Below are 115343 nucleotides of genomic sequence, written 5' to 3'. Positions count from 1 at the left end.
CTCGCCGAGCGGTTGTAGTCAGCGTGTCCTGATGTAACTACGTCAGGTGCGGTATCTATTCAACAAAGTAGCTAACAGGAAGGTTAAAATATCCGGCAAAGCCTTTTGCTTGGTTTAGGTTGACAGTGCGCTTGCCGTTTAACAACTCGCTTATTACGCTTTGAGGCGCTATATTTTTTAAGTCTTTCTGTTTTACCGAACGGGTTTTCATTAGCATTTTTAGCTTCTCGGCAACTGGAACAGTAGGCATTTCCATTTGATCTTCAAATTCTTCAATGCGATCAGAAATTGCGTTAGCAAACACTAGCACAATATCGTTTTCGTGCTGAGCCAAATCCATTAAGTAGTCCATAACGTCGGCTCTCTCAAGAAGCTCTTTTTCAGACTGAATGGGTGTATAAGTGTAATGAAAAAGCTCAACGGCAGTTCCAGCAAACTCCATTGCTGTAGCACTTATTGCCGAAGCGACTTGTCCCAGCGCTACCATTTCGTCCTGTTGAGCGTTCATAGTCATTACCTTCTTAATTTGCCTTGGTGAACATTGTGTTTACACCACTTGTCGTACTCGGAGTGTGACAAAATATCTCTTACAAAGAGTGTATTGTGTCCTAGTTTTGCAAGTATTCGGCAGTTGCTTCCGTGGACATCAAAAATATATAAATCAAATATGGTGCCATAGTCACCGTTCTCATTCTTCAGCCGCTTTCCGGCTATTCGGTCTGTATTCCAACCGGATGCTCGGCGCCAAATACTTTTAATTTGGCTGTAAGAATGTGCATTAAGAGAGTTTTGACCAAAAACATGACACCATAAATCTAACCCCACTTGCCACTGAGGGTATTGAAGCATGGCATTTTTTACTCGCTTCTTTGTGATAATTCTCAAAATGCATCCTATGCTGATAAAAATATCGCATTTTGCGATATTTAGCAACTTAAAGTGAAACTAAGATTTCGGTGAACCAAGTAATAAGGTTACACAAGCTGGTATGGGAAAAGAATCAGACAAAGCATACTGTGCTGTATGAAAAAGCCATGCGCTACATTGCGCCCGCTGATCTCGCCGAGCGGTTGTAGCTGCCCTTATTTACGTCAGGTTCAAATATTCATTCGTTCAAATGAAATTACTTTTCAAAAACTGAATTTTTTCTAATATTCACTCTATCGTGTGAAATATATTGATATTATTATTTTTTTCTTCTATATTCACTCAATCAAGTGAATTTAAGCTTAAGTGAGACTTCCCATGCTGCTGGAAGCAAAAGACACAAAAACCATCGGGCGCATTGCCAAAGTCGTGCGGCAGCAACAAGAGTTGGATCAGACAACAGCTGGCGCGTTTGCAGGCTGTGGCATTAATTTTGTGAGTCAATTCGAAAACGGCAAGCCAACAGTGCAACTGGAAAAAGCCCTAAATGTACTGAATGCGCTTGGCATAAAAGTTTATTTAGACATTCCCGACAGCGCTTCAAGTGACAAGCTCACCGAATTAACCGGACGCCTCAATCATGAGTAGTGCACTTGTCGCAACCCATTGGCGACGCTAACTATTTTGGGCGGGTGACACGACAATCTGTTTTAGCGTTCGCAGAAGGCTTAGGGCTTAACAAGCCCGTCGCAGAGCGAGAAATAGAGCGGCTGTGCAAAAGCATTCAGCAAGAAGCCGACAAACTTATCACCGAGCTTGAGCAACAGCCCAATTTTGAGTCAAAAGCCGGCGAGCTGCAGCTACTACGCAATATACGATACCGCTGTATTGGGGAATTCGCGAGCCAACTCAGCTGACGACTATCCCATACCGACCTTTTATTTTCGCTGCTAACGCCAAACGGGCGTCGGGCTCGCCGTGAATTAAACGTATGCGCTTCACCGGTTCATCGGTGGCATCAATAAAGTCTAAAAGCTCTTGCTGGTCGGCGTGAGCGGAGTAGCCACCTAAAGTATAAATACCCGCTTTAATCCAGACACGTTCGTGGTCTAAGTCGACATAGCCGCCGCGCGGGCCGTAGGTTTGAATATCGCGCCCCGGGGTTCCGGCAGCCTGGTAGCCTACAAACAACACATCGGTGCGCGAGTCGGGCAGCAAGGCTTTTAAGTAATTGAGCATACGTCCGCCGGTACACATACCGCTGGCGGCAATAACAATGCAGGGGTCGCCGCTGCTTTTTAAATAATTCACCACGCGCTCATGGTCACCGTGGTCGTCTACCGTCATCATGCGATCGAAGTTTAACGGATGCCGGTCTTCTTCTACCCGTGCCAATGCCTCTTCGTCCCACAACGCCTTCATGGCTCGGTACTGTTTGGTAAATTGCGCGGCCAGTGGCGAATCTAAAATAACCGTCATTTTGTGCCATACGGCATCCGCTACCCCAGTCTCCGCTTCCTTAGCCCTTGCTTTATGAATAATGTCTTCTAACTCGTACAAAAGCTCTTGCGTACGGCCAATACTAAACGCCGGAATTAAAATAGTGCCTTTGTTCTCCACACAACGCTCAACCACCGACTTCAGGCGTTGCTCGCGGTCAAGGCGCGACTCATGGTTCTTGTCGCCGTAAGTGCTTTCCAGCAACAGAAAGTCGGCGCGCTCCAGCGGGGTAGGGTCGGGCAGCAACGGCGTGTTTTTACAACCCAGGTCACCCGAGAACACCACACGGTAGTGATTATTCACATTCTCAATTTCCACATAAGACGACCCCAGAATATGGCCCGCCTGACGAAAGCGCAGCTTAAAGCGCTCAGTAGAGAAGTCGGCAGGCAGTTCTAACCAATCATCGTACTCCACCGGCTGTAGCTGGCGCTGCAGGCGAGTCACTACTGCATCAATAATATCGGCGTTGCGAGTTAGGCCTACTTTTAACGCGTCTTCAATAACCAGAGGCAACAAATGCGCCGTAGCTTTCGTGCAATAAATAGGGCCGGTAAAGCCGGCAATTAACAACCAGGGAATGCGGCCTGCGTGGTCAATGTGGCAGTGGGTCACCACCAACGCCTGCACCTTGCTAATATCGAAGTCAATTTCTTGCGTGTTTGAGTCCGCGCCCGAACCCGAGGTTTCTGCCCCCTGAAACAACCCGCAGTCAATTAAAAGTGAGTGGTCACTGTCTAACAACAGTTCGTGGCAAGAGCCCGTAACCCCTTCAAACGCGCCGTGATGAATAACATCCATGTGTTGGTTCCGTCTTGTTTAAAACAACCAGATTACAAAAAACGGCGGAAAAGCGCCATCGGACAAAAGGGTGATATTGGATCATTTTAAATAACCGAGGTCTTTAAGTTTACAGTAGGTTATCTTTTTTGATAACTAATTGTAGACCTAATTGGTTGCTTGGTGTACGCTAGGTTATTAAGTTTATTAACCTAATGTATACCAATGAGCACACATCAGTTGAAAGGTAAGTTACATGCGTTGCAAAAATATACACATCATGCGCTTGTATCTATGCCACAATTTAAGATGTTAATGCCAGAATATTCAAACGATGCACTAAAAGTCCGTCTAAATTACCTGGTAAAAAAAGGCGTCCTTCAAAAGATTTGTCGAGGAGTATGGGCTTTTCCTGAAAGCCACTATTACCACTCGACGAGTATTTTGCACTTACCGCATTTGGTGCGGCCATCAAGCCTTAATTACCTCAGTTTGGAATCTGTACTCAGCAAATATAGCGTTATTAGTCAGCAGATGTTTGATTATGCCACTGTAATGACAACGGGGCGGAATGGAATATTCAAAACTCCGCTTGGGACGCTCGAGCTTACACATACTAAGCGTGACCCAATGGCAATCACTAATGAGACGTATCCATTAGATGATTACCCATTGAGAGAAGCGACAATAAAGAGAGCGTACTTAGATTTGAAAAACGTCGGACGAAATCTCGAATTGGTTGACCAGGATGCTTTAAGTGAAGCGATTACAAGACAAGGAAGTGATAACTATGAACATTAAATCTCTAGCGCAAAAAATTTGTGCTGATTCGCCGGAGTTAGCGGGTCTTACGACAACAGTTGAAAAAGAGCTGCTCCATTATGAAGTGCTAGCTTCAATGGCAAAGCACGGTTTTCTTAAACAACTTACCTTTCAAGGTGGTACCTGTCTGCGAATGATGTATGGATCGAATAGGTTATCGGAAGATTTGGATTTTGTCGGTGGCGCAGATTTTGACTTTGATCAGCTAGCTCATCTTCGTGACTGCCTACATGAAGACCTGTCGCAAAGGCACAATCTTAAAGTCAATGTGACTGAACCTAATTACGACAAGTTATCGAATAAAGAGGCGATTCAGGTAGGCCGTTGGAAAATATCTATTGAAACCGAGCCTGAGCAGAAAAGCCTGCCATGGCAGAAAGTGAAATTGGAAGTTGCGACAGTTATTGCCCATACGCAAGTTCTAAGGCCGCTTGTAAAAACCTATCCTAGTGTTCCCGATGCCTACGTAAGCATTCTTCTCAACTGTGAAACACTCGAAGAAATTGCTGCTGACAAGTTTGTTGCTCTAGCCCTGCGCCGTTCGATTAAAGCACGAGATGTTTGGGATATTGCCTGGCTAAATCAGCGTAATGTACAGGTAGATGCGGAGTTAGTTCGAACCAAGTTTCAGGGCTATCATCAACCTGCCGGTTTTGAAGCGCTTTCCGGGCGGTTACAAGAACTACCTTCTTATATGGCTTCAGGTGATTTTGAGCAGGAAATGCGGCGCTTTCTACACTCATCAACGGTCGCTAACAGTATCGAGCAGGACGGTTTTATCGACTATCTTACCGATACCGTGATCCGAATGGGCGACCAGCTATTACGCGAGCAAAGTGGTGGGTCACCGGAATTTAAGATGTAAGTTAAGGAACTAGCCGCTTAAAATATCACCAATTACTAACAATAAAGCCTTTGTAGGAAAAGGGCTACGTGCGGTATCATACTCGCTTGATCAAAATTATCTGCATCATCGGCCTATGGGAACCGCAACCCATGGGCGGTAGCGTGCCTAACACAGTAAAAATTATAGAAGCAGGCAAACAATAAGGCCTCAGAATGAACGATAACAATCCAAAAGCACCACTAACTCCCCTTAACTACGAACCAAACCGCCATCCGGATTACCAGGACGATGAAATAGACCTGCGAGAGCTATTCGGCATTATCTGGCAAGGCAAATGGTGGATTATCGCCATTACCTTTGTGTTTGCGGTGGGGTCTGTTATTTACTCTTTAAGCCTGCCGAATATTTATAAGTCAGAAGCAACGCTGGCACCGACCGAAGAGGCCAGTGGCGGCGGATTGTCGCAAATGGCGGGTCAGTTAGGCGGCTTAGCTAGCTTGGCCGGTGTTAATTTAGGTGCTAAACCTGTTGATAAGACCACTATTGCTATAGAAATACTGCAGTCCAGAGCCTTTATTAAAAGCTTTGTAGAAAAATACAATATATTGCCAGAGCTAATGGCGGTAGAAGAATGGAACCGTCAAAACGGACTGGTTTACAATAAAGAGATTTATGACCCAGCTACTAATGAGTGGCTGAGAGAAGTAGAGCCGCCCCAAGAGCCACAACCGAGCAGTTGGGAATACGCGCAAGTTTTTAAAAGTAATGTGCTTAGTGTGACTCGTGATTTGGAAAAAGGCCTAGTGACGTTGTCTGTTAATCACCAGTCACCAGAGGTTGCAGAGCAATGGACTACCTGGTTAATTAGCGAAATTAACAACCATATGCGGGAACGTGATATTCAAGAGGCGCGGCGCAGTTTAGAATATTTAAATGAAGAGCTTCAGGAAACCGCACTAAGCAATATGCAGCAAGTGTTTTATCAGCTTATTGAAAAGCAAACTCAGACTATTATGCTAGCCAATGTGCGGCCTGAGTATATTTTTCAAGTATTAGACCCACCTGTTGTGCCTGAGCAAAAAGCGAAGCCCTCGCGCGCTCTAATCTGCATTATTGGGACATTTTTAGGTGGATTTTTAGGTGTGGGTTTTGTGTTAGTCAGAAACATATTCAGAAAAGAAGAAAACGCCGCCTGATACTATTCCTATTCCGTAACCTGATGTTTCACGTCAGGTGAGATATCCAAAAAACTAAATGACCTCTATGAAAATACTAGTAACAGGCGGTGCGGGTTTTATAGGCTCAGCAGTCATCCGTCATTTGATAAAAAGTACCGAGCACTCTGTTGTAAACGTCGACAAACTAACCTACGCAGGTAATCTCGAAAGCTTGGAGTCTGTCAGTAACGACGAACGCTATATTTTTGAGCAAGTCGATATATGCGATGCACAGGAACTAAAGCGCGTGTTTAATGAACACGGCCCCGATATTATTATGCATTTGGCGGCGGAGTCACACGTTGACCGCTCTATAGATGGTCCTGGTGAATTTATGCAAACCAATATCATGGGTACCTATACGCTATTAGAGCAGGCTAGAGCGTACTGGCAGAATTTAGCCTCTGATAGGCAATCGCAGTTTAGATTTCATCACATCTCGACTGACGAGGTGTACGGTGACTTACCTCATCCAGACGAACAAGAAGGTGAACTTCCTTTATTCACAGAAACTACTCCATATGCACCAAGTTCACCTTACAGTGCGTCAAAAGCTAGTAGTGATCATTTAGTTAGAGCATGGCGGCGTACCTACAATTTTCCGGCCATCGTTACTAATTGTTCGAACAATTATGGACCTTATCATTTTCCAGAAAAACTTGTTCCATTAATGATTTTGAATGCGCTAGAAGGGAAGCCTTTGCCTGTCTATGGGAAAGGTAATCAAATTCGAGATTGGTTGTACGTCGAAGACCATGCAAGAGCACTAACACTAGTTGCGACTAAAGGGAAGGTTGGTGAAACCTACAATATTGGTGGGCATAACGAGAAACAGAACATAGAAGTTGTCAAAACCATTTGTAATATTTTAGACGAGTTGGTTCCTGCTGAGAATTCATACAAAGAGCTTATAAGCTACGTAGAAGATCGTCCTGGTCATGATATGCGTTATGCTATTGACGCTACCAAGATTAAACAAGACCTAGACTGGATACCAGAAGAGACTTTTGAGTCTGGCATACGCAAGACCGTACAATGGTATTTGGATAACCAGAGTTGGTGCCAACGTGTACAAGATGGTAGCTATCAACGAGAGCGATTAGGAAGCAAATCATGAAAGGAATTGTACTAGCCGGTGGTTCAGGTACACGCTTATATCCCATAACTAAGGGAGTATCAAAGCAGCTACTACCTATTTACGACAAACCGATGATTTATTATCCGCTATCGGTACTTATGCTTGCGGGTATACGTGAAATCTTAATTATCTCTACACCTGAAGACTTACCTAATTTTGAAAAGTTATTAGGTGACGGTTCTCAATTCGGAATAGAGCTTTCATACAAAGAGCAGCCGAGCCCAGAGGGTCTGGCACAAGCTTTTATTATCGGTGAGGAATTTATCGGCAGTGATAGTGTTTGTTTAGTTCTCGGAGATAACATTTATTACGGTCAGGGATTTACTCCGAAACTAGCGGAAGCTGTGAAAAGAACTGAAAATGAAAGGGGAGCGACAGTTTTTGGCTATCAGGTAAAAGATCCCGAGCGGTTTGGTGTCGTAGAGTTTGATGAAAATCAGAAAGCGATATCTATTGAAGAAAAACCGTCAAAGCCGAAGTCTCATTTCGCGGTTACCGGTCTCTATTTTTATGATAATCAGGTAATCGATATAGCTAAGAAAGTGGAGCCATCTGATCGTGGTGAGTTGGAAATAACTGATATAAACCGTGCTTATTTAGAGCAAGGTAGCCTAAATGTTGAATTGTTAGGGCGTGGTTTCGCATGGCTGGATACAGGTACACATGAAAGCTTGCTAGAGGCAGCCCAATTCGTAGAAACAATTGAAAAACGGCAAGGTTATAAAATTGCCTGCCTTGAAGAGATAGGGTTTAATCAAGGTTGGCTAAGTAAAGATTTGCTTAAAAAGCAGTCAGAAGAACTTAAGAAAAATGGTTACGGAGAATATCTTCAAACAATTATAAATGACGAAGTTTGAGGACAACCATAAAGTGATTTTGCATGTTAGCAATATTGGAGCGTTTACTCCTTCTTTTGTGAAACTAATAGATATGGAGTTTAGCAAGAAAAGGCATAAATTTTGGTTGGTAGGTGAAAAAAGCTTAAAGCGATACCCTATTGAAAAGAAAGAAAATATCTTTATTGTAAAAAAGACAGTAATTGGCCAGCTGCATGCCTATTTATACCTTTTAATGACTTTACATTGTAGCCAAAAGATAATTCTTCATGGGCTGTTTAATGCTCGCGTTATTTTAATTTTAGTATTTTGCCCTTGGCTGCTTAAAAAATGTTTCTGGATTATGTGGGGAGCCGATCTTTATCAATACCAGCACCCGAAAGTAGGCTGGCGAGAGAAGCTAGTAGAAAAACTTAGAAGATTCGTAATTAAGCGTATGGGGCATCTTGTAACTTACCTACCTGAAGACTTGAAGCTTGCACGTAAATGGTATGGAGCGACAGGTGAATATCATGAATGCCTAATGTATCTGAGTAATATCATGGATCCAAAGATGTTAATAAATTCAGGACAACCCAAGGAAGAAAGTTCAGAGTTGAATATCTTGATAGGAAATTCAGCGGATCCGAGCAATAATCATTTTGAAGTTCTAGAAAAACTAAAAATATATAAAAACGAAAATATAAAAATTTATGTCCCATTATCATATGGTGACCGAAATCATGCTCAAAAAGTTATTGAACGAGGTAAGAAAGAATTCGGTGATAAGTTTGTTGCGTTAAGTGACTTTATGCCATTCGAGCAATACGTAGAATTTTTAAAATGTATAGATATCGTTATATTTAACCACAAACGACAACAAGCAATGGGGAATACCATTACTCTGTTGGGGATGGGCAAAACAGTGTTTATGAGGAAAGACGTTAGTCAGCGTTTTTTTTTAGAAAGTGTAGGACTTTATTTGAAGGATGTGTCGCAATTTTCACTGGAGCCATTGACTCAAAAAGCATTAGAAAAAAACATCCAAATTATACGCTCGCGGTTTTCTCTAGAAACTCTGAAACAACAATACTCGGAACTATTTGAGGTCTAAAATGGCTTATCTTTCTAGAGAGCATCTTGAGAATATAGGGTTCAAAAGTTTAGGGAAGAACGTAAAAGTTAGTGATAAGGCCTCTATTTATAATCCTGAATTGATTGATATTGGCGATAATTCGCGTATCGATGATTTTTGTGTATTGTCTGGAAAAGTCGTAATTGGACAGTATTGTCATATTACTCCAATGTGTCTAGTCGCCGGTGGTGACCCAGGCATCGTATTGTCGGATTTTTGTACTTTGGCTTATGGAGTAAAAATTTTTGCTCAATCCGACGATTATACGGGAAAAACGATGGTCAATTCGCTTATACCGAAAAAGTTCAAAAATGAGTACTTTTCTAAAGTTGTATTGGAACGTCAAGTTGTTGTCGGAGCATCGTCAGTGATATTCCCCGGAGTAACAATTAAAGAAGGCTGCTCTATCGGTGCTATGAGTCTTATAACTAAGACTACCGAACCTTGGGGAATATATGTGGGCAGCCCTGCGCGAAGAATAAAAGCTCGCAAGAAAGACCTTTTAAAACTTGAAGAAGAATTTATAAAAGAGAACCTAAATGATACCGTTTAATGTCCCTGCGCGTACAGGTTTGGAAGAAGGCTATATTAGTGACGTTCTAGGAAGGAATAAGCTCTGTGGTGATGGTTATTTTGGGAAAAAGTGTGAAAATTGGTTTGAGACACATTTAGATATTCCAAAATCTCTATTTACCCCTTCTTGCACAGCTGCGCTTGAATTGGCAGCAATTCTTATCAATATAAAGCCCGGCGATGAAGTGATAATGCCCAGTTACACTTTTGTGAGTACCGCAAATGCCTTCGTGCTGAGAGGGGCAAAAATCGTATTTGTTGATATTAGACCAGACACAATGAATATTGACGAAAGACTGATTGAAGGCGCTGTAACCTCAAAAACTCGAGCGATTGTTCCTGTGCATTATGCGGGAGTAGGTTGCGAAATGGATGTCATTATGGACATAGCTAACCGCCATGAGCTGTATGTAATTGAAGACGCGGCGCAAGGCATGATGAGTAGTTATAAAGGTCGGGCTTTAGGAACTATTGGGCACCTGGGGGCGTTCAGCTTTCACGAAACCAAAAATTATACTAGCGGTGGTGAAGGGGGGCTTCTTATTATTAATGATAAGCAGTTTGTTTCCCGTGCTGAGGTAATTCGTGAAAAAGGCACAAACCGGAGCCAATTTTTTAGAGGTATGGTTGATAAATACCAATGGGTCGATGTCGGTAGTAGTTACTTACCAAGCGAATTGCAATCGGCTTATCTATGGGGTCAGTTAGAGTGTGCTGAAGAAATTAACGATGCACGGCTTTCCCTGTGGAGCTACTACTATAAGAACTTAAAGATGCTGGAAAGGTCTGGGCGAATAGAACTGCCTAACATCCCCGAAAGCTGTATTCATAACGCACATATGTTTTACTTAAAGACCTCTGGGCTGGATGAGCGAACAGCTCTGTTAGAACATTTAAAAAACGAGGACATATTGGGAGCTTTTCATTACGTACCTCTGCATACCGCGAAGGCTGGGTTACAGTTTGGGAAGCTACATGGCGGGGATAACTTCACCACTCGAGAAAGTGAAAAGTTAGTCAGGTTGCCCTTGTGGTATGGCCTTGAACGGGGGCAACAACAAAAAGTTATAAATGCAATTTTTGGGTTTTATAAGTGACACCTAAACAAATAGCGGCCTTCGCTATCGGACCGGTAGGTGGGGCGTTACTTAGTCTTGTTTCGTTACCTTTAATAACATGGTTTTTTTCCCAACAAGACGTGGGTCGCATGGCTATGTTCCAGGTAACACTCTCTTTTAGTACGTTGCTGTTTAGTTTGGGGCTTGACCAAGCTTACGTTAGGGAGTTTCACGATACCAAAAATACTCCCGCATTACTAAAGCAGGCAGCTTTGCCCGGTTTAGCGTTATTAATTATAACGCTTGCTGTACTTATTATGTTTGGTGGAGTGCTGTCTGACTGGCTATTCGGTGTGCCTAAACTGCACTTGAGTGTTCTGGTTTTAATAGCACTATTAGCTAATTTCATTTCACGTTTTTTCTCTCTTGTTCTTCGGATGAATGAACGTGGCTTGGCTTACTCAATGAGTCAAGTGCTCCCTAAGCTACTGCTATTACTAATCGTCGGTGGTTATGTACTCGTTGATGCTAGTAAAGACTTAACCAATCTTATTCTTGCCAATACCTCTGCTATTACCTTTGTCTTCGCAATCTATGCCTGGAACACTCGAAAGGAATGGCTGGCTAGTTTTTATTGCAAACTAGATATTAGTCAGCTCAAGCAAATGCTTCGGTTCGGCTTACCTCTCATTCTTGGTGGCTTAGCTTTCTGGGGCCTTACGGCTATGGATAAACTCTTTCTGCGAGCTATGACTAGTTTTGAAGAGCTAGGAGTTTACTCTGTTTCGGTGAGTTTCGCGGCTGCTGCGGTAATCTTACAAAGTGTATTTTCAACGGTTTGGGCACCAACTGTATACAAATGGGCGAGTAAGGGGCAGGGTCTTGAAAATGTTCATCTTGTTACTCGATATATACTGGCTTTAGTCGTTCTCGGATTTTCATTAGCGGGGCTCTTTTCATGGGTTGTCACCTTATTCCTACCTAGCAATTATTCTGCTGTACAATGGATTGTGGTTTCATGTATAGGATACCCTTTATTATATACATTATCGGAAACCACTGTCGTTGGCATAGGTATATCCAAAAGAACGTCGTACTCAATGCTCGCTTCATTGATCGCCTTTGCCGTTAATCTGGCAGGTAATTGGGTTCTTATACCTATTTATGGCGCTGCCGGAGCTGCTGTAAGTACATGTTTGTCCTTCTGGGTTTTCTTTTTGGTAAGAACTGAGTTTGCTATATATTTGTGGAAACCGGTCCCTCGGCTCTTGGTTTATTTGTACACAATTGTTGTTGTAGCCGGAGCAGTTATTTTCACTTTATGGGGAAAGGAACTTGGCTTGTGGATGGTTGGCTTCTGGCTGTCTGTATTGGCAAGCTGGTTAGTGGTTTTCAGAACGGAAATTTCAAAGGTATCGACATTTGTTTTTAAACGTCAATTGGTAAGAGAAGTTTAAGATTGGAAACCTATGCTAGATAGCTGCAGTTTATTTGGAAATAAACTGATTAACGATAGAACTACAATGGTTTATCGAATTGAGGTCAGAAGAGATTCATGGATTTAAAGATGCATAAGCAATTAATAGAGAAATTAGAAAATAAATCAGCGGTTATTGGTATTATCGGTTTAGGATACGTTGGACAACCACTGCTTATCCGCTACAGCGATATTGGTTACAAAGTCATGGGGTTTGATATTGACCAAGTTAAGGTTGATGCGCTAAACAACGGTCACAGTGCAATTGAACATATTTCAGATGAAAATATTGCGGCCGCAATAGATAATGGATTTAGAGCTACTAGTGATTATAGTCGCGTCAAGGATTGTGATGCATTGATACTTTGTGTGCCTACTCCACTAAACAAGTATCGTGAGCCGGACATGTCTTTTGTTATAAATACTACTGATATGCTAAAGCCTTATGTAAGAGGGGGCCAGGTGGTATCTCTTGAAAGTACAACCTATCCAGGCACAACGGAAGAAGTATTAAAGCCTCGTCTCGAAGAGACTGGATTAGTGGTAGGTAAGGACATCTTCCTAGTTTATTCTCCGGAAAGAGAAGACCCGGGGAATCTTAATTTTGAAACTAGAACAATTCCAAAAGTAGTGGGTGGCCACACCGAGAAATGTAAAGAAGCTGGAATCTCACTTTATCAACACGCCATCGATAAAATAGTCCCTGTTAGCTCTACAAAAGCGGCAGAATTAACCAAATTACTAGAAAATATTCATCGAGCAGTAAATATTGGTTTAGTGAACGAAATGAAAATCGTTGCGGATAGCATGGGTATTGATATTTTCGAAGTAGTTGATGCTGCAGCAACTAAACCCTTTGGATTTACAGCTTATTACCCGGGACCTGGGCTAGGTGGGCACTGCATTCCGATTGACCCGTTTTATCTTACCTGGAAAGCCAGGGAGTATGGGTTGAATACAAGATTCATTGAGCTGTCAGGTGAAGTGAACCGTGCTATGCCTGAATATGTGGTGAATAAATTGATGGACGGCTTAAATCAACATCAAAAGTCACTGAATGGCAGTCGAATTCTCGTGTTGGGTATTGCTTATAAGAAAAATGTAGACGATATGCGCGAGTCGCCTTCTGTTGAGATCATGGAACTTATTCGTGATAAAGGCGCAGAAGTGGCATATAGCGACCCACATGTACCTAAATTTCCGAAAATGCGTGAACACAGCTTTGATTTAAGCAGTACTGAGTTAACAGTAGAGAACTTGAACAGTTTTGATGCCGTTATTCTGGCAACTGATCACGAGAAATTCGATTACGAAGCAATATACGAACATTCAAGAATTATTATTGACTCTCGCGGAAAGTATAGAGGAAAGAACGGAAAGGTGATTAAAGCGTAATGACTGATATCAACACTAGCAATAACTTCGCTCTTATAGGTGCCTCTGGCTACATAGCCCCCCGCCATATGAAGGCTATAAAGGAAACCAATAATACATTAAGTGTTGCTTACGACATTAATGACTCTGTTGGTATTATTGACAGTATTTCGCCGCAAAGCGAATTCTTTACTGACTTTGAACGTTTTTATGAGCATGCTTGGCAGGTAAAGCGTAACAACAGCACAAAGCTAGATTATGTATCGATATGCTCTCCCAACCACATGCATGCCTCGCATATAGCCGCTGGTTTACGTTTAGGTTGTGATGTTATTTGCGAAAAGCCTTTGGTGCCAACGAGTAATGATTTAGATGAATTAGAGCGGGTTGAGCAAGAAACCGGCAAGAAAGTTTACAACATTCTTCAGTTACGCCATCACCCGGCAATTATTGAGTTGCGGGATAAGGTGGCTAAGTCAAAGAAAGATGAGAAGCACGAAGTTGAGCTTACCTATATAACCTCTCGTGGTAAATGGTATCTTGAGAGTTGGAAAGGCGATCCAAGGAAATCGTTTGGTGTAGCAACCAACATTGGAGTGCATTTTTTCGATATGCTGCACTTCATTTTTGGGAAGTTACAGAAAAATGTGCTTCACTACACTGATGACCTGAAAGCATCTGGCTACTTAGAATATGAAAAAGCACGAGTCAAATGGTTGCTTTCTATCGATGCCAATGATTTACCGGACGAAATTAAAGGTGAAAAAACAACTTACAGAACCATTAATTGTGATGGTGACGAGTTAGAATTTTCAGGTGGTTTTACCGACCTTCACACAGTTAGTTATCAAGAGATATTAGCAGGTCGAGGCTATGGTATTAAAGATGCTCGGCATTGTGTGGAAACCGTAGAGCAAATTCGTACTCAGCAATTGCAATCTGCAAAAGCTAATGAAGCACATCCTTTTCTGTCATCACTTCTTAAAAAGTAATACGCAGTATTCAAAGCGATCAGGTGCATACTATGAGTTATTACCAACATGAATCAGCAATTGTAGATGAGGGAGCTCAAATTGGCGAAGGTAGCCGTATTTGGCACTTCGTGCATGTTTGCGGTGAAGCCCAAATCGGCAAAGGCGTTTCATTAGGACAAAACGTTTTCGTCGGTAACCGAGTGAAAATTGGAGATAACTGTAAAATACAAAACAATGTTTCGGTCTACGACAATGTGTATCTAGAAGAAGGCGTATTTTGTGGGCCCAGTATGGTTTTCACCAATGTGTATAACCCTCGTTCGCTGATAGAGCGCAAAGACGAATATAAGGACACTCTAGTTAAAAAAGGAGCTTCTTTAGGGGCTAACTGCACTATTGTCTGCGGTATTACTATCGGTGAGTACGCTTTTATTGGCGCTGGAGCCGTTGTGAACAAAGATGTACCTGCTTACGCACTTATGGTTGGGGTACCAGCCAAACAAATAGGCTGGATGAGTGAACATGGGGAACAATTAAGTTTGCCATTGACCGGCGAGGCGAAAGCTCTCTGTTCTCATACCGGCGCTACCTATATATTAAATGGGCAAACCGTCAGTAAAGAAGGTTAACGAGAATGCAGTTTATTGATTTAGCCGCTCAACAGGCAAGAATTAAAGACAAAATTGATGCAGGTATTGCACGTGTCTTAGAACATGGTAAGTACATTTTGGGCCCTGAAGTACAAGAGCTAGAAGAAAAGTTAGCGGATTATACCGGTGCAAAATATTGTATTACCGTTGCAAATGGTACCGATGCTCTTCAAATTGCGCAAATGGCTTTGGGTATAGGACCCGGCGACGAAGTTATTACGCCAGGTTTTACTTATATTGCAACGGCAGAAACGGTTGCACTTCTTGGTGCTAAACCCGTTTATGTGGATATAGATCCCAAAACCTATAATATCGACCCAAACCTCATTGAGGCTGCTATTACGGATAAGACTAAAGCGATTATTCCTGTTTCTCTTTATGGGCAGCCTGCCGACTTTGACCGTATTAACGAAATTGCAAGAAAACACAGCATTCCGGTTATTGAAGATGGCGCACAGAGTTTTGGGGCAACTTATAAAGGTAAAAAGTCTTGTAATTTAAGCACGATTGCTTGTACTAGCTTTTTCCCGAGTAAACCTTTAGGTTGCTATGGTGATGGTGGAGCTATTTTTACTAATGATGACGACTTAGCAACGATTATGCGCCAGATTGCACGTCATGGGCAAGATCGACGCTATCATCATGTCAGGGTGGGAGTGAATAGTCGTCTTGATACCTTGCAAGCGGCGATCTTGCTGCCTAAGCTAGAAATACTCAACGATGAAATCTTATCAAGAAACCAAGTATCTGAGGTGTATAGTAGTGCCTTTTGCGATACGGAAATAATAACGCCTTTTGTTGAAGAACATAATCAGTCTGCATGGGCTCAATATACTATTCAAGTTAAGAATAGAGAAGAGTTACAGGAAAAGCTGCTAAACGAAAATATTCCAACAGCTATACATTACCCCATACCTTTGAATAAACAACCTGCGGTTGCTGAAGAAGGCCAAGTTTTGAAGGTTGGTGATAGTGTAGCAAAAAACGTTCTAAGCATACCTATGCACCCATATATGGGAAAAGAGCAACTTGAATTAGTTTCTAATATAATTAGAAATACGGTAGGTTGATATCTCTTGAATTGATTAAAAATGTCAACGAATCATTAGCGAAAGAAGGTCACTATTTATATTTAGGGAATTGTAGTTTGGGACTGAAAAACACGATATTACGAGCTGTATATATGCTCATCTTCTCCTTTCCAGGTTCGAATTATAATAGCGTTTTTAGTAAATTTCGTATCTTTCTACTGAGAAGGATGGGTGCCGAAATTGGAATTCATTGTTCTGTTTTAAAGAATGTTGAGATATCTAATCCTAGAAACCTTCTGGTTGGAGATTGTTCGGGGTTAGGAGCTAGAAACACTATAAATTGCCAAGGAAAAGTGGTGATTGGCGAACGCGTTTTAATGGGGCCTGAGGTAATGATATTTACCGCGACTCATGTGTGGAATGATGAAATTAAAACTTTTTACAAGCAGGGAATCGAAACATCAAGAGTCGATATCGGTGATGATTCATGGATAGGTGCCAGAGCTATAATACTTCCTGGTGTAAAAATCGGTCGAGGTGCTGTGGTGGCGGCTGGAGCGGTTGTCACAAGCGATGTTCCGAGCTATGCGATTGTTGGTGGAGTTCCTGCACGTATCATCAAACACAAAGGCTCTTCTACCAAGTAAATGCAGAAGTTTAACTCAAATAGCTTTATTGTAACTTAAGAACATCATGTCAAAAATTCTAATTGTTGGTTTGCCGTTTTTTCCAAAGAAATATCAATATGCTGTCGATGCATATCGTGAGTTGGGTTGTGAAGTCAAAGTTCTTCTGAATACAGGCGACGAAGGAAAACCAGAAGCTCCTAAATCTCAAGGTTTGATTGAATACGCCGGAAAAAATAATTTAATTAGAATGATTATTTTTATAAAGGTTCTAATCAGATTTCGCCCCGATAATATTGACTGTTACAACTATTCTATACTATCACTGATGTATGTTCTCTTGTCGCGAGCATTTGGTGTTAATGTTCGGTTTTGGATAATTGGCGGTGAGCTAGTAGGGGATAGGCAGAACTCGAATTCAAACTCTTTTTTGATGAAGGTATATGCCAACGTTAAGAAAAAGCTGACATGGTTTTGTTTGAAATTTACTAATGCGATATTTGCAAAAGAGCTACATCATGTAGATGCTATTAAAAATAAGCTACCGCGAGCGGTAGAAAAAATTGTTCAAATACATAACTGTGTGCCCGTTCCGGATTTCGATCCAGATACTAGGCGTAATTTAGCACTAGACTTCCTATATGCTAATGCGGTGATCGAAAGTCGAAACGTTATATCTTTAATTAACTCCTTTCATGAATTGCAAAGAGAAAACATAAAATTCCGAGCGGCTATATATGGATTCAGCTCTATTTCTAACGAAGTTTACGCTCCACGAGGATTTTTATATTCGGAAGTCGCACTGAAACACTATAAATCTCTCAACTTAGCTAAAAATGTGGAAGTTCAAGGCTTTGTAAAAGATATAAACCAGGTTATGAAGCAATATCGGTTTTTCGTCTTTCCTTCTGACGTCATACTCGCTAATTACGCACTCCTGGAAGCTATGTCGTATGGTTTAGTGCCAATAGTATATCCCGGTAACGGCTATGATAAGTTAGTAGAAGATGGTATTAACGGATTTGTGGCTTTTGACAACGACTTAGCTAAAGCGTTTAAGCGAGCGTTATCTTTGTCTGATGAAGAGTATGTGAATATGTCTGGATTGGCATATGAAACCATAAGCCAAAACTTTTCCATGCAGGTTTGGTTGAAAAAATTAAATTCGAATTTACGTTAATTTAGGCTGTTTTATGAAAGTTTTATTTGTTTTCGGGACTCGCCCAGAAGCCATAAAAATGGGTCCTTTAGTTTCGGCTATGGCAAAAGACTCTAATTTTGAAGTAAAAATTGCAGTAACAGCGCAGCATAGAGAAATGCTCGATCAGGTTTTAAAGCTATTTGGTATAGCTCCTGATTATGACTTAGATATTATGCGAAGCGGTCAAGATTTATATGACGTAACGACAAAAATTTTACTTGGCCTGCGCACCGTGTTGCGGGATTTCGAACCTGATTTGGTTTTGGTTCATGGAGATACGACGACTTGCTTTACTGCTAGTTTGGCAGCATTTTATGAACAGGTAAAAATCGGGCACGTTGAAGCGGGATTGAGAACGGGTAATCTTTATTCGCCGTGGCCAGAGGAAGCAAATAGGAAATTAACAAGTGTACTGACAGATATCCATTTTGCTCCGACACAGCGCGCAAAAGATAATTTAGTATCTGAAGGGGTTGATAAGTCAAAAATATTTGTAACCGGCAACACGGTTATTGACGCCCTTTTTTCAATAAAAAATAAAGTCTTGGAAAACGGTGATTCAAAAGCTTCACTGGACCAAAGCTTTGATTTTATCGATAACTCAAAGAAGTTGATTTTGGTAACTGGCCATAGACGAGAAAGTTTCGGAGACGGTTTCGAACGAATTTGTGCTGCTCTAAAAGAGATAGCAGAAGAGCATTCAGACGTACAAATAGTCTATCCTGTTCATCTCAATCCTAATGTCGAAAAGCCGGTTAACCGCTTATTAGGTGGCTTAGATAATGTATTTTTGATTCCACCACAAGACTACTTGCCGTTTGTCTACTTAATGAATAGCAGCTATTTGATTTTAACAGATTCAGGTGGCGTTCAAGAGGAAGCGCCGTCGCTAGGCAAGCCCGTACTTGTTATGAGAGATACAACTGAACGTCCGGAGGCTGTCGCGGCCGGTACGGTGGAGTTAGTTGGCACTGATTCTATAAGAATCGTCGAACAAGTGAGCAGGTTGCTCAATGATGCATCTGAATATGAAAAAATGACTCGGGCACATAATCCGTACGGTGATGGAAAGGCTGTCAGCCGCATCATTAGTATTTTAAAAGAAAATGATAAGTAAAGAAGTAACTTGGTTCAGCTGGCCGAAAGCACAGATGAGCTTTAACTAATGTTCTATGTGCTTTTAATCGCTACAGCATTCTTCCTTCATTTCAGTGATAGAACTCGAGTTTCTACCCCTATATTCTATCTGTTTTCGAGCTTTGTTCTGCTTGTTATCTCACTAAGGGGGAATGGTACCGGGCTTGCAGATTATGATGCTTACATAAGAATATATTCTAGTATAGTTGACTGGTATGATGTTCTCAATCCAACCACTCACGTGGAGATTGGGTTTAGAATAGTGTCTTATATTGGGAACGCACTGAACTTAGGAGGACAATACATAATTGTCGTAATGGCGGTTCTGTCGTTTCTTCCCGTTGCTTTCCTAATCAAAAAATACTCGCCTTACAAAATGCTATCAATTTTAGTCTGGTTTCCATATGTCATGTCAATGAATATGCAGTCTTCTAGAATTTCAGTAGCGGTTGGTTTTGGTGTTCTATTTTTTATTTGTTTTTATAAAAAATATAGAGTGATGTCATTAGTTTGTTTCTTACTTGCGTTTTCGTTTCACATCTCTTCTATCTTACTTTTGTGTACTTTTCTTACTCGTTTGAAACTTTCGACTCTTAATTCTATATACTTTATACTTCTATTCCTCTCATTTATCGTCGGCTTTGTTGTAATACTTTCAGGTGTTCTTAGTCTAATTGGTCTGGATGTTTTTTCTGCTAAATTTATAAGTTACGTTAACTCAGAGGACTATGGATATCCTATGCCAGTGTATGATCCTAGGATACTTATTTCTCTTTTTATGGTAGCGAGCATTACGCTAATAAAGAATAGAGTTACTGATCCATTTCATCTTTATCTCTTTAAGCTATTTGTCATTGGTTCAATGATAATGGTCGTTTTTTTGGATGTTACCATACTAGCCTGGAGACTAAGTTATATCTTTTTGATTATTGGTGTTCTTGTTGTGCCGATTATTTCAAAGTATTTCATAAGCTTCTTGCCTCGAGCCCAAAAGGTTGCATACATAGCATTCCCGGCGATGTATTTGGTTTTGGGTTTGATAATAGCCGTCGTCGCCCAGCCATTTAAACTTTTTATAGGTGCAGTTTGAAAAAAATACTAATAGTTGACACATCTTATCCTATTAATAATCGAACTAACAAATTTAGGAAGTCATTTTTAAATGATTTCGACGTTGCAGTATTAACCTGGGACAGGATTGGGAATAAGAAAGAAACTCCGCCAGGATTTTTTTTGTTTAAAATGCGTGCCGAAATAGGCAATCGCTTAAAGAAATTATTCCTACTTCCTCTATTTATAGTTTTTGGGTTTCGCAGCTTCAGAAAATTTAAGCCAGATGTGCTATTTGTTAGTCACTGGGACTCTTTAGTTCTTGGTGGGTTAATAAAGTTTTTCAATAGAAGAGTGAAGTTAGTTTACGATTGTTTGGATATGCCTTCCTCGAGTAGTAAGTTCGTTGAAAAACAACTCACCAAGTTGGAAGCTTCATTTTTAAAAAATACTGACTTAACTATATATGCATCCAGATACTTTCCGGAACGTTATAATGATGTAGATGAGTATGTGGTTTTTGAGAACTATCCGTCTGCCGCCTTACTTGAAAAAACATCAGAAGTACCGGAATGGTACAGTTCTATTAAGAAGGCGAAAGAAGCGAATGAAACAATAGTTTCCTGGGTGGGAGTTGTGCGCTTTCCCTCGGTTTTAGAAAAACTGATCGAGTCATTTCGTGATCTTAATATGAAATTAATATTCTTTGGCGATGGGCCAAGCGTTGATTTTGCGAAGCGGGAAGTTGCTAGGAAAGGCTTATACGATAAAGTTCTTTTTAAGGGCAGATATAGTCAGCAACAGCTACCTTATATCTATGAAGTTTCTGATTTAATATGGGCCGCTTATCCAACAGATAATATTAACGCCGTCTATGCTATATCGAATAAGTTTTTTGAGTGTGCTATTTTTGAAAAAACTCCTGTAATTTCTTCAGGAACAAGGATGGCTGATGATTTTAGGAAGTTTTTTCCAAAAAGTGCAGTGTTAGTGGATGAGTTCGATCCAGATGATATTAGAAGAAAACTAACAGATAAAGCTAATACTAAATCAGAGTTTAAAAACTACCAAGAAACCATCTTCTGGGAAGAGCGATCAAAGGAACTAAATTGTTTAATTGATAGGTTATAATCCTATCTTTATAGATAAAGCTGTTAAAGGTTTTGGGACTTCGATAGTTTTTAAGCTTCTAAAAAATTGAGCGTTGGATAGGTAATTACCCTTATTATTAAGCCTGACGGTTAAGCTGGGTCTGAAGTTCTCAGCAGAGTTCTTAGAGTAAATTAAAAAATATCTTTGAATATTATAATTCCATCTTACTAAAGTGACATTTTGATATGAAATATTTCTTCTTATCATGTATTTCTCGGGTAATTCCTAAAAAAGCGATTATTTCTGTTTATTTTTTTTTAAAGCACCGCTACAGAATGTCTTGGGATAATCCTAGAACCTTTTCACAAAAATTGCAGATTATAAAATTAAAGCTGGGAAGGTCAGATGCAAAATTTGCTGATAAAGCGGATGTTCGTAGTTTTGTCGAGGATGAAATCGGGGCGAGATATCTGATTGAACTATTAGGTCTTTATAAAGAGAATAATATAGAAAAAGTAAAAAACCATATTGAAGATCATGTTGTTATCAAGACCACTCATGGTAGTGGAGCGAGCCATATTGAGATCTGCCCTACAGATCTGAGCTGGGAAGAAATTAGGGCGAAATTTAAAAGGGCTTTAAAAGAAAGGTATGTAGGGACTTTCTTGGGTGAGGAGCATTATGATTTTATTGAACCACAGCTTATTGTCGAGAGGAAAATCGGAGAGCGCTCAGAGTCTCCTGTAGATTATAAATTTCATATTTTCAGAAAGGGAAAAGAGATAAATTGGGTCTTGCAAATCGACTGGGATCGATTTTCTCAACATAAAAGGAATTTTTATGATAGTGAGTTAAACTTGTTGAACGTGGAAGTAACTTATCCTAACGGTAACTTCACCTTACCTTCTGAAGAAAAGTTGTCAGAAATGCTATCTATAGCACAGCGACTGTCAGAATCATTTATATATGCAAGAATAGACTTATATTTAATTGAGAACTGTATTTACTTTGGTGAAATCACTTTAAGTTCGGGTAGTGGTTTTGAGAAAATCGTTCCTCACGATTTCGACTTGCTTTTAGGAAGTTACCTTCCTAGTTTAACAACTGAAGGTTAGACGAATGAGTCAAAGGGGGCATATATTGACCGGTTTCGTATGGGTGGCAAGGGTAGCTGGGTGTTGTTTTTTATTTAAAACTGGTAGTTAAACTTGTTTCGATTATTAGTTTGCGTAACTAGTAAAAGTAAGAGAGTAAAAATGTCTGTTTCTATAATTATGCCCATGTTTAATAGCGGTCAATTTATTGAAGGCACAATCAATTCCGTGCGTGACCAGACGTTTGATAACTGGGAGCTGCTCATTGTGGATGATTGCTCTCAGGACGACTCGGTTGAGGTGGCAAGCCGATTGGCGTCTGATGATCATCGTATAAAAGTTATATCGCTAAATTCGAATGGCGGTGCAGCCGTTGCTCGGAATGAGGGCATTAAAGCCTCTTCTGGTCGTTTCATTGCTTTTTTGGATAGCGATGATCGATGGGATAGTGAGAAATTAACCAAGCAAGTAAAATTTATGAAGGAACGCGAGCTTGCGTTTTCGCATACAGGGTTTAGGCGTGTTGACTCATCCACGGGTAAACAATTGTCGGAATACGTACCTCCTGCACGTTTAACGTATAAAGACATGCTTTACTCAAATCAAGTGGGTTGTTTAACCGCTATGTTTGATACTCAGCAGGTTGGCCGTATAGAAATGCCAAGTATCCGTAAACGACAAGACTATGCTATGTGGTTAAAAATACTCCGCAAAGTTGGCTCTGTCTATGCGCTTGACGAAGTGCTTGCATCTTACACCGTTCGTACTAATTCTATCTCAAGCAATAAAATATCTTTATTAAAGTATAATTACTCAGTTTTTCGAGACTGTGAAAAATTTAGTTGGCCTGTGTCTTTATATTACCTGCTTGCAAACACCTTTATGCGTATTAAACGAGGGCGTTCTTAGTGATTCTAATTACTGGAGGCAGGGGGTTCGTCGGGAAAAAGCTGATTGAAAGCCTTCGAGGCTCAAAAGCAGAGTTCGTTAGTTTAGTGCGAAATGGTTCTGAAAATTTAGAATCTTTTGAGATGGAAATGCCGGACGAAACCTCGTGCAAATCGTTATTAAGTTTGGCGGCCGAATTTAGCCAACCGATAGATACGGTTATACATTGCGCGGGCTTGGCTCATGGAAAGTTACCTAATGCGAGTTACCAAGACTATGAGAGGGCTAATGTGTCTCTTACCGGAGAGTTGGCAAAACTGGCTTTCACTATTGGCGCGACTAAATTTATCTTTCTTAGTACCATAGGTGTACATGGTAGAGTTTCAAATCAACCTATATCAGAGTCCTCACGGCTAGCTCCATATGATGATTACTCGCGCTCAAAATTGTATGCAGAGCAACGTTTAGTCGATCTCTTCGAGGGTGAGGAGCGAGGTTCAGAGTTAGTTGTTATTCGTCCTCCTCTCATTATTGGTGAAGGTGCTCCAGGTAATTTCGGTAAATTAATTAAGCTATGCTCTTCGGCTATTCCTTTGCCGTTTGGACTCATCAACAACAAGCGAACGGTACTCTCGCTTGAGAATCTCGTCGACTTTATTTGTTTTGCAAAGGAAAAAAACGGTGTATCCGGTTTTTTTACTTTGGCAGACGATGAGATTCTTTCTACCAAAGATATGGCTAAAGAAATTAAAAGTTCTCTTGGTAGAGGCTCTTTCATGCTTCCAGTCCCTAAGATTTTGATAAAAGCGTTATCGTTTGTTGTGAGAAAGCCACACTTTTATGAGCAATTATGTGGGGACTTAGTTGTCGATAATTCTAAGTCCAAATCTTATGGCTGGCAGCCGACCGTAGACTCACGTAGTACACTGCGTATAACTGCTAAATTATTCGTTAATGAGGAAAGATCTAGTCAATGATCAAGATGTTAGATTTCATGTTTGCACTACTCGGCTTAGTTCTTGGTTTTCCCATTTTATTAATGCTTTATATAGTGGGTTTATTTGACACTGGCTCGCCGCTGTTTCGGCAAGAGCGAGTGGGGCGTAATAAAAAGCCTTTTGTGTTAATTAAGTTTCGTACTATGCGAAAAGATACAGCGTCGGTGGCTAGCCACCTAGCAAGTGCATCCTCCATTACGAAATTTGGCCACTTTTTGCGCCGTACCAAGTTAGATGAGTTGCCCCAGCTTTGGAATGTGCTTAAAGGTGAGATGAGTTTGGTAGGACCTCGCCCAGGGTTGTTTAATCAAGAAGAACTTACCCGCGCCCGTGAGGCAAAAGGCGTTTTTGCTGTTAGGCCTGGCATAACTGGTTTGGCGCAAGTAAATGAAGTAGATATGTCTACTCCTGAGTTATTAGCCGAAACCGACGCTAAAATGATTAGCTCGCTGAATGTGAAAAACTATTTTAAGTACATTTTTATGACGGTTACCGGAAAAGGATCTGGCGATAGAGTTAAGTAAGAAGTTAGCACTCCTAATGCTTAAAATTAAAGTGAAAAAAGAGGAGTAATTTTAAGTTGAAGAGTAAGCTCTGCCATTGATTGGTGGTTATTCAAAGTATGTTGTAGCGTGGGATAGGTATATATAAATGAAGATAGCTGTAGCAGGGACAGGGTACGTTGGTTTATCAAACGCGGTGCTTCTAGCGCAGCACAATGAAGTTATTGCGGTTGATATTGTTGAAAGTAAAGTTAGCCTAATTAACAATAAAAGATCACCTATCGAAGATAAGGAAATATTTGAATTTCTCAGCGACAAAGAGTTAAATCTTAAGGCTACCTTAAATGCTGAAGAAGCTTATGTTAACGCTGAGTACGTTGTCATTGCCACCCCTACAGACTATGACCCCGAAACCAACTACTTTAATACGAGTAGCGTGGAGGCGATCATTGCGCAGGTTAATCAAGTTAACCCTAATGCGGTAATGATTATCAAGTCGACCATACCGGTGGGCTACACCGAAATGCTGAAAGAAAAAATGAGTACCGAAAACATCATTTTTTCACCAGAGTTTTTACGTGAAGGCAAAGCGCTTTATGACAATTTGTACCCTTCTCGTATTATTGTTGGCGAACGCTCTGAACGTGCTGAAATATTCGCTGACCTTTTAAAGCAGGGGGCTATTAAAAGTGATGTACCAACGCTTTTTACTGATAGCACAGAAGCGGAAGCTATTAAACTTTTCGCGAATACCTATCTAGCTATGCGCGTTGCCTACTTTAATGAACTGGATACCTACGCTGAAGTTCACGGTTTAAGCACTCGGCAAATTATTGAAGGTGTTGGTTTAGATCCGCGTATTGGCGATCACTATAACAACCCAAGCTTTGGTTATGGTGGTTATTGCTTACCTAAAGACACGAAGCAGCTGTTAGCTAATTACCAAGATGTTCCGCAAAACATTATGCGAGCGGTGGTTGATGCCAACCGCACCCGTAAGGATTTTATCGCTGACAGCATTATTGCCCGTAAGCCAAAGGTGGTGGGCATCTATCGGTTAGTGATGAAACAGGGCTCTGATAACTTCCGCGCATCGGCCATACAGGGAGTGATGAAGCGCATTAAAGCCAAAGGCATTGAAGTGATAGTGTATGAACCCGTGCTACAGGAAGAAAAGTTCTATAATTCGCGTGTTGTGAATGACTTTGAGGGGTTCAAAGCAGAAGCTGATGTAATTGTTTCAAACCGCATGGCACAAGAGCTCCAGGATGTCGCTGACAAAGTGTATACGCGAGATTTGTTTGGGAGTGACTAGCAAACTAGTGGTGATTCATATACTACAAACGCTACCGTAGCTTTTTTGGAAGTTAGCTTATAAAATGCTGCGATTATCCGGGTGCAAATTAAGTAATAAACATAAAGGGGAAGCGCTTTGATTTCTTGGAAGTCTATCTTGTCGGGTATGGTACTGCTCGTTGCTGTTGTGGCTTTAGGTAATTCAGTAACAGTACATGCGCAGTCTATGCCGAGTCAGGCTCAAATTGAGCAGTTGAAAAAACTGCCTCGTGCCCAGCAGGAAGCCCTTGCCCGACAGTTTGGTATTGACCCCAGCATGTTGGATCAGTTAAACGGTTCTTCTTCAAGCTCAAGCAGTAAGAGCCAGCAACAAGAAGATGTCGTTTTCCCACGAGGTACTCGTTTTGATAAAAATGGCGACCCGATAATTCCGGAAGACTTAGAAGAACAGTTCACTCGTGACGACGATGAGTTAAAAGCATTCGGCTATGACTTATTTTCCGGCGAGCCAAAAACGTTTGCACCCACCTCTTATGCACCAGTACCTTCCAGTTACATTATGGGCGTTGGCGACACCATTAAAATTCAGCTTTTTGGTAAAGAAAACCGCACCTACGACTTAACCATTGATCGTGAAGGTAAAGTGGTTATTCCTGACCTGGGTGAGCTGACGGTTGCCGGTTTAAGCTACACCCTAATGCAGGAACTTATTCAGAATCAGGTAAAACAGCGGCTTATTGGCTTTAATGCAGCCGTTTCTATGGGTGAGCTGCGCTCTATTCAGGTGTTTATTGCGGGTGAAGCCTATAAACCGGGCTCTTACACGGTAAGCTCGCTGTCGACCATTAGCCAGGCGCTGTATGTTGCCGGTGGTGTGTCGGACATTGCGTCATTGCGTTCAATTCGTTTAATGCGCGCTGGCGAGGTTATTGCAGACTTTGACTTGTACGACTTGCTATTAAAAGGCGACGCGTCTGACGACCGCATTTTGCAAAGTGGTGATGTTGTTTTCATTCCTGCGCGTGGTGACATGGTTACTGTTAAAGGCCAGGTTAAACGTCCGGCTTTATATGAGCTAAAAGGCGATGAAACTTTAGAAGACGCATTACATTTTGCTGGTGGTAGTGAAGACGACGCTTACTTAGCGTCGGCACAGCTCGAGCGTATTGTTCGAGGCCAGCGGGTTATTAGTACGGTTGACTTAACCTCAAATGCCGAGTTGGGCAAAGCGCTGAAAGGCGGTGATGTATTAACGCTTCGCCAGGTGTCGGAGTCGCTTAACAACAGCTTGTTGTTAGTTGGCGCGGTGACTCGCCCGGGGCATTACGAGTGGGAGCCGGGCATTCGCATTAACGATATTTTGCTCGACAGCCGTCAGGATTTATTAGAGCAGGCCGATTTAGGCTACGGCCTTGTTGTGCGTGAAACCGGTGCTAAGCGGGACTTGAGCTTGTATCAATTTAACGTGGCAGAGGCTATTTCTGGCGTTGAAGGTGAGAACTTACAGCTGCAAGAGCGCGACCAGATTGTTATTTTCAGCCGCTACCAGACGAAAGAAGAAGAAAAGCAGAAACTCTCTCGCTTTACTTTAACCAAGCAAGAGCGTCAGGCGGAAGAGCGTCAGGAATTATTAAGTGATTACCGTCAGGCGTTTTTGAAAGACTTGGTTAAAGACGCTAAAGCGTCAGAAGAGGACGAAAGAGAGCAACTCGCACAACAACGCTTAACGCCGTTGTCTGAATTGTTTGGCTCTCCGGACGAAGATGATCTAGAAGTTGCCGAAGAAGACTTAGCGCTGTATTCGCGCGACAAGCTATTAGAGCCGATTATGCAGCGTATACAGCGTCAGCGTACCAGTAACGGTAATACGCCGTTAGTCTATGTGTCTGGTGAGGTAAACCACCCTGGCGTGTATCCGTTAGTGGAAAACGCCAGTGTTAGTCGCTTGGTGGAAGCCGCTGGCGGAGTTAAAGACTCGGCCTACTTAAAGCGAGCTGAAATTACTCGCTTTGAGTTCAATAAAGACACCACGAAGACAGACTACGTTACTGTTGCCTTAAACAATGTTCTGCAAGGCGCTATGGATGTTCCGTTACAAGGTCGTGACCGCTTAAATGTATTGAGTATTCCTGAGTGGCAAAATACCTATGAAGTAACCCTGCGGGGGGAAGTCCGCTTCCCGGGGACTTATGCCATTAAGCGTGGTGAGACTCTTACACAGCTTATTGAGCGGGCCGGTGGTTTTACAGAGCATGCGTTTATAAAAGGTGCGGTGTTTACTCGTGAAGAGCTGCGTAAGCAGGAGCAAGAGCGTAAAAAAATTCTGGCGCAAGAGCTTCAACGCGAAGTTGCCGGAAATATGCTGACTGGCACCGGCGATAGTCGCGTTTCTTATGATGAAATGCGCACGTTGTTGGCTGACTTGCTGTCGGCAGAGCCAGTGGGTCGTTTAATTATGGACTTGCCGAAACTGTTAAGCGCTAATGGTGCCAACGACGTTCAGTTAAAAGACGGCGACACCTTGCACGTTCCTTCCCGTAATGACTCGGTGAGTATTATGGGTGAAGTGCAAATGGCAACGTCCTACCGTTTCGACCCTGACGTATCGGTGGAACAATACATTGATCGCAGTGGTGGCACCAAAGAAAAAGCGGACGAAGACCGCATTTATATTGTTAAAGCCAACGGGGCCATTGAACGTTACGAAGGCGGCAGCAGTTGGTTTAGCTTTAGCGAAAGCTCACAGTTAGGCCCGGGCGATGCTATTATTGTGCCTATGGACACAACGTATACTGAAAACTTGGAGTTGTGGTCACAGGTAACCAGTATTTTGTATAACACCGCTGTAGCAGTGGCTGCTATTAACAGTATTTAACAAATTTTACTGAAAATTTATAAATCCAGTTTGCATTTAGCAGCGTATAAACATACTATGAAAGTTGCTGTTAACTGGAGTGTTTTCAGTCTACAGCGATACATGTATCAATATCTCGGGAGTGAGGTTAATATTATGAAAACTTTAGCATTATCAGTTATTGCTGCGTTAGGTTTAGCGACTGCACCAGCAATGGCACAAGAAGGTACTGCTGGTGAGAGCGCATCAGGCGCTGGCATCGGTGGCATGTCAACCCAAGCAATGGTATTTGCGGGTGTTGCAGCAGCGGCAACTGTAGCAGTTGTTTCTGACAGCTCGTCAAACCCAGTAGTTGATGACAACCCTGAAGAACCAACAGATCCGGATCCAATCGTGACTGTAACTGGTACAGGTACTAACACCTACACTATTACTATTCCAGCTCAGTAATAGCTTATTGTGTTGGTTGCGAAGCGCTTCGCAGTGAACACTTTAAAAGAGCTGTGATAAAATACCGCCGTTTGGCGGTATTTTTTTATGCGTGATGGTTTAACTTGTGAGACTTATTATGATTCGGAACGGACTCTTTGCCGGTTTTCTACTAATTTTGGTTGGTTGTACAGCTGTTACGGACGAAGTTCGTGAAACAGTTGAGTATGCGTTTAAAGACACTGAAGATGCAGAGCTCAGCGCTGATGAAATAGAGAACTTTCCCTACACCTCTTTGTATGCCCAGTGGCAGGGAAAAGCCCGAAGCTTGATTGTTTTAGGTTTTATTAACAAACCGAATAAGTACCATTTTATTACCGCCGACAAAGAGACACTGGTTCTTGAGAATGGGCGCGTTACACGCACCCAAAGCCTGGACGATAACCTGTTGAGCGTTTCGAATTTAAAGAGTGACCCACTGCGTTGTATTGTAACAACCCCTCAGTCTTGTAATAACAGATGGCAGCGCGCTTATGACTACCAGTTCGACGACGGCACTCGTGTTAGTCGCAACGTGAAGTCGACATTTTCTGTGAAGCAGCGTGAGCAATTGGCTATGCCTTACGGCTCGGCAACGGCGACACTAGTGGAAGAAGCGGGGACGTTTCTTCTAACCGGTCAGCGCTTTGTAAATCGGTTCTGGGTGGAGCCGGACGGTCATGTCATAAAAAGCGAGCAACGCATTATTCCCAATAAGCCACTATTAAACCTTACCCAGGTTACCTGGATTGGTCGCACCAACAACTCAGAGTCAGCCCAATGAGTGATGTTATGAAACGTATCCTTATTACTTTATTCGCTATAGCCGTTTTGGCTGAGTCAGGCGTTGCAAACGCAGAAACCAAACAGGTGCAATTTGAGGGGCCGGTTAGACTAAAGCAGGCATTGAACGGCATTGAAGAGCAAGGCCTTCTGGCGGATGTCTATTGGCCCGCTGTACGTTTGGTTAAAACCGATGAAGCTGCCGAATTAGAACGTAAAAAACAAAATATACTTTTGCAGCTGGCTGAACTTGAAGCTTATTGGCGCGGCCGCCGTGAAACCGACAAAGCCGATGCCGCGCTGATGCTGCAAGGGCAAATTAAGGGCTGGCAGCTGGGGCAACAATACTGGGGTCATATAAGCATTGAACAAGCGCGCCAAAATTTAGCTGACAACCCACTGTTGCCGGAAGGAAGTTACTCGCTAGTTATGCCTGAACGCCCAGAGCATATTTATGTGTATGGCTTAGTCAGTAAGCCTGGAAAGTACGCATTTCATACAGGAAAGACAGTCGCAAATTGGCTGAGTAGTGTTGAAGAGCAATCTGAGTTACTTGATGGCTATAACAAAAACGTTGCGACGGTGGTGTCTGTTGATGACGAACAACAAACTAACTGGGCGTACTACAAACAAAGTGACACCGAGCTTATGCCCGGCAATATTCTTTGGTTAGGCTTTGAGCCGAATCAGCTACCGCCAAAATATAAGTCCTTGAATGACGATATTCGTGGTTTGTTGAAGCATTTTGTGGCAGATACGTCGGTTCGCTCAGCGACTAACGCGCCTGTGTACCAGGTAAGTGCAGCACCCACCTCAGAATGGCATTGGTCGCGTCGTGATTTGTCGCCCAGTTATAACGACTATGGCTCGGTAGGGTTATTACAGAACCCGACGGCTCGTATGATGGATGAAGGTGCTTTTGCGCTTAGCTATACCGATATGGACGAGTACCGTCGTTACACAGTGAACTTACAGTTGTTGCCTTGGTTAGAAACCACAGCGTTTTATACCGAATTTCCTAATCGTTTATACAGTGATGTGCCGGATTTTAGCAGCGATAATATTTATGCTGACAAAGGCTTCGATATAAAAGCCCGTTTATGGGAAGAGAGTTATTGGCTGCCGGAAGTGAGCGTGGGTTTTCGTGACTTTGCCGGTACCGGCTTGTTTGATGCGGAATACCTAGTCGCGAATAAACGTTTTGGCCCGGTTGATGTGAGCTTAGGGTTGGGATTTGGGCGCATGGGGACCCATGACGACTTTACCAACCCGTTCTGCGAGTTGTCTGACGATTACTGTCAGCGCGAAAATAGCTTTGGGGGCAACGGTGGTAAGGTAGAGTTTGACCGCTGGTTTACCGGACCTATGGCCGTGTTCGGTGGCTTGGAGTATCAAACTCCGTGGGAGCCGCTTAGTCTGAAGGTTGAATATGACGGTAACGACTACTCGACCGAGCGTGCCGGCGTACCGATAAAACAAGACAGCCGCTGGAACTTCGGCGCTAATTATCAGGTTTCTGATTACTTCGATGTGCAACTGAGTTATGAGCGCGGTAATACGCTCATGTTCAACTTTAGCCTGCGCACCAACTTCAATACGCTGAACCAGATAAAAGTGACGCCAGATAAGGTCGTACCAACGGAAGAAAAGCGCAAAGAGTCATTGGCCGACGTAGACTGGGCAGGAATGAACCGCACTATGCGTGAACAAATGGCGTTTAGCGGAGCGCGCTTTGCGGCGAAAGATGATGAAGTGACGATGTACGCTTACCACTCCCGTTATCGTGATAGTGAAGAAGCTTATGACCGGGCGGCTCGAGTTATGGCGGCGGAATTACCCGACAGTGTAAAAACCTACAATATGGTCGATATGACGCTGTTTGACCCGAACGTGAATACCAAAATTGATGCCGACCAGTTTAAAGACAGGGTACTTAACCGGGAGCCGGGCAAAGACGTTGACGAAGTGGACGACTTGTTCGTTCGACTGGAGTCGCCGGATATGCCTGAGCGCGGCGATGACAGCTGGAAACTTAACCCAGAGAACAAGTTCACTAACCGTTACGGCCTGAAGCCGTTCCTCGACCAAAGCTTTGGTAACCCTGAGACTTTCTATACCTATCAGCTGGGTGTTTATGCTTTTGGGCGTCGTTGGTTGAGTGACAATGTTGAGTTGTTTGGTGAGGTGGGCTTTAACATTGCCACTAACTATGACGACTTCTTGTTCTTAGGTGGCGGACGAGATGCGCTACCGCCGGTACGTACCGACATTCGTAAATACGTACAAAACGATATTTGGCTAGACTCAGCACAAGTGACTTACCATAAGCGCTTAGGTCAGGACTGGTTCGCCATGGCCTATGCGGGCTATTTAGAGCGCATGTACGGTGGCTTGGGTGCCGAAGTGCTTTATAAGCCAGTAGACAGTCGCTGGGCCTTTGGTTTGAATGCTAACCGGGTTCGCAAGCGCGACTTTGAAGGCGGTGCCGGTTTCTTAGACTACGAAGTGACGACAGGTTTTGCCAGTGTGTATTATCAAATGCCATGGTTGTCTGACTCGTTATTGCAGTTAGACTTTGGCCAGTTCCTGGCGAAAGACAAAGGCGTACAAGTAACCATGCAGAAACGCTTTGACAGCGGTGTGGTTGCCGGTGCGTATGCGGCCTTTACGGATGTGTCATCGGAGGAGTATGGTGAAGGAAGCTTTACCAAAGGCTTCTTCATTAGCATACCATTCGACTTAATGAGTGTGCGTCCGACCCGTGAGCGCGTTGGCTTTACTTGGGTACCATTGTCACGAAATGGTGGACAACAGTTGCAACGTCGCGCCCGTTTGTATGACTATACGGATGACAGAGCGCCGTTTTATAATCGCTAATACACGGAAACGATAAAAAGGATAAACACCGTGAACCCATTGAAGTTGTTGATGCAGTTACCGAGAAACGTGAAGCGCGGAATAGGGCTTTTCGTTGATGTTGTGTCCATTACGGTAGCAATGGTAACGGCCTACTTACTCAGCTTTGATGCCATTATGCCGCTGAAATGGTCGCAGTGGATGATTCTTGGTGGTCTTGTTTTATGCGCAACTTTATTGGCGTTTATTCGCTTTGGTTTGTACCGTGCGGTTGTCCGTTATGTTGGCTTTAAAGTGTTAAGTCTGGTTTTTGTGACTGTTGTCTTCAGCGGTGCATTTTTAGTCATTGGTGCGCTGGTTATGGGGATTGCGTTACCGGTGTCAGCAGTGGTGAATTACGTGCTGCTCGCATTCTTGTTAACCGGCGGCAGTCGCTTGATTGTTCGCGAAGGCTATCAGCGTGCTATGAGTCGTAAGAAGGATCGGGTGCTGATATACGGCGCCGGGTCTGCCGGTCGTCAGCTGGCGCAAGCCCTGAATAATGGTGGCGAGTTTCATCCGGTGATGTTTGCTGACGATGATTCTAGCTTGCAAGATACGTCGGTGCTTGGTATGAGCGTTATTAACCCGGAGCGTATTGAAAAAGCCGTGCACGACGCTGATATCCAACGTGTGCTTTTAGCCCTACCGAGTACTCCTCGTTCACGCCGTCGTGAAATTCTTGAAGCCTTAGAGTCTTTGCCGGTTAAAGTACAAACCGTGCCGGGCATGGCTGACATGGTGAACAACGAAATGTCCATTGACCAGTTACAGGACATTCGTGTGGAAGATCTATTGGGGCGAGATCCGGTAACACCGGATGCCCGCTTAATGGAAAAACATATTACTGGTTTGACGGTTTTGGTGACCGGAGCCGGCGGCTCTATTGGCTCTGAGCTATGTCGTCAGATATTGTTGCAGCGACCGAAAGTGTTGGTGCTTTATGAACTCTCTGAGTTCGCCTTGTACAGCATTGAGCGTGACTTGATTGATATCTGTGAGCAACAGGGCATTGGTGCCGAAGTGATACCGGTTATTGGTACCGTGCAACGGCGTAACCGCATTGAGACTGTTCTGAAAAGCTTTAATGTCGATACGGTGTACCATGCTGCCGCTTATAAGCATGTGCCTTTGGTTGAATACAATATGGTCGAAGGCGTGCGTAATAACGTTTTCGGTACCTGGCATACGGCGGAAGCGGCTATTGCAGCAGGCGTGAAACAGTTTGTACTGATTTCTACCGACAAGGCGGTGCGCCCGACCAATGTGATGGGCACGACAAAGCGCTTGTCTGAATTGGTACTGCAAGCATTGGCGCTGCGTCAGTCGGAAACCCGTTTTTGCATGGTGCGTTTTGGTAATGTTTTGGGGTCTTCTGGCTCGGTTGTTCCGCTGTTTAAAGAGCAAATTGAGCGTGGCGGACCGGTAACAGTGACGCACCCGGATATTACCCGGTTCTTTATGACCATACCGGAGGCGGCTCAGCTGGTGATCCAAGCCGGCACCATGGGCCACTCTGGCTCGGTGTTTGTACTGGACATGGGCGAGTCCGTTAAAATTGTCGACTTAGCTCGTAAGATGATCCGTCTGTCTGGTCTTGAAGAAAAAACAGAGCAGAACCCGCACGGCGACATAGCTATTGAGTTTACCGGTTTGCGCCCTGGTGAGAAGCTGTACGAAGAGCTACTCATTGGCGACAATGTGGAAGCCAGTGACCACGCTCGTATTCTGCGCGCAAATGAGCAGTCTCTGGCTTGGAGCGACATGCAGTTGTTGCTTGAAAAACTTGATGACACTTGCCAACGCTTTGCGATTGATGAGCTACGTGACGTGTTGCTAAAAGCCCCAACAGGTTACAAGCCAACAGACGACCGTATTTGTGATGTGATTTGGAACAAACACAGAACTTGTGAAGATAAAAGCGACGACGCAGACGTTGCATGACGTACTTAGGGACAGTTAAATGATAAAAAACGGACCTTATCTGGCACTGGATACCAGCTACCAGAAGCTGTCAGTAAATGAATTAACAGAGCAGGCAAGCAAACGCTTGCCTGAATCGTTTCATGAAGCTCGTGAGCAGCTTAGCCGTGGTGAGTATCTGAATGTCAGTGAAAACCGCCCGGTGACGCACACATTAAGCCGTTCTATTCATGCGGTGGCTAAGCAGACGAACCGTAAAACCCGCTTTGTTGAGGTGGTACAGAAGCTGCGTTCTGGCCGTTGGCTGGGGTCGACCGGCAAGCCTATTACCGACGTGGTCAATATTGGTGTAGGTGGCTCTGACTTGGGCCCGCAAATGGGCTCGTTTGCGTTAAAAGAGTTTGCTGATGATGCGGTTTTGCATGACCTGCAAGTGCATTTTGTTTCGTCGATGGATGGCGGACAGCTTTACGCGGTGTTACCTATTGTCGACCCGGAAACCACGTTATTTATTATTTCATCCAAGTCGTTTGGTACTATCGACACCTTTGCCAATGTCGATACCGTGCGCCGTTGGATAGAGCCTGCGTTGGGCCAGGAGCAGTGGCTGGGTAAGCACGTGATAGGCGTGTCGGCGAACGCCCAGGCGATGACCGACTATGGTATTCCGCCGTCGCAGCAATTCACTTTTGGCGAAGGGGTTGGTGGACGCTTTTCCCTATGGTCGGCTATTGGCTTGAGCATAGCGCTGACAACGGGTGTGCGGCCATTTGAGCGTATGCTGGAAGGCGCCAAAGCCATGGATGAGCATTTCTTTACGGCACCGGCAGAAGACAATTTACCCATATTACTGGCGCTTTACGGGGCATATAACCGAGAAGAGCTGGGCATTAATAACCTAGCGGTTTTGCCCTACGACGGTCGCTTGCGTATGTTACCGAACTATTTGCAGCAGCTGGACATGGAAAGTAATGGTAAACAGTCAACGGCAGACAATAAAGCGATTGATTACCCAACTGGCCCTATTATTTGGGGCGGTTTTGGACCGAATGGACAACATGCGTTTTTCCAGCACCTGCACCAAGGCTATGACGAGTTTACTGCGGACTTTGTTGCCGTGTTAAAACGCGCAGCGCCGGGTTTCGAACCCGCAGTTCAGGATGGCCTGGCGTCGCAGCAGCGTTTGGCCGTTGCTAATTGCTTAGCGCACAGACGCCTGATGTGGGAAGGCAGTAAGAACGTCGAGTCGCCGCGAGATAACTACCCCGGAGGACATCCATCGAACCTACTGATAATGGATGAGCTGACCCCCGAAAGCTTCGGTGCGTTGATAGCCGCTTATGAGCACAAGGTATTTACCCAGGGCGTTATTTGGGGATTAAACAGCTTCGACCAACCCGGCGTTGAGAAAGGCAAAAAGATAGCAAAAGATGTGCTTCGAGTACTCGACGGCGAAAGTGATGAGTCTTTTGATGAAAGTACCGATGCCGTTATAAAACGGATGGCGATGTAATGATTGGATTGCTTGATGACGTAAAACAAATTGCTCGCGACGCTGGTACCGCCATTATGGACGTGTACGAAAGTGATGACTTTAACGTGCAACAAAAGGGCGACGACAGCCCGCTGACAAAGGCCGATTTAGCAGCGCACAAGGTTATTTGTGAGGGATTACGTGAGTTGGATACGCAGTATCCGATTATTTCTGAAGAGTCTTCAGATATTAGTTGGGGGCAGCGTAAACACTGGACTCGCTATTGGTTGGTTGACCCGCTCGATGGCACTAAAGAGTTTATTAAACGCAATGGCGAATTCACAGTGAATATTGCGTTAATCGAAAAAGGCGTGCCGATTATGGGTGTGGTGTATGCGCCTGTATTGGATGCTATGTATACCGGCGAGCGTGATATGGGCGCCATGTTGAATGATAAGCCGATTAAAGTGGCTGCCAAAGCTCCGGCGACTTTGCGTGTGGTTGGCTCACGTTCACACCCGTCGAGGGAAACGACGGATTGGCTAGATTCCTTAGGCAAGCCATACGAAATGGTGCCTATGGGCAGCTCATTGAAAATATGTCTGGTGGCTGAAGGCGAAGCTGACATTTACCCGCGTTTAGGCTCTACCTGTGAGTGGGATACCGCGGCAGCCCATGCCGTCTTAAGCGCCGCGGGTGGCGACATCGCCACCATTAACGGCGACCCGCTGCTTTACAACCAAAAAGAAGATTATTTAAACCCGCATTTTATTGCCCGGCCACAAAGCCACATTTAAAAACTGAATAGCTAAAAGCCGCACCTGACAACGGTTGGGTGCGGCTTTTTTGTTGCTTTCCCAATTGTCTTTGTTAATTGGTGAGCTAAAGTTTTCAGAGACAAGCCGTGGCGGCGTATTTAGTTTTGCCTACGATAATGCTTTCCTAACGTCGGACTACCGCTTGCAGGTTGACCCTCAGCTCACGCTACACCGTGGGGAGTTTTACAATGATGCACCCGATAAAAATTTCAGGGTAACCTTCAAATAATCCCTACCACAATAGAAACTGCTAATAATGTTCTCTATATAAACCATAAAAAACCTTTATGGTTTATATATAAAACGATCCTTGATGATCTTCCAATTTGTGCTATATATAAGCCTTAAGCCACTTTTGTGATTCATATATGGAGCATTATGCCAAAGTCTGTTGTAAGAACTTATTCTAAATACACTCAAGAAGCTTTATCGTTACTTGCAGGGTTAATACGTGCTGCAAGGCTTGAGAATAAGATGAGTGCTCAAGAAGTGGCTGACCGAGCGGGCATTTCCCGGAGCATGCTGGTTCGCATAGAAAAAGCTGACCCCAAGTGCGAAATTGGTGCAACGTTTGAGGTGGCCAAAATTGTTGGTGTGAGCTTATTCGAGACAGAACCAAGTCGATTGGCGATGCAGCTTGAGCAGGTTAATGAAAAACTGTCTCTGCTGCCTAAAAGCGCCAGAAAAACCCAAAAGGTAGTCAAGGATGATTTCTAAGCGGGAATACCAGGAAGCGTACGTTTGGATTTGGTTGCCTGATGAAACCAAGCCGACTGTTGCTGGACGTTTGGAGCCCGACGGCGAGAAGTTATATTTCAACTATGGTAAGAGTTACCTTGAGCGCGTAAAAGATGCCATTCCAATTTACGAACCAGAATTACCGCTAAAACCTGGTGTTTTACCGTTGATGGAAGGCCTTAGTGTTCCAGGGTGTATAAGAGATAGTGCGCCGGATGCGTGGGGGCGTCGGGTTATTATAAACCGTCGATTAGGCCATAAAGGAGATAATATTGACACGGGGCAGCTTGATGAACTCACCTATTTGTTAGAGTCAGGCTCTGATCGCATAGGCGCTTTAGACTTTCAATTGTCAGCGACTGACTATGCGCCGCGAGTTTCTACGAATGTCACTATGGAAGAATTGGTTGAATCTGCTGAACGGGTTGAAAAAGGCATTCCGTTGACGCCTGAGTTAGACCAGGCATTATTTCACGGCAGCTCGATAGGTGGTGCTCGCCCCAAAGCCTTGATTGAAGAGCAGGGGAAGAAGTATATAGCGAAGTTTTCAGCGAGCAATGACATTTATAGTGTTGTAAAAGCTGAGTACGTTGCCATGCGACTAGCAAGCCTTGTGGGGCTAGATGTTGCTTCCGTTAAGATAGCTCGAGCTGCACATAAGGACGTATTGTTGGTTGAGCGCTTTGACCGGGTTGCTAAAGGGGGCAGATGGGCGCGTAAGTCGATTGTATCGGCTCTGACTTTATTTGAACTTGATGACATGATGGCGCGCTATGCAAGTTATGAGACTTTGGCGGAAATTATTCGGGCGCGCTTTACCGAACCCAAAAAGACTCTGCGCGAGCTGTTTTGTCGATTAACGTTTAACATTTTGTCCGGTAATACAGATGATCATGCCAGAAACCATGCAGCCTTTTGGGATGGCAAAACACTATCTTTAACTCCTGCTTACGATATTTGTCCTCAGGGGCGCACAGGGAACGAGGCTTCTCAGGCAATGATGATTTCCGGCAATAATAAACTGAGTCAACTAAAAACCTGTTTAGAAACTGCTCATAATTTCCTCTTGTCACAGGATGAAGCGAAAGAGATATTCGATCATCAAATTCAGACGATCACGGATAACTGGGAAGCAGTGTGTGATGAAGCGACGCTGAACGAGGTGGATAGACGGTTATTATGGAGCCGCCAATTTCTTAACCCATACTCAATGATACAGAAATAGGGATTCGAGTTGGGCTTGAGGTCTGGGCGTAACTTGGTACGGTGACGTATTAGCCACCGTACCAAGCTAGGTTTAAGGACGGTTACTCTTCGCCATCGTCGTCTTCGTTTTCAACTTCGGCTTCTTTGACGAGAATGTAGCTTTCTTCAACCCAGACACCTTCTATTTCAATGACAGTGCCCACGTCGAGGGCTTCGATAAATGTCACAACATCGACTTCTTCGTCATTTAATTCAAGTTCGGCGTCTTCAGCAAAACGAAGCTCTTTTCCGTTGACAAAAACCGCATCACCTTCTATTGACTCTACTGCGCCTTTAAATTCGGCTTTGCCTGTGTTGTCAGGGCGGCCATTGTCATCGTCATCGCCTTCACCACTCACATTCTCTACCTCAACCTCAGTGGCCAGTAGCGAACCGTCAACGTAGTTACCTTCCACCTCAACGATAACGGCATTCAGGCTTTCAACGAGGGCGATGAAGTCTTCAAGTGAAATAGTGCCGTCGTCGTCTTCGAACTCGGTGTTTTCGTCAAAGGTTACGTTTGCGTTTGCGATTGTCATGCCTTCAGTACTGACAGCAGAGACTCGTCCTTTCACTTCGCCGTCGCGCTCATCTTCCTCAATACGTTTCACTTTAAGCGCAATAGCATTACCTTCGTCGTCCTGACGTGAAACTACTTTCAGCCAATCATTGACTTCAATGTTGTCAAAGGTGAAGCGGCGTTCATCCAGATCTGACTCATCTTCATATTGAGTTTCTGATGTAACGGTGAAAGTCGTGTCGTTGAGCACAAAAGTCATAGCTTCTGCGTCAATGTCGGTCACTTGCCCTTCGACTTTGCTGCGCGCATCACGAGCTTTGAACTCGACTTCTTCCGCAACCAGTTGATCTCCGTCTAATACGGCTTCCACTTTAACAATAATACCGTTAGCTAGCGTGTCGGCGGTGCCGTCTTCAAATTCTGTGCTGTCGCTGACAACAAAGTCATATTGGTTCACGGAGAAAGTACCGGCTTCTTCGTCATAGTTTTTAACGATACCGGCAATAGTGACTTCGTCAGTGTCTTCGTCTAAATCTAAGTCTTCTTTATTCTCGATAGTCGCGACGGTTAACGTATTACTGTCACTGTTATAGCTTTCACCTTCGCCTTCGACTTTCACAAACAGCCCATCTGCGAGGTCTTCAACACTCATATCCTCAAACTGTGCGGTCGAGTAGTTAATGGTTAGATCGCCCAGAGTAAACGTTGTAGCGTCCGTATCTAAATTAGCAACATTACCTTTGAGCTTAATGTCTGTTTCTTCGTCTTCAAGCTCTACTAAGGTTGCGTAGAAGTCGCCGTTTTCATTGATATAACCGCTAATTTCGACCAGATTACCGATGGTTAATGTCTGAATGTCGGCGCCCTCAAACTCTGTTAAGTCATCATAAATAACGGTTTGACCCAGCACTTCAATTTGCTCTGCTTCTCGGTCAATAAACGCAACAGGCCCCTGCAAACTCTCTTCATAGGTAATTTGTTCTGCTTCCGGGTCTTCGCCATTGTTGGAGGCAGAAGCAGCAACGGTTACCACCATACCTACTCTCAGTTGCGCTTCGTCTGCAGCTGGTGAGTTACCAACGGCAATAGCTGCATTGTCAGAGCCATAACGCTGGCCGTTTACGTACACACTACCAAACCCCGTAATGACCCCTTTAGTGACAACGGTTGTCGTGCTGCCTGTGTTGTCACCGCCGGTATTATCGCCGCCAGTGTTGTTGTCTGGTGTGGATGAGTCGCTTGATCCACCACAAGCCGACAAAGCACCGGCAATGGCTAATACTAAAAGAGAGTGCTTAAAACGCATGCGTGTTACCTCAGTTTTACTTTTGGTTAGGTTTTACCCAATGTAGCGGACTTGTGCTAGGGGTGTCATTGATAAATTTGAGTAACTGCTACGTTACGCAAATGTTAGAAAATGTTTCAAGGTCTTTGAGTTAGTTTGTTTTAAATGCTGTACTTTTAATATCACACAAAGTCAGTAGCAACTCTCCTAAATACCTTAAGATATAAAAGTAATACCATATTTATTTATTTTTTATGCGTATATGGTATATATTTAATGTTGAAGTTTGAATTTGATAGCGGCAAAAGCTTGTCGGCGTGAGGTGAAGCTTTATGAAAGCGAGTGAATTTGACAAAAAGTTTGATTCAGATGAAGACGTTATGGATGAGCTTGAGCTGGAAAAGGCGAAAAGACCCATGCGCAAACAAAAGCGAGTAAATGTGGATTTTCCTGAATGGATGCTAGCCTCTTTAGATGAAGAGGCTGCCCGCATTGGTGTAACGAGACAATCTATTATTAAAGTTTGGTTAGCAGAGCGGCTTGAACAAATTCAACGGAATGTCTAGGTGAGAGATATGAAATTACTAGTAGCTTTTATAACAACCATGTTTTTGGCCGGTTGCAGTAGTGCACAGTCAGCGCAGGATGAACCTGTTACTATGGCGGATATAAAGAGCTTAATTGGCACACCGGCAGCGCAGAGTATTGAGAGTTGTAAAGTGTTACCGGTGGGCAAAAAGGCTTGCGGCGGCCCGGAAGGTTATGTGGTTTACAGCAGTGAAACCGTGACTGATGAGCGGGCGCTGATGAACGCCATACACCAGTACAATGAGAAGGCGAAAGAAGACGCCAAAACGGGCTATTCTACCTGCCAGTTCATACCTGAACCTGAACCGCAGCTAAAAGGCGGTGTTTGCTGGATACCATAGTGTAGCAATACCTTGCATCGCTTATGATACTTATTCGAATGGAAAACGCCTGAGATTGCGAGACCTAGGGTGATAGTGGACAAATACTAACCGCTTAATTAGATTGATAGTATAAACATTTAATGGTGAGCGGAGGCATAATGCACAAGATTAATCGTATTGATTATCCAGAGCTTGATAAGCTTCTGTGGGATACCACTGCGCAATACTTGACGCCAAAAGAGGCGTTGGATATTTATGAAACTCGATGGCGCTTTGTCGAAGAAAAGCAAATGCTTGAGCATGAGCGGCAATTGATTGATAAATTAGCAAAGGATGCCGGAGGCTTTCTTCCAAGTGCAGCGTAAAAGTCGATGAAAACTTATCAACGTAAACACCATCAATTAATTCAGGGTATACGGATTTAATGGTTGATGGGGCACCTTCACCCCATCAATCTGATACCACCCTCAGATGGTTGATAGATCGACTCCGTAGTTGAGTTCCTCTGCGAAGTCCGGCAGTCCGTAACCGATGGTTTTCTTGTAGAAAGGAGAGACCTTCGCAGTCGGTGCCTTCTTCTTGTGCTTCGTGGTGTAGAGCATTCGTGCCCGCATCACCTCGAAGGAGTAACCGCGCCCTTCACGGTTCTTGTCCTTGGCCAGTCGGTTGATGGACTCCGTGTAAGCGTTGGTGACGGGCATGTCCGTCTCGAAGTAGGTCATGATCTCTTCGCGCCAGTTGCCTACAGCCCTGACCAGATCGCTCCAGACTTCCTTTTGGCCCTTCGGGATGGTGGCTATCCACTCGTCCAGGGCGGCTTCTGCCTGGGGCCGTGTGGTAGCGTCCCAGATGCCGTAGAAACGTTCCTTATGCTCGTAGGCGGCCAGCAGTTGTGGGAATGCGCCGGTCCAGGTCTCCATGATGAGGCGTTCCCGGTTTGAGACTTCGTGAGCGCGTTTCAGCAGGATTTTCCGGTCACCCTTGAGAGTCCGGCTCTGGGACGGTTTCAGCTCCTTTCTGAGGCCCTTGCGCACCTTCTCCAGGGCATCGTTGGCCATGCGCACCACATGGAACTTATCGACCACGATACGGGCCTGGGGCAGCACAGCCTTGACCGCCGCATTCCTCGCAGGCGATGGGATCGGGCACGTCCACCTGGAAGTGCATTTCGTCGTCGGTTGATTTGCAGCCCAGTACTTGGTATTGCGGCAGGTGAAGGATGTTGTCGGGAAGTTCGGTCATGGTGTTGTATAGGCGTAGGTGTCAGTCAGATCCATCCGGCTCGGCATTGGTGTTTGTTTTTTTACCCAAAAAGCTGCCGGAAACGAAAAGTAAGGCACCGAGGACAATTGCAATATCAGCCAGGTTGAAGGCCGGCCAATGCCAGTCTCGCCAATAGAAATCAAAGGAATCCACAACATAGCCACGAAAGACCCGGTCAATCAGGTTGCCCATGGCGCCACCGAGGATAAGACTGTAAGCGATGGCTTCTCCTTTATGACGATTTTCAAGGATCAGCTTGATCAGAAAAATCGAGACCGCCACCGCGATCCCGATAAAAAAGTAGCGCTGCCAGCCTCCACCATTCGCAAAAAGACTGAATGCGGCACCGGTGTTCCTTAGGTGCACCCAGTTAAAGAACGGGGTCACCGAAACAGACTCGCCATAGGCCATTGATTGCTGCACCAGCCACTTTACAGCTTGATCAGACGTTGCCAGCAGGCCCGATATGGACAACAGGGCGTACGGCGAGAGCTTTTTGCCAATAATGAGCATTATTTAACCCTTGAGCGCCAGAATGCGCCTGGCACCGTTAAGCACGACGAGCCCCGCGATGGTGCCGATAATTAGATCCGGATAATTGGAACCGGTCCACACGACCAGGGCGCCGGCGGTGATGACCCCCAGGTTGATCACCACGTCGTTGGCCGAGAATATCCAGCTTGCCTTCATGTGCGCCCCGCCTTCCCGATGTTTGGATATGAGCAGCAGACAACTGGTATTGGCAATCAATGCGACGAATGCGATAGCCATCATCACCAGCGATTCAGGCTCACTACCGAATACAAAGCGTCTCACCACCTCTATGAGTACGCCCACAGCCAAGATCAGTTGCAGTACACCAGCAACATGCGCGGCACGTAGCTGCATTCTCACGCTATGTCCAACCGCATAAAGTGCGAGCCCGTACACGGCCGCATCGGCGAAATTGTCCAGGGACTCTCCAATCAGGCCGGTGGACTGGGCGATCAGGCCGGCTGTCATTTCCACTACGAAAAGGAGCGCATTGATGCCGAGCAACCAGCGCAGAGTCCCGGATTCTTGCGTGGCAGAGGCTGCCGAGAACTCGGCCGCCTTGATGGTCTCCGGATCGGCAGCGACACTTTCCTGAAGCGAGGCGCCTAGCTCCAAGGTCTTCAGCTTCGCGGTGACGGGCTCGACCTCACCGTCATGCACGACCTTCAACCGGCGGTTCGACAAGTCGAAGGACAGTGCCCGAATCCCCTCAACGCCGTTCAGGGCTAGGCGAATCATTCGTTCTTCTGATGGACAGTCCATCTTCGGCACGGCATAAACACTGACCCATCTCCCTGGCGCCTCGGAGGAGGCCTGTATATCGGTATCCGCTGCGGACGTTGCATCACCGCCACAGGCGCCACCACAGGATTTGCTCATGATACGACTCCACTTGAACAATGTTGTGGTACCATTTTAAACTATAAAGCTACTATAAGGTCAATAGAGTAAAGAATCCGTTGGGGAGGAGGCTGATGCGCATTGGTCAGTTGGCGCAGTTGGTAGGGGTCGAAACACAGACGATCCGCTTCTATGAACAGCAGGGCTTGTTGCCGCCGCCTGATCGGCAGGACAACGGTTACCGTGTCTATACCGAGAAGCATGGTGAGGGGCTGGCCTTCATCCGTCGCTGCAGAATCCTGGGCCTGTCACTGGCTGAGATTCACGAACTACAGAGCTATCAGGACGACCCTCATCAGCCTTGTACCGCCGTCAACGCCTTGCTCGATGATCACATCTCTCATGTGCGGTCGCAGATAACCGCTCTGCAAGCGCTTGAGAAACAACTCGTTTCACTGAGAGCGAGTTGCAACGATGACCGGGAAGTTGAGGCGTGTGGGGTTCTTGCTGGAATTAGCGAAGGAAACATGCACCAGCAGTAGGTGAAGCATCAACCAGATAATCCGATGAGATGCCGGTCTGTCTCACTCTCATGCAAAGGTAAGATCAACCATTTAATCCGCTTACCCTTAATTCAACGTTGTCTGAATAACTTTAATAGCCATTATTTAGCTGAGCACTCAATCCTTTTCGGTGGCGGAACCCGTATAGCTTTGGAACTTGATGAGTACCGTGAGTCTGTTGACATTGATTTTCTTTGTAGAGATAAAAAGTCATTTCGGGCGGTACGAGAACAGGTAACAAATAGAACGTTAGGTGAACTGGTAAAAGAAGACTTTATTTACTCTCGCGATATTATGTTTGATAGGTATGGAGTGCGTACTTTTCTAGATATTGAAGGTGTGAGAATTAAGCTTGGGTTCGTCGCTTTTGACAATTACGCGCTAGAAAAGGGAAGTGGAGCGGATTTATTTAATGTGCCTTTTATTGACCGTACCTCGTGTTTTATCACCAAGCTTCTGGCAAATGCAGATCGGTGGATGCAGAAACCTTATAAAGACATTTTGATTTGATTGCAATGTCTGAAAACTGGGGAGATATACCTGCCGAGGCGTACGCGGAAGCTCATACTCATTACGGCGTTTATGCTGTAAATAACAGTTTAAAACGAGCACTCCAGCACCTCCGGAATAATCACATTGCCTATAGAGAAGAAGCAGAAGCTATGGGAGTACAAAGAGAATATTTTGATAATGTTGTACTTCCTGGCTCGGAACGATTACTGTCAACGCTTCTAATGTAAAACAAGGGAGTTAATGGTAGGTACTGCGAAGCCGGCCCCATTAATTTTACTTGCTCCCGGTGGTAAAAACGGGTAAAATCCACCCGCAACATGAATCCAGTCACGGAGTGTTGCACATGCTGCGAATTGCCCAAGAAGCCTTGACCTTTGACGACGTTCTGCTCGTTCCTGGTCATTCCGAAGTTCTCCCCCATACCGCTGATTTACGCACGCAATTAACGCGTGGAATTTCAATGAATATTCCGATGGTTTCGGCCGCCATGGATACGGTTACCGAATCAGCATTGGCAATTGCGCTGGCGCAAGAAGGTGGTATTGGTTTTATCCACAAAAACATGACGCCAGAGCAGCAGGCTGCACACGTCCGTAAAGTCAAAAAATACGAAAGTGGCATGGTTACAGACCCTGTTACTGTCCAACCGACAACAACCATTGGTGAAATTAAACAACTGACTGCCGAGCACGGCTTTCAGGGCTTTCCTGTGGTTGAGAAAAACGGTGATTTAGTCGGTATTGTGACCGGTCGCGACACCCGTTTTGAAGACGATGATGCGAAAGAGATTCGCCATGTCATGACGGGCAAAGATCGCTTGGTGAGTGTGCATGAAACGGCACAAAGTGATGAAATACTGCAGCTTATGCACAAACACCGTATTGAAAAGATTTTAGTTGTGGATGACGCTTTCAAATTGAAGGGCATGATAACCCTGAAAGACTTTGAAAAAGCGGAAAACAAACCGAACGCCTGTAAAGATGAAAAAGGCTCTTTGCGTGTTGGTGCTGCGGTTGGCGTGGGTGCTGGTACGGAAGAGCGGATTAAGCTGCTGGTTGAAGCGGGCGTTGATGTACTGCTCATCGATACTTCGCACGGTCATTCACAAGGTGTGTTAGACCGCGTTAAACAAACGCGTAAAGACTACCCCGATTTACAAATTATTGCCGGCAACGTCGCCACCGCGGCGGGCGCTAAAGCACTAGTTGAAGCTGGCGTCGATGCCGTGAAAGTCGGTATTGGTCCGGGCTCTATTTGTACAACCCGTATTGTTACGGGTTGTGGTGTGCCACAAATCAGTGCCATTAGCGACGCGGTTGATGCATTGAAAGGCTCTGGTGTTCCTATTATTGCCGATGGCGGCATTCGTTTCTCAGGTGACATTGCTAAAGCTCTGGCAGCCGGCGCGCACTGCGTTATGGTTGGCAGCATGCTCGCGGGTACCGAAGAGTCACCGGGTGAAGTCGAGCTTTACCAGGGACGCTACTATAAATCGTACCGTGGTATGGGCAGCTTAGGCGCCATGAACCAAAGCAATGGCTCGTCTGACCGCTACTTCCAGAAAAGTAATGAAGCCGACAAGTTGGTACCGGAAGGTATTGAAGGGCGCATTGCGTACAAAGGGCCAATTTCTGCGATTATCCATCAGCAAATGGGCGGTCTGCGCTCGGCAATGGGTTTAACCGGTTGCCCGACTATCGAAGACATGCGCACCAAGCCGCAGTTTGTAAAAGTGACGGCTGCCGGCATGGGCGAATCACACGTACACGATGTGCATATTACGAAAGAAGCACCGAACTACCGCAGCTCTTAACAGGATGACGAATGACTAGAGATATCCATGATCACCGAATATTGATTTTAGATTTTGGCTCGCAGTACACGCAGCTGATAGCCCGCCGTATTCGTGAAATAGGCGTTTACTGTGAGCTGTGGGCGTGGGACGTTGACGAAGCCGATATTCGTGATTTTAATCCGAAGGGCATTATTCTTTCTGGTGGTCCGGAAAGCGTCGCTGAAGAAGGCTCACCGCGTGCGCCAGACTATGTATTCGAAGCAGGCGTGCCTGTTTTTGGTATTTGCTACGGCATGCAGACGATGGCGCATCAATTAGGCGGCTCAGTGCAGTGCTCCTTAGAGCGTGAGTTCGGTTACGCGCAAATTGAACTGGTGGAAAAAAGTCCACTGTTTGAAGCCATTGAAGATGCCGTCTCTGAGTCAGGTGCGCCTTTACTGGACGTTTGGATGAGTCATGGTGACAAGGTTGAAGCTATTCCTGAAGGCTTCCACACCGTCGCAAAAACGTCTTACTGCCCTTATGCAGCAATGGCAGACGAAGAGCGTCAATTTTATGGTGTTCAGTTTCACCCGGAAGTGACTCATACGCGTCAGGGCGAGCGTATGTTGGAGCACTTTGTCAGCGGTATTTGTGGCTGCGAAAAGCAATGGACTCCAGCGAAAATTATTGACGATGCGATAGAGCGTATTCGTGAACAAGTCGGTACTGATAAAGTCATTCTTGGCTTGTCCGGCGGTGTTGATTCGTCGGTTACGGCAATGTTGCTGCACCGTGCCATTGGCGACCAACTGACCTGTATTTTCGTAGATAACGGTTTGCTGCGCTTAAATGAAGCAGAGCAAGTGATGGAGATGTTTGGCGACCATTATGGCCTGAACATTCTGCCTATTGCCGCTGAAGATCGCTTTTTGGATGCGTTGGCGGGTGAAAACGATCCGGAGAAGAAGCGTAAAATTATCGGTAATACCTTCATTGAAATTTTTGATGAAGAAGCCGGTAAGCTAACCGAAGTGGATTGGTTAGCGCAGGGAACTATTTACCCTGATGTCATTGAGTCTGCGGGCTCGAAAACCGGTAAGGCGCACGTGATTAAGTCACACCATAATGTGGGCGGCCTGCCTGACGACATGCGCTTGAAGCTGGTTGAGCCATTGCGTGAATTGTTTAAAGACGAGGTGCGCAAAATAGGTCTGGAACTTGGCCTGCCATACAACATGCTGTATCGCCATCCGTTCCCTGGACCAGGCTTAGGCGTTCGTGTATTGGGCGAAATTAAGAAAGAGTACTGTGACCTGCTGCGTCGTGCTGACGCTATCTTCATTGAAGAGCTGCACAACGCAGACTGGTATCACAAAGTCAGCCAGGCATTTGCGGTATTCCTGCCGGTGCGTTCAGTTGGCGTCATGGGCGACCAGCGTAAGTACGACTGGGTTATTGCCATTCGTGCCGTTGAGACCATCGACTTCATGACGGCACGTTGGGCACACCTGCCTTACGAGTTATTGGAGAAAGTCTCTAACCGCATTATTAATGAAGTTAACGGCATCTCCCGTGTGACTTACGACATCTCTGGTAAGCCTCCTGCAACGATAGAGTGGGAATAGCTATTGACTGGCTGTCGCAGGGAACCTTCCGAAAGACGCCCGCAAGTACATCCCTGTAGGGCTTGAGCAGCGCCATCCATGGCGCTGCACACTTTCTCCAGATTTTCCTGCGACAGCGTTACGTCAATAGCTGATACCTTCGACACTCTGGCATAACGTGCCTTAACACTCGTAACGCTTGCTAGCGCCTCAACTGCCTTTTGAGCTCTCCCCCGACAGTTCTTCATTACTAGCGAATAAGTTATTTTGACAGTTATTCTTGTCATTTCTGTGCTTTTTACTATTATGACAAATATATTTGTCAAAAACTATTTGTTATGACTCCACGAAAAGAAATTGGTAAGCAGCTTCAGCAAGAGCGTAAGGCTCAAAAAATGTCACAAACGGAAGCTGCGGAGAAGATTAAAAGTAATCGTCAAACTATTTCAGCAATTGAGAGAGGTGTTTACCTGGGCTCGATTGCGACGTTTGAAAGGTACCTAATGCTCTTTGGCTATTCGCTGGCCATTACGAAAACAAAAATGCCGACGTTTGAAGAGCTTGATGACTTATTCCCGATGGAGGACTGAATAAAATGGCTGATGAATTAGCTCAGTATCCATCGCGTATAAGAGAACTCGAGATATACCTGAACGACCAACTGGCGGGGCGGCTGGTTCATGGTGCTCAGTATAGCTTTAGCTACGAAAAAAACGCCTGTCCGGTGTCTCTTTCTATGCCCAACCGGCTGGATCCGTATTCGTCAGGAAAGTTACCACCAATTTTTACGATGAACTTGCCGGAAGGTTTTGTGCGTCGATATATTGAGGAGCGATTAAGGCGCTATGCGACTGTAAACGACATGTATCTGTTAGCGCTGCAGGGGGATAACGGAATTGGCGCTATTAATTATCGGAATAATGAGTTGCCGCAAAGACCTCTGGAGAAAACGTCTCTGCAAGATATTTTGTCTTGGGATAATTCAAAAGAGTTGTTATTTCCGCAGCTTCTTGAGCGTTACTATTTGCAAACAGCGATATCTGGAGTTCAACCAAAAGTTGTTGTTCCCTCAGAAAAAGCGACGTTAGTTTATCCGGATTTGATCATTAAAACCTCCGATGAAGAATTTCCTAAACTCACCGCCAATGAGTTTATCTGTATGTCTGCGGCTAAGTTTTGTGACTTAGAGACACCTGACTTTTGGTTGTCTGATGATAGGCAGAACTTTGTCATGAGACGCTTCGATATTAATGGTGATAAAAAATACGCAGTTGAGGATTTTTGTGTACTCACCAAAAGAGACTCGACTGACAAATATCGCTCAAGTTATGAGCAAGTTATGAAAGTGGTTAAATTATTTACGCAGAGCACAAAGCAGCTTAATAAGTTGTATCAGTACATTGTTTTTAATGTTCTGATTGGTAATGGGGATGCTCACCTTAAAAACTTTTCCATTTTTTACGATGTTGCGAATAACAACGATATTCGACTGACGCCTATTTACGATGTGACGCATACAATTATTTATCCGACCATAGATAACGATATGGCGCTTAAGTTGTATGGAAGCAAAGCCTTTCCATCGGCTTATTATTTAAGAAAGTTGGGTGAGGATTTTGGTATAGCGAAACCCCTTGAGCAAATAGAAGTGATGGCGGATAAGTTATCTGACTTTATTAATGATTTTTCGGACTGGGCTATTTTCCCTGAGCTAAAAGAGTCACTGGAGCAACATCTATCTCGTGTAATGGTATCCCAGCCAACCATTAAAGGCTTCCGGCATCATAAAAGACGAAAATATACCTAACTTAGTTTTACCGAACTTTTACAGTGAGTGATCTGTTGAAATGCCTTTTAGGTGCGATAATAGAATTATTGTAACCAAGGAGGTAAGTCATGAAAAAGTTCGTATTATCAACAGCACTAATTGCAAGTGGTTCGCTTTTTTTCTCAGCGGCGAGCAATGCTGATAGCGTTAATTACATTAGCGGTGGTTTTAACGACTTTTACAACTCAGACTTTTATGTAGAAGGCTCAACGAGTATTGCCGACAACTGGGTTGGCGAAGTGCAATTTACCGACATGGGTGACTACTCACTTCGCGCTGGTGCTAAATATTTCCTGGATATGGGGGCTGATCGCCAGTTCGATACGTTCTTAAAAGGTGGTGTCAGCCATTACGATTTTGGCAACTACGACGACACCAGCGCGTATGCCGGCATCGGCGCTATGACCAAGTTAAGTCAGCAGACTACCGCAATTGTTGATGCGGGTTACGACTGGGGTTTAGACGGCTTTGCATCGGTTGGTGCGCGCTTACGTTACGCCTTTACCGATCGCTTCTCAGCTGACGCCGGTTTCCGTGGTAACTTCAACAGCATCGACAATGAAGTGCACTTAGGTGTTACTTACAGCTTCTAAGCGATTATTCTACCTTGAATTAAAGCACCACCGTATTCTTATGCGGTGGTGTTTTTGTTAGCAACTCTCGCAGTTGAGCTTCGTAGCTGGGTTTTAGGTGAGTAATCCAGAGTGTTTCGGGCTGCTGCTTCAAACTGACCAAGGCTTTTTGCAATAAACTGGGTGTCATGTGCTTGGTTTTCTGTGCGACGTCCAGAAGTTCATCTGGAAAGGCGCATTCCAACATTAAGGTATCAATGTCACCTAACTCGTTTAATTGCTGAGTTAACACGCTGCCTGCAATGGTATCGGCGCAGAAGACAAAATGCTGCTCGTTACTTTTCACGCTGTAACCGACCGTCGGAACACTGTGATCCACCTCGAATGCGCGGACGCTCATGTTATCTATTTCGATACAATGACCGGGTTGAATTTCTTCAAACTGCAAAATAGCGTTGGGTCCTTCCGTCATGCTGCTGAGCTCTGGCCAAATGTCGCCATTAAAAATGTTGTCACGCAGTTTGGCCAGGGTGTGCGGTAAGGCGTAAACCGTAACGGGTAAGTGCTCACTATCGTACTGGTTGCTTAAAAATGTGGGGAGTGCAGCAATATGATCCATATGTGAATGTGTCAAAAAGACATGACGAACCTGCCGCATTTGTGCAAGGCTCAATCGATTTAAACCGGTTCCGGCATCAATAACGATATCGGAACGCAGCTGAACGCAGGTGGAACCATTTTTATTGTCGCCGCTCAACCCACCACTGCAACCTAACACTTGAATATTCACAAATGACACCCATCTTGGATTACACTGGGATGAAAGAGTATCATACTTAAAAACAGCCGAGGAGGCGTCATGCCGACAGCCGATAACACACCTGCACAGCACAGTTCGCCAATATTACCGCAATTGATTATTTTGACCTTGTTTTGGGTGGGCTTGCAGCTGATCGCCAGCTGGGTTAAGCCGGACTTTTCACATGTCAGTCAGTATATTAGCGAAATTAATGCCACTGGCACGCAGGCGGCAGGTGCGTTGGGCTGGGTTGGTTTTATTCCGCTGGGCATGATAGCGGCTGGTCTGTTATTAACGACGCGACAGCATATAAGAGTTAAAGGCATTAGCCAGGTTGGTTGGTCGTTACTGTTTTTCTACCCATTAGCTTACATAGGTAGCGCTATGGCGCCCTGTGACACTGGCTGTCCAGTCGATGGTTCGAGCTCACAGGCGATACATAATGGCATTGCGGTTATTAGTTACTTTGGCTTTGCGTTAGGCACGTTACTATTAAGCTTCACACCAAAAACCACCTGGCCAGTGCGTGCGGCTTTTGTTCTATTGTCGGTCATTATCGCTTTAGGATTTTTGCTCATGACGTCGCCGGAGCTGACTGAAATTCGTGGCGCCGTGCAGCGATATATCGAGATAGGTCATTTGCTTGTGTTTTGGTTACTGCTTTGGCTGAAAGACAGCGAGGCGCATGGCGGTAAAATAGCAGGAGGGCAGCATGAGTAAGTCAATTCGTTTAAGTATAGAGGGGATGAGTTGCGCTTCTTGCGCAGGGCGTGTCGACAAAGCATTAAATGGTCTGGAAGGTGTTGAAGATGCCTCGGTTAACCTGGCGTCGGACAGTGCGGAAGTGACCTATTCTGACTCAGTCTCTATTGACGATTTGATTCAGGCTGTGAAGAGTGCGGGTTACGACGCTCATGAGGTCGTTGACCGTGACAAGCAAATGCGTGAGCAACGAGAGCAACAAGCGAACGAAATGCGTTCGCTGAAGCAACAACTCTGGCTTTCCGCATTGCTGACGCTGCCGGTGTTTATATTGGCCATGGGTAACCATATGGTGCCGGTATTTTCCGAGTGGGTGCATAACTCACTGGGCTTACAGACCAGCTGGTGGATACAGTTAGTGCTTACTACGGTGGTCCTGGCGGTTCCCGGTGCACGTTTTTATAAGCTAGGCATTCCTGCGTTATTCCGCGGCGCGCCGGATATGAACTCGCTAGTGGCTCTCGGCGCAACGGCTGCTTGGGGCTATTCGGTCGTGGCAACGGTAGTGCCTTCCTGGCTGCCCAGCGAGTCAGTGAACGTTTACTTTGAAGCGTCGGCGGTTATTGTCACGCTGATTCTGGCTGGCCGCTTTATGGAAGCGCGTGCCAAAAGCCATACGTCCGATGCCATTCAGCGGCTGATGAGCCTGCAAAGCAAAACCGCACGGGTGGTACATGACGGCGAAGTAACTGAAGTCGATATTGCTGAGCTGGGCAAAGGCGATGAAATTGAAGTTCGTCCGGGCGAGCGTATTGCTTTAGATGGCGAAGTGGCTTCCGGTGACAGCTATGTGAACGAAGCGATGATAACCGGTGAACCTGAGCCCGTGCATAAAGAAAAAGGCGATAAGGTGGTTGGCGGTACACTTAATGAAAAAGGCACGCTGCGCTTTAAAGTCACGGCAACTGGTGAAGGCACGGTGCTGGCGCAGATCATCCGGATGGTCGAACAGGCTCAGGGCAGTAAACTACCCATTCAGGACACCGTCAACCGTATTACCTTATGGTTTGTACCAGCGGTCATGCTGGTAGCGCTGATCACTTTTGTGGTGTGGTATTTTGCGGCGAGTGAGTCAGCACTCACATTCGCCTTGGTAAATGCGGTGGCCGTACTCATTATTGCCTGCCCGTGTGCCATGGGGCTGGCAACGCCGACGTCGATTATGGTAGGCACCGGCCGTGCTGCGGAAATGGGCGTATTGTTCCGTCAGGGCAGTGCATTGCAGGCGTTGCAGCAATCGAAAGGCGTTATTTTTGATAAAACCGGTACGCTGACAGAGGGCAAGCCGACCATTACCGACTGGATAGAAGTTGGCGACTTTGATGAAAAAGAGGTGCTGACATTAGCCGCCTCGGTTGAAGCTAAGTCAGAGCACCCCACCGCAGAAGCCCTGGTCAACTATGCCAAAGAGCAGGGGATTAAAGTCAGCGAGCCCGACAGCTTTGAAGCCATTTCAGGTTTGGGAGCGACCGGTAAAGTTGATGGCAAAACACTTTATATCGGTACCAGCGAACTAATGCAGGACAACAATATTTCGCTGGATAACGAACCCGATGACGCGAAAAGCTGGTCTGAAAGCGGTCGTACGCCTATTTATGTGGCGGTAGATGACAAGCTGGCAGCGGTATTCACTCAGGATGACCCGATTAAATCCAGTACCAAAGAGTTGATTCAGCGCCTGCATGATGACGGTTTGAAGACGGCTATGGTGACAGGCGACGCCGAGTCTACTGCGAAGCGCATTGCCAAAGAATTAGGCATTGACGAAGTGATTGCTAACGTCAAACCCGATGGCAAAGTCGATGCCGTAAAACGCCTGAAAAAAGAGTGGGGGCAGGTGATATTTGTCGGGGATGGCATTAACGACGCACCGGCATTAGCCTCTGCGGACGTAGGGTTTGCTATCGGTACGGGTACTGACGTAGCCATTGAATCGGCCGATGTGGTACTGATGTCAGATAACTTGACCGTGGTGCAGCAGTCTTTCGCCTTGTCGGAAGCAACCATGCGCAATATTCATCAGAATTTATTCTGGGCGTTTGCTTATAATACCGCGTTGATTCCGGTTGCGGCGGGCGTTTTGTACCCGTTTTTTGGCATTTTGCTGTCGCCCATGCTGGCGGCCGGTGCGATGGCGTTGTCCAGTGTGTTTGTGATAACCAATGCGTTGCGACTTAAAACAGTAAGCCTGGGCGCACAGGCGGAAAAGGAATAAACAGACATGAAAGTCGGCGTTTTTGATAGTGGTGTGGGTGGTTTAACCGTAGCTCGCTCATTGCAGCAAAGCGGTTGTTTTAGCGAGTTGCTGTATTACGGCGACACCGCACGGGTGCCATACGGCAGTAAGGACAGCAATACGGTAACGCGCTATGCGTTGGAAGCCGTCGAGTTTTTTAACGGCGCCGATGTCGATTGTCTGGTCGTCGCCTGTAATACCGTGAGTGTGACCGCGCTTGAGCAAATGCAGAAGTTTTCCAATAAGCCTGTGTACGGCGTGCTGGAGCCGGGTGTTATGGCGCTGCAGCAATTGCAAGACGTTGATACCAGCGCCCGAGTACTGGTTATTGCCACGCGCTCAACAATAAACTCAGGTGCCTATCAGCAGCAGATACAGGCGTTAGGTTACAACCAGGTAGACGCCATGCCGACGCCGTTGTTCGTACCTATTGTTGAAGAAGAGCTTTATGACGGACCGATATTGCAGGAAACCTTTAAGCACTATTTCGGCAACCTGGAGAAGCCGGATGTGGTGCTGCTGGGCTGTACGCATTTTCCGCTGATAGCCGACAGCATTTCTGACTACTTCAACGGCACCAAAACGATCCATTCCGGCGAAGCTATGCTGTCGTGGTTGAAGCAACACCTGGACTTAAGCGCCCAGTTCGAAACCACCCCTCTGCACATTATCGCTACCGAAAATGTCGATGCCGTTAAACGTACCGCCACCCGCTGGGGCCTGAAGCTGTAGTTGAATGAGTGCTGAAGTTGAAAGGCTCTTGAGGAGAACGCCCGCGAGTACGTCCCTGTAGGGCTTGAGCAGCGCCATCCATGGCGCTGCACACCTCCTCAAGAGCCTTTTCAACTGTCGGGCGCACTCACCCAGCTAACCTCATCACTCACTATTCCGCGTTTCTTATAATGCAATAGCATCAAGCCACACCTTTTTGTCCTTTTATTCATATGCTCTTTTAGTCCTTATCTTATTTCCTCCTTCTGAAATGTAGTTATTCTTAATACATAAAAAGACTGTTTTCCCGATATGGGAAATTCATTGACAAAACTTCTTTTTTTTCCCATAATGGGAAATTAAATTAGGGACAACTACGTTCATGAGAATTGTATCAAGGGCGACTCTTCGGGAGTTTTGGGAAAAGCCTAACTACAGGGATGCAGAGCAACCTCTAAAAGCTTGGTTTGATGAAGCACGATATGCCTCATGGAGAACCCCGCAGGAGATAAAAGAGCAGTATCGAAACGCGAGCTTTTTAGCTAACAATAGGGTTGTATTTAATATTCATGGCAATAAGTACCGACTGATTGTGGCGGTGAAATACGAATTTGCGATGATTTATATTCGCTTTGTTGGTACGCATAAGCAGTACGACGCAATTAATGCAGAAATAGTTTAGAGGTGAGGGTATGAATATAAAGCCCATTAAAACAGCTGAAGATCATCGGAGTGCACTGGCCCGTATTGATGAGCTTTGGGATGCTGAGCCCAACACAGATGAGGCTGATGAACTCGATATTCTGGTGACTTTGGTCGAAGCGTATGAAGAAGCTAAGTATAAAATTGATGCGCCCGATCCTGTGGAAGCGATTAAATTCAGAATGGATCAGGAGGGTCTGAAAGATTCTGACTTGGTGCCATTTTTAGGTCAGCGGAGTCGGGTTAGTGAGGTTTTAAATCGGAAACGGCGTTTAACGCTGCCTATGATTCGACGCCTTCATAGCGGGTTACACATACCGCTCGAATGTCTGGTTATGGATTACGAACTGGATAGTGCAGGGACCTGAAGTTATTGTGGCAGGTGAAAATTTTAGCTAGCGAGTGCTTAGAAGCTCAGCAGTGGGGCTTTGGAGAGAGTAAACGGCTGTTGGGTCACATGTAAGCGTTACGAGTGTTGAGGGCCGTTATGCCAGAGTGTCGAAGGCCATGGATGGCCTTCGTCAAGCGTTCATGGATGAACTTGCAGCGTCTCAGGCATAACTGTCCTTAACGCTCAAGCGAAACGTGTGACTCAACAGCCGCTTCCTCCCAAGCCCAGCGAAACATGTGAATCGCAGCCGCGTTTTGCTATGATATTCGTATTACTTTGGCTTTCAGGAGTTTGTACTTATGCCGCAGACGCAGCGTCCGCTTTATATTCCCTATTCTGGTCCGAATTTGTTGGAAACCCCGCTGTTGAACAAAGGCAGTGCGTTCAGTAAGGAAGAGCGCGCGGCGTTTAACCTGACCGGTTTGTTGCCGCCTCGCTACGAAAGCATTGAAGAGCAGGCTGAGCGTGCGTACATGCAGTACAAAAGTTTTGAAACGCCCATTAATAAGCACATTTATCTGCGGGCTATTCAGGACAACAATGAGACCTTGTTCTACCGCTTATTGACCGATCATCTGGAAGAGATGATGCCAATCATCTACACCCCAACCGTGGGTGATGCCTGTGAGAAATTCTCGGACATTTACCGCAGTTCTCGGGGCTTGTTCATTTCGTACTCAGAGCGTGACCAGCTGGACGATATTCTGCGCAATGCGACTAAGCAGAAGGTGAAGGTCATTGTTGTTACCGACGGTGAACGTATTCTGGGCTTAGGCGACCAGGGTATTGGCGGTATGGGCATTCCAATTGGAAAGCTGTCGCTGTATACCGCTTGCGGTGGTATTAGCCCTGCGTATACCTTGCCGGTGATGCTGGACGTAGGCACCAACAATGAGAAGCTTCTGGAAGACCCAATGTATATGGGTGCCCGACATAAGCGTATTGGTCAGGAAGAGTATGATGAATTCCTGGATAAGTTCATTAAGGCGGTGACTAAGCGCTGGCCGGAAGTGATGCTGCAGTTTGAGGACTTTGCTCAGCCTAATGCAATGCCGTTGCTGCGTCGCTACCGTGACGAAGTCTGTTGTTTTAACGACGACATTCAGGGCACGGCGTCTGTCACCGTGGGTACTTTGTTGGCGGCGTGTCGCCAAAAAGGCAAAAAGCTCAGTGAGCAAAAAGTAGTGTTTGTTGGTGCCGGCTCAGCGGGTTGTGGAATTGCTGAGCAAGTCATGATTCAAATGACTGCCGAGGGCTTAACGGAAGAGCAGGCGAAGAAGCAAATTTTCATGGTTGACCGTTATGGTTTGGTCATGGACACCATGGATGGTTTACGCGACTTCCAACAGGCGTTGGCGCAAAAAACCGATGATTTAAACGACTGGGAATACAGTGGTGACTATCCGTCGTTGCTGGATGTAATGCATTGTGCTGAGCCGGATATTCTCATTGGTGTGTCCGGGCAGGCCTGCTTGTTCACCGAGCAAGTGATTGAGGCTATGGCAAAAAATGTCGAGCGGCCTATTATTTTCCCATTAAGCAACCCGTCTAAGCATGTGGAAGCGCATCCGGCTGATGTTCTTAAATGGACGAAAGGCAAGGCAATTGTTGCGACCGGTAGCCCCTTTGGCGAGGTTGAGTACGACGGTCAGTTGTATCCGATAGCGCAGTGTAACAACAGTTACATTTTTCCGGGCATTGGTCTGGGTGTGTTGTCGGTTAAGGCGCGTCTGGTTAGCGATGAAATGCTACGTGTGGCCAGTAAAACGCTGGCTGAGGCCTCTCCGAGCGCAAACGGTAAAGGTGAAGCGCTATTACCGGCGTTCAATGACTTAACTCAACTTAGCAAAGACATTGCGTTTGCGGTGGGTAAAGTGGCTCAGCGGGAAGGCCTGGCGCTGGAAATTGATGACGATACGCTGCGTGAGCGCATCGACAACAACTTCTGGAAACCTGAATACCGCTTCTACAAACGCGTCAGCATTTAAGCGTGTGCGCTGTCGATGGCCTGTTGTAAGTCTTTCAGCAGGTCGTCGGCGCTTTCAATACCGACCGACAAACGCAGTAAGTCTGAAGGAACCGGGGTATCCGGCCCTTCAATACTGGCGCGGTGCTCAATCAGACTCTCTACGCCACCTAATGATGTAGCGCGATGCCACAGCTGAGTTTGCGCAGCAACGGCAATAGCGGCTTTCTCACCACCTGCCAGACGAATAGATAACATACCGCCAAAGCCTCCCTGCATTTGCTTAGTGGCAACGTCATGCCCGGCAAAGCTTTTTAAACCCGGATACAGCACTTCGGTGACGTTAAGGTGTTGCTCTAACTGCTCAGCAATGTACAGCGCATTTTGACAGCTCTCGCGCACTCTTAAAAATAAGGTACGCATGCCGCGCAGTAGCTGGGACGCATCTTGAGGACTGGGTACTGCACCACTTTGCGCGCGAATAGCCACTAACCGCTGCCAGAATTCACTGTTTTCCCGCGCTGCCAACGCACCAGAAATAACATCAGAATGACCGTTTAGATATTTGGTGGCCGAATGCATGACAATATCTGCCCCTAAATCCAGCGGCTTGGTGAGTAATGGTGTCGCAACGGTGGAGTCTACCGCCAGTAGGGCTCCGCAATTTTTTGCAATAGCCGACACGGCTTCTATATCGGTAACTGTCCACAGCGGGTTCCCCGGTGTTTCTAACCAAATAAGAGTCGGTGCTTTCTCATTGACTGACTCTTGCAACTCTTTGAGGTTACTCGTGTCTACAAAACGTATGTGTAATCCGGCGTCCTGACCAAAGGTTTTCAGCCATTGGCGCAGCGCCCAATACATCACCTTAGGTGCTATAATGGAGTCACCGGGTTTTAAGGCTTGAAAGACCGCTGTCGCCGCTGCCATACCAGAGGCAAATAAGCGGGCATCAACAGCGTTTTCGAGCTCTGCAAGAAGCTTTTCAGCCGGGCGATAGGTCGGGTTGTCAGCTCTGGAATACACCAAACCGGAGCGGTACTGGTTATCGCTGTCGCGTAGGTAGGTGGTTGATGTGTATACTGGGGGAATAATAGATGCATCTTCAATGTGTTTATTGGTTCCGCCCTGTGCGAGCACAGACTGTGATGAAAAACGTGTTGTCGTCATAGAGGTCTCGTCAGGTTATCGTGTAAATATCTCGTACAAAGTAATCTCAATGCGAGATTTTACGTAATAAGGAAGTAGTTCGTTTCATCCTACATGAAGGAGTATTGTAATGCGTTATATTTTGTCTCTATTAGCCGGTTCATTGTTGTTTGTCGCAAACGCAGCGCAAGCCAACGAATGTGAGCTTACTATCGATAGCACCGACAACATGAGATTTGATAAAAAGGAGCTATCAGTTCCTGCCAGCTGTAGCGAAGTGACTTTAACTCTGACGCACTCAGGTAAGTTGGACAAAAAAGTCATGGGACACAACTGGGTATTAAGTGAAGCGGGCGACATGCAGTCGGTCGTGCAGCAGGGTATGTCAGCAGGTCTGGAAAGCAATTATGTGCCAGAGTCTGACGCCGTTATTGCCGCAACTGATGTTATAGGCGGTGGTGAAGAGACCTCAGTGACGTTTTCTACTGAAGGTATGAGTGCTGACGGCGAGTACAAGTTCTTTTGTACCTTCCCGGGTCACTCAGCCATTATGCAAGGTACATTCTCTATTAAGTAACTGTTAATAGCAGAATTACTGACACAATGAGATGATACAGCTGCAGCCATTGGGCTGCAGTTTTTTTTGGAGTTAACCGAAGTTTATGAAGCATTTTTTGTCGATTGCTGTATTGGGTTTGTTGTCTGCTTTTATACACACAAGTGCCGTGCAGGCTCAACAGTTTGGTTCTCGTGAAACCTTGGTCATTGTGGAACCTGTGCAGTTTGAGCAGGAGAAAAACCGAGTTGAAGCGGTGGGAACGGCGGAAGCAGCACGTTCTATCACTATTTATCCGGCGGTGGGCGACCGTGTGGTCGCGGTGTATTTCGAGCCGGGACAAGTGGTGGAAGAAGGTGAGCTTTTGGTCGAGCTGGATGCAAGGCGACAGAAAGTGGCGGTTGAGCAAGCGCAAATTAACTTAAGAGATGCGCAGCGCACTGTTGAGCGTTTGCGCGAAAGTCATGAGCGCGGCGCAGTGCCTCAGTCAGAGCTTGATAATGCGGTACTGCTAAGAGACTTAGCTCGTGTCGAATTAGATAATGCCAAAATTGAGCTGGAAGACCGCTTTATTCGTGCACCCTTTGAAGGTGTCATAGGTATTACCGACGTGGAAGTGGGGGATCGCATTGACGAGCAAACAGCTATTGCGACCTTGGATGACCGCTCTTCGTTATTAATTGATTTCAAAATTCCTGAAGCGGCGGTATCGCTATTGGGCGAAGGTGCCGAGCTGAAAGTGCAGCCGTGGCGTTATTCGGGGCAACCGGTAACAGCAGAAATTGTTGAAATGGACTCTCGGATTAATCCGCAAACCCGGATGTATCGCGCCCGGGCACGCATTAATAACGAAAATGATGATTTCCTGCCGGGAACCAGCTTCCGCACGTCTATTTCTCTTGCTGGTCAGGAGTTCGCAGCAATTCCAGAAGCGGCCTTGTCATGGGGCGTGAATAGCCCGTTTGTCTGGGTGGTTGAAGGTAAAAATGCGAAGCGCGTGGAAGTTCAAATTGAGCAGCGTTTAGCGGGTCGGGTATTAGTCTCAGGCAATATTCAACGAGACGACTTGCTAATTGCCGAGGGCGTGCAAAGCTTGCGTGACGGACAGCCGGTTAAGTTTGACCGTACCACTTTGGATGACGCCGGGGAGCTTAGCGAATAATGTCTGATAAGCAACTCGATACGCATACCGATACCAACGACTTACCATCGGTGTCTATCCGCCGACCGGTACTGATTGTTGTACTCAATATTCTGATTGCCATTGCCGGGATAGCAGCACTGATGGGTGTTGAAGTGCGTGAGTTGCCTGATGTTGACCGACCTGTCGTTGGTGTGAGTGCGTCTCTGCCCGGTGGTGCGCCAGAAACCGTCGATGCGGAAGTGACCAGTATTTTAGAAGGAGCGGCTGCGCGTGTTTCGGGTGTCAGAAACATTAACTCGCAGAGTGAAGAAAACAGCGCCCGTATCTCCATTGAATTTAACCCGGGAGTTGACCTGGACGTGGTTGCGGCGGAAGTTCGTGAAGCGGTGAACCAGGTTCGCAGAGAGCTTCCCGATGACGTTGAACAAATTAACGTTCGCAAGGCTGACAATGACGCACGCTCGGTACTGGATATTGCAGTCAGCAGCGACACCTTAACGCTTGAACAGTTAACACGCAGACTCGAGACCGACTTATCACCTGAGTTTTTGGCCATAAATGGTGTGGCTGATGTGCGCTTAAATGGTGATCGTGAACGGGTTATGCGGGTGGACCTCGACCCACTAAAGCTGGTGAGCTTTGGTATTTCGGTCACTGATGTTGCCGATGCGCTACGTCAGGCGCCTTTCGATGTACCCGCAGGCAGTTTGAAGTCGACGGATCAGCGACTGATTATTCGCGCCGATGCGACGGCAATAAACGAAGAGCAAGTCGAGAATATTATTATTCAGGACGACATTCGTGTGGGTGATGTCGCCCAGGCGTATTTTGCGCCGTCGGATGCCGGCAGCTTTGTGCGCTTGGATGGGAAACCGGTAGTCGGTCTGGGTGTTATTCGCCAGGCGGGCTCTAACACCATTGAAATTTCCGATCGAGCCATTCAGGTACTGGAGCGCCTGCGTGATCGCTTCCCGGATATGGAAATGACCATTACCAATGATGATGCGCAGTTCATTCGTAAGTCGGTTGCCGAGGTTGTTACTACTCTGGCGATAACTATTGCGTTGGTGGTTGGTACATTGTGGGTATTTATTGGCTCATTCCGGGCAACCATTATTCCGGCCTTGTCGATACCTGTCGCTTTATTCGGTGCGGTTGCTGCTATATGGCTGATGGGTTTTTCGGTCAACATATTAACCTTGCTGGCGTTGGTTCTAGCCACAGGCCTGATTGTTGATGACGCCATTGTTGTGACGGAAAACATTCAGCGCCGTCGCAACATGGGGCTTGGCAGTCGGGCTGCTGCGGTCTTGGCAACGCGAGAAGTGTTCTTCGCGGTGGTTGCGACGACAGCGGTCCTGGTTGCCGTATTTGTACCTATTGCGTTTTTACCGTCAACAGCAGGCCGTTTATTTCGGGAGTTTGGCGGAGTGCTTGCAGCGGCCGTCGTCATCTCTTCTTTCGTGGCACTGTCGCTAGTACCGGCGTTTACGGCGCGTTTGCCTAAATCTGCCGGTAAAACCAATGTTTTTGGTGGTATTGGCCACAAGGTCAAAGGGTTCTACCAACGGACGCTCCATAAGGCGCTGAATGCCAGCTGGGTTATTGGTGTCGTATCGTTATTGGCCGCGGGCGGTGGTGTTGTGCTATTTGATCAAATCGATAGTGAACTCATGCCCGACGAAGACCGCGGTGCGGTACGAGTTTTTGCGCGAGGACCAGACGGTGTCGGTGTTAAGTTTATGGACCGACAGGCGCGTCAGCTGGAAGAAATATTGCTTGAGTATAAAGAAAGTGGCGATATTGAATCCATTTATACCGTGGTTGGTCAGTGGGATCCGAACATTGTCTTTATCAGTGCCAATCTGAAGCCGTGGGAAGAGCGTGATATTAGTCAGCAGGAAATTATCGAAAACTTGCGAGAGCCACTAAGCCAGGTGCCGGGTGCGCCGGGACGAGCCTTTGGTGACAACAGTTTGAATTTACGCGGCCAGGGCGGTGGTATTGAAATGGCTATCACTGGCGAAAACTACGGTGAGATTTTTAAAGTTGCGCGCGAATTTACCGCTGAAGTTCAGCGGCAGATCCCGGAAATGGGTAACTTAAATGTGTCGTATCAGCCTACTCAGCCTCAGCTGCGGGTAAAAATCGACCGCCGTCGGGCTGCGGAGCTGGGGGTGTCGCTCAGTGATATCTCCTCGACATTACGCGCCGCTATTGACGGTGATGACGTTGCAGACTTAAACGTTGGTGACCAGCAAGTTCCACTGATGCTGCGAACTCGTAACAATATTATTCAGTCGCCGCAGGATATGCAGAACCTGTATGTGTCTTCAAGCGATGGTGGTTTAGTGCCAATTTCCAGTGTCTCGGAAATTGTTGAAGAGGGTGTGTCGGCAGAGCTTGAGCGTCAGGCGCAGCGTCGTGCCATAGAAATTGACGGGGATCTGCCTGAAGAGTTACCAATGTCTGAAGCGGTAGAGCAGTTGCGTGCTGTGGCACAGGACGTATTGCCAGACGGTATGGGCTTAGTGTTCCTGGGCGAAGCGTCGACTTTTGAGGATACCTCTCAGGAAGTGGCAATGACGTACATTTTGGCGTTTCTGATTGTTCTGCTGGTATTGGCGGCACAATTCGAGTCGGTGAACAGTGCGGTGGTGGTTATGCTGACCGTGCCCTTTGGTATTGCCGCGGCGATTTATGCGCTGTTCTTAACCGGCACCTCAATGAACATCTATTCGCAAATTGGTTTAGTCATGTTGATAGGTCTGCTCGCCAAGAACTCCGTGTTGCTTGTGGAATTTGCCGACCAATTGCGTGACCGTGGTATGAGTGTTCGTGAAGCGATAGAGGAAGCTGCGCTGATACGCCTACGTCCAATTATGATGACCCTGGTATCGACTATTTTAGGTGGTTTACCGCTGATATTGTCAGCCGGTGCTGGCGCAGAAGCTCGTAACTCTATTGGTTGGGTGGTATTTGGCGGCTTAGGTTTAGCCACACTGTTTACCTTGTACCTAACGCCAGTACTTTACTTGTGGTTGGCTCGCTTCACCAAACCACGTGCTGACGAAGCGTCACGCCTGGAAAAAGAAATGCAGGAAGCAAGGTAACTTGGCATCTCAACCTCGCTGTAGCCTGATTTTGTATCAGGCTACGGACGCAGTCAGGTACTGTGCTGTATTCCCCAACGGCGGCGGATTTGGTCGAGTTCGCCGTTGTTTTCCAGCGCCTCCAGGGCTTCATTCAGTTGGTTAAGTAACTCGTCGTTACCGGCTTTTACTGAGAAGCCGACAGGCACCTTAATTTCCGGCTGCCATAAAATACGTACGTTGATATCCAGCTGTTTTGCCAGGTAACGGCCCACGGCCTCAGGCATTATAACGGCTTCCACTTCACCTATCGCCAACTGGTTCATTGCTTCAGCTTTTGACGACGCCTGATTAATGCGAATCGCTTTATGCAGACCAATGTCTTGCAAGTGGGCTTCGAGTACCGAATGCCGGTCTCCGCTGATACGTTTACCAACCAAACCCCGCACCGACTCAGGACTGCTTTCATTGTCTAAAACAAACAGTGTGGTGACGCGGTTATAATAGGGAGAGGAGAAATCAAAATATTGCCGTCGAATGGTGGTTTGTTCCATGCCCATTGCCATATCGAGCTCTCCGAACCGCAGTAAACTGACCACATTGTCCCAGTCGTATTGGTGCAATGTGTACTCTTTATCCAAATACTTGAACACTGCTTTGGTGACATCCACATCAAACCCCACTATGTCGCCATTTTCAGAAAACTGATACGGCGGGTAGCCGGTGGCTAAACCAATGTCTTCAGCATGACTGAATGCTGAAAAACTCAGGCTTAAAGCGGCCGCTAGGGTGAGTGTGGAAAGTTTTGTCATTCAGTGTCCTGTTACAGAAAGTTTCGCCTTTATATAGTCCGCGTGGCTTATGTACAACAAGTCGGCAAGCTTGCGAAGCATTGCTTCTTCGTGCGGATCAAGTTCATTATCAGTGTAGGCAACAGCCCACAAACTTTCCAATAATTGGACTTTTTCGCTGTATTCGAGCGCTTTAAGAGGCGCGGTAAAATCGTGCAGCGAAGCGGCTTCTTTTACTGCCTCAACAGCTTTTTCCACAGCGCTTTCAGCAGCTTCTTCTTCAAGCTGATATTCGTTTTTCAAGTCTGCTAACAGATATTCTCGTTCTTCATTCGAAAGGACACCATCGGCGAGACTGATTTCCGTCATGAGGATGAGCGATAAAAACGCCTCGTCGCTGAGACCTTCTGCATGATACTGTTTGGTTTGCTCTGCCACTGGAGCAACATTAAAAAAGCTTTGTAAGGCTTTAAGCATACAACATCCTACTTCTGTAAATTGGGCAAATAAAAGGAAAACACCGTGCCTTCCCCCGGTGTCGATTGGACGTCAATTTCGCCCTTAAGTTTCTGTGTCACCAGGTTATAAACAATAGATAAGCCCAGGCCTGAGCCGCCATTGTGCCGCGAGGTTGTGAAAAACGGCTCAAAAATGTCTTTCAATGTGTCGCTATCAATACCTTTTCCATTATCGGAAAAGACAAACTGCACACCGTCTTTTTCCGGTTCTGCTGAAATCAGAATGCGATGCTCTTCGTCGGGCTCAATAAAAGCGTGCTCGTCGGTATTACTGATTAAATTCGTCACGATTTGGGCTAGCGCACCTTGGTAAGTCATTAACGACGTTGATTCATCACAGCGAATATCAATACTGACTTTTTTCTTTTTTACCATCGGTTTCAAGCTTAAGGTGAGCGCGTGCAAATAGTTTTTCAGCTCACACTCCACCAGTTCAAAGCTGGACTGATCCACCGCTGTTTTTTTAAAGTTCTGTATGAGGGTGGCGGCGCGCTCGAGGTTATTGTTCAGCAGGTCGTAGGCTTCAAAGGTATCGTCTATAAACTGGTTCAGCTGTTTTTTCGAAATAGAGCCTTCGGTAAAAGATTGTTTCAGCTTTTTTAAACGATGCTCACAATGTGTGACTGCGGTCACCGAAATTCCCAGAGGGGTATTCACTTCATGAGCAACGCCGGCGACAAGCTTACCTAAAGCCGCCATTTTCTCTGTTTCTATCAGCCGCTCTTGTGCCTGTTTAAAGTTATCAAGTGCCTTGGTTAACGACTCTGTGCGTTCTGCAACAATATTCTCGAGTTGCTCGTTTTGGCGAATCAGTAGCTGCTCAAATCGCTCGCGCTCTGCCGCACTGACTGCGCGCCCATAAATGTCAGCGAGAACACCGACAAAAGCGACTTCATCAGATGTCCATTTACGGTGTTCTTTGCGGGTCTCACAGCACATAACGCCTATCATTTCACCCTTGTGGCGAAGGGGCACATCAAGCACCCCATAAATGCCGTACTCCGGAAAGTAATTAGGTGCTAACTCTGCGGTGACAGGGTTGTCACGCGCGTCGTTGGCAATAATAGTGCGCTCTTTTTCTAGTGCGGCAAAGTAAGACGGCAGTTCGGACTTTCTCAACACGAGAGTTTCAGCGTCTTGGCGCTGAGTATCAATCAAAGCGGTCGCAATCATGCTTTGTTTGTCGGGCTGCAACTCCCAGATACTGACCCGTGTAATATCCAGACCTTTTAAGGCTGAATCGAGAATAAATTGCGAGGCGCGCGCGAGGTTACCGCCGTCAATCTCCGGTGAGCGGGACACTTCGAGCAAAATGTTATCCAGTGACTCGTTCATTGTTTATCCGTTTGTTGAGCACCTGTTAACTATAACGTAATGAAAGACTTTGTCTATTGGTTGACCTGTTCATTAAACGACAAGAATGCGCATTTGGACGAGCTTAACTGGACTTTTTTTATAAAGGTTCATACAAAGGGAGCACGTTTTAAAAGAGGCAATACCATGAAAAAGACAACATTAACCTTGGCGGTGCGATATTACCAGCGCCTCGCGAGCGAGACGCCTTTTTCTGGGAAGAGTAAAGGTAATAGTGGCTCAGGACGCCGCCGCGGTTTCAGAAACCACCTGGCGGAACCAGCGGTGTCCTGCGTCGTGCTGTAATAACGGAGACCAAATCATGGTTAGCGTCAGTCCCGGAATATCGAACGGCGGCGCTTTCATGATTAGCTGATCATCGTCTTTATAAAGTTCGGCGGCTTGAGTCGGCAGTGTGGCGATCAACCCCTGACGTGCCAGGTACATAGCGACGTGATAATTACGCGTAAATACTTTTATGTGGCGACGCTTGCCAATTTTATCGAGCGCATCGTCGACCCAACCCAGCTTCTGAACATCGTGCGGATCCATCCCGACACCGACACCAAAACCGGTTTTACTGACCCAAACATGCTGCGCTTTTAAGTAATTATCGAGCGTATAGTTATTGAGCAAAGGGTGATCTTTATGTATCAGGCAGGAAAATTCGTCGGTCCAGAGAATTTTCTGGTGAAACGACTGTGGTAACTGCTCAAAACGGTTAATGGCTAAGTCGACTTTGCCGTTTTCTACGTCATGAAAGCTAATGTCACTGGGCGTCATTATGTCTAACGACACGTTTGGAGCTTGTTCGTCGAGCTTTTCCAGTAACCGAGGCATCAGCGTTGATGCAGCATAGTCGGACGCCATAATACGAAAAACACGCTCACTGGTTGGCGCGTCGAACTCCCGCACCGGCTGTATCATTTCTTCTACTGAATACAGCACAGTGCGCAGCGACTCCTGCATATCCAGAGCGCGCTGAGTTGGTTGCATGCCGTCGCTGGTGCGTACCAGAATAGGGTCATTGAGCAGATTACGCAGACGTTTCAACCCGTTACTCATGGCTGGTTGCGTAATATTCAGCTGCGCCGCCGCCCGCGTGACGTTCTTCTCGCGCAACAAAACATCCAGGTAAACCAGCAGGTTAAGATCAATATCTTTAATGGTGTTCATAGCTGTCCAGAATCAGTGGAATATGAAAAATCTATCGGCATTATAAATAGGGTGAATGTATAACGCTAGCGCTGTTTATTTTGGATAACGCTTAAATTTATTTGATTATTTCTGTTAATCCACCATAATTAATTTATTAATATCCTTTTCAATTATATTTGGTGGTTCAATGCTTATCGCTGAAGATTTTTTATCAACGTTGGGTAAGCTAATAAAGCACCAGCGATCGCTGTCTATGGATCAAGCCGAGTTCGCCAAACGCTTAGGGTGCGGCGTCAATACGGTTTATCGTATGGAAAAAGGGCAGCCTGTAAATTCTCTGACACTATTGTCCGCGTTAGAGTTACTCGGGTTACTTGAGCATTTCACCAAAGTGCTTGACGACCAGTACGCGCGCGTCGCGAACGGGCCACAACGCAAACGTCGTAAGCTGGACGAGGACTTTTCAAATGACTTCTAAAGCGTATGTGTAAACCCCATAAATGAATATAACTTCAGAAACACTGGCACGTAGTATTCTCGATGGCTTTCATACCCATTACCGGCGCTTTCAGGCGCTGACACAGGGAGCGCGGGAGCGCTTTTTGAAGCGGGACTGGACGGCAGTGGTGTCGGCGGCAGCTGAGCGCATTCATTATTATGATCATCAGGTGGCGCTTACGGCCAAAAAGGTGGAGCGTCGTGTTGGCAAAGAGCTCGATGAGGCTTTGTGGCAGGCAACGCGGCAACGGTATCAGCAGTTATTGCAGTTTCACCCGCAGGCAGAGCTTGCTGAAACCTTTTACAACTCGGTGTTTTGCCGGGTGTTTGACCGTGCTTATTTTCATAATGACTATATTTTTGTGGAGACGGTGCTGGCGAACCACATTCCGGTGTCGGTGGAAAACGAGTGCCATTCTTACTTTCCGGTGGTCGACGGTCTGGAAAAAACGCTAACCAGAGTGTTTGACGACATAGGCCTGGGGGGTGAGTTTGAGAATTTTGAAAACGATATAGAGCAGCTGCGGGATAAGTTCTTCGAGCGCGCGACCGAGACCGACATTGAAGCGCACAATTTACGCATTGATGTCTTAAAAGCGCCGTTTTACCGCAATAAAGCGGCGTACATTGTCGGACGTGTGGTGACGGAAAATAACCACTATCCTTTTATTGTGCCGGTGTTGATTAACTCCCAGGGAAAGCTCTATGTGGATGCGTTTATTACGCGCTCTGACAGAATGGCGACGATTTTTGGCTTTGCCCGCTCGTATTTTATGGTGGAAACTGAGTCTCCGTCGGCGTTGGTTCGTTTTTTAAAGGACTTAATGCCGCATAAAACGCTGGCAGAGCTGTACTCGTCGGTGGGTTTTCATAAGCAGGGAAAAACCGAATTTTATCGGGAGTTTTTGCACCATTTACGCCGTACCGACGACCAATTAGTGGCAGCCCCTGGTGTGAAAGGTATGGTTATGACGGTGTTTACGTTGCCGTCTTTTCCTTATGTGTTTAAGGTCATTAACGACCGCTTGGGCAATACCAAAGAGTTTGGCCGACAAACGGTGATTGACCGTTACCGTATGGTTAAACGACACGACCGCGTTGGGCGTATGGCAGATACCCTAGAGTTTGTCGATGTCGCCTTGCCGCTGGAGCGAATTTCGGCGGACTTACTGGAAGAGTTTAAGCAACGCATTGCTAACTCCATTTCAATTGAAGGCGATACGTTAGTCATCCATCAGTTATTTGTTGAGCGTCGTATGACTCCGCTGAACCTGTATTTAGAATACGCCAATGACGCTGAAATTGATGCGGCAATGGACGAATACGGCTGGGCGTTAAAAGACATGATGGCAGCCAATATTTTTCCCGGCGACATGCTGCTGAAAAACTTCGGTGTGACCCGGCATAAGCGTGTGGTCTTTTACGACTATGACGAAGTTCGTTACTTAACGGATATGAGCTTTCGTAAGCTGCCCCAGAACGACTGGGAAGTGTCTATGGCGCCGGACGATGTGTTTCCTGAGCAGCTGGCGCAGTTTGCGGTACCGCAGGCCAAATACCGCGACCCATTACTGAAGCGTCACCCGGAGCTGGTTGATCCGACTTACTGGCGACGTATACAAAAACACATCCGCGAGGGTGTCCTGACGGATGTGTTTCCTTATGAAGCCGAGCTGCGTTTTACGCGGAGGTTTTAAACTGCTCTTCTTCAGTTGAGCCAGTCAGTGCGGTAACTGATGAGACGCCGCCCTGTATCACGTTGGTAAGCTCGTCGAAGTAACCGGTGCCCACTTCCTGTTGATGAGCCACAAAGGTGTAGCCTTTGTCGGCCGCTTCGAACTCCTGTTGCTGCAATTTCACGTAGGCTGACATGTCGTTGCGCGCGTAGTCGTGCGCCAGTTCAAACATGTGGTACCACATATTGTGCACACCCGCTAAGGTAATGAACTGGAATTTGTAACCCATAGCAGCCAATTCGCGCTGGAACTTGGCAATGGTGTCATCGTCCAGGTTACGCTTCCAGTTGAACGACGGTGAGCAGTTATAGGCTAATAGCTTACCAGGGTATTTCGCGTGAATGGCCTCGGCAAACTGACGGGCTTCGTCTAAGTCAGGCTTAGCCGTTTCACACCAAATTAAATCAGCAAATGGTGCATAGGCTAAGCCGCGTGAAATGGCCTGCTCAATACCCGGTTTAACGCGATAGAAACCTTCTGCTGTGCGGTCACCGGTAATGAACGGCTTGTCGTTCGGGTCAAAGTCAGAAGTTAGCAAATCCGCTGCGTTAGCGTCGGTACGTGCAACAATTAATGTTGGCGTGCCTGCTACGTCTGCGGCTAAACGCGCGGCGGACAGCTTCTGAACCGCTTCTTGCGTCGGTACCAGTACCTTTCCGCCCATGTGTCCACATTTTTTAACGGACGCTAGTTGGTCTTCAAAGTGAACCCCGGCGGCACCGGCTTTGATCATGTTTTTCATCAATTCATAGGCGTTAAGTACACCGCCAAAACCGGCTTCAGCATCAGCCACAATTGGGGCAAAGTAGTCGACATAGTTATCGTCTTCCGGTGTTACGCCTTTAGACCACTGAATTTGGTCAGCACGGGCGAACGAGTTATTAATGCGCTCGACCACAGTAGGTACTGAGTCGACAGGGTACAGCGACTGGTCCGGGTACATACTGCAGGCAGAGTTATTGTCTGCTGCGACTTGCCAACCTGACAAATAGATAGCCTGTAAGCCCGCCTTCACTTGCTGTACCGCCTGACCGCCGGTTAATGCGCCTAATGCGTTCACATAGTCTTTGCCGAACTTTTCCTGCGCCTTGCCGTGAATTAACTGCCACAGTTTGTTCGCCCCGTTTTTGGCATAGGTGTACTCCGGTTGTACGGTGCCGCGTAAGCGAACAACGTCTTCGGCACTGTAAGGACGCTCAATACCGTCCCAGCGTGAGTCTTTGTCCCACTGCTCTTGTAAGTCTTTCACTTGCTGTGCGAATGATAAATTTGTGGTTGTCATAGTCGTATTCCTTGTTGTTCTTTAATAATGTTGTGAGTTGAAATTAGTTGAGTTGCTCATAGCCGGGCAGGGTCAAAAAGTCGACCAGCTCGTCGGCGGTGGTAATGTTTTCAAGCAGTGCTAACGCTTGTTCAAAGGGTTCGTTACTCCAGCGCTCTTTACCTACTTCGTTTTTCACGACCTCGGCTTCTTCCTGCAGAAGCTGTGTGAATAAGGCTTTGGTTACCGGGGTTCCGTCAGAGAGTTTTTTGCCGTGGCGGATCCACTGCCAGATAGAGGTGCGGGAAATTTCTGCCGTGGCGGCGTCTTCCATGAGACCGTAAATTGGTACGCAGCCTTTGCCGTTTAACCAGGCTGCAATGTACTGCAGAGATACGCGAATATTGGTGCGCATACCGGCTTCGGTGCGCTCACCGTCGCAGGGTTGCAGAAGTAACGACTGGTCAATGTCGCTATCTTCTTCGCGCAGCACGTGCAGCTGATTGTCACCCTTAATACCGTCAACAAATATCTCGCGAACGGTATCGGCAAGGCCAGGGTGGGCTATCCAGGTACCGTCGTGGCCGTTGTCTCGCTCCAGCGTCTTATCGGCATGGACTTTGGCGAGAATTTTTTCGTTTTCAGCCGGATCTTTACTGGGAATAAAAGCCGCCATGCCGCCCATAGCTAATGCACCGCGTTGGTGACAGGTTTTTACCAGTAAGCGAGAATAAGCGTTTAAGAAAGGCTTATCCATGCTGACCACCTGACGGTCCGGCAATACCCGGTCAGCGTGTGCTTTTAGTGTTTTTATGTAGCTGAAAATATAGTCCCAGCGACCGCAGTTCAGTGCGGCAATATGATCTTTTAAGGCGTACAGAATTTCGTGCATTTGGAACACAGCCGGTAAGGTTTCTATAAGTACCGTGGCGCGAATGGTGCTGGTTTTTAAATTGAATTTTTGCTCGGTGAAGTGGAAGACATCTGCCCACCATTTAGCTTCTGCGCTGTGCTCCAGCTTTGGCAGATAATAGTAAACCCCTGTTCCTTTTTGTAAGCGCTGTTGATAGTTCAGTAAAAAGTACAAAGCAAAGTCCATTAAAGCGCCGGGAATTGCCTGACCATTGCGTTGTACGTGTTTCTCAGGCAAGTGCAAACCACGAACTCGGGCAATAAGCAGGGCTGGGTTTTCACCCACTTTGTAGTGTTTGCCACTGCTTGGGTCGGTGTATGTCATGCCGCCAAGGTTGGCGTCACGTAAGTTAATTTGGCCATTGACCATGCCGTCCCAGGTAGGCGATTGTGAGTCTTCAAAGTCGGCCATGTAGCAGTCGACGTTGGCGTTCAACGCATTAATCACCATTTTCCGGTCGACAGGCCCGGTAATTTCCAGGCGTCGCTTTTGTAAATCTTTAGGGAGTGGAGCGATTTTCCAGTTGCTTTCGCGAATGTCCTGGGTGTTGGGGTCAAAGTCGGGGAGGGCGCCACTATCGTAATTAGCTTGTCGCTGCTGGCGCTTTTCCAGTAACTCATTTAAGCGGGGCTGAAAAGTATCGATCAGCTCTGCCAGAAACTCCTGATGTTCGTCGCTAAATAAAACTTTAGCCTTGTCGTCGAGTGGTTGGCTGAATTGAAATAAATTGTTCATTTTTGAATCCGTTGTTACTGATTTGTTAACACGGATTAAGAATAGGCGCTGGTCACACCATTAGTCTAATTTATGCAGTAAATTAACGGTATTCACGCAGGTTATTTTGATGTTGCAGTTAGCTGTGTCTAAAATTCGAGCGGGGCAAGTCTGACTAATCTTTTAAATACTATTTTAATAGTATTTAAAAGGGTATGGAGCGGCTGTAGATAGATAATTCTATTTAAATAGACTTTTAGATGAGTGTAAGAGAAGGCATTGGCCCTCTCTTACACATTACGGAGTTTAGATTCTAAAGCGTTTGACTAATTCGCTCAGACTAACAGCCAAGCGTGACAGCTCGTCACTAGACGCGTTGGTCTGTTCGGCACCGGACGCGGTTGAGTTAGACAGGTCGCGAATGCTGACCAGGTTCTTATCAACGTCACGAGCCACGTTGGCTTGCTCTTCTGCGGCACTGGCAATGGACGTGTTGTGATTGTTGATTTCGCTGACCGCAGTTGCAATAAGTTGCAATGCTTCGCCCGCTTCACGAGCCACATCGAGTGTGCGAGTCGCTCGTTCCATGCTTTTCTCCATGGTTGATACAGAGCGGTCGCTGGATTCGTTAATGGCCTTAACCATGTCCTCAATTTCAACGGTCGACTGCTGAGTCTTGTGAGCCAAAGAGCGTACTTCGTCGGCAACCACCGCGAAACCACGGCCAGACTCACCGGCACGAGCCGCTTCAATAGCTGCGTTAAGGGCCAGTAGGTTGGTTTGCTCGGCAATACCGCGGATAACTTCCAGTACTTTAGTAATGCTGGTGACTTTCTCGGCAAGCTCGGTCACGTTGCTTGAAGAGTCGCCAATTTCCTGCGAGAGCTCTTCAATAGCACGGACGGTTTCACGCACACGGCTGTCGCCTTGCTGTGCTTGGCGGTTAGCTTCCTCTGAGGCTTCAGAAGCGTTTTGCGCGTCCTGAGCAACGGTTTCAACCGCGGTTGTCAATTCGTTTACAGCGGTGGCTGCTTGTTCAAGCTCTTCCGATTGCTGCTGAATAGTGCGGGTCGAGTCCTGAGTTACTGAACTTAATTCTTCTGATGTAGAAGCCAACTGTTCAGAAGACTCAGAAATTGTGCTGATGGATTCGCGCAGCTGCTCTTGCGTGGTGCGCAACTGACGCAACAGTTGTGCGGGTTCGTCTTCGCCTTCAACTTCAATAGAGCGGGTTAAATCACGTGCTGCAATAGTTTTCGCAAAGTCGACGGCGGCAGTGATAGGCTTCACGATACTTCGGGTCAGCACGATAGCAAACAAAGCCATTAGTGAAATAACAACAACTAGTGCAATAATAACTGCGATATTTGCGGCTGAACTCACATCTTGAGCTTCCTCAGAAGCTTCATCAATTAGAGCCATTTCACGAGCCAACAATTCATCTAACTTTCCTGAAATTTTGTCGGTTAGCGGCAAAATATTGTTTTCACGAATAGAGTCAATGGCATCAGTAAGGCCGGCATCGACTAATTTGTCGAACTGGTCATTGAGTTTCCAGAACTCTTTGTCTAACGCCATATACTCTTTGAAGAGCTTCCGAGCTTCGGCATCTTCAATTGTAGCCTCGTATTCGTCTTGGTTACGTTTCAATGCATCGATAGCGTCTTGAAGACTTTCTTTATACTTCGCCAAGCGTGTTGGGTCATCCACATAAGTTGCCACGTTGGCAGAGTGAATGCGCACTCTCAGAAATTCGCGGTCCAGATCGTTGACGTTATCAACGGCAGGGACTTGCTCATTACTAATAACATTGAGCTGGGTTTCAATGGCGCCCATACGGTTTAGAGCAAAAATGCCTAAAATTAACGTCAGTATTCCGATCAGTCCGAAGGCCGCACCGGCGCGAGCCCCAATTGAGAGCTGTCGTATCATGGTGGTATCCCTTTTTAATCAACACTTTTTGTTCTTATGCCAATGCCAATCCAATTTTGATTTCGATCAACAAGGGCAACTTATCCCTTTTATCGGCAGCTAGTCGGAAAAACAATAGCTTTTTAATAACTTTTTTAGTTTTTCTTGAGTCGGTTCAATAGTTTCGGTCAATAAATACTCGTCGGGCTGATGCGCTTGTTTTATTGAACCGGGACCCATAACTAAGGTTTCGCAACCTAACTCTTGCAGAAAAGGTGCTTCGGTGCAGTAGTTTACGGCCTGCGCTTGTGACTGCGAGACTTTTTCGGCGAGTTGTACCAAGGCTGAGTCGGGCGTTTGCTCAAATGCAGGAACCGGGTGGTGCAACGAGATAAGTTCGACACTGCCTGGATAGCGTTTTTGTACGCCTTCGGTTGCTTTATGCAAATGGACGTAGAGTTCATCGACAGATAATCCGGGGAGCGGACGCACGTCTAAATGGAGTTCACAACAGCCGCAAATACGGTTGGCGTTGTCGCCGCCATGAATGTGCCCGAAGTTCATCGTTGGTTGGGGCACAGTGAAGCTTGAATTTGAATATTTATGCTTAAATTCTTCTTTGAGTTGCATGAGTGAAGAAATGACTTCGTTCATAAGTTCAATAGCATTAATACCCAGCGCTGGATCGGAGCTGTGACCAGAGCGGCCGGTAATGCGAATGACCTCGCTCATATGGCCTTTGTGTGCATAAACAGGGCGCATGTCGGTAGGCTCGCCTATGACACAATAATCGGGGTGAAGGTTAGCAAAGCGACTGACTTCACGTGCACCATTCATGGTGGTTTCTTCGTCAGCGGTGGCCAGTACCATAATAGGCTTGGTTTGTTGGTGGGTATCCAGTTCACTCAAAGCTTGCATAACAAAGGCAAAAAAGCCTTTCATATCAATGCTTCCAAGTCCGTACCAGCGGTTGTCCTGTTCGGTTAATTTAAAGGGATCGAAGTTCCAGCGGCTGGCATCATAAGGAACGGTGTCGGTATGACCGGACAGCAATAACCCACCCGTTCCGGTTCCCCGGCGAGCCAGCAAGTTGTACTTTCCCTGCTGACTTTTTAGTTCGTTAATTTCGCACTCAAACCCAAGTAAATCGAGCCACTCAGCCAATAAGTCAATAACCTTTTTATTGCTGGTATCCCATTTAGGGTCGGTCGCACTAATAGACGGAATAGCAATCAATTGCTGGTACATCGAAAAGAAAGAAGGTAGTGACTGAACATCCATAAATACGACTCCAGGTAAAATAGTTATTCACTATTATTGCATAAATATATTTATTCGTTTATTCTGCATTTTTAAGCATAAACAGCAATGGTTTTTTCATGCAGTACCAGACACAACAGTCACACACTGTCGTCGTGATTGGGGCTAGCGGCTATGTTGGCGCCGAGCTCTCACGGTTAGTACAAAAGCACTCAGCTTTAAAGCTGTTTGGCTGCTATGTGTCTGAGCATAGCAGTGATGCAGGCACCTTGCTCAGCGATTTGCATCCGCAATATGCACATTCTTTAGCTGTACCTTTGCAACCCTTGTCGAGTGATGCCAAAGCAGCAATTACTGAGCAGGCGGACACCGTATTTTTATGCACGGATCATGCGGTTAGTGTGGCATTGGCACCCGATTTTTTGCAGGCGGGGCTTAAAGTTATCGACTTGTCTGGTGGGTTTCGGCTGCACGATGTAAACCAGTATTCCGAATTTTATGGCTTTGAGCACAAGCACACCGACTGGTTAGACAGAGCGGTGTATGGTCTGGCTGAGTGGCACGCTGCGGATATTACAACCGCACAGCTGGTTGCGGTGCCCGGCTGTTATCCAACTGCTGCATTAATGGCGCTGCTTCCGCTAAAACAAAAAGCGTTGCTTACCGACAAAAAAGTGATTGTAAATGCGGTATCTGGTGTTACCGGGGCAGGACGTAAAGCATCACTGACCAGTCACGGTGCTGAGTTATCGCTACAAGCTTACGGACTCTTTGGTCACAGGCACACACCGGAAATAGCTCAACAGCTGCAACAAGAGGTGCTTTTCACGCCGCATTTAGCAAACTTCCCGAGAGGCATCTTAGCAACCGTTTATGCAACCTTGAATGACACGGTGACTGACGATGACCTTGCCAACGCTTATCAGTGCTATGCGAATACACCTTTGGTACGGGCGAAAAGTCAAAGCCGCCCCGCTATTAAGGACGTGGTGCAGCAGCCATTTGTGGATATTGGCTGGCACCGGCAGGGTAACCAACTCATTGTGCTGTCGGCAATTGATAACTTACTGAAAGGCGCGGCGAGTCAGGCCATTCAGTGCATTAATCTGCAACAGGGGCTGCCGGTTGAGGAGGGCTTGCTGTGAAGGTTATTAAACTCGGCGGCAGTCTGCTGGAACAACCGAAAGCTCTAAGTGCGCTTTTTCAGTCACTGAAACAAAACGATGATGAAATTGTGCTCATACACGGTGGTGGTGGCCTGGTGCAGCAGTGGCTGACAACAGCCGGTTTGCACAGCGAAAAGCAGCACGGTTTAAGAGTCAGCCCTGAGCAACACATGCCCTACATAGTTGGTGGTCTGGCGGGTGCGGCCAATAAAACCTTAATGAAACAAGCTATTACCGCAGGTTTAAAACCTATTGGTTTGACGCTTTATGAAGCGGGCGTTCTTTGTGCTAAACAGTCTGAAAACTTAGGTCAGGTTGGTCTTTGTCAGGTTCCGAATACGGAGCCGGTGCCCGGGCTGTTGGCCGACTTACTGATGCATGGCTACCTACCCATTATCAGCTCTATTGGCTTTGGCGAAAACGGCGACTGGTTCAATGTGAATGCCGACGACGCCGCTGTGGCCGTCGCTGCCACCTACAATGCCGACTTGTTGTTTATTACCGACGTTGAAGCGGTGTTGGACGGCACTGGAACCCCTTTAAGCCATCTCAATTCAGAATCTATTCAGCAACTTACCCAGGCGGGAGTGATTAAAGACGGCATGGAGGTAAAAGTTCGCGGGGCGTTGAGCGCCGCAAAACGCTTACGACGATGTGTGCGAATTGGCAGTTGGAATGTAATGAATAACCCCTTTTCAGGCACACAGATTAGTGAGTAAGTATGATGAAACATTGTTTATCCGGGCTGGAGTTTTCTCCGGCTGACACTTTACAGTTATTGGCGTTAGCGCAAGCGCAAAAAGCCTACCCCGAAAAATACCAACACACGCTGTCAGGCAAGAGCGTGGTCACCTTATTTGAAAAGCCAAGTTTACGCACGCGGCTGTCTTTTGACATTGGTTTGCAGAAATTAGGCGGTCATGCCGTGTACCTGAACGAGCAGGGCCAAGGCATGGGCGTGCGCGAGACCGTCGCCGACTACGCCCGCAACCTCTCCTGCTGGGCGGATGCCATTGTCGCCCGGGTGATGTCGCACAGTACTTTAGAGGAATTAGCGCAGCATGCTTCGGTGCCTGTGGTGAACAGCCTGTGCGACTTGTTTCATCCCTGCCAGGCACTGGCGGACTTTCTAACCTTGCAGGAGCAGTACGGCAAGGTGAAGGGCTTGAAGCTGGTGTACCTAGGTGACGGCAATAACGTGTCGCATTCACTGATGCTAACCGCCGCCACAGTAGGCACCGATTGCACCATTATTTGCCCGAAAGGCTATGAGCCCAATGCGGACCTTGTGAAAAAAGCGAAGGCTTTGGCGAAGAAGAGCGGCGCCAACATTGTGGTGACGCACGATATTGCTGCGGTGGCAGGCGCCGACGCACTCTACACCGACACCTGGGTGTCCATGGGGGATGACAAACCTCTGGATGAAGTACGCGAGATTTTCCACCCCTATCAAATTAACGCGCAGCTGGTTGAGCACAGTGGTGCCACTTCGGTGCTGCACTGCCAGCCGGCACACCGCGGCTATGAAATTACCTCCGATGTTATGGACGGCCCACTGTCGCGCTGTTTTCAGCAGGCCGAGAACCGGCTTTACGCGCAAAACGCTTTATTAACCCTGTTATTAAACCCAACGGCAGCAGTACTGCCAGAATCTATGGAGAAAGCCTCATGAGTCACGTGAAGAAAGTTGTATTGGCCTATTCTGGCGGTCTGGACACCTCGGCCATTGTGCCCTGGCTAAAAGAAAATTATGGCTGTGAAGTGGTGGCTTTTGTGGCTGATGTTGGCCAGGGCGCCGAAGAGCTGGAAGGCGTGGAAGAAAAAGCCAAAGCGTCCGGTGCGTCCGAATGCCACGTGGTTGATTTAAAAGACGAGTTTGTGAAGAGCTACGTGTACCCAACACTCAAAACCGGAGCCATTTACGAAGGCACCTATTTGCTGGGTACGGCCATGGCGCGTCCGATTATTGCCAAAGCGCAAGTTGAGGTGGCCCGTAAAGTGGGTGCGGATGCGCTGGCGCACGGTTGTACCGGTAAAGGGAATGATCAGGTCCGCTTTGAGTCCTGCTACGCCGCTTTAGCTCCTGACTTACACGTGATAGCTCCGTGGCGCGAGTGGGAGCTGAGCAGCCGCGAGTCTCTGTTGGGTTATTTGGCGGAGCGGGATATCCCGTGCTCGGCGTCAGCCACCAAAATCTACAGCCGTGATGCCAACGCCTGGCATATTTCGCACGAAGGCGGCGAACTGGAAGACCCCTGGTGTGAGCCAACGGATAAAGTCTGGACCATGACGACATCGCCCGAGCAGGCACCGGATAAACCGGAGTATGTTTCCGTTAAGGTCAAAAATGGTGAAATTACGGCGGTGAATGACAAGGCGCTGTCGCCTTTTGAATGCCTGGATGTGTTGAATGACATTGCCGCGAAACATGGTGTCGGGCGCGTGGATATTGTGGAAAACCGTTTAGTGGGCATGAAAAGCCGCGGCTGCTACGAAACCCCTGGCGGTACCGTTATGATGGTAGCGTTGCAGGCGATTGATGAGTTGGTATTGGATAAAACCAGCCGCAGCTGGAAAGCTCAGCTAAGCGAGCAGTTCGCGCAATTGCTGTATGACGGACGCTGGTTCACACCGCTGCAACAGTCGGTGATGGCTGCCGCGCAGTCACTGTGTTCGACCGCCAGCGGTGAGGTCGTACTGAAGCTCTATAAAGGCTCAGTGACTGCGGTTCAGAAGCGCTCACCGAATAGCTTATACAGCGAAGACTTTGCGACCTTTGGTGAGGACGAAGTCTATAACCAGGCGCACGCCGAAGGTTTTATTCGGTTGTTCTCCCTTCCCAGCCGGATAGCGGCGTTACAGAAGCAGCAAAAGGGGTAGATTATGGCGCTATGGGGTGGACGTTTTGCGGCAGCACCCGATGCCGCATTTCAGCAATTTAATGACTCGCTGCCGTTTGACTATGTGTTGGCCGAGCAGGACATTACCGGCTCTAAAGCCTGGGCAAATGCGCTGCACAAGGTTGGCGTATTGAACAGTGATGAATGTCAGCAGTTACAGCAGGCATTGAGTGAACTGCTCAGTGAAGTGCGCGAAGACCCTGCGGCAGTCGCGGTGGGCGGTGATGAGGATATTCATTCGTTTGTGGAGGCGGCACTGATAGCCAAGGTAGGGGACTTAGCTAAAAAGTTGCATACCGGGCGCAGCCGTAATGATCAGGTAGCGACCGATTTACGCTTGTGGTGCCGCGAGCAGGCCGGAGTTCTGCAGCAGTCTCTGAAGCAAACTCAGCAGGCATTACTGGACCTTGCGCAACGTGAAAAAGACACGGTCATACCCGGTTACACACACCTGCAACGGGCGCAGCCGGTTTTGCTGGCGCACTGGTGCCTGGCCTACGTGGAAATGCTGCAGCGCGATAGTGAGCGCTTACAAGACGCTACTGACCGACTCAACAAAAGCCCTTTAGGTTGCGGAGCTTTGGCGGGTACGGCGTATGCAGTCGACCGCGAATCCATTGCCAGCGAGCTCGGTTTCAGTGAAGCAACGCGCAACAGTCTGGACTCGGTATCTGACCGTGATTTTGTGGTGGAGCTATTAAGCACCGCGTCGCTGTCGATGCTGCATTTGTCGCGTTTGGCGGAAGATTTGATTTTCTACAACTCCGGCGAAGCAGGCTTTATTGAGCTGGCCGATAACGTGACTTCCGGCTCTTCGCTGATGCCGCAGAAGAAGAACCCGGACGCACTGGAGTTAGTGCGGGGTAAAAGTGGTCGGGTGGTGGGTTCATTAACCGGCTTAATGATGACCTTAAAAGCGTTGCCATTGGCCTACAACAAAGACATGCAGGAAGACAAAGAAGGGCTGTTCGATGCCTTTACCACCTGGCAGGCGTCACTGGCTATGGTGACTTCGACCCTGAATGGTCTGACGGTTAATCAGGAGGCTTGTCGTAAGTCTGCGCAAGGCGGTTATGCCAATGCGACTGAGCTCGCGGACTATATGGTGTCCAAAGGTATTCCCTTCCGACAGGCACATCACAATGTCGGAGAGCTGGTGCAACAGGCTATTCAGGCGCAAAAGCCGTTGGAAGATATGTCACTGGAAGCCTTTCAGGCAGTGGCTCCGGTTATTGAAAATGACGTTTATGACTGGCTGACGCTGGATGCTCTGCTGGAAAAACGCTGCGCGCTGGGCGGTACCTCGCCGCAACGGGTGAATGAAGCCTTAAAAGCGGCACAGCAGCAACAGCAGATCCAGGTGCGTGACGCTAACCTGGGGGATATTGGTGCCATTTTAGACTTAGTTCAGCATTGGGCCGGAGCCGGCGAGAACCTGCCACGAGCGAAGGATGACATTGTGCACTCAATTAATGAATTTGCGGTGACCGAAGTGAACGGCAAGGTCATGGGCTGTGCGTCTTTGTATATCTACACCACGGGCTTAGCGGAAATTCGTTCGCTGGGTGTTAATCCAAAAACCGAGGTGCGTGGTCAGGGTCGTATGCTGGTGGCTTACTTACTGAAAAAAGCCCGTTTGTTGCAGCTAAACCGGGTGATTGTACTGACCCGGGTGCCGGACTTTTTTGAGCAGCAGGGTTTTGACCATTGCTCGAAAGACACCTTACCGGAAAAGGTCATGAAGGACTGTGAGATTTGCCCAAGGCTGGCCAACTGCGACGAGCTGGCCATGGAATACCACCTTGAGCAGCCAAACGAACAGTTAATTTTTCGCTCGGCTTGTTAGTCAGGTTAGGGTTACTTATCCAACAAGTGCAAAGATCAAAAACTCGAGTTTTGGTTACAGAACCGTGAATATTTTGTGACACTTTTGTGTTGTCACAATGCTGTCATGCAAGCGTCTTAATCTGCTCCCGACTTAAATCACAACATGATATCAAGAAGTCGGGAGAACCCAATGAAATTCAATACCTTATTTAAAATCTCTGCGGTAAGTGCAGCACTTTTCTTAGCGGGCTGTGGTGGCGATATCAACGTAACCCCAACTGTGAACAACGGCGGTGGTTCAAATGCAGGTGGCGACACAGGTGGTGACAGCGGCTCATCAAACCCGTGTGCGACTTACGCAGACGTTCAGGGTGAGTATGACGGTCAAGACTGCTCTTATGACACTGACTTTGCCAGCGCAACGATTGAAATTACTGAAGACATTACGTTTGATGAGCTACCGGATGGCGGTGTTCACGTGTTCGAAGGTGCTTTGCAGATTGGCGAAGACTGTGACACCACAACCGATTGTGAAATTAACCAAAATGGTCCGGTGATGACGGTTGAGCCAGGCGCTATCTTAGCCTTCACATCAGGTGAAGCGATTATTCAGGTTGCCCGAGGCGCTCAGTTGAACGCCATTGGTACGTTCGATAAGCCTATTAAATTTACCTCAGCAAATGAGTTTGACCGTTTAAACGTCTCCGGCGACGCCCCACGCTACGCGGACTGGGGCGGTATCATCATCAACGGTAATGGTGTTACCAACGAATGTACTGATGCTGAACGTGACGGTGGTACCTGTAACCGTGAATCGGAAGGTATTGTCAGCTTCTACGGCGGTAACGACAACACTGACAACAGTGGCTCAATGAAGTACGCACAAATTTGGTACGCAGGCTCAGGCCCTCGTGACGGCGGTGATGGTGACGACTTGAACTCACTAACGTTGAACGCAGTAGGTTCAGGCTCTTCTTACGAATTCATTCACATTCATCAGGGTTTTGATGACGGCATCGAGTTTTTCGGTGGTGCGGCTGACCTGAAGCATATTGTAGTAACCGATACTCAGGACGACTCAATTGATATGGATGCAGGCTGGCAGGGCCGAGCTCAGTTCATGTTCATTAAGCACGGCACAGTGACTGTTGATGGTCAGACCAACTACATGGGTAACGGTGGTTTTGAGGCTGACGGTGAGAAAAACAATGGTCCGGACTACTCGCAAGCACCAACATCTGCACCGACTATCGCTAACGTGACTATTATCACTACCGACGGCACATCCGTACGTGATAACGACCCTTCAATCGCTACGAAATTTGACGATAACTTCCAGGGTCAAATGTACAACGTACTGAAAATCAAAGAAAACGGTACGGCAGATGACGGCTGTGTCTTCTTCACGTCAGACGGTGAAGCGGGTGTTGATAACGGTGGCCTGGACTTCTATAGCTCAGTACTGGCGTGTACTAACAACTTTGTGAACACCGGTGACAATACTTTCTCTGACGGCGAAACCTACACCCAGTGGTATCAAAACGACAGTGAGAATGAAATTCTGGATGGTTCAGCAACTGTGCTGAATGACGACGGCATTTCAACGGATATGTCTTCATCAATCACCATTGCAGCGGATGACTTAACCGCACTGAACGATGACTTCTTTACCCCGGTTGATTTCATCGGTGCATTGTCTAACGACGACACCAGCTCTGAGTGGTATCAGTGGGTAGACAACGCAGTAACAGCTTCTGAGCAGGACTAAGTTGAGTTACAGGTTAATGAATAGGCGCACATGAGTTGCGCCTATTTTCCGATTTTAGTGTAGGAGTTAGTTATGAAAAACCACTACAAACTCAAGCCTGTAGCGTTAGCGGTTAGCCTTGGTCTGGTTGCGACAAGCCCGGCAGCATTGGCACAACAAGCTGATGAAACTAACGTAGAACGTGAGTCAACTATTGAAGAAGTGGTGACTACCGGCAGTCGTTTGCAAGGAAGTGCGGCTGCAGTTGTTGAAGAGCGTAAAAATCAAGCTTTTGTGGCGGACATTTTAGGCGCAGAACAGCTATCTCGCTCTGGTGACAGTGACGCTGCTTCAGCGCTGCGTCGAGTCACCGGTTTGACCCTTGTCGATGGTAAGTTCATCTATGTTCGTGGTTTAGGTGAGCGTTACTCCAGTGCGCGCATCAACGGCGCTAGCATACCGAGCCCGGACTTAACGCGTAATGTGGTGCCGCTGGACATTATTCCATCGACCATTATTGAAAGCATGGCGGTACAAAAGGTATTTTCACCGTCGATGCCGGCGGCTTTTGGTGGCGGTAATATCGATATTCGCACGCGTTCATTGCCGAATGACTTTGTCTTTAATGTTGAAGCCGGTGTCGGTCTAAACAGTAATGCCGACGAAGGCTATACCTATAACCGCAACGACAGTGGCATTCCTGCGGGAATTCAGGACGCTATTGGTCGATACGAAGGCGATTTTAGCTTACGTAATATTATTAATACCGACGGCTTAACTGGCAGCGGTACTAGCGCGGGGGATCAGGCTCGTGCCATCAACGCGTCGCTGGCTAAGCAATTGCCGCGAGATATGGTGCTTCAGGAAGAGTCGTTAGACCCTAACTTTGATTTAAAAGCGACCTTGGGTAACAGCTTTGATGAGTCCTGGTTTGGCGGAACCTTTGGCGTATTGGCTGCTGCTTCCTACGACAATGACTGGGATGCATCAGAGCGTCGTAATGCCGTCATTAGTAACAACGCCGAAGCAGGCTGTTCAACGTCCTTAGAAACCGCGGAAGACGTTTCTAACTCGTGTTACAACACTTTGTCTGAAACCACTGTAACCACAGAAACTGAACGTTTAAATGGTTTCTTAACGGCGGGCTATCAGCTCGACACTCACAACGTTAGCTATACCAAAATTTATCTGGAAGACTCAGAGGACGAGTCAGAATTTGGTATTAAGCAAAGCCCGAACGGCAGTAACTTAAAAACCATTGCAGGAACGGGTATAGCTAACCGAGAGCATGAGTTTAAATATGAAGAGCGTGTTCTGGATGTTGACCAATTCCGCGGTCAGCACACCTTTATGGACTACTGGGGTGTTGGGTTTGACTGGCAGTACACAGAGTCAAAAGCGGAAACGGACATTCCGACCGATGTGTCTTACCGTTTTGATGACATCTACAACACTGATGGAAGCTTCTCTGAGACTCGTGTAACGGGTGATGACAACCGGGCGATTTTCCAGTTCGTTGACATGGAAGACAACGTGAAATCTTACGGTGGTAACTTCTCGCTCCCAATTATGTTGTCTGGTATTGAGCTGGAGCTGAAAGCGGGTTATGACTTTATGGATAAAGCTCGTTATTACAGCACCAGTCGCTTCAGTTTGGATAACGCCTCAGGTTCACGCCTGTCTGTGTTGGATGACTTGGACAATGTATTGGGTGTTACCGGTTATTTGACGGATGAGGTCATTGACGAAAACGATTTTCGTATTACCTTCCGTGAACCGGGCGCGCCAAATGCAGACGACTATTTAGCCGCTCAGAAAATTGATGCGTATTACGGTGAGTTCGACGCCATATTCGACAATACCTGGCGTGTCAGTGGTGGTATTCGCTACGAAGACTTTAAACAAGTGTCATTGGCGACCTCGAGCTTAATTTTCGACGAGCAGGATTTAAATAATTACTTTAATCCTCAGCGCGTTGTCGACAGTTCGATTTCCGAAGACGATATTTATACTGCTTTGTCGCTGACCTACATGGCAAGTGATAATTACCAGCTTCGCTTTGGTTATGGTGAAACAGTCGTTCGCCCGGACTTGCGTGAAACGGTACCTGTCGCTTACTACGACCCGGTTACAGACATTCGTACCTTTGGTACTGCTGGCCTGCAAAGTAGTGACTTGAAAAACTACGACGCTCGTTTCGAGTACTATGCGGATAACGGAGATAACTACACCGTTGCAGCGTTTTATAAGGATATTTCGAACCCGATAGAGTCGGTACTTCGTGTCGGAGATGAAGACTACACATTGACCTATGTTAACGGTGAGTCCGCTGAAGTCTACGGGGTTGAGTTTGAGTGGTTGCACGACTTAGGCTACCTGGCGAACGGCTTCTTCACCTCAGGTAACTTAACCTGGAGTGACTCAGAAGCGTCGATTGACCCTGCGTTGGCGGGTAACTTAACCAACCCGACGAAGCGTATGACCGGACATTCAGAGTATGTCGCTAACTTCCAGTTAAACTACGATTCTGCTAACGGTGAGCACTCAACCTCGTTGGTTTACAACGTCTTTGGTGAACGCATTCTGGCAGCCGGTGTTGGTGGTCGTGATGACGCTTATGAGCAACCATTCCATTCACTGGACTTGGTTTACAATTACTACCCGAACTTCAACTCAAAGATTGGCTTAAAAGTGGAAAACTTGCTGGGTGAAGATCAGGAAGTGAACCAATCGGACATTTTAGTCCGTAGTAAAGAAGTAGGAACCGTCGTTAGCTTGAGTTACAGCTACGAGTTTTAAACGAAGTAATCCCTGGTTGTTATTGTTGTAATTGCACGCCACCTCATCTGAGGTGGCTTTTTTTATGCGTCTATGCGTCTGCTTTTGTCATTTTTATTTCCAGCGGTTTTAGCGTGTCTAAATGCACGTCGCGTTGCGGGAAGGCAATAACAATGTTGCTTTCGGCGAAGAGCTTATCTATTTTAAAACGAATATCGGACTGAACACGACGAATATCCATAGGGGCTTCAACCGCTGTCCAGAACATTAAATTAAAGGTTAAGCTGTTGTCACCAAAGTCATCGAAGAACACTTCAATTGGCAGTTCCTGAACAATTTTTTCGTGTTTACTGGCTGCTTCCAACATCAGCTCGCGTACTTTATCTATCGGTGAGCCATAAGCCACTCCTACTGTCACCGTACTGCGTATTTCTGTTGAAACCAGCGTCCAGTTAACCACGCGTTGCTCCAGAAAGTAGCTGTTTGGCACCAGAACATGAACACCATCATAGCGCTTAATTCGCACACACCGATTACCAATTTCTTCAATGCGGCCTCGTTCATTTTCCAGCTCGACAATATCGCCAATACGAATAGGGCGCTCGGCAATCAGAATCATGCCTGATATTAAGTTATTCAATAAGTTCTGAGCACCAAAACCCACACCAATGGCCAGTGCACCACCGAGTACGGCAAATATCGTAATAGGTATGCCGGCAACCGGAAGAGCAATAAGTACGATAAGCACGTAAGCTAAAAATGAAAATAACTTACGAAAGGCGAAAATCGTATTTTGCGACGCGTGGCTGGATTTCAGTGCGCGCTTGACCAGCCGTGAACCCACCCATCGAATGACAATAACACCTACAACAATGAGTGCCAGGGCAATAATAACCTGGCTTAAATGAATTTGTGCGTCGCCGGTTTTCCAAAGCTCGGTATTCCAAATTTTACTAAAATTCGTGGAAACATCAGTCCAGGACATTTGCATCGTCTATTTACCTTTTTGTGAATCTTTCTTTGTAATTTACGGGAAAAACACGTACATTGCGCGCTCAATTTTTACTCCCTCATTCTGGATATAGATTACGTGATTTCTGCTGCAAATATCACCATGCAATTTGGTGCGAAGCCTCTTTTTGAAAATATCTCTGTTAAATTTGGCAATGGCAATCGTTACGGCCTTATTGGTGCTAATGGCTGCGGTAAGTCGACCTTTATGCGCATTTTAAGTGGAGAGCAAGAGCCGTCCGCCGGTAACGTGTCACTGGAGCCGAATACCCGCATTGGTAAGTTGCGCCAGGACCAGTTTGCCTACGAGGAATACAGCGTGGTTGATGCCGTTATTATGGGTCATGAAGAGCTGTGGGCGGTAAAAGAAGAGCGGGATCGTATATACAGCAGCGGTGAGATGAGTGAAGAAGACGGCATGCGGGTTGCCGACTTAGAAACCGAGTTTGCCGAGATGGACGGTTACACAGCCGAGTCTCGCGCCGGCGAATTGCTGTTGGGCTTAGGTATACCGGTCGAGCAGCACTTTGGCTTGATGTCGGCACTGGCGCCGGGTGTCAAAATTCGGGTGTTACTGGCGCAGGTGCTGTTTTCTGAGCCGGATATTATGCTGCTGGATGAGCCGACCAACAACCTGGACATTAACACCATTCGTTGGTTAGAAGAGGTGCTGGCGGAAAAGCAAAGCACCATGATCATTATCTCGCACGACCGTCACTTTCTGAACACGGTTTGTACGCACATGGCCGATATTGATTACGGCGAGCTACGTGTGTATCCGGGCAACTATGATGAATACATGTTTGCCGCCACTCAGGCGCGTGAGCAACTGATGAACGATAACGCTAAGAAGAAAGAGAAGATTGCAGAGCTGCAGAGTTTTGTCAGCCGCTTCTCGGCGAATGCGTCAAAAGCTAAACAGGCTACATCGCGTCAACGACAAATGGAAAAAATTCAGCTGGAAGAAGTGAAAGCTTCAAGCCGGGTGAATCCGTACATTCGTTTTACGCAAGAGAAGAAGCTGTATCGGTTGGCGCTTGAAACTGAGAATGTGCGTAAAAGCTTTGACGAGCAGGCGGTATTGAAAGGCCTGAGTACCTCGGTAGAAGTGGGCGAGAAAGTCGCTATTATTGGTGCCAATGGTATTGGTAAAACAACGCTGCTGAAGTGTTTAATGGGCGACTACACACCGGACTCTGGCAGTATTAAATGGTCCGAAAATGCCAATATTGGTTACTATGCGCAAGACCACGCCCACCTGTTTAAGCAGGAAATGACCGTGTACGAATGGATGTATCAATGGAAGCAACCGAGTGATGACGAGCAGTCGATACGCGGCGTGTTGGGACGTATGCTGTTTTCTGCGGATGATATTCAAAAGCCGGTATCGATTTTATCCGGTGGCGAAAAAGGGCGGATGATATTCGGTAAGCTCATTCTTCAGAAGCCCAATATCTTGGTGATGGATGAACCCACGAACCATTTGGATATGGAGTCCATAGAGTCTCTGAACCTGGCGCTGGAGCAGTTTGAGGGTACCTTGTTGTTTGTCAGTCACGACCGCGAGTTTGTGTCTTCACTGGCGACGCGCATTATCGAAATTACCGACAAAGGCTTACGCGACTTTGCCGGCAGTTATGACGAGTATTTGGCACAGCTGGCTGCTGCTTAGTAGAAGTTCTTTGAGTTAAAGGTTTCTTTCAGGCTGTTTGCAAAAGCCACGAATTTCTCTTTAATGGTGCGTTTGACTTTTACCTCAACCGAACCGAGCACGTGAAAGCCTTCAATGCGAATATGGGGAACTTGCTTCAGGTTTCCCATGGACGGCGCTTTGTTTTCAGTGGAGCCAAGAATATTAAATACGTTGGTGCTTATCATGATTTCTTCAGGCACGTAAATCTCGAGACTTGAAAGCATCCCGACCACTTTGATCGTCACATCGGGGTGTTGGAATACGGCATCCGTAAAGTCGAGTTCGACAGAGCCCAGAAAATCATACACCGTTATTTCACGCGGAACGGTCCACACACCTGTTCGCTCATTGGATGACAAAATAGAGACGACATTTTCCGTTGGCTGGGCGCGTCCTTCACCATAGTGTGGCGAGAATTTTTGTTCTTTCATGCTGTCGTACGACGTGTCAGGCTTCAGCTCAAGGTCTTCTACTAGCGCAGCAAGTTGACTATGCTCCGTTGCATCCATAGCCTCATCAAGACGTCGCTCAAACGCTTCTGATGAAAGCTCTCCATGACCATAGTTCATGACCAGTTGGTCGATGGTTTCTTCACGGACTTTCTCTAAAGGTCGGTCTTCGAATTTAACACTCATGATGGTTCCTTGTTGTTCTTGTCTTTTTATTATGAGTCATAGTGCAAGAGTTAAGCCAAAAACAAAACCTATATAAATCAGTGCTTTAAAAATTGAATCCTAAATCTGACTATTATATTTCGCCATTATTTAGCAGAATCGACCATCTACTTTAATCTCGTTGTTCATACGAAATGACATTTTAGGAGGCAGAATGACCCACGGTGTAGGCATTACCGATGCAAAGACCGCCCTCGACGAATTAGAAGATATGACGCTTAATGTTCAGCCCATTACATTAGAAGAGTATCAGGCGAGAGTCGACAAAGCCCAGACATTGATGCGAGCCAAAGGCATCGATGCGATGTATTTAAACGCGGGTACTAATTTAGAGTATTTTACCGGTTTAAAATGGTACCCAAGTGAGCGCCTGGTGGGCGCTATTGTTCCTGTCGAAGGCGCGGTTACATTAATAGCGCCTGCGTTTGAGATTGGGTCATTAACGCAGGCGATGAGCCTGCCAATGAAGACCTTGCTGTGGGAAGAACACGAATCACCCTACGATTATATTATTGATTTTCTGAAAGAGAATGAATTGACCAAGGGTAAACTCGCGCTGGACGAGTCATCGTCTTATAGCATTGTTTCAAACCTTGAGGAGCGCTATCCGGCAGCGCAAATGTGCGACGCAAAAGTGGTTACCGCTGAGTGTCGCATGCATAAGTCAAAAGCTGAACTTGCACTCATACAAACCGCAATGGATATGACCATGGCGGTGCATCGTGCGACCGGGGCAATGCTACAGGAAGGGGTGACGGCCTCAGAAGTACGAGCGTTTATTGACGAAGCTCATCGCAAAGTGGGCGCAAGTGGATCTTTCTTCTGCATTGTATTGTTTGGTCAGGGGACCAGTTACCCGCATGGCGTCAGTCATGAGCAAAAATTGGAAAAAAATGACTGGGTATTAATTGATACCGGTTGCAAGTTACATGGTTACCATTCTGACATTACCCGCACGTATCCATTCGGTGAGGCTAATGCTGAGCAAAAGACATTCTGGCAATACGAGCGACAGCTTCAGCAAGCTGCATTTGATGCCGCGCATAACGGTAACACCTGCGAGTCGGTTGACGATGCCGTACGGGAAGAACTCGCTAAGCTTGGTTTAAAAGCCGATTATCAGTTACCCGGTGTCCCTCATCGAACCGGTCATGGTATTGGCATGGATTTACATGAATGGCCTTATCTGGTGGGCGGTGATAAAACCGTATTGGCACCGGGAATGTGCTTTAGCAACGAGCCGATGGTCATTAAACCAAACGCTTTTGGCGTCCGTTTAGAAGATCATTTCTATATAACCGACGACGGCCCGGTGTGGTTTACCGAGCCGTCGCGTGCAATGGATGACCCGTTTAACCTTTTGTAAGCCTGGTTTTACCCGCTTGCTTTAAATTTTTAACGGGCTATGATGTTCTCAAGTTGTTTTGAGGACATCATGTTTAAGTATAACTACTCAATACAGAGTACCGCTCTCACCTTTCCAAATTAAGCCGAACGCAGCTCATGCGTTCGGCTGTTCTTCTATTGTTGTAATTCCACAGTTATTTATTCATTAGTTCGGTTGGAGATAAAGCCGTGCTTATGCGCATGTTTAGACCCTGTAAGGGGTCAGTATGTTTAGGTAATCCGATTTTTCAAAATGCGGGACAAAGAATGTTAATGGATCCTATTGAGCTGAGTATATTGCTGGAACGGCTTGAATTTAGCCAAAAGAACAGCTCAAGATTACTGGGGCGAATAACGGTTGGTTCCTCTGTGACTATTAAAAATAGAGAGACCCGGGAAAAGTTGACCGTCACTTTAGTGCCACCGGAACTGGCAGAGCCCGAAGAGCAGATGATTTCCTTTATATCGCCTTTAGGATCGGCGTTGTTGGGGCTCAAATTAGGGGATGTTGCGGTGACTGAATTTGGCAGAAGAACTGACAAGTGGGACGTTATTTCTGTAAACCAAAGAAAAGTAATTACAGACCTTTAAACACTCATGCCTTAAGGAGGGTAGAGCCTTGGAGTAACTTAGTTGTGCAATAGCTTAAGTCATTTTAGATATTGAACAGATAAGGTGAATCCAATGAGTAAAGAGAAAGAAAAGAAGAAACCTCAGATGACGTTAAAAGAGAAACGTAAACAAAAGAAGAAAAAGAAGCTTTCTGATGAGTAACTAATAAAGGGCTCTTCGGAGCCCTTTTTTAATGGAGAAGAAACATGGACACAAAACCAAAAATAACGATATCGACTTTTGATTTGGCCGTTATTGAGCAGAGCATGGAAGAAACCCGCTTGCCGCCTGAGTTTTTAGATGAACTGGAAGCTGAATTAGCCCGTGCAGAAGTGCTTGAGCCTGCTGAAATGCCGGAGAATGTTGCGAGTTTGAATAAACAAGTCACTTTTAAGGTGTTAGAAACGGGTAAGGTATTCACTAAAACACTAACGGCTCCTGATCAGGTTGATAAATTTGAGGACAGCCTCTCGGTGTTTGCCCCGTTAGGCGCTGCTCTCATTGGTTTGTCTGTTGGCCAGACAATTCAATGGAAGACCAACCGAGGTCTGCAGTCCGTTGAAATTATTCATGTGACTTAGTGTCGCAGCCTGATGCTATTGCATCAGGTGCGATGCTTAAAAATTCGTGAAGGTATTTCACACGAAGCCGTATAAAAGAATTATTTAAGCGTTATTTGAAACGAGTAGTCAGGCTACTGAACTGTGTTACTAAGTGTGTTACATCCGTTGCTCAGAAACGAAAAAGCCCCGCACGAGTGCAGGGCTTTAGGAAGAAGTTGGTGCCGGAGGCGGAATCGATAAGATCTAATAACTTATTGTTTTATAGTGGATAAAAAATATTAAGATTCAAGCGTGTTACTTACCTTGTTACTAAAACTTCAGCTTTAGTTTTTTGATTGAAAGCTTTTTCACAAATGAATCTTTTAACTTTTTGGCTATGCCCAATACTCGCTTAACACGTTGAACATAGCTATAGTGGTCTGCAACTTGTGAACGTGTAGTGGCAAATAAATTCGGGTAAGCGGATTAAATGGTTGATCTTACCTTTGCATGAGAGTGAGACAGACCGGCATCTCATCGGATTATCTGGTTGATGCTTCACCTACTGCTGGTGCATGTTTCCTTCGCTAATTCCAGCAAGAACCCCACACGCCTCAACTTCCCGGTCATCGTTGCAACTCGCTCTCAGTGAAACGAGTTGTTTCTCAAGCGCTTGCAGAACGGTTATCTGCGACCGCACATGAGAGATGTGATCATCGAGCAAGGCGTTGACGGCGGTACAAGGCTGATGAGGGTCGTCCTGATAGCTCTGTAGTTCGTGAATCTCAGCCAGTGACAGGCCCAGGATTCTGCAGCGACGGATGAAGGCCAGCCCCTCACCATGCTTCTCGGTATAGACACGGTAACCGTTGTCCTGCCGATCAGGCGGCGGCAACAAGCCCTGCTGTTCATAGAAGCGGATCGTCTGTGTTTCGACCCCTACCAACTGCGCCAACTGACCAATGCGCATCAGCCTCCTCCCCAACGGATTCTTTACTCTATTGACCTTATAGTAGCTTTATAGTTTAAAATGGTACCACAACATTGTTCAAGTGGAGTCGTATCATGAGCAAATCCTGTGGTGGCGCCTGTGGCGGTGATGCAACGTCCGCAGCGGATACCGATATGCAGGCCTCCTCCGATGCGTCGGGGGAATGGGTCAGTGTTTATGCCGTGCCGAAGATGGACTGTCCATCAGAAGAACGAATGATTCGCCTAGCCCTGAACGGCTTTGAGGAGATTCGGGCGCTGTCCTTCGACTTGTCGAACCGCCGGCTGAAGGTCGTGCATGACGGCGAGGTCGAGCCCGTCACCTCGAAACTGAAGACCTTGGGGCTAGGCGCCTCGCTTCAGGAAACCGTCGCTGCAAATCCGGAGACCATCAAGGCCGCCGAGTTTTCGGCAGCTTCTGCTAAGCAAGAATCCGGGACCCTGCGCTGGTTGCTCGGCATCAATGCACTTCTGTTCGTGGTGGAAATGACTGCCGGTCTGATCGCCCAGTCCACCGGCCTGATTGGAGAATCCCTGGACAATTTTGCCGATGCGGCGGTGTACGGGCTTGCCCTTTATGCGGTTGGACATAGCGTGAAAATGCAGGTACGTGCCGCGCATCTTGCTGGTGTACTGCAACTGATCTTGGCTGTGGGCGTGCTCGTAGAGGTGGTGAGACGCTTTGTATTCGGTAGTGAGCCTGAATCGCTGGTGATGATGGCTATCGCATTCGTCGCATTGATTGCCAATACCAGTTGTCTGCTGCTCATATCCAAACATCGGGAAGGCGGGGCGCACATGAAGGCAAGCTGGATATTCTCGGCCAACGACGTGGTGATCAACCTGGGGGTCATCACCGCCGGCGCCCTGGTCGCGTGGACCGGTTCCAATTATCCGGATCTGATTATCGGCACCATCGCGGGGGGCATTGTACTTAACGGTGCCAGACGCATTTTGGCGTTGAAGGGTTAAATAATGCTCATTATTGGCAAAAAGCTCTCGCCGTATGCCCTATTGTCCATATCGGGCCTGCTGGCAGCGTCTGATCAGGCTGTAAAGTGGCTGGTGCAGCAATCAATGGCCTATGGCGAGTATGTTTCGGTGACCCCGTTCTTTAACTGGGTGCACCTATGGAACACCGGTGCCGCATTCAGTCTTTTTGCGAATGGTGGAGGCTGGCAGCGCTACTTTTTTATCGGAGTCGCGGTAGTGGTCTCGATTTTTCTGATCAAGCTGATCCTTGAAAATCGTCATAAAGGAGAAGCCATCGCTTACAGTCTTATCCTCGGTGGCGCCATGGGCAACCTGATTGACCGGGTCTTTCGCGGCTATGTTGTGGATTCCTTTGATTTCTATTGGCGAGACTGGCATTGGCCGGCCTTCAACCTGGCTGATATTGCAATTGTCCTCGGTGCCTTACTTTTCGTTTCCAGCAGCTTGTTGGGTAAAAAAGCAAACACCAATGCCGAGCCGGATGGATCTGACTGACACCTACGCCTATACAACACCATGACCGAACTTCCCGACAACATCCTTCACCTGCCGCAATACCAAGTACTGGGCTGCAAATCAACCGACGACGAAATGCACTTCCAGGTGGACGTGCCCGATCCCATCGCCTGCGAGGAATGCAGCGGTCAAGGCTGTGCTGCCCCAGGCCCGTATCGTGGTCGATAAGTTCCATGTGGTGCGCATGGCCAACGATGCCCTAGAGAGAGTGCGCAAGGGCCTCAGAAAGGAGCTGAAACCGTCCCAGAGCCGGACTCTCAAGGGAGACCGGAAAATCCTGCTGAAACGCGCTCACGAAGTCTCAGACCGGGAGCGCCTCATCATGGAGACCTGGACAGGCGCGTTCCCGCAACTGCTGGCCGCCTACGAGCACAAGGAGCGCTTCTACGGCATCTGGGACGCCACCACACGGCTCCAGGCAGAAGCCGCCCTGGACGAGTGGATAGCCACCATCCCGAAGGGCCAAAAGGAAGTCTGGAGCGATCTGGTCAGGGCAGTGGGAAACTGGCGCGAAGAGACCATGACCTACTTCGAGACGGACATGCCCGTCACCAACGCTTACACGGAGTCCATCAACCGACTGGCCAAGGACAAGAACCGTGAAGGGCGCGGTTACTCCTTCGAGGTGATGCGGGCACGAATGCTCTACACCACGAAGCACAAAAAGAAGGCACCCACTGCGAAGGTCTCTCCTTTCTACAAGAAAACCATCGGTTACGGACTGCCGGACTTCGCAGAGGAACTCAACTACGGAGTCGATCTATCAACCATCTGAGGGTGGTATCAGATTGATGGGGTGAAGGTGCCCCATCAACCATTAAATCCGTATACCCATAAATTCGTGCTTCTGATCAGAGATGAAAAGCTATACTTGTTGCTTTGGTTAAAGTGAATTAGCTATTTATCAACATTTTTCCATGGGCCGAACGCTATAAAGTAAAGAAGAATGATATTTGCGATAGGGATAACAATCAGAAGACCCAATGGACCAGGGTAGCCAACTCGTTGGCAGATACGCCATGCGGGAACAATAAAAATAGCTCCCACAATCAGCATCCATAGAAAGCCCATACCTGCGAACATTTCGTGATTCATCATTATCTGCTCCTTATTTGACATGCGTTAAAATGACGTTAGACTGAAGTTTATTAAATTGCAAAAAGCAGGGTGCTCGTGCTAATTCGAATTCTGTTATTAATGACAGTGCTATTGGTGTCGATGTCGTTTTCGCAAACGGCAGATGCTCACGCATGTCATGGTAAAGGACAAATGCAGCACAGCATGATGCAAAAAGCAGACGTAAGCGACTGCGAACATGAGAAGCAAAAGCACAACTCGTGCTGTGCTGACATGACAATTCGGCATTGCTCCGGCGGCTCGGTTTTATTTGTCGGACAGTCTTCTTCGGTTAATGCTGCTGCAGTTAACCTCTCTGCCAAAGTCGATGCGCCCATCGACACCTCAATTCGTGCTAAACACGCGTCTAATTTATTCCGTCCCCCAATAATTACCGCTTAATAAGTTACTAGAAATTTAACACACGCTCGGCGTGTTTCCTTAAAACTTACTAATCGGTGAATAATTATGTCTATCAAACGCAATATCGCTGTTTTGGCGATGCTGTTTTCCGTGTCTGTATCTGCAACCGATGTAGAAGAGCAGCAACTAACCGTTCTAAAAGATCCCAACTGCGGTTGCTGTGAAAAGTGGTTACAAGCTTTACCCGATAGCTTTAGTGTGTCCGTACAACATCCGAACAACCTGACCCAACGAAAACGTGACTCCGGTATTAGTGCCGAGGTCCAATCCTGTCATACCGCTATTTCTAGTAATGGCTATGTCTTTGAGGGGCACGTTCCTCCTACATTGGTTTCTCATTATTTAGCTGGGAAAAAGTCAGAAAATGGCATTGGATTAACTGTTCCTGGCATGCCGGTAGGGTCTGTTGGTATGGAAATGGGTACTCGGTTTCAACCGTATACGGTCTATGAAATCAAAAAGGACGGTTCAATTACACCTTATCAGCAGATAGCAAGTTTAGAGCAGCAGCAAGCACTCTCAAATGGAGGGCTTTAGCTATGGGATTTGGCGGCATGAGTATGGTTCAGTTAGGAGTTTTACTGGTTATTGTCATTCTTCTTTTTGGTAGTAAAAAGCTACGAACCCTGGGCTCCGATCTTGGTAGTGCGATTAAAGGGTTTAAATCATCGGTTTCTGATGAGCCGTCTGATAAGGAACAGGACGTTCAACGTTATCAAAATTTAACCTCAAAAGAGGAGCGTCATAATGAGCAATGAGTTTAACAAAGGGCGTCGAAAGTTTATTAAATCTGCATTCACTGTGGCGTCTGCTTTAGCAATCGCCAAAGTAGCCCCAACTTGGGCTGCTCCTCAGGGACGCAGTTTTAAAGATCAGATCCTGACAAACGATGAGATTGATCTGACCATTGCAAAGTCCCCACTGCTCGTGGGAAATAAAGTAGGAGCACCAATAACCATCAATGGCCAAATGCCGGGCCCTTTGATTCGTTTAAAAGAAGGGCAGCGAGCAAAGCTAAATGTGACTAACCGGTTGTCGGAAGACACGTCAATTCACTGGCACGGAATTATATTGCCGGAGAATATGGATGGCGTGCCTGGCGTATCTTTCGAAGGGATAAAGCCAGGACGAACGTTCAAATACCGCTACGATGTCGAGCAAAACGGAACTTATTGGTATCACAGCCATTCCGGTTTGCAGGAGCAATTGGGACACCTGGGGCCGTTAGTGATTGAACCGAAAGACGGAGACATTGGTGCTGATCGAGAACATACCATTATTCTCAGCGACTGGACATTCGAAGATCCGGATACCGTGTTTCGTAACTTGAAAGTTGCGGAGGGGTACTATAACTATCAAAAACGTACGATATTTGAGACCTTCGAGGACGTGCGACAGCAAGGGTTAGAGAAAACCTGGAAGCAACGAGAAATGTGGGGGCAAATGCGAATGAGCCCCCGTGATATTGCGGATGTGACGGGCAGTACTTATACCTACCTGATGAATGGCCGCGATTCACAGATGAACTGGTCAGCATTGTTTAAGCCTGGTGAAAAAGTACGCCTGCGTATCATTAATGGTTCGGCAATGAGTTTCTTCGACGTAAGAATCCCTGGATTGGAGATGACGGTAGTGGCCGCTGACGGGCAGCCTGTGAAGCCAGTGCCAGTTGACGAGTTCCGCATTGGTGTGGCGGAAACCTACGATGTAATTGTCCAGCCTAAGCAAAACAAGCCTTACACTATTTATGCTGAGAGCTTTGATCGAAGTGGTTATGTCAGAGGTACATTAACGCCGGAACTTGGTCTTGAGGCTGAAGTGCCTGAACTACGGCAAGTTCCTGAGCGAGGCATGGCCGCTATGGGCATGGGAGCGATGGCGATGTCCGGTGATATGAAAGGCAATAGCATGAATATGAAGCATATGGGCGGCAATAACAGCCATATGACGCATAAAATGACACACAAAAAAGAGCTCCCGGTCGAAAACATTAAAATCAAACACCGTGAGTCCGGACATGGCGCCGGGGCGGCTATGATTGCTACAAACCCGGTAAGCCGTTTGCATGAACCCGGGATTGGATTGGAAGACGTTGATCATAAAGTCTTAGTGTATACCGACTTGGTCGGCGCGCATGAATGGCCGGATACGCGGGAGCCCGAACGACAGATAGAGCTGCACTTAACGGGTAATATGGAGCGTTACATGTGGTCTTTCGACGGGAAGAAGTTTACCGAAGTGGATGGCCCGGTTCAGTTTCATCATGGAGAACGACTGAGGTTGGTGATGGTAAACGATACGATGATGGACCACCCCATACACCTACACGGTATGTGGATGGAACTTGAAAACGGACAGTATCCACGCCCACGCAAACATACGATTAGCCTGAAGCCGAGCGAAAAAGTGTCGTTATTGATAACGGCAGACGCGCCGGGTAGTTGGGCGTTCCACTGTCACCTGTTGTATCACATGAAAGCGGGTATGTTCCGTGTGGTCAATGTCGCATAAGGAGGACAATTATGTACGGTAAATCATTATTAGTGGGTGCGGCGTTGTTGCCAGGTTTAGCAGTCGCCGGACATGCGAAAGAGGACTGGCCTGAACCCGTCAAAGAATATTACACCGGGCAAGTACTGTTCGATCGGTTGGAGTTAACGCGAACCAACGAGGAAGAGAACCTAGCCGTCTGGGACATGATGGCTTGGTATGGCGGTGACTATCACCGAGCTGTTTTCAAGAGTGAAGGGGAGAATGTTCAAGACGACGGTGAGCCCACTGACTTGGAAAGTGCCGAACTGCTGTATGGATACTTGGTGTCTCCGTTTTGGTCGTTTCAGGCCGGTATTGGTACGCGAGGTACCTTATCGTCGGACGCGTCTATGGAAAATTATGCTGTCGTGAGTTTTATGGGGTTGGCGCCCTATTGGTTCGAAATGGATAACTCGCTGATGGTGAATGAAGAAGGCGACGTCCAATTTGTTAGCGAAACTGAGTACGAGTGGCAGCTCACACAAACATCGTACTTACAACCTCGCATTGAGTTTACAGCCAACCTGACAGATTCAGACAAATATGAACGGCAAAGTGGCTTGAGCAACTTGCGTGTGGGGTTGCGTTATCGTCACGAAATCAGTCGTGAGTTTGCACCCTACATTGGTGTTTATTGGAACGGCGCGTTAGGCAACACGGCAGATGAAATGAAACGAATGGGTGAAGACACCACAGAAACAGGCGTGGTCCTTGGGGCCAGAGTTTGGTTTTAATTGATAATAAAACAAAGAGGAAACAACATGAAAAACGTACTTAAACTAGCCTTCGGTACCGCGTTATTTTTTAGTGCATGGGCCAGCGCTCACGTCGGCCTAACATCCAGTAGCCCGGAGGACGGTGCTACTTTGTCCGAGTCACCTACGGAAATTACGATGAATTTTTCCGGTGATGTTCGTCTGGCTAAAATTATGCTGCACTCAGATGACGGTAAAATGCATCCGCTGGACTTTTCGATGAGCATGACTCCCAAAGCAGCGTACGAAATTGCTGTTAAAAACAATTTGGCGTCAGGTGGTTATACGGTTTATTGGACGGCAATGGGTGGGGACAGTCATAAAATATCGGGTGATTTTAGCTTTGAGGTGAAATGATGACCCTTTGGAGTGTGGCCAGCGTTTTAACGTTGGCCTTTATATTCTGGCTTAACGCGGTGATGACCGCCTCGCCTTATATCGTTTATTTGTCCGGTTTAAAAAAGCAGTCTGAACGAAAGAATAGCCTTGTTGCGTTGCTTCTATTACTGGCAAGCCTTCTGTATTTTTTTCTGAAAGTCGGTAGTTTTGCTGCTGAAGGCTTTGCCGGCATGATTGACACGACCTACATGCAGTTTATATGGACCGGCCCTGTTGGGTTGTTCATCCAACTTCAGATAGCGGTTGCTATTGCTTGGATTGTTTACTCCGTTGTTAAGCTAAAACGTATAAAGTGGGTGCTATATGTTGTCGCCATTGGACTCATGGGATGGAGCTTTTTAAGTATTGGTCACGGCAGTGACGCCGTCTGGTGGGGAAAGCTAGCGCTTTTAACACACTTGTTAGTCGCTTGGGTTTGGTTCGGCAGTCTTAACTCATTGCGAAAGCTGGCAACGTCGGTACCGCTTGCTAAAGCGAAAGCCATTATGGAGCGTTTTGGTGTGCATATGTCTGCAGCGGTTCCAATACTCCTTATTGCGGGCTTGGTTATGTATCGTAGTGCAACAGGGCGATGGATGCCAGAGCTGCCGCTTACGTCGTATGACAAGGTACTACTAGCGAAACTTGTGTTTGTGGCGCTGATTCTCCTTGTTGCCGCATTGCATAAATTAAAGTTCGTACCGCAATTAAATGATAACGCGGCCGCCAAGCGACTCAAAAACTCCATAACGGCGGAAATGGTATTGGCTGTCACTATTTTTACCCTGGCCTCTGCGCTAAGCAGCGCGTTTTCCCCCGGTTAATGTAAGGAATAAGAAGAATGAAATTACTTGTGAGTGTTTTTATGGTTTCGGTAATGTTTATTTCAGCGCCCAGTAGCGCCGAGGAAGTATCTGAACCGACAGTTGTGCTTGATAGGTTTCGAACGGCTTTGACTGAAGGTGACACGGAAGTCGTTAAAGATGTGCTTTCCAATGATGTGTTTATCTTTGAAGGTGGTGGTGTTGAACGATCCTTGGCCGAGTACAGTGCTCATCACCTTAAGTCAGATATTAAGTTTAGCCAGGCGGTTCCTTCACAGTTGCTTGAAAGGACAGTACAAGAAGCCGATGGCCTTGCTGTGATCACTTCTCGGTATAGCGTTTCCGGGGAGTATAACGGGCGTGAGGTTGATTTAACGATGAATGAAACCGTAACCGTATCAAATACGACTGAGTCTGGCTGGAAAATTATCCGGATTCACTGGTCCAACTAACGTCAACCACAGGAGCTGATTATGGCAGAACACGATCATGAACACGGACATCAGGATTATCAGAAAGGAAGCCTTAGTCTTTGGGGGGCGGTGTCGCTGGGGACTGGTGTGATGATTGGCGCTGGTATTTTTGCACTGACCGGACAAGTTGCTCAGCTGGCAAGAGAGTGGTTTGTCCTGGCGTTTGTGTGCGGCGGTATCATTGCCGGCTTTAGCGCTTACTCTTACGTTAAGTTGGCGAAAGCCTATCCGTCAGCGGGCGGTATTGCGATGTTCCTCAGTAAAGCTTATGGAAAAGGAAGTGTGACGGCGATATTCGCACTCTTGATGTACTTTTCTATGGTGATTAATGAAAGTTTAGTCGCTCGGACATTTGCGTCTTATACCAGCCAGTTAATTTCTTTTGAAGCGCAGTGGCTTATCCCTTTGTTGGCGGTGGGTTTGCTGGTCTTTGCGTTTTTTATCAATATTTTGAGTAATCAGTTTATTCAAACGTTCTCGTTTTTTATGGCCTTTGTTAAGACTTTAGGGTTGGTCATTTTAGCGGCTGGTGGTTTGTGGGCCTCAGGCATTCAGTTTGAATCGATATCGGCTATTCCAGAAGAAGCTACGGGTGGCGGTATTTTAGCGGGGATTGCTTTAAGCATACTTGCGTACAAAGGGTTTACAACAATAACCAATAGTGGCGGTGAAATTGTTGAGCCTAAGAGAAATGTCGGGCGTGCCATTATTATTTCGCTGGTTATCTGCGCGCTAATATATGTGCTAGTCACCCTGGCCGTTGGTTCGAGCTTGTCGATTGATGAGATTGTGACAGCGAAAGACTATGCGCTTGCTGAAGCAGCCAGACCCGTCTACGGTGAAACTGGACTCTGGGTGACGGTTGCGTTTGCAATTGTAGCAACGGTATCAGGAGTGATTGCCAGCGCGTTTGCCGTTTCAAGAATGTTAGCCATGTTGACCAATATGAAGCTTGTTCCACACAGTCATTTTGGCATGCCAGGTTCCATTCAGAAGCATACGCTGGTTTACACCATTGTTATGGCTATGATCTTAGCGGCATTCTTCGATTTGAGTCGAATTGCGTCACTGGGCGCTATTTTTTATATCGTGATGGACATTGCGATCCACTGGGGCGTATTACGGCATCTAAGGCAAAAGGTGAATGCCAATATTTACATACTTGTCAGCGCAATCACGCTAGACGTCATCGTTTTAGTCGCTTTTATATGGGTGAAATGGACGAGCGATCCGCTGGTGATTTGGGCGTCTCTTATCGGTATGGCATTGATTGCCGCTGGTGAGATTTTGTTTTTACGTAAAAAGCGTTAAGAAAAAGAGCGCATAGCGCTCTTTTTCTAGTTCATTGTAAAAAACATCCAGACAGCCATAGCGACCATCATGAGGTTTTCAGTGAGCGAAATGAAGCCTAACGGCACATTACTGGAGCCACCGACACAGGCACATTTTAGCTCGCGTTTGTCGACATAAACGGCTTTAAACACCGAGACAGAGCCCACCATGCCGATAAATAACGCGATAGGGATGGAAATGACGTGAGCAAATTCCGCAGCCATTAACAGACCCGCCAAGCCTTCGGCGTAGGGGTAAATACGGCCATAAGGCACCCATTTTTTGGCGAGAAGATCGTAATTGAGAAACATGGTAGAGAATTTCTCTACGTCCTGGAGTTTGAGCAAGGCCAGAACCACCATAGAGAAACTGATGAACCACTCGATGGTTTGTACGGTAAATACGCGACCAAAAGACAACCACGACGTGGCTACAGAGAGGAGTGCCGTCATAATAAATAATGCAATAACGGGCCGGTAACTGGTTGCGTCAGGGTCAGGAAGAGGCTTTCCAAGAAAGGCTCGAACCTCCTCGAACCCACCGATACGTTTATCACCAATAAACACTTGTGGAGTGGTATCGACGTCGTGCTTTTTCTTGAATTTGTCGGTTTCTTCTCGGCTTTCCAACAGGTTGTCGTCCACATCGTAACCGTTGGCTTTAAGTAAGTGCCTGGTTTTTAGCCCAAAAGGGCACTGGTGATCAGGCGTTGACATTCTGTAAAGCGTAGCTTTTTGAGTTGACTGACTCATAGCCAAGTTCCTTACGTAAAAGTTATGTATTCATGTACGCATTATAGTCGACAAAAGATTAAAAGCATCAATAATCAGAAGAGGGTAAAAGTTCATTAAAAATGAAAAATTATTTTTATTTTGAAAAAAGTGGACAACTTTTTTTATTGCTTTTCTAGCTATCTTGAAGAGCTTATTTTAAAAGATTATTGATACATGAGGATAACTTAAAGTTGAATATACAACCTCTATAAGCATTGCTATTAAAGGGTTTTTTATACAACTTTAATCGTTTTTAGCTTGACTAAAATCCTAAGGTTTCTATTCTGAAGGTTGTATAAACAACTTAGATGGCAGTACGAAGTCTAATCGGAAAGTACAATAATTATAATTTAATCGAGGTGACAAAATGCAAAAGTTACTTAAGTCTGCTGTCGCTATAGGCGTATCTGCGGCACTCTTCAATACAACAACCGTTTGGGCTCAGTCAGGGCCTGGTGATACTGAAGCCGAAAACGTTGAGAAAATCACGGTGACCGGTTCGCGAATTCAGCGAATCGAAGCCGAAAGTGCTGCTCCTGTTCAGGTTTTTACGGCGGAAGATATTGAAGTATCGGGAATGACCTCGGTAGAAATGATTTTACAGAGAATGTCAGCCTCCGCTGGTTTTGCTGGCAGTCAGAGCAATGCTTATTGGACAGGTAATGGCTATGGTACCGCTCAAGTTAATTTGCGTGGACTGGGCATTAACCGAACACTTGTGCTTCTGAATGGCCGCCGTGTTGTAAATGGTGGGACCGGTGCTAATAGTTCAGTCGACTTAAATATGATACCTGTCGAAATGATCCAACGTATCGAAGTACTGAAAGACGGCGCTTCAGCGATATACGGTGCGGATGCTGTAGCAGGTGTGGTCAACATCATCACTCGTAAAAGTTATGACGGCTTTACTATAGAAGGGCGCTTGGGCTCGACAGACGATGGTGAAGGTCAAGATCGCAACGTTAATATGATCTTTGGCACCAGCAGTGATAAAGGTCGCATAATGGCGACATTAGGCTATCGCTCCTCCGATGCCGTCAATATGGCTGATCAAGCCGGTTGTGCTTTAAGTGAAATAACACCCGGTCAATTAGATTGTATTGGAAGTTCAAGTACCATTGGGGGTAGAGCAACCATATTGACGGGGCCAAATGCTGGCGAACGGATTAATTTCAACCAAGATGCGGACGGTAACGGGGACTTTTATGAACCCTACAGCTCTGAAAAACACAACTTTGCATATTTTCCTTACCTAAATTCGGTTAACCCAATTACAAACTGGAATTTCTCCGCTTTCGGGGATTATCAACTGTCGCCAGATACGACGGTATTTACTGAAGTTTTATACAACAATCGAACATCCGATCAATTAGCGACACCCGGAACATTAATAAGAGATATTGAGTTTGATGCCAGCCACCCAACAAACCCAACGGGTGAAACAATTCGACTTGAAGGTCGTCGCTTATTAGAAGGTGGACCAAGAACGTTCTTTCAAGATGTTAATACGTTCAGAACGGTCGTCGGCATGAATGGTGTTATTGGCTCAGGTTGGAACTGGGAAGTTGCTTATAACTATGGCCGTAATACAGCCATTGACGGCATGACCAATATAGTCAACATGCAGCGTCTATCTGCGGGTTTAGATCCGAATACTTGTGGTTCCAACGGCATTCCTTGTATTGACTTGCTGGGGTACGGTGACCTGTCTCAAGAAGCTTTGGACTACATTATGTTTCGGACGACTGATAATGGTGGTAATGAGCAGCGTTCATTAACAGCAAATATTTCCGGCGATCTATTCGAAATGCCGTCTGGGTGGGTTCCTGTCGCTTTTGGTGTCGAACACCGAAAAGAAAAAGGATGGCGTAATCCTGACTCGTCAATTGTCGCCGGTATCATGAATACCAATCAGGCTGACCCAATAGAAGGAAGTTATACGGTCGATGAAGTTTATGCTGAAACGTCCTTGCCTTTGTTGGCTGATTTACCATTGGTTCAGTCATTGAATTTGGATTTAGCGTATCGTTACAGTGACTATGACACCTTCGGTAGTGATGGAAATTACAAGGCGAGTGTTCATTGGCGTGTATCGGATGCTTTGAAAGTGCGTGCGACTCAGTCAACAGCTTTTCGTATTCCAAATATACCTGAACTCTTTGGTGGTGTTGCCGAAGGGAACTTGACCACAACGGATCCGTGTGACGGATGGGACCAAACTGGCGCGGACCCGACTGTGGCGGCAAACTGCCAAGCAGATGGCGTTCCTGCAGGGTATCAACAGTTTGGTGCGACGGTGCTTACTACTGTTGGCGGGAATCCCGATTTAAAGCCGGAAGACGCAGATACTTTCACTGCTGGGTTTGTATGGGATATCGGTTCGGCTGACAATTTACAATTGACGGTTGATTATTACGATATCGATATTGAGAATGCTATCCAAAGAATTCCTGGGTCGACGAAGTTATCCGTCTGCTATAACTCAGAAAATTTATCGCATCCATTTTGCAGCCCTGAACACTTTACGAGAGACTCATTAACGGGCGATATTGACTTTTTGTCTGCTCAGCCCACCAATGCGGCAACTGAAAATGTGTCAGGTATCGACACCGCACTATTTTACAACACGGATCTATTGGGCTGGAAAAGTGACTTTAGTTGGAATGTCAGTTACTTAAATGAATACACATTTGCACCTTTCGTTGGAGCAGACGAAATTGAGTATGCCGGATATATTACCGGCGGTAGAGGGAGCTATACGCATTGGCGCTCAAATGCTTCAGGAACCTTTACGAAACAGGATTGGCGTTTACATTACTCCGTTCAGTACATAGGACCTGCTGATGACATTAATGCTGCTCCGGGAGATATTGGAGCCCGAGCACCCAGTGTTTTCTATCATAACGTGCAGGGAACTTATTTCGTAAATTCAAAACTGAGCGTGACTGGCGGTGTTAATAACCTTTTTGACAAAGAACCGCCTTATATTCAAAGTTGGACGGACGCCAATACTGACACTATGACATATGACTTGTTAGGCCGTCAGTTATATCTGAAGGTACGTTACAGCTTTTAAAGACTAGACTGGCTGTCGCTTTTCCCTGGGAGCGGCAGCTTTTTTTTATTAAATTTGAGGTAGGGTATGACTCAAAAGAAACGCTCCAGTAGCTGGCGAGTTTGGCATCGTTGGCTATCTTTGATTTTTGGCCTGCAAATGGTTATTTGGACAATCAGTGGCGCATACATGGTGTTCTTCGATTTGGATTATATTCATGGTGATCACTTAGTTCAGGATATAAGCCAGCCAATACCGAAAGGTGTTGAAATATCAAGCTTAAATGACCTGTTGAGCCGCTATCCAGAAACACGAAAAACGTCGTTAAAAAGCGTATGGCTGAATCAGAAGTTACAGCCGGTGTATAAAATAGAGAGTAACGAGGGAGCGTTTTTAGTTAATGCGGAGTCGCTGCAGCGTATTGATATAACCGAACAACACATTAAAGAGTTAGCGAATCAATATTACACGAAGGATCCCGACGCTATTGAATCGGTCGTTTACATGACTGATAACCCACCAACAGAAGTGAGTGGTGCTTTGTTACCGATTTGGCAGGTAAATTATGACGATTTCGGTAATACCAGTCTGTATTTATCTGAAACGACCGGGGAGCTTTTGGTAAAGCGACATACGTTTTGGCGGGGGTTTGATATCGCCTGGATGTTACACATAATGGACTACGACGAGCGTGTGGATATCGAGACCTGGTGGTTAAAGGGCTTTATTATCGGTACGTTTATTTTAATGATAACGGGCACTGTCCTGCTTTTTTATACGATTACGTTTAAGAGAAAATCGACTGGGGGTGCTCAATGATACGATTTATGCAATGGCTTCATCGTTGGGTGAGTTTGGTTTTAGTGATTCAAGTCGCTTTGTGGCTAGTGAGTGGGTTATTTTTTAGCTTAACCGGACATCACGGAATGTCAGGCCACCAATATATGGTCTCAAAAAACTCTGAACCCCCACTTAAAAAAATAGCGCCTCAAATCGATGTTACTGAAATGCATCAACGATTCCCCTTAGCTCACTCCATTGAACTGGTCAGTGTTGCCGGGGTAGGTCAGTATCAGGTGTCTCTGCCAGATGGACGTTTGCTTTACTTCAACGCAGATACCGGTGAACGGTGGTCTACGGACCAAGCTTTGGCGACTCAGCTAGCGCTGAATAGCTACAATGGACCGGGCCAGGTTGAAAGGGTTGAAGGAGTCAAGGGAAGCGATGAAGTGAATGGCTGGAATGCCTCAGGATTCCGCATTGATATCGAGGATGATCTTAATACTCGGATATACATCGATGAAGCCTCATCTCAGGTAGTGGAGCATCGCAATACACCATGGACAATAGCTGACTGGGCATTTCGTCTGCATTTTATGGATTACACTGGTGGCCGAAGCTTTAATCATTTATTGATTTGGAGTGCCGGGTTATTCGCTCTTTGGTTTTCGTTATCCGGGCTAATTCTTTTAGGCCGAAATATTACTAACGGTGACTTTAATCCAAATCGGAAAAAAACATGGCTAGAATACTTTCAACAGAAAGGGAAACCAATTGCCAGCAGCTGTGGTGGAGGTGGAACTTGTGGATTATGTAAAGTAACACTACAAGGCAGCGATATACCTAGTCCTAAAGCCGCTGAAAAAGCGTTATTGAGCGCCAATGAATTAGACGCGGGGATGCGGTTATCTTGCCAACACAGAACCTCAACAAATTATGAAGTAAAGTTACATAATGAGGGGGTTAGTGATATAGCTTTAACACTCGATTCAAAGCGTCAACTGACTCCATCCATTATGGAGCTTACCTTTGTGAGTTCAGAGCCCGTTAATTATGAAGCCGGGCAGTTTATGCAGTTTCGTATTCCACACTTAAACGAAATATTGTCACGACATTACTCTGTTGCTACGCGGCCTCACCCGACTCGATTTGTGTTTAACGTACGACAACTGCCCTCGCCAAGCGAAGGGGTGCCCCCAGGCATCGGTTCAAACTACTTGTGTAATTTAGAGCCTGGCGCTCATGTCGATGCTATTGGACCATTTGGTGACTTTCAGCTGACGAAACAAAATAATCACACGCAAGTCTTTATCGGAGGCGGCGCCGGTGTTGCACCGTTAAGAGCGTTAATACAAAGTGAGTTAGCAGCAGATTCTCCTCGTCGTTGCATATTCTTTTACGGCGCACGATATGAAAAAGAGCTCTGTTATAGGGATGAGTTCGAAAGAGATGAGCGGTTAAATTATATACCGGTACTTTCAGAGGTTGCTAAATCAGATGAGTGGGCCGGGCACACTGGCTTTGTGCACGAAACCGCAATGAAATGGTTGGCAGATGAAAACAAAAACACATTGGACGTTTACGTGTGTGGTCCTCCACCAATGCTGAAAGCAACGTTAAAGTCTCTTGCTGACTTTGGTATTCCGCGAGAGCGCATAAAGTTCGATGACTTTGGTATTTAGACTTTAAAATCGCCTAAGTTAGTCGTAAATCTGGGTGGTGATATAGTAGTCGTATCGCCACCTGGATTGACTACCTCGTTATGGGTACTTCCTTTAATCGGTTGATCTTTATCAGACAAAGAGATATTATTTTAACATGTTTTTACAGCAGAACTTCGCATGTATCGTTTAATCATTGCTCTATTGCTATTGGCAGTAACAACAATGTCATTTTCACAAACTATCAGTACGGAAGAGGCATGTATGCACGATCCTACTGAGCAGGTTTCTGATCTTGCTGATTGCGAAGTGTCACATTCTCTTACCGATAACTGTAGCTCTGATTCAATGATGCGACATTGTTACAGCCCGTCGATTACTGTCGTTTATTCTGAGCAACCCACCGTTCCGCCTATTGAGAAGCTGGTTTTTAACGCTTCCTCATTCTTAGATACGAATATTAAAGAAAAGCATTCTCTCTCGCTTTTTCGCCCCCCAATCCACTCTTAAAAATACGAAATTTCTCGCTCCTGGCGCGTTTATCGTCCAGGTAAAAGCACAGCTATAAGCTTTGGTTCGGTCATTGTCGTTACGACGTCGTTCGTCGTCCTCGTTACGGTCCGACTCATAACTTGAGTCTGTGTTTAATTTAAAAATTCACAGTTTTTGAGAGTAACAATATGAAACTTTTAAGAAGAATGGCTTATTTAAGTGTTCTGACTGTAGTGGTGCCAAATGTCGTTAATGCACAAGAGCCGCTTTTGAATTTGCAAGAAGCAGTGAGTATCGCTGTACAAGAAGATCCTTGGTTAACGGCAAGTAAGCAAACCCAAGAGGCATTCGCGAGTGAAGCTATAGCCTCTTCCAGCTTACCTGACCCTAAAATATCGCTCACGGCTGCCAGTTTCCCTGTTGACAGTTTTAGTTCAAGACAGGAAGGGATGACCCAGTTAGTCGTCGGTGTTTCACAAGCATTTCCCAGAGGAGACACTTTATCGTTGTCTCGTAAGCAGAAAAACCAATTAGCTCAAAAACAACCGTTTTTGAGAGCGGATCGTATTGCAAAGGTCAAAACAACGGTCACGAAGTTGTGGTTAGATGTTTTTTTCTCTCAGCAAAGTATTCGCTTGATTGAATCGGATAGAGCGCTTTTTGAACAGTTAGTGTCAACCGCTAAGGCGAGTTATACCAGTACCGAGGGAAAAGCACGGCAGCAAGATGTTATTAGAGCCCAACTTGAGCTTACACGCCTGGATGATAGGTTGACGTCACTGCGACAAAAAGAGGAGCGACTTCAAAGCGAATTGTCGGAATGGATAGGTGTTATAGCGAAATCAAAGTTACCGGATGACGTTCCTAACCTTACGCTACAGGAGGCATTGAGTTCGCCTTCAACAATGCCTAAACAAGCCTTGTACGAATTGATAAAAGAACACCCGGTTTTGCAAGCGACCGATCAAGACATTTTGGCGTCGGAGACGTCTGTCGAGCTCGCTCAGCAAGGTTATAAACCGCAATGGTCAGCCAATCTGAAATATGGCCATAGAAACGACGATCCAAGCGGCAATGACCGTGCCAACTTGCTGTCAGCCGGGGTTACGTTCGATGTCCCTTTATTTACTGATAACAAACAGGATAAGCAGGTACGCTCAGCAAAGTTTAGAACGGAAGCGAAAAAAACTGAGAAGTTATTGGTTGCCAGGCAGTTAATAGCCAATTTACGCAGTACGTTTTTACAACTGAACCGTTTGAATGAACGTGCTGCCCTATATCACGAAGAGCTACTTCCACAAATGTCCGCCCAGTCTGAAGCCGCATTGACTGCCTACAACAATGATGATGGCGACTTTGCCGAGGCGGTACGGTCACAGATTGCGGAAGTCAACGCAAAAATTGATGCATTAGCGATCGCCATCAACCGCCAAAAGCTGATTGCCGAAGCAAACTACTTATTATTTTCAGGAGTTTAAAATGAAAACAGTCACTAAATCTCTTATAAGTTTAGCTGTAGGATTTGCGGTTGGCGCTGGCGCTATTGGCTACTTAATGCAGTCAACTGCGGGCTCCGCTGGTTCATCGGATAATGCCAAAAAAGAGCCGTTATATTGGGTGGCTCCGATGGATCCCAATTATCGCAGAGACAAGCCTGGAAAGTCTCCAATGGGGATGGACCTTATTCCGTTCTATGGCGATGATGGGGGAGAGAGTTCACCAGGTACTGTGAGAATCGATCCCGATGTTATTAACAACCTTGGGGTTACAACTGCAACCGTCACGTCCTCGAGACTCAACCTGGATATCGAAACAGTTGGCTATGTTCAGTTTGATGAGAACCGAGTATTAACAGTAAGCCCTCGTGTTGAAGGCTGGATTGAAAACCTTTTTGTAAAAGCGGTCGGTAACTCGGTTAAAGCAGGCCAACCTTTATACAGTATTTACTCCCCGGAAATGGTTAATGCTCAAGAGGAGCTTGTACTGGCCTCGCAGCGAGGTAATCAGGTTCTAATAGACGCTGCTGAAGAACGCTTAAGAGCCCTGCAAGTCTCTGAATCTGAGATTAAGAAGTTAAAAGAGACTCATAAAATTCAGAAAACAATTACGGTAAAAGCAAAGCAGTCAGGGGTATTGGATAAACTGACTGTGCGTGAAGGTGCGTTTGTAAAGCCGAGTATGAATTTAATGACGATCGCCCAACTGGATAAAATATGGGTTATTGCAGAAGTCTTTGAGCGGCAACTGAACCAAGTTGAGGTAGGTAATAAAGTTCAAATGGATCTTGAGTATGCTCCGGGTAAAGACTGGGAAGGAAAGGTTGATTATGTCTATCCGTCACTTAACCCTAAAACTCGGACGGGACAAGTTCGAATTCACTTCAATAACCCTGACGCTTTTTTGAAGCCGGGCATGTTTGCGAATCTTAATATTAATGCTGGTTTAGGCGACGAAAGCTTAATCATCCCCAAAGAAGCGCTGATTCGAATGGGTGGTTCGAACCGAGTTGTACTGGCACTGGGTGATGGGAAATTTAAATCAGTTAATGTTGACGTTGGGCGGTTAGGTAGCTCGCGAGTTGAGATTTTATCGGGTCTTATGGCAGGTGATGAAATTGTTACATCGGCTCAGTTCTTAATTGACTCTGAGTCCAGTAAGTCTTCCGACTTTAAACGCATGCAACACGACACTCATGCCGATAACGAGAGCCATGGCAGTATGTCAAGTGACGCAGCAGCCGAAGCTGTCTGGGTTGAAGCAACCGTTAAAAGTGTTATGCCTCAGCACTCGATGGTTACGCTGGAGCACGGTGAGATTTCTGAGTGGGACTGGCCTGCAATGACGATGGACTTCGATGTTGCTTCTGATGTTGAACTTTCTAAGCTTAGCACGGGTTTATCCTTGCATGCGGAAATAACGCAAGTCGGCGAGCAACGGTACCAGCTCACATCGATTCATATTCCTGAGCAAAAACAAGCGACAGAGCAGGAGCATAACCATGATTAAGTCAGTCATTCGATGGTCAGTGAGTAACCGTTTTTTCGTTCTTCTGGCGACATTAATCCTCGTGGGTGTTGGTGCTTTTGCGGTTAAGAATACGCCCGTAGACGCACTGCCGGACTTGTCGGATGTACAGGTGATCATTAAAACCAGCTATCCGGGTCAAGCGCCGCAGGTGGTAGAAGATCAAGTAACCTATCCATTAACAACCGCTATGCTGTCTGTCCCCGGCGCTAAAACCGTCCGTGGATATTCGTTTTTCGGCGACTCCTATGTGTATGTCATTTTTGACGAAGATACAGACGCTTACTGGGCGCGTTCGCGAGTACTGGAATATTTGTCTCAGGTTGCTCCGACACTGCCTTCTAATGCAAGACCGCAATTAGGCCCTGATGCAACAGGGGTTGGTTGGGTGTATTTGTATGCCTTGGTTGATCGTACGGGTAACCACAATTTGAGTGAGTTACGCAGTATGCAGGATTGGTTTTTAAAGTATGAACTGCAAACGGTCGAGGGGGTTTCGGAAGTTGCCGCCCTCGGCGGGATGGTAAAGCAGTACCAGGTGAAAGTGGATCCGGAGAAGCTGCGCGCATTCGATATTCCTCTTGCTCACATACAAAATGCTATCCAGCGAGGTAATCAGGAAGTGGGGGCGTCGGTGGTTGAAATGGCGGAAGCTGAGTATATGGTCCGGGCCTCAGGCTATATTGATGGTGTGTCAGACTTAGAGAGTATCCCGCTTGGCGTTGATGAAAATGGCACGCCATTATTGCTTAAAGACGTTGCTGATGTGGGTGTGGGCCCCCAAATGAGACGCGGTATCGCCGAACTCGACGGTGAGGGAGAAGCCGTGGGTGGTATTGTGGTAATGCGTTTCGGAGAAAATGCCCAAAAAACGATTGATGGCGTTAAACAAAAGTTGGATGAGTTAAAGTCGGGGCTACCGGAAGGTGTCGATATAGTCACTGTCTATGATCGTTCGGGGCTTATCTCGGATGCCGTGGAAAGTCTCTGGAAAAGTTTAATAGAAGAACTCGCTATTGTCGCGTTTATCTGTGTGATATTTCTCTTCCATGTCCGCTCCTCGCTGGTTGCCGTTATCAGCTTGCCTTTGGGTATTTTAACCGCGTTTATTGTCATGTATTGGCAAGGAATTAACGCGAATATTATGTCACTTGGAGGGATCGCAATCGCTATTGGCGCTATGCTCGATGGTGCCATCGTCATGATTGAAAATATGCATAAGCATATGGAAAAAACGCCACTGACAGCAGAGAACCGCTGGCGGGTGGTTGCCGCCTCTGCTTCAGAGGTGGGCCCTGCTCTTTTCTTTAGCTTGCTCATTATTACCGTCAGCTTTATGCCGGTATTTACCTTAGAAGCCCAGGAAGGGCGGATGTTTTCTCCGCTTGCTTTCACGAAAACTTACGCAATGGCAGCCAGTGCAGCCTTAGCGGTTACCGTTATCCCCGTGTTGATGGGATATTTTATCAGAGGAAAGGTAACACCTGAGGGGAAAAACCCGCTTAATCGGTTATTGATCGCCGGGTATAAACCGCTTTTAAAAGGCATTTTGAAATACCCCAAGACAGCAGTTGTCGGAGCGCTTGTTATCCTGGCCGTTGGTGTCTGGCCGATTGACAAAATTGGTAGTGAATTTATTCCAGATTTGGATGAGGGCGATTTGATGTATATGCCCACTACTTATCCCGGATTATCAATTGGTAAAGCAAGGGAGCTGT

The 115343-nt window shown here is 46.5% G+C and carries 104 protein-coding genes and 2 pseudogenes (2 of these 106 running past the window's edge); 85 read left to right on the top strand and 21 right to left on the bottom strand.

The window, feature by feature from the left end:
* Positions 1-18: the end of a Fic family protein gene (locus tag UM402_RS10210; protein ID WP_322295306.1), read on the top strand. It extends 1257 nt beyond the left edge of the window; only the last 18 of its 1275 coding nucleotides appear in the window; the start codon falls outside the window, past its left edge; the stop codon is at positions 16-18.
* A gap of 37 nt (positions 19-55) precedes the next feature.
* Here UM402_RS10210 and UM402_RS10205 read toward each other — a convergent pair whose 3' ends face one another.
* Positions 56-508, bottom strand: coding sequence for a helix-turn-helix domain-containing protein (locus UM402_RS10205; RefSeq protein ID WP_053953754.1), 453 nt, complete (start codon positions 506-508; stop codon positions 56-58).
* Positions 509-1245: 737 nt separating this feature from the next.
* Here UM402_RS10205 and UM402_RS10200 point away from each other — a divergent pair.
* Together UM402_RS10200 and UM402_RS10195 are read left to right on the top strand one after the other, a co-directional pair.
* Entirely contained in the window at positions 1246-1515 is a 270-nt protein-coding gene (locus tag UM402_RS10200) for a transcriptional regulator (RefSeq protein ID WP_053954402.1), read from the top strand.
* 5 nt (positions 1516-1520) lie between these two features.
* On the top strand, positions 1521-1784 hold the full coding sequence (locus tag UM402_RS10195) for a hypothetical protein (RefSeq protein WP_322295305.1): 264 nt from the start codon (positions 1521-1523) through the stop codon (positions 1782-1784).
* Here UM402_RS10195 and UM402_RS10190 read toward each other — a convergent pair.
* Positions 1777-3168 (bottom strand): MBL fold metallo-hydrolase RNA specificity domain-containing protein, encoded by a 1392-nt coding sequence (locus UM402_RS10190; RefSeq protein ID WP_058576238.1) that lies wholly within the window; start codon positions 3166-3168, stop codon positions 1777-1779. The two genes, UM402_RS10195 and UM402_RS10190, sit on opposite strands and share 8 nt — an antisense overlap.
* A gap of 204 nt (positions 3169-3372) precedes the next feature.
* On the opposite strand from UM402_RS10190, the gene abiEi reads away from it, so the two are divergent.
* The 32 genes from abiEi to UM402_RS10030 all read left to right on the top strand — a co-directional run bounded on the left by abiEi (position 3373) and on the right by UM402_RS10030 (position 39321).
* Entirely contained in the window at positions 3373-3948 is a 576-nt protein-coding gene (abiEi, locus tag UM402_RS10185; protein ID WP_058576239.1) for a type IV toxin-antitoxin system AbiEi family antitoxin, read from the top strand.
* The gene (locus UM402_RS10180) at positions 3938-4834 is read left to right on the top strand and encodes a nucleotidyl transferase AbiEii/AbiGii toxin family protein (protein WP_058576240.1); all 897 of its coding nucleotides are present in this window, start codon (positions 3938-3940) and stop codon (positions 4832-4834) included. Before abiEi ends, UM402_RS10180 begins: the two co-directional genes overlap by 11 nt.
* A 194-nt stretch (positions 4835-5028) precedes the next feature.
* Complete coding sequence (locus tag UM402_RS10175) at positions 5029-6012, top strand: Wzz/FepE/Etk N-terminal domain-containing protein (protein WP_058576241.1); 984 nt, start codon at positions 5029-5031, stop codon at positions 6010-6012.
* A 67-nt stretch (positions 6013-6079) separates the two neighbouring features.
* The gene (gene rfbB / locus UM402_RS10170) at positions 6080-7150 is read left to right on the top strand and encodes a dTDP-glucose 4,6-dehydratase (RefSeq protein ID WP_058576242.1); all 1071 of its coding nucleotides are present in this window, start codon (positions 6080-6082) and stop codon (positions 7148-7150) included.
* Complete coding sequence (gene rfbA, locus UM402_RS10165; RefSeq protein WP_058576243.1) at positions 7147-8028, top strand: glucose-1-phosphate thymidylyltransferase RfbA; 882 nt, start codon at positions 7147-7149, stop codon at positions 8026-8028. The genes rfbB and rfbA overlap by 4 nt, the downstream gene beginning before the upstream one ends.
* The gene (locus UM402_RS10160; RefSeq protein ID WP_058576244.1) at positions 8015-9100 is read left to right on the top strand and encodes a TDP-N-acetylfucosamine:lipid II N-acetylfucosaminyltransferase; all 1086 of its coding nucleotides are present in this window, start codon (positions 8015-8017) and stop codon (positions 9098-9100) included. Before rfbA ends, UM402_RS10160 begins: the two co-directional genes overlap by 14 nt.
* Position 9101: 1 nt before the next feature.
* On the top strand, positions 9102-9674 hold the full coding sequence (locus UM402_RS10155) for an acyltransferase (RefSeq protein WP_058576245.1): 573 nt from the start codon (positions 9102-9104) through the stop codon (positions 9672-9674).
* Complete coding sequence (gene rffA / locus UM402_RS10150) at positions 9661-10791, top strand: dTDP-4-amino-4,6-dideoxygalactose transaminase (protein ID WP_058576246.1); 1131 nt, start codon at positions 9661-9663, stop codon at positions 10789-10791. Before UM402_RS10155 ends, rffA begins: the two co-directional genes overlap by 14 nt.
* Positions 10788-12209, top strand: coding sequence for a lipopolysaccharide biosynthesis protein (locus UM402_RS10145; protein ID WP_058576247.1), 1422 nt, complete (start codon positions 10788-10790; stop codon positions 12207-12209). Before rffA ends, UM402_RS10145 begins: the two co-directional genes overlap by 4 nt.
* 110 nt (positions 12210-12319) lie before the next feature.
* Positions 12320-13624, top strand: coding sequence for a nucleotide sugar dehydrogenase (locus UM402_RS10140; protein WP_322295484.1), 1305 nt, complete (start codon positions 12320-12322; stop codon positions 13622-13624).
* Positions 13624-14595, top strand: coding sequence for a Gfo/Idh/MocA family oxidoreductase (locus tag UM402_RS10135; protein WP_058576249.1), 972 nt, complete (start codon positions 13624-13626; stop codon positions 14593-14595). The genes UM402_RS10140 and UM402_RS10135 overlap by 1 nt, the downstream gene beginning before the upstream one ends.
* Positions 14596-14627: 32 nt before the next feature.
* On the top strand, positions 14628-15206 hold the full coding sequence (gene wbpD / locus UM402_RS10130) for a UDP-2-acetamido-3-amino-2,3-dideoxy-D-glucuronate N-acetyltransferase (protein ID WP_058576250.1): 579 nt from the start codon (positions 14628-14630) through the stop codon (positions 15204-15206).
* Between the two features lie 5 nt (positions 15207-15211).
* Positions 15212-16297 carry a DegT/DnrJ/EryC1/StrS family aminotransferase gene (locus tag UM402_RS10125; RefSeq protein ID WP_058576251.1) on the top strand — a complete coding sequence of 362 codons (1086 nt, stop codon included), beginning with the start codon at positions 15212-15214 and terminating at the stop codon, positions 16295-16297.
* A gap of 11 nt (positions 16298-16308) precedes the next feature.
* Entirely contained in the window at positions 16309-16905 is a 597-nt protein-coding gene (locus UM402_RS10120; protein WP_322295304.1) for an acyltransferase, read from the top strand.
* Between the two features lie 46 nt (positions 16906-16951).
* Positions 16952-18064 (top strand): glycosyltransferase family 4 protein, encoded by a 1113-nt coding sequence (locus UM402_RS10115; RefSeq protein WP_058576252.1) that lies wholly within the window; start codon positions 16952-16954, stop codon positions 18062-18064.
* Positions 18065-18077: 13 nt separating this feature from the next.
* On the top strand, positions 18078-19202 hold the full coding sequence (gene wecB, locus UM402_RS10110; protein WP_058576253.1) for a non-hydrolyzing UDP-N-acetylglucosamine 2-epimerase: 1125 nt from the start codon (positions 18078-18080) through the stop codon (positions 19200-19202).
* A gap of 48 nt (positions 19203-19250) precedes the next feature.
* Positions 19251-20312, top strand: coding sequence for an EpsG family protein (locus UM402_RS10105; RefSeq protein ID WP_058576254.1), 1062 nt, complete (start codon positions 19251-19253; stop codon positions 20310-20312).
* Complete coding sequence (locus tag UM402_RS10100) at positions 20309-21403, top strand: hypothetical protein (RefSeq protein WP_058576255.1); 1095 nt, start codon at positions 20309-20311, stop codon at positions 21401-21403. Before UM402_RS10105 ends, UM402_RS10100 begins: the two co-directional genes overlap by 4 nt.
* A 206-nt stretch (positions 21404-21609) precedes the next feature.
* Complete coding sequence (locus UM402_RS10095) at positions 21610-22479, top strand: ATP-grasp fold amidoligase family protein (protein WP_058576256.1); 870 nt, start codon at positions 21610-21612, stop codon at positions 22477-22479.
* Positions 22480-22620: 141 nt separating this feature from the next.
* The gene (locus tag UM402_RS10090; protein ID WP_058576257.1) at positions 22621-23367 is read left to right on the top strand and encodes a glycosyltransferase family 2 protein; all 747 of its coding nucleotides are present in this window, start codon (positions 22621-22623) and stop codon (positions 23365-23367) included.
* On the top strand, positions 23367-24323 hold the full coding sequence (locus UM402_RS10085; protein ID WP_058576258.1) for an NAD-dependent epimerase/dehydratase family protein: 957 nt from the start codon (positions 23367-23369) through the stop codon (positions 24321-24323). The genes UM402_RS10090 and UM402_RS10085 overlap by 1 nt, the downstream gene beginning before the upstream one ends.
* Positions 24320-24868, top strand: a complete 549-nt coding sequence (locus tag UM402_RS10080; RefSeq protein WP_058576259.1) for a sugar transferase — start codon at positions 24320-24322, stop codon at positions 24866-24868. Before UM402_RS10085 ends, UM402_RS10080 begins: the two co-directional genes overlap by 4 nt.
* A gap of 127 nt (positions 24869-24995) precedes the next feature.
* Entirely contained in the window at positions 24996-26162 is a 1167-nt protein-coding gene (locus UM402_RS10075; RefSeq protein WP_058576260.1) for a nucleotide sugar dehydrogenase, read from the top strand.
* Positions 26163-26279: 117 nt separating this feature from the next.
* The gene (locus tag UM402_RS10070) at positions 26280-29018 is read left to right on the top strand and encodes an SLBB domain-containing protein (RefSeq protein ID WP_322295303.1); all 2739 of its coding nucleotides are present in this window, start codon (positions 26280-26282) and stop codon (positions 29016-29018) included.
* A 135-nt stretch (positions 29019-29153) separates the two neighbouring features.
* Positions 29154-29447, top strand: a complete 294-nt coding sequence (locus UM402_RS10065; protein WP_058576262.1) for a hypothetical protein — start codon at positions 29154-29156, stop codon at positions 29445-29447.
* 118 nt (positions 29448-29565) lie between these two features.
* Complete coding sequence (locus UM402_RS10060; RefSeq protein WP_058576263.1) at positions 29566-30249, top strand: YjbF family lipoprotein; 684 nt, start codon at positions 29566-29568, stop codon at positions 30247-30249.
* An 8-nt stretch (positions 30250-30257) separates the two neighbouring features.
* The gene (locus UM402_RS10055) at positions 30258-33125 is read left to right on the top strand and encodes a YjbH domain-containing protein (protein WP_058576264.1); all 2868 of its coding nucleotides are present in this window, start codon (positions 30258-30260) and stop codon (positions 33123-33125) included.
* 51 nt (positions 33126-33176) lie between these two features.
* Positions 33177-35087, top strand: coding sequence for a nucleoside-diphosphate sugar epimerase/dehydratase (locus UM402_RS10050; RefSeq protein ID WP_058576278.1), 1911 nt, complete (start codon positions 33177-33179; stop codon positions 35085-35087).
* Between the two features lie 19 nt (positions 35088-35106).
* On the top strand, positions 35107-36579 hold the full coding sequence (gene pgi / locus UM402_RS10045) for a glucose-6-phosphate isomerase (RefSeq protein WP_058576265.1): 1473 nt from the start codon (positions 35107-35109) through the stop codon (positions 36577-36579).
* Positions 36579-37337, top strand: coding sequence for a 3'(2'),5'-bisphosphate nucleotidase CysQ (gene cysQ, locus UM402_RS10040; RefSeq protein WP_058576266.1), 759 nt, complete (start codon positions 36579-36581; stop codon positions 37335-37337). The genes pgi and cysQ overlap by 1 nt, the downstream gene beginning before the upstream one ends.
* A 399-nt stretch (positions 37338-37736) precedes the next feature.
* Positions 37737-38075: a helix-turn-helix transcriptional regulator gene (locus UM402_RS10035; protein WP_058576268.1), complete on the top strand. Its 339-nt coding sequence runs from the start codon at positions 37737-37739 to the stop codon at positions 38073-38075.
* Complete coding sequence (locus tag UM402_RS10030) at positions 38065-39321, top strand: type II toxin-antitoxin system HipA family toxin (RefSeq protein WP_058576269.1); 1257 nt, start codon at positions 38065-38067, stop codon at positions 39319-39321. The genes UM402_RS10035 and UM402_RS10030 overlap by 11 nt, the downstream gene beginning before the upstream one ends.
* 82 nt (positions 39322-39403) lie before the next feature.
* On the opposite strand, the gene UM402_RS10025 is transcribed toward UM402_RS10030, so the two are convergent.
* Entirely contained in the window at positions 39404-41167 is a 1764-nt protein-coding gene (locus UM402_RS10025; RefSeq protein WP_058576270.1) for a DUF5666 domain-containing protein, read from the bottom strand.
* A 311-nt stretch (positions 41168-41478) separates the two neighbouring features.
* On the opposite strand from UM402_RS10025, the gene brnA reads away from it, so the two are divergent.
* The 3 genes from brnA (at position 41479) to UM402_RS10010 (ending at position 42422) form a co-directional block, all read left to right on the top strand.
* A complete protein-coding gene (gene brnA / locus UM402_RS10020) occupies positions 41479-41712 on the top strand; it encodes a type II toxin-antitoxin system BrnA family antitoxin (protein WP_058576271.1) in 234 nt (77 codons plus the stop codon).
* Between the two features lie 9 nt (positions 41713-41721).
* Complete coding sequence (locus UM402_RS10015) at positions 41722-42075, top strand: hypothetical protein (protein ID WP_058576272.1); 354 nt, start codon at positions 41722-41724, stop codon at positions 42073-42075.
* 140 nt (positions 42076-42215) lie between these two features.
* Positions 42216-42422, top strand: a complete 207-nt coding sequence (locus UM402_RS10010; RefSeq protein WP_058576273.1) for a hypothetical protein — start codon at positions 42216-42218, stop codon at positions 42420-42422.
* 102 nt (positions 42423-42524) lie between these two features.
* Here the strand turns inward: UM402_RS10010 and UM402_RS10005 are convergent.
* The 3 genes and pseudogenes from UM402_RS10005 to UM402_RS09995 form a co-directional block, all read right to left on the bottom strand.
* Positions 42525-43299 (bottom strand): annotated as a pseudogene (locus tag UM402_RS10005) (ISL3 family transposase).
* A gap of 21 nt (positions 43300-43320) precedes the next feature.
* Positions 43321-43833 (bottom strand): signal peptidase II, encoded by a 513-nt coding sequence (gene lspA / locus UM402_RS10000; RefSeq protein WP_322295302.1) that lies wholly within the window; start codon positions 43831-43833, stop codon positions 43321-43323.
* 3 nt (positions 43834-43836) lie between these two features.
* Complete coding sequence (locus tag UM402_RS09995) at positions 43837-44733, bottom strand: cation transporter (RefSeq protein WP_006956200.1); 897 nt, start codon at positions 44731-44733, stop codon at positions 43837-43839.
* 95 nt (positions 44734-44828) lie between these two features.
* On the opposite strand from UM402_RS09995, the gene cadR (UM402_RS09990) reads away from it, so the two are divergent.
* The 7 genes from cadR (UM402_RS09990) to UM402_RS09960 all read left to right on the top strand — a co-directional run bounded on the left by cadR (UM402_RS09990) (position 44829) and on the right by UM402_RS09960 (position 51572).
* On the top strand, positions 44829-45236 hold the full coding sequence (cadR, locus tag UM402_RS09990; RefSeq protein ID WP_004364961.1) for a Cd(II)/Pb(II)-responsive transcriptional regulator: 408 nt from the start codon (positions 44829-44831) through the stop codon (positions 45234-45236).
* 24 nt (positions 45237-45260) lie between these two features.
* Positions 45261-45767: a nucleotidyl transferase AbiEii/AbiGii toxin family protein gene (locus tag UM402_RS09985; protein WP_366023455.1), complete on the top strand. Its 507-nt coding sequence runs from the start codon at positions 45261-45263 to the stop codon at positions 45765-45767.
* A 346-nt stretch (positions 45768-46113) separates the two neighbouring features.
* Entirely contained in the window at positions 46114-47583 is a 1470-nt protein-coding gene (gene guaB / locus UM402_RS09980; RefSeq protein WP_058576719.1) for an IMP dehydrogenase, read from the top strand.
* An 11-nt stretch (positions 47584-47594) separates the two neighbouring features.
* Entirely contained in the window at positions 47595-49172 is a 1578-nt protein-coding gene (guaA, locus tag UM402_RS09975; RefSeq protein WP_058576718.1) for a glutamine-hydrolyzing GMP synthase, read from the top strand.
* A 317-nt stretch (positions 49173-49489) separates the two neighbouring features.
* Positions 49490-49741: a helix-turn-helix transcriptional regulator gene (locus tag UM402_RS09970; protein WP_058576717.1), complete on the top strand. Its 252-nt coding sequence runs from the start codon at positions 49490-49492 to the stop codon at positions 49739-49741.
* Between the two features lie 5 nt (positions 49742-49746).
* A complete protein-coding gene (locus UM402_RS09965) occupies positions 49747-50958 on the top strand; it encodes a type II toxin-antitoxin system HipA family toxin (protein WP_058576716.1) in 1212 nt (403 codons plus the stop codon).
* Positions 50959-51047: 89 nt separating this feature from the next.
* Positions 51048-51572: a hypothetical protein gene (locus UM402_RS09960; RefSeq protein WP_058576715.1), complete on the top strand. Its 525-nt coding sequence runs from the start codon at positions 51048-51050 to the stop codon at positions 51570-51572.
* A 19-nt stretch (positions 51573-51591) separates the two neighbouring features.
* Here UM402_RS09960 and UM402_RS09955 read toward each other — a convergent pair whose 3' ends face one another.
* Complete coding sequence (locus UM402_RS09955; protein WP_058576714.1) at positions 51592-52341, bottom strand: 3',5'-cyclic-nucleotide phosphodiesterase; 750 nt, start codon at positions 52339-52341, stop codon at positions 51592-51594.
* 69 nt (positions 52342-52410) lie between these two features.
* Between UM402_RS09955 and UM402_RS09950 the strand changes: the two genes are divergently transcribed.
* The 6 genes from UM402_RS09950 to UM402_RS09925 all read left to right on the top strand — a co-directional run bounded on the left by UM402_RS09950 (position 52411) and on the right by UM402_RS09925 (position 59140).
* Positions 52411-53070 carry a DUF998 domain-containing protein gene (locus UM402_RS09950; RefSeq protein ID WP_058576713.1) on the top strand — a complete coding sequence of 220 codons (660 nt, stop codon included), beginning with the start codon at positions 52411-52413 and terminating at the stop codon, positions 53068-53070.
* A complete protein-coding gene (locus UM402_RS09945; RefSeq protein ID WP_058576712.1) occupies positions 53063-55327 on the top strand; it encodes a heavy metal translocating P-type ATPase in 2265 nt (754 codons plus the stop codon). The genes UM402_RS09950 and UM402_RS09945 overlap by 8 nt, the downstream gene beginning before the upstream one ends.
* Before the next feature lie 6 nt (positions 55328-55333).
* A complete protein-coding gene (gene murI, locus UM402_RS09940; protein WP_058576711.1) occupies positions 55334-56080 on the top strand; it encodes a glutamate racemase in 747 nt (248 codons plus the stop codon).
* Between the two features lie 361 nt (positions 56081-56441).
* Entirely contained in the window at positions 56442-56741 is a 300-nt protein-coding gene (locus tag UM402_RS09935) for a type II toxin-antitoxin system HigB family toxin (protein WP_058576710.1), read from the top strand.
* A gap of 10 nt (positions 56742-56751) precedes the next feature.
* Entirely contained in the window at positions 56752-57129 is a 378-nt protein-coding gene (locus tag UM402_RS09930; protein ID WP_058576709.1) for a helix-turn-helix domain-containing protein, read from the top strand.
* Between the two features lie 322 nt (positions 57130-57451).
* A complete protein-coding gene (locus UM402_RS09925) occupies positions 57452-59140 on the top strand; it encodes an NAD-dependent malic enzyme (RefSeq protein WP_058576708.1) in 1689 nt (562 codons plus the stop codon).
* Here the strand turns inward: UM402_RS09925 and UM402_RS09920 are convergent.
* Positions 59137-60288, bottom strand: a complete 1152-nt coding sequence (locus UM402_RS09920) for a trans-sulfuration enzyme family protein (protein WP_058576707.1) — start codon at positions 60286-60288, stop codon at positions 59137-59139. The genes UM402_RS09925 and UM402_RS09920 overlap by 4 nt on opposite strands.
* A 109-nt stretch (positions 60289-60397) precedes the next feature.
* Between UM402_RS09920 and azu the strand changes: the two genes are divergently transcribed.
* From azu to UM402_RS09905, 3 genes are all read left to right on the top strand, one after another.
* Entirely contained in the window at positions 60398-60844 is a 447-nt protein-coding gene (gene azu, locus UM402_RS09915) for an azurin (protein ID WP_053954420.1), read from the top strand.
* 85 nt (positions 60845-60929) lie between these two features.
* On the top strand, positions 60930-61985 hold the full coding sequence (locus UM402_RS09910; protein ID WP_058576706.1) for an efflux RND transporter periplasmic adaptor subunit: 1056 nt from the start codon (positions 60930-60932) through the stop codon (positions 61983-61985).
* A complete protein-coding gene (locus UM402_RS09905) occupies positions 61985-65080 on the top strand; it encodes an efflux RND transporter permease subunit (protein WP_058576705.1) in 3096 nt (1031 codons plus the stop codon). The genes UM402_RS09910 and UM402_RS09905 overlap by 1 nt, the downstream gene beginning before the upstream one ends.
* Before the next feature lie 53 nt (positions 65081-65133).
* On the opposite strand, the gene UM402_RS09900 is transcribed toward UM402_RS09905, so the two are convergent.
* From UM402_RS09900 to UM402_RS09885, 4 genes are all read right to left on the bottom strand, one after another.
* Positions 65134-65871 carry a transporter substrate-binding domain-containing protein gene (locus UM402_RS09900; RefSeq protein ID WP_058576704.1) on the bottom strand — a complete coding sequence of 246 codons (738 nt, stop codon included), beginning with the start codon at positions 65869-65871 and terminating at the stop codon, positions 65134-65136.
* Positions 65872-66327 (bottom strand): TerB family tellurite resistance protein, encoded by a 456-nt coding sequence (locus UM402_RS09895; RefSeq protein ID WP_058576703.1) that lies wholly within the window; start codon positions 66325-66327, stop codon positions 65872-65874.
* Between the two features lie 8 nt (positions 66328-66335).
* Positions 66336-67703: a sensor histidine kinase gene (locus tag UM402_RS09890; RefSeq protein ID WP_058576702.1), complete on the bottom strand. Its 1368-nt coding sequence runs from the start codon at positions 67701-67703 to the stop codon at positions 66336-66338.
* Between the two features lie 258 nt (positions 67704-67961).
* Positions 67962-68897 (bottom strand): LysR family transcriptional regulator, encoded by a 936-nt coding sequence (locus tag UM402_RS09885; RefSeq protein WP_058576701.1) that lies wholly within the window; start codon positions 68895-68897, stop codon positions 67962-67964.
* Positions 68898-69066: 169 nt separating this feature from the next.
* Between UM402_RS09885 and UM402_RS09880 the strand changes: the two genes are divergently transcribed.
* Entirely contained in the window at positions 69067-69357 is a 291-nt protein-coding gene (locus UM402_RS09880; RefSeq protein ID WP_058576700.1) for a helix-turn-helix domain-containing protein, read from the top strand.
* Positions 69358-69379: 22 nt separating this feature from the next.
* Entirely contained in the window at positions 69380-71074 is a 1695-nt protein-coding gene (gene aceK / locus UM402_RS09875; protein ID WP_058576699.1) for a bifunctional isocitrate dehydrogenase kinase/phosphatase, read from the top strand.
* On the opposite strand, the gene aceA is transcribed toward aceK, so the two are convergent.
* The 4 genes from aceA to argE form a co-directional block, all read right to left on the bottom strand.
* Complete coding sequence (gene aceA / locus UM402_RS09870; protein ID WP_058576698.1) at positions 71058-72395, bottom strand: isocitrate lyase; 1338 nt, start codon at positions 72393-72395, stop codon at positions 71058-71060. The genes aceK and aceA overlap by 17 nt on opposite strands.
* Before the next feature lie 43 nt (positions 72396-72438).
* On the bottom strand, positions 72439-74022 hold the full coding sequence (gene aceB, locus UM402_RS09865) for a malate synthase A (protein ID WP_058576697.1): 1584 nt from the start codon (positions 74020-74022) through the stop codon (positions 72439-72441).
* Between the two features lie 285 nt (positions 74023-74307).
* A complete protein-coding gene (locus UM402_RS09860) occupies positions 74308-75933 on the bottom strand; it encodes a methyl-accepting chemotaxis protein (RefSeq protein WP_058576696.1) in 1626 nt (541 codons plus the stop codon).
* 99 nt (positions 75934-76032) lie between these two features.
* Entirely contained in the window at positions 76033-77193 is a 1161-nt protein-coding gene (gene argE / locus UM402_RS09855; protein WP_058576695.1) for an acetylornithine deacetylase, read from the bottom strand.
* 98 nt (positions 77194-77291) lie between these two features.
* Here argE and argC point away from each other — a divergent pair, with 98 nt between their 5' ends.
* From argC to UM402_RS09820, 7 genes are all read left to right on the top strand, one after another.
* Complete coding sequence (argC, locus tag UM402_RS09850; RefSeq protein WP_058576694.1) at positions 77292-78317, top strand: N-acetyl-gamma-glutamyl-phosphate reductase; 1026 nt, start codon at positions 77292-77294, stop codon at positions 78315-78317.
* The gene (argB, locus tag UM402_RS09845; RefSeq protein ID WP_058576693.1) at positions 78314-79057 is read left to right on the top strand and encodes an acetylglutamate kinase; all 744 of its coding nucleotides are present in this window, start codon (positions 78314-78316) and stop codon (positions 79055-79057) included. The genes argC and argB overlap by 4 nt, the downstream gene beginning before the upstream one ends.
* 2 nt (positions 79058-79059) lie before the next feature.
* Entirely contained in the window at positions 79060-80010 is a 951-nt protein-coding gene (locus UM402_RS09840) for an ornithine carbamoyltransferase (RefSeq protein WP_058576692.1), read from the top strand.
* Positions 80007-81218 carry an argininosuccinate synthase gene (locus UM402_RS09835; RefSeq protein ID WP_058576691.1) on the top strand — a complete coding sequence of 404 codons (1212 nt, stop codon included), beginning with the start codon at positions 80007-80009 and terminating at the stop codon, positions 81216-81218. Before UM402_RS09840 ends, UM402_RS09835 begins: the two co-directional genes overlap by 4 nt.
* Before the next feature lie 3 nt (positions 81219-81221).
* Positions 81222-83084, top strand: coding sequence for an argininosuccinate lyase (gene argH / locus UM402_RS09830; RefSeq protein ID WP_058576690.1), 1863 nt, complete (start codon positions 81222-81224; stop codon positions 83082-83084).
* A 171-nt stretch (positions 83085-83255) separates the two neighbouring features.
* A complete protein-coding gene (locus UM402_RS09825) occupies positions 83256-84833 on the top strand; it encodes a hypothetical protein (protein WP_053954441.1) in 1578 nt (525 codons plus the stop codon).
* A gap of 72 nt (positions 84834-84905) precedes the next feature.
* The gene (locus tag UM402_RS09820) at positions 84906-87611 is read left to right on the top strand and encodes a TonB-dependent receptor domain-containing protein (protein WP_053954442.1); all 2706 of its coding nucleotides are present in this window, start codon (positions 84906-84908) and stop codon (positions 87609-87611) included.
* 70 nt (positions 87612-87681) lie between these two features.
* On the opposite strand, the gene UM402_RS09815 is transcribed toward UM402_RS09820, so the two are convergent.
* On the bottom strand, positions 87682-88581 hold the full coding sequence (locus UM402_RS09815) for a mechanosensitive ion channel family protein (protein WP_058576689.1): 900 nt from the start codon (positions 88579-88581) through the stop codon (positions 87682-87684).
* 99 nt (positions 88582-88680) lie between these two features.
* Here UM402_RS09815 and UM402_RS09810 point away from each other — a divergent pair, with 99 nt between their 5' ends.
* A complete protein-coding gene (locus tag UM402_RS09810; RefSeq protein ID WP_058576688.1) occupies positions 88681-90273 on the top strand; it encodes an ABC-F family ATPase in 1593 nt (530 codons plus the stop codon).
* Here the strand turns inward: UM402_RS09810 and UM402_RS09805 are convergent.
* Entirely contained in the window at positions 90270-90929 is a 660-nt protein-coding gene (locus UM402_RS09805; RefSeq protein WP_058576687.1) for a DUF1707 SHOCT-like domain-containing protein, read from the bottom strand. The two genes, UM402_RS09810 and UM402_RS09805, sit on opposite strands and share 4 nt — an antisense overlap.
* Positions 90930-91122: 193 nt before the next feature.
* On the opposite strand from UM402_RS09805, the gene UM402_RS09800 reads away from it, so the two are divergent.
* From UM402_RS09800 to UM402_RS09790, 3 genes are all read left to right on the top strand, one after another.
* The gene (locus UM402_RS09800) at positions 91123-92334 is read left to right on the top strand and encodes a M24 family metallopeptidase (protein WP_058576686.1); all 1212 of its coding nucleotides are present in this window, start codon (positions 91123-91125) and stop codon (positions 92332-92334) included.
* A 293-nt stretch (positions 92335-92627) separates the two neighbouring features.
* Positions 92628-92945 carry a GreA/GreB family elongation factor gene (locus tag UM402_RS09795; protein ID WP_322295301.1) on the top strand — a complete coding sequence of 106 codons (318 nt, stop codon included), beginning with the start codon at positions 92628-92630 and terminating at the stop codon, positions 92943-92945.
* A gap of 227 nt (positions 92946-93172) precedes the next feature.
* The gene (locus UM402_RS09790) at positions 93173-93547 is read left to right on the top strand and encodes a GreA/GreB family elongation factor (protein WP_058576685.1); all 375 of its coding nucleotides are present in this window, start codon (positions 93173-93175) and stop codon (positions 93545-93547) included.
* 523 nt (positions 93548-94070) lie between these two features.
* Here the strand turns inward: UM402_RS09790 and cadR (UM402_RS09785) are convergent.
* Positions 94071-94478 carry a Cd(II)/Pb(II)-responsive transcriptional regulator gene (gene cadR, locus UM402_RS09785; RefSeq protein WP_322295300.1) on the bottom strand — a complete coding sequence of 136 codons (408 nt, stop codon included), beginning with the start codon at positions 94476-94478 and terminating at the stop codon, positions 94071-94073.
* A 95-nt stretch (positions 94479-94573) separates the two neighbouring features.
* Here cadR (UM402_RS09785) and UM402_RS09780 point away from each other — a divergent pair, with 95 nt between their 5' ends.
* From UM402_RS09780 to UM402_RS09770, 3 genes and pseudogenes are all read left to right on the top strand, one after another.
* The gene (locus tag UM402_RS09780) at positions 94574-95470 is read left to right on the top strand and encodes a cation transporter (RefSeq protein ID WP_322295299.1); all 897 of its coding nucleotides are present in this window, start codon (positions 94574-94576) and stop codon (positions 95468-95470) included.
* Positions 95471-95473: 3 nt separating this feature from the next.
* Entirely contained in the window at positions 95474-95986 is a 513-nt protein-coding gene (lspA, locus tag UM402_RS09775; protein WP_322295298.1) for a signal peptidase II, read from the top strand.
* 21 nt (positions 95987-96007) lie between these two features.
* Positions 96008-96782: pseudogene (locus UM402_RS09770) on the top strand (transposase).
* Between the two features lie 122 nt (positions 96783-96904).
* Here UM402_RS09770 and UM402_RS09765 read toward each other — a convergent pair.
* Entirely contained in the window at positions 96905-97105 is a 201-nt protein-coding gene (locus tag UM402_RS09765; RefSeq protein ID WP_006956255.1) for a hypothetical protein, read from the bottom strand.
* A 75-nt stretch (positions 97106-97180) separates the two neighbouring features.
* Here UM402_RS09765 and UM402_RS09760 point away from each other — a divergent pair, with 75 nt between their 5' ends.
* The 9 genes from UM402_RS09760 (at position 97181) to UM402_RS09720 (ending at position 103819) form a co-directional block, all read left to right on the top strand.
* Entirely contained in the window at positions 97181-97525 is a 345-nt protein-coding gene (locus tag UM402_RS09760) for a hypothetical protein (protein ID WP_054490579.1), read from the top strand.
* Between the two features lie 66 nt (positions 97526-97591).
* Positions 97592-98083 (top strand): DUF411 domain-containing protein, encoded by a 492-nt coding sequence (locus UM402_RS09755; protein ID WP_006956253.1) that lies wholly within the window; start codon positions 97592-97594, stop codon positions 98081-98083.
* A 2-nt stretch (positions 98084-98085) separates the two neighbouring features.
* Positions 98086-98304, top strand: coding sequence for a twin-arginine translocase TatA/TatE family subunit (tatA, locus tag UM402_RS09750; RefSeq protein WP_053954069.1), 219 nt, complete (start codon positions 98086-98088; stop codon positions 98302-98304).
* Complete coding sequence (locus UM402_RS09745; protein WP_053954068.1) at positions 98294-100057, top strand: copper resistance system multicopper oxidase; 1764 nt, start codon at positions 98294-98296, stop codon at positions 100055-100057. The genes tatA and UM402_RS09745 overlap by 11 nt, the downstream gene beginning before the upstream one ends.
* 11 nt (positions 100058-100068) lie before the next feature.
* Positions 100069-100812, top strand: coding sequence for a copper resistance protein B (locus UM402_RS09740; RefSeq protein ID WP_053954067.1), 744 nt, complete (start codon positions 100069-100071; stop codon positions 100810-100812).
* 27 nt (positions 100813-100839) lie between these two features.
* Complete coding sequence (locus UM402_RS09735) at positions 100840-101190, top strand: copper resistance CopC family protein (RefSeq protein WP_006956248.1); 351 nt, start codon at positions 100840-100842, stop codon at positions 101188-101190.
* Complete coding sequence (locus UM402_RS09730; RefSeq protein ID WP_322295297.1) at positions 101187-102035, top strand: copper resistance D family protein; 849 nt, start codon at positions 101187-101189, stop codon at positions 102033-102035. The genes UM402_RS09735 and UM402_RS09730 overlap by 4 nt, the downstream gene beginning before the upstream one ends.
* Positions 102036-102052: 17 nt before the next feature.
* The gene (locus UM402_RS09725; RefSeq protein ID WP_053954065.1) at positions 102053-102487 is read left to right on the top strand and encodes a YybH family protein; all 435 of its coding nucleotides are present in this window, start codon (positions 102053-102055) and stop codon (positions 102485-102487) included.
* A 21-nt stretch (positions 102488-102508) separates the two neighbouring features.
* A complete protein-coding gene (locus UM402_RS09720) occupies positions 102509-103819 on the top strand; it encodes an APC family permease (RefSeq protein WP_058578248.1) in 1311 nt (436 codons plus the stop codon).
* A 26-nt stretch (positions 103820-103845) separates the two neighbouring features.
* On the opposite strand, the gene UM402_RS09715 is transcribed toward UM402_RS09720, so the two are convergent.
* Complete coding sequence (locus UM402_RS09715) at positions 103846-104592, bottom strand: MauE/DoxX family redox-associated membrane protein (RefSeq protein ID WP_058578249.1); 747 nt, start codon at positions 104590-104592, stop codon at positions 103846-103848.
* A gap of 388 nt (positions 104593-104980) precedes the next feature.
* On the opposite strand from UM402_RS09715, the gene UM402_RS09710 reads away from it, so the two are divergent.
* The 6 genes from UM402_RS09710 to UM402_RS09685 all read left to right on the top strand — a co-directional run.
* Positions 104981-107689, top strand: a complete 2709-nt coding sequence (locus tag UM402_RS09710; RefSeq protein WP_058578250.1) for a TonB-dependent receptor — start codon at positions 104981-104983, stop codon at positions 107687-107689.
* Between the two features lie 66 nt (positions 107690-107755).
* Positions 107756-108487 (top strand): membrane protein, encoded by a 732-nt coding sequence (locus tag UM402_RS09705; protein ID WP_006956236.1) that lies wholly within the window; start codon positions 107756-107758, stop codon positions 108485-108487.
* Positions 108484-110130, top strand: a complete 1647-nt coding sequence (locus UM402_RS09700; protein WP_058578251.1) for a 2Fe-2S iron-sulfur cluster-binding protein — start codon at positions 108484-108486, stop codon at positions 110128-110130. The genes UM402_RS09705 and UM402_RS09700 overlap by 4 nt, the downstream gene beginning before the upstream one ends.
* A 659-nt stretch (positions 110131-110789) precedes the next feature.
* The gene (locus UM402_RS09695) at positions 110790-112079 is read left to right on the top strand and encodes a TolC family protein (RefSeq protein ID WP_054490594.1); all 1290 of its coding nucleotides are present in this window, start codon (positions 110790-110792) and stop codon (positions 112077-112079) included.
* Between the two features lies 1 nt (position 112080).
* Positions 112081-113607 (top strand): efflux RND transporter periplasmic adaptor subunit, encoded by a 1527-nt coding sequence (locus tag UM402_RS09690; protein WP_058578252.1) that lies wholly within the window; start codon positions 112081-112083, stop codon positions 113605-113607.
* Positions 113600-115343: the 5' portion of an efflux RND transporter permease subunit gene (locus UM402_RS09685; RefSeq protein ID WP_058578253.1), read on the top strand. The gene runs 1382 nt beyond the window's last position; the window shows 1744 of its 3126 coding nt (coding positions 1-1744); the start codon lies at positions 113600-113602; its stop codon lies beyond the right edge, outside the window. Before UM402_RS09690 ends, UM402_RS09685 begins: the two co-directional genes overlap by 8 nt.

Source organism: Idiomarina sp. OXR-189, assembly GCF_034373425.1.
In the GTDB taxonomy this organism is placed as follows: domain Bacteria; phylum Pseudomonadota; class Gammaproteobacteria; order Enterobacterales; family Alteromonadaceae; genus Idiomarina; species Idiomarina zobellii.
The sequence above is the reverse complement of the archived record's forward strand: the minus strand, read 5'-3'. Positions and strand labels throughout refer to the sequence as shown.

Coding starts and splice junctions, on each gene's coding strand:
- UM402_RS09985 (WP_366023455.1), top strand. CDS start 45,261: ATGAGATGCCGGTCTGTCTCACTCTCATGCAAAGGTAAGATCAACCAT.
- lspA (WP_322295298.1), top strand. CDS start 95,474: ATGCTCATTATTGGCAAAAAGCTCTCGCCGTATGCCCTATTGTCCATA.
- cadR (WP_004364961.1), top strand. CDS start 44,829: ATGCGCATTGGTCAGTTGGCGCAGTTGGTAGGGGTCGAAACACAGACG.
- UM402_RS09740 (WP_053954067.1), top strand. CDS start 100,069: ATGTACGGTAAATCATTATTAGTGGGTGCGGCGTTGTTGCCAGGTTTA.
- UM402_RS09825 (WP_053954441.1), top strand. CDS start 83,256: ATGAAATTCAATACCTTATTTAAAATCTCTGCGGTAAGTGCAGCACTT.
- UM402_RS09720 (WP_058578248.1), top strand. CDS start 102,509: ATGGCAGAACACGATCATGAACACGGACATCAGGATTATCAGAAAGGA.
- UM402_RS10190 (WP_058576238.1), bottom strand. CDS start 3,168: ATGGATGTTATTCATCACGGCGCGTTTGAAGGGGTTACGGGCTCTTGC.
- UM402_RS09900 (WP_058576704.1), bottom strand. CDS start 65,871: ATGACAAAACTTTCCACACTCACCCTAGCGGCCGCTTTAAGCCTGAGT.
- UM402_RS09995 (WP_006956200.1), bottom strand. CDS start 44,733: ATGAGCAAATCCTGTGGTGGCGCCTGTGGCGGTGATGCAACGTCCGCA.
- UM402_RS09800 (WP_058576686.1), top strand. CDS start 91,123: ATGACCCACGGTGTAGGCATTACCGATGCAAAGACCGCCCTCGACGAA.
- UM402_RS09795 (WP_322295301.1), top strand. CDS start 92,628: ATGGATCCTATTGAGCTGAGTATATTGCTGGAACGGCTTGAATTTAGC.
- UM402_RS09950 (WP_058576713.1), top strand. CDS start 52,411: ATGCCGACAGCCGATAACACACCTGCACAGCACAGTTCGCCAATATTA.
- UM402_RS10200 (WP_053954402.1), top strand. CDS start 1,246: ATGCTGCTGGAAGCAAAAGACACAAAAACCATCGGGCGCATTGCCAAA.
- cadR (WP_322295300.1), bottom strand. CDS start 94,478: ATGCGCATTGGTCAGTTGGCGCAGTTGGTAGGGGTCGAAACACAGACG.
- tatA (WP_053954069.1), top strand. CDS start 98,086: ATGGGATTTGGCGGCATGAGTATGGTTCAGTTAGGAGTTTTACTGGTT.
- UM402_RS09765 (WP_006956255.1), bottom strand. CDS start 97,105: ATGATGAATCACGAAATGTTCGCAGGTATGGGCTTTCTATGGATGCTG.
- UM402_RS10135 (WP_058576249.1), top strand. CDS start 13,624: ATGACTGATATCAACACTAGCAATAACTTCGCTCTTATAGGTGCCTCT.
- UM402_RS09745 (WP_053954068.1), top strand. CDS start 98,294: ATGAGCAATGAGTTTAACAAAGGGCGTCGAAAGTTTATTAAATCTGCA.
- UM402_RS10095 (WP_058576256.1), top strand. CDS start 21,610: ATGAAATATTTCTTCTTATCATGTATTTCTCGGGTAATTCCTAAAAAA.
- UM402_RS10065 (WP_058576262.1), top strand. CDS start 29,154: ATGAAAACTTTAGCATTATCAGTTATTGCTGCGTTAGGTTTAGCGACT.
- aceA (WP_058576698.1), bottom strand. CDS start 72,395: ATGACAACCACAAATTTATCATTCGCACAGCAAGTGAAAGACTTACAA.
- UM402_RS09910 (WP_058576706.1), top strand. CDS start 60,930: ATGAAGCATTTTTTGTCGATTGCTGTATTGGGTTTGTTGTCTGCTTTT.
- UM402_RS09930 (WP_058576709.1), top strand. CDS start 56,752: ATGAATATAAAGCCCATTAAAACAGCTGAAGATCATCGGAGTGCACTG.
- UM402_RS10050 (WP_058576278.1), top strand. CDS start 33,177: ATGCAGTTACCGAGAAACGTGAAGCGCGGAATAGGGCTTTTCGTTGAT.
- UM402_RS09790 (WP_058576685.1), top strand. CDS start 93,173: ATGGACACAAAACCAAAAATAACGATATCGACTTTTGATTTGGCCGTT.
- UM402_RS10055 (WP_058576264.1), top strand. CDS start 30,258: ATGAAACGTATCCTTATTACTTTATTCGCTATAGCCGTTTTGGCTGAG.
- UM402_RS09960 (WP_058576715.1), top strand. CDS start 51,048: ATGAAAAAGTTCGTATTATCAACAGCACTAATTGCAAGTGGTTCGCTT.
- UM402_RS09690 (WP_058578252.1), top strand. CDS start 112,081: ATGAAAACAGTCACTAAATCTCTTATAAGTTTAGCTGTAGGATTTGCG.
- UM402_RS10155 (WP_058576245.1), top strand. CDS start 9,102: ATGGCTTATCTTTCTAGAGAGCATCTTGAGAATATAGGGTTCAAAAGT.
- UM402_RS10180 (WP_058576240.1), top strand. CDS start 3,938: ATGAACATTAAATCTCTAGCGCAAAAAATTTGTGCTGATTCGCCGGAG.
- UM402_RS09780 (WP_322295299.1), top strand. CDS start 94,574: ATGAGCAAATCCTGTGGTGGCGCCTGTGGCGGTGATGCAACGTCCGCA.
- UM402_RS09705 (WP_006956236.1), top strand. CDS start 107,756: ATGACTCAAAAGAAACGCTCCAGTAGCTGGCGAGTTTGGCATCGTTGG.
- UM402_RS09715 (WP_058578249.1), bottom strand. CDS start 104,592: ATGAGTCAGTCAACTCAAAAAGCTACGCTTTACAGAATGTCAACGCCT.
- UM402_RS09965 (WP_058576716.1), top strand. CDS start 49,747: ATGGCTGATGAATTAGCTCAGTATCCATCGCGTATAAGAGAACTCGAG.
- UM402_RS09945 (WP_058576712.1), top strand. CDS start 53,063: ATGAGTAAGTCAATTCGTTTAAGTATAGAGGGGATGAGTTGCGCTTCT.
- guaA (WP_058576718.1), top strand. CDS start 47,595: ATGACTAGAGATATCCATGATCACCGAATATTGATTTTAGATTTTGGC.
- aceB (WP_058576697.1), bottom strand. CDS start 74,022: ATGAACAATTTATTTCAATTCAGCCAACCACTCGACGACAAGGCTAAA.
- UM402_RS09925 (WP_058576708.1), top strand. CDS start 57,452: ATGCCGCAGACGCAGCGTCCGCTTTATATTCCCTATTCTGGTCCGAAT.
- aceK (WP_058576699.1), top strand. CDS start 69,380: ATGAATATAACTTCAGAAACACTGGCACGTAGTATTCTCGATGGCTTT.
- brnA (WP_058576271.1), top strand. CDS start 41,479: ATGAAAGCGAGTGAATTTGACAAAAAGTTTGATTCAGATGAAGACGTT.
- UM402_RS09890 (WP_058576702.1), bottom strand. CDS start 67,703: ATGAACGAGTCACTGGATAACATTTTGCTCGAAGTGTCCCGCTCACCG.
- UM402_RS09700 (WP_058578251.1), top strand. CDS start 108,484: ATGATACGATTTATGCAATGGCTTCATCGTTGGGTGAGTTTGGTTTTA.
- UM402_RS10090 (WP_058576257.1), top strand. CDS start 22,621: ATGTCTGTTTCTATAATTATGCCCATGTTTAATAGCGGTCAATTTATT.
- UM402_RS10205 (WP_053953754.1), bottom strand. CDS start 508: ATGAACGCTCAACAGGACGAAATGGTAGCGCTGGGACAAGTCGCTTCG.
- UM402_RS10010 (WP_058576273.1), top strand. CDS start 42,216: ATGCACAAGATTAATCGTATTGATTATCCAGAGCTTGATAAGCTTCTG.
- UM402_RS09815 (WP_058576689.1), bottom strand. CDS start 88,581: ATGCAAATGTCCTGGACTGATGTTTCCACGAATTTTAGTAAAATTTGG.
- UM402_RS09935 (WP_058576710.1), top strand. CDS start 56,442: ATGAGAATTGTATCAAGGGCGACTCTTCGGGAGTTTTGGGAAAAGCCT.
- UM402_RS09920 (WP_058576707.1), bottom strand. CDS start 60,288: ATGACGACAACACGTTTTTCATCACAGTCTGTGCTCGCACAGGGCGGA.
- UM402_RS10035 (WP_058576268.1), top strand. CDS start 37,737: ATGCCAAAGTCTGTTGTAAGAACTTATTCTAAATACACTCAAGAAGCT.
- argE (WP_058576695.1), bottom strand. CDS start 77,193: ATGGATGTTCAGTCACTACCTTCTTTCTTTTCGATGTACCAGCAATTG.
- wecB (WP_058576253.1), top strand. CDS start 18,078: ATGAAAGTTTTATTTGTTTTCGGGACTCGCCCAGAAGCCATAAAAATG.
- UM402_RS10060 (WP_058576263.1), top strand. CDS start 29,566: ATGATTCGGAACGGACTCTTTGCCGGTTTTCTACTAATTTTGGTTGGT.
- UM402_RS09880 (WP_058576700.1), top strand. CDS start 69,067: ATGCTTATCGCTGAAGATTTTTTATCAACGTTGGGTAAGCTAATAAAG.
- UM402_RS09835 (WP_058576691.1), top strand. CDS start 80,007: ATGAGTCACGTGAAGAAAGTTGTATTGGCCTATTCTGGCGGTCTGGAC.
- UM402_RS10115 (WP_058576252.1), top strand. CDS start 16,952: ATGTCAAAAATTCTAATTGTTGGTTTGCCGTTTTTTCCAAAGAAATAT.
- abiEi (WP_058576239.1), top strand. CDS start 3,373: ATGAGCACACATCAGTTGAAAGGTAAGTTACATGCGTTGCAAAAATAT.
- wbpD (WP_058576250.1), top strand. CDS start 14,628: ATGAGTTATTACCAACATGAATCAGCAATTGTAGATGAGGGAGCTCAA.
- UM402_RS09905 (WP_058576705.1), top strand. CDS start 61,985: ATGTCTGATAAGCAACTCGATACGCATACCGATACCAACGACTTACCA.
- UM402_RS09755 (WP_006956253.1), top strand. CDS start 97,592: ATGTCTATCAAACGCAATATCGCTGTTTTGGCGATGCTGTTTTCCGTG.
- UM402_RS10015 (WP_058576272.1), top strand. CDS start 41,722: ATGAAATTACTAGTAGCTTTTATAACAACCATGTTTTTGGCCGGTTGC.
- pgi (WP_058576265.1), top strand. CDS start 35,107: ATGATAAAAAACGGACCTTATCTGGCACTGGATACCAGCTACCAGAAG.
- UM402_RS10025 (WP_058576270.1), bottom strand. CDS start 41,167: ATGCGTTTTAAGCACTCTCTTTTAGTATTAGCCATTGCCGGTGCTTTG.
- argH (WP_058576690.1), top strand. CDS start 81,222: ATGGCGCTATGGGGTGGACGTTTTGCGGCAGCACCCGATGCCGCATTT.
- UM402_RS10030 (WP_058576269.1), top strand. CDS start 38,065: ATGATTTCTAAGCGGGAATACCAGGAAGCGTACGTTTGGATTTGGTTG.
- UM402_RS09885 (WP_058576701.1), bottom strand. CDS start 68,897: ATGAACACCATTAAAGATATTGATCTTAACCTGCTGGTTTACCTGGAT.
- cysQ (WP_058576266.1), top strand. CDS start 36,579: ATGATTGGATTGCTTGATGACGTAAAACAAATTGCTCGCGACGCTGGT.
- UM402_RS09860 (WP_058576696.1), bottom strand. CDS start 75,933: ATGATACGACAGCTCTCAATTGGGGCTCGCGCCGGTGCGGCCTTCGGA.
- UM402_RS09710 (WP_058578250.1), top strand. CDS start 104,981: ATGCAAAAGTTACTTAAGTCTGCTGTCGCTATAGGCGTATCTGCGGCA.
- murI (WP_058576711.1), top strand. CDS start 55,334: ATGAAAGTCGGCGTTTTTGATAGTGGTGTGGGTGGTTTAACCGTAGCT.
- UM402_RS10175 (WP_058576241.1), top strand. CDS start 5,029: ATGAACGATAACAATCCAAAAGCACCACTAACTCCCCTTAACTACGAA.
- UM402_RS10160 (WP_058576244.1), top strand. CDS start 8,015: ATGACGAAGTTTGAGGACAACCATAAAGTGATTTTGCATGTTAGCAAT.
- rfbB (WP_058576242.1), top strand. CDS start 6,080: ATGAAAATACTAGTAACAGGCGGTGCGGGTTTTATAGGCTCAGCAGTC.
- UM402_RS10140 (WP_322295484.1), top strand. CDS start 12,320: ATGCATAAGCAATTAATAGAGAAATTAGAAAATAAATCAGCGGTTATT.
- lspA (WP_322295302.1), bottom strand. CDS start 43,833: ATGCTCATTATTGGCAAAAAGCTCTCGCCGTACGCCCTGTTGTCCATA.
- UM402_RS09805 (WP_058576687.1), bottom strand. CDS start 90,929: ATGAGTGTTAAATTCGAAGACCGACCTTTAGAGAAAGTCCGTGAAGAA.
- UM402_RS09895 (WP_058576703.1), bottom strand. CDS start 66,327: ATGCTTAAAGCCTTACAAAGCTTTTTTAATGTTGCTCCAGTGGCAGAG.
- argC (WP_058576694.1), top strand. CDS start 77,292: ATGCAGTACCAGACACAACAGTCACACACTGTCGTCGTGATTGGGGCT.
- guaB (WP_058576719.1), top strand. CDS start 46,114: ATGCTGCGAATTGCCCAAGAAGCCTTGACCTTTGACGACGTTCTGCTC.
- UM402_RS09820 (WP_053954442.1), top strand. CDS start 84,906: ATGAAAAACCACTACAAACTCAAGCCTGTAGCGTTAGCGGTTAGCCTT.
- UM402_RS09970 (WP_058576717.1), top strand. CDS start 49,490: ATGACTCCACGAAAAGAAATTGGTAAGCAGCTTCAGCAAGAGCGTAAG.
- UM402_RS10075 (WP_058576260.1), top strand. CDS start 24,996: ATGAAGATAGCTGTAGCAGGGACAGGGTACGTTGGTTTATCAAACGCG.
- UM402_RS10080 (WP_058576259.1), top strand. CDS start 24,320: ATGATCAAGATGTTAGATTTCATGTTTGCACTACTCGGCTTAGTTCTT.
- azu (WP_053954420.1), top strand. CDS start 60,398: ATGCGTTATATTTTGTCTCTATTAGCCGGTTCATTGTTGTTTGTCGCA.
- UM402_RS09840 (WP_058576692.1), top strand. CDS start 79,060: ATGATGAAACATTGTTTATCCGGGCTGGAGTTTTCTCCGGCTGACACT.
- UM402_RS10125 (WP_058576251.1), top strand. CDS start 15,212: ATGCAGTTTATTGATTTAGCCGCTCAACAGGCAAGAATTAAAGACAAA.
- UM402_RS09735 (WP_006956248.1), top strand. CDS start 100,840: ATGAAAAACGTACTTAAACTAGCCTTCGGTACCGCGTTATTTTTTAGT.
- UM402_RS10105 (WP_058576254.1), top strand. CDS start 19,251: ATGTTCTATGTGCTTTTAATCGCTACAGCATTCTTCCTTCATTTCAGT.
- UM402_RS09730 (WP_322295297.1), top strand. CDS start 101,187: ATGATGACCCTTTGGAGTGTGGCCAGCGTTTTAACGTTGGCCTTTATA.
- UM402_RS09725 (WP_053954065.1), top strand. CDS start 102,053: ATGAAATTACTTGTGAGTGTTTTTATGGTTTCGGTAATGTTTATTTCA.
- UM402_RS09695 (WP_054490594.1), top strand. CDS start 110,790: ATGAAACTTTTAAGAAGAATGGCTTATTTAAGTGTTCTGACTGTAGTG.
- rfbA (WP_058576243.1), top strand. CDS start 7,147: ATGAAAGGAATTGTACTAGCCGGTGGTTCAGGTACACGCTTATATCCC.
- rffA (WP_058576246.1), top strand. CDS start 9,661: ATGATACCGTTTAATGTCCCTGCGCGTACAGGTTTGGAAGAAGGCTAT.